At 44.8% G+C, this 115343-nt stretch carries 89 protein-coding genes, 1 tRNA gene and 1 pseudogene (1 of these 91 running past the window's edge); 53 read left to right on the plus strand and 38 right to left on the minus strand.

The features are described 5' to 3' along the window. The first annotated feature begins 539 nt into the window (after positions 1-539). Complete coding sequence (locus tag AC060N_RS00005; RefSeq protein ID WP_228492049.1) at positions 540-944, plus strand: response regulator; 405 nt, start codon at positions 540-542, stop codon at positions 942-944. 56 nt (positions 945-1000) lie between these two features. Then, entirely contained in the window at positions 1001-2026 is a 1026-nt protein-coding gene (gene ruvB / locus AC060N_RS00010) for a Holliday junction branch migration DNA helicase RuvB (RefSeq protein ID WP_479525367.1), read from the plus strand. Between the two features lie 61 nt (positions 2027-2087). Here the strand turns inward: ruvB and AC060N_RS00015 are convergent, their stop codons facing one another. Then, positions 2088-3167 (minus strand): glutaminyl-peptide cyclotransferase, encoded by a 1080-nt coding sequence (locus tag AC060N_RS00015; RefSeq protein WP_479525368.1) that lies wholly within the window; start codon positions 3165-3167, stop codon positions 2088-2090. Positions 3168-3456: 289 nt separating this feature from the next. On the opposite strand from AC060N_RS00015, the gene AC060N_RS00020 reads away from it, so the two are divergent. The 5 genes from AC060N_RS00020 to AC060N_RS00040 all read left to right on the plus strand — a co-directional run bounded on the left by AC060N_RS00020 (position 3457) and on the right by AC060N_RS00040 (position 9340). Continuing rightward, complete coding sequence (locus tag AC060N_RS00020) at positions 3457-4926, plus strand: lipopolysaccharide biosynthesis protein (RefSeq protein ID WP_479525369.1); 1470 nt, start codon at positions 3457-3459, stop codon at positions 4924-4926. Between the two features lie 83 nt (positions 4927-5009). Next, on the plus strand, positions 5010-5444 hold the full coding sequence (gene dut / locus AC060N_RS00025; RefSeq protein WP_479525370.1) for a dUTP diphosphatase: 435 nt from the start codon (positions 5010-5012) through the stop codon (positions 5442-5444). A gap of 36 nt (positions 5445-5480) precedes the next feature. Next, entirely contained in the window at positions 5481-7250 is a 1770-nt protein-coding gene (locus tag AC060N_RS00030; protein ID WP_479525371.1) for a tetratricopeptide repeat protein, read from the plus strand. 44 nt (positions 7251-7294) lie between these two features. Then, positions 7295-8134 (plus strand): lipoprotein insertase outer membrane protein LolB1, encoded by an 840-nt coding sequence (gene lolB1, locus AC060N_RS00035; RefSeq protein ID WP_463229177.1) that lies wholly within the window; start codon positions 7295-7297, stop codon positions 8132-8134. A gap of 3 nt (positions 8135-8137) precedes the next feature. Beyond that, complete coding sequence (locus AC060N_RS00040; RefSeq protein WP_463228983.1) at positions 8138-9340, plus strand: murein hydrolase activator EnvC family protein; 1203 nt, start codon at positions 8138-8140, stop codon at positions 9338-9340. A gap of 44 nt (positions 9341-9384) precedes the next feature. Here the strand turns inward: AC060N_RS00040 and AC060N_RS00045 are convergent, their stop codons facing one another. After that, positions 9385-10083, minus strand: coding sequence for a Crp/Fnr family transcriptional regulator (locus tag AC060N_RS00045; RefSeq protein ID WP_153640802.1), 699 nt, complete (start codon positions 10081-10083; stop codon positions 9385-9387). Positions 10084-10185: 102 nt separating this feature from the next. Here AC060N_RS00045 and AC060N_RS00050 point away from each other — a divergent pair, with 102 nt between their 5' ends. From AC060N_RS00050 to folK, 7 genes are all read left to right on the plus strand, one after another. Continuing rightward, the gene (locus AC060N_RS00050; protein ID WP_479525372.1) at positions 10186-10599 is read left to right on the plus strand and encodes an OsmC family protein; all 414 of its coding nucleotides are present in this window, start codon (positions 10186-10188) and stop codon (positions 10597-10599) included. A gap of 3 nt (positions 10600-10602) precedes the next feature. Continuing rightward, positions 10603-11493, plus strand: a complete 891-nt coding sequence (locus tag AC060N_RS00055) for a helix-turn-helix domain-containing protein (RefSeq protein ID WP_479525373.1) — start codon at positions 10603-10605, stop codon at positions 11491-11493. An 83-nt stretch (positions 11494-11576) separates the two neighbouring features. Then, positions 11577-12179 carry a YceI family protein gene (locus AC060N_RS00060; RefSeq protein ID WP_479525374.1) on the plus strand — a complete coding sequence of 201 codons (603 nt, stop codon included), beginning with the start codon at positions 11577-11579 and terminating at the stop codon, positions 12177-12179. Positions 12180-12206: 27 nt separating this feature from the next. Then, positions 12207-12917, plus strand: coding sequence for a pirin family protein (locus AC060N_RS00065; RefSeq protein WP_479525375.1), 711 nt, complete (start codon positions 12207-12209; stop codon positions 12915-12917). A gap of 84 nt (positions 12918-13001) precedes the next feature. Then, positions 13002-13721 carry an SDR family NAD(P)-dependent oxidoreductase gene (locus tag AC060N_RS00070; protein ID WP_479525376.1) on the plus strand — a complete coding sequence of 240 codons (720 nt, stop codon included), beginning with the start codon at positions 13002-13004 and terminating at the stop codon, positions 13719-13721. Positions 13722-13794: 73 nt separating this feature from the next. Next, the gene (locus tag AC060N_RS00075; RefSeq protein WP_106540994.1) at positions 13795-14145 is read left to right on the plus strand and encodes a dihydroneopterin aldolase; all 351 of its coding nucleotides are present in this window, start codon (positions 13795-13797) and stop codon (positions 14143-14145) included. Between the two features lie 5 nt (positions 14146-14150). Further along, positions 14151-14519, plus strand: a complete 369-nt coding sequence (gene folK / locus AC060N_RS00080; protein ID WP_479525377.1) for a 2-amino-4-hydroxy-6-hydroxymethyldihydropteridine diphosphokinase — start codon at positions 14151-14153, stop codon at positions 14517-14519. A 22-nt stretch (positions 14520-14541) separates the two neighbouring features. Here folK and AC060N_RS00085 read toward each other — a convergent pair whose 3' ends face one another. Then, on the minus strand, positions 14542-15717 hold the full coding sequence (locus AC060N_RS00085; protein ID WP_479525378.1) for a DUF6051 family protein: 1176 nt from the start codon (positions 15715-15717) through the stop codon (positions 14542-14544). 341 nt (positions 15718-16058) lie between these two features. Between AC060N_RS00085 and AC060N_RS00090 the strand changes: the two genes are divergently transcribed. The 4 genes from AC060N_RS00090 to AC060N_RS00105 all read left to right on the plus strand — a co-directional run bounded on the left by AC060N_RS00090 (position 16059) and on the right by AC060N_RS00105 (position 22027). Beyond that, positions 16059-16919, plus strand: coding sequence for a LytR/AlgR family response regulator transcription factor (locus tag AC060N_RS00090; protein ID WP_479525379.1), 861 nt, complete (start codon positions 16059-16061; stop codon positions 16917-16919). 422 nt (positions 16920-17341) lie between these two features. After that, entirely contained in the window at positions 17342-20782 is a 3441-nt protein-coding gene (gene ileS, locus AC060N_RS00095) for an isoleucine--tRNA ligase (RefSeq protein WP_479525380.1), read from the plus strand. 93 nt (positions 20783-20875) lie between these two features. After that, positions 20876-21253 carry a TraR/DksA family transcriptional regulator gene (locus AC060N_RS00100; protein ID WP_025862658.1) on the plus strand — a complete coding sequence of 126 codons (378 nt, stop codon included), beginning with the start codon at positions 20876-20878 and terminating at the stop codon, positions 21251-21253. Between the two features lie 114 nt (positions 21254-21367). Next, positions 21368-22027 carry a lipoprotein signal peptidase gene (locus AC060N_RS00105; RefSeq protein ID WP_106540999.1) on the plus strand — a complete coding sequence of 220 codons (660 nt, stop codon included), beginning with the start codon at positions 21368-21370 and terminating at the stop codon, positions 22025-22027. 85 nt (positions 22028-22112) lie between these two features. Here AC060N_RS00105 and AC060N_RS00110 read toward each other — a convergent pair whose 3' ends face one another. From AC060N_RS00110 to AC060N_RS00130, 5 genes are all read right to left on the minus strand, one after another. Then, positions 22113-22571 carry a toxin-antitoxin system YwqK family antitoxin gene (locus AC060N_RS00110; protein ID WP_479525381.1) on the minus strand — a complete coding sequence of 153 codons (459 nt, stop codon included), beginning with the start codon at positions 22569-22571 and terminating at the stop codon, positions 22113-22115. 339 nt (positions 22572-22910) lie between these two features. Beyond that, positions 22911-23267 carry a carboxypeptidase-like regulatory domain-containing protein gene (locus tag AC060N_RS00115; protein WP_479525382.1) on the minus strand — a complete coding sequence of 119 codons (357 nt, stop codon included), beginning with the start codon at positions 23265-23267 and terminating at the stop codon, positions 22911-22913. Positions 23268-23557: 290 nt separating this feature from the next. Beyond that, positions 23558-24034 carry a hypothetical protein gene (locus tag AC060N_RS00120; protein ID WP_479525383.1) on the minus strand — a complete coding sequence of 159 codons (477 nt, stop codon included), beginning with the start codon at positions 24032-24034 and terminating at the stop codon, positions 23558-23560. Positions 24035-24051: 17 nt separating this feature from the next. Next, positions 24052-26883 (minus strand): TonB-dependent receptor, encoded by a 2832-nt coding sequence (locus AC060N_RS00125; protein WP_479525384.1) that lies wholly within the window; start codon positions 26881-26883, stop codon positions 24052-24054. Between the two features lie 148 nt (positions 26884-27031). Beyond that, the gene (locus AC060N_RS00130; protein WP_479525385.1) at positions 27032-28780 is read right to left on the minus strand and encodes a hypothetical protein; all 1749 of its coding nucleotides are present in this window, start codon (positions 28778-28780) and stop codon (positions 27032-27034) included. A 586-nt stretch (positions 28781-29366) separates the two neighbouring features. Between AC060N_RS00130 and AC060N_RS00135 the strand changes: the two are divergent. Next, positions 29367-30887: pseudogene (locus AC060N_RS00135) on the plus strand (IS1182 family transposase); the annotation flags it as partial. Positions 30888-31089: 202 nt separating this feature from the next. Here the strand turns inward: AC060N_RS00135 and AC060N_RS00140 are convergent. Both AC060N_RS00140 and AC060N_RS00145 read right to left on the minus strand, forming a co-directional pair. Then, the gene (locus tag AC060N_RS00140) at positions 31090-33876 is read right to left on the minus strand and encodes a glycoside hydrolase family 2 protein (RefSeq protein ID WP_479525386.1); all 2787 of its coding nucleotides are present in this window, start codon (positions 33874-33876) and stop codon (positions 31090-31092) included. A gap of 460 nt (positions 33877-34336) precedes the next feature. After that, complete coding sequence (locus AC060N_RS00145; protein ID WP_106541006.1) at positions 34337-36589, minus strand: inorganic phosphate transporter; 2253 nt, start codon at positions 36587-36589, stop codon at positions 34337-34339. A 198-nt stretch (positions 36590-36787) separates the two neighbouring features. Between AC060N_RS00145 and AC060N_RS00150 the strand changes: the two genes are divergently transcribed. The 3 genes from AC060N_RS00150 (at position 36788) to AC060N_RS00160 (ending at position 39136) form a co-directional block, all read left to right on the plus strand. Beyond that, entirely contained in the window at positions 36788-37840 is a 1053-nt protein-coding gene (locus AC060N_RS00150) for a sensor histidine kinase (RefSeq protein WP_106541007.1), read from the plus strand. Positions 37841-37919: 79 nt separating this feature from the next. After that, positions 37920-38621: a response regulator transcription factor gene (locus tag AC060N_RS00155; RefSeq protein WP_106541008.1), complete on the plus strand. Its 702-nt coding sequence runs from the start codon at positions 37920-37922 to the stop codon at positions 38619-38621. A gap of 80 nt (positions 38622-38701) precedes the next feature. Then, a complete protein-coding gene (locus AC060N_RS00160; protein ID WP_170108862.1) occupies positions 38702-39136 on the plus strand; it encodes an SPOR domain-containing protein in 435 nt (144 codons plus the stop codon). On the opposite strand, the gene AC060N_RS00165 is transcribed toward AC060N_RS00160, so the two are convergent. From AC060N_RS00165 to asnS, 3 genes are all read right to left on the minus strand, one after another. Continuing rightward, positions 39110-39715, minus strand: coding sequence for a hypothetical protein (locus AC060N_RS00165; protein WP_106541009.1), 606 nt, complete (start codon positions 39713-39715; stop codon positions 39110-39112). The two genes, AC060N_RS00160 and AC060N_RS00165, sit on opposite strands and share 27 nt — an antisense overlap. Positions 39716-39756: 41 nt before the next feature. After that, positions 39757-41214, minus strand: a complete 1458-nt coding sequence (gene rpoN, locus AC060N_RS00170) for an RNA polymerase factor sigma-54 (RefSeq protein ID WP_479525387.1) — start codon at positions 41212-41214, stop codon at positions 39757-39759. Positions 41215-41331: 117 nt separating this feature from the next. Beyond that, a complete protein-coding gene (gene asnS / locus AC060N_RS00175; RefSeq protein WP_479525388.1) occupies positions 41332-42771 on the minus strand; it encodes an asparagine--tRNA ligase in 1440 nt (479 codons plus the stop codon). Positions 42772-42941: 170 nt separating this feature from the next. Between asnS and AC060N_RS00180 the strand changes: the two genes are divergently transcribed. Both AC060N_RS00180 and AC060N_RS00185 read left to right on the plus strand, forming a co-directional pair. After that, on the plus strand, positions 42942-43289 hold the full coding sequence (locus AC060N_RS00180; protein ID WP_106541012.1) for a hypothetical protein: 348 nt from the start codon (positions 42942-42944) through the stop codon (positions 43287-43289). A gap of 275 nt (positions 43290-43564) precedes the next feature. Next, positions 43565-43966, plus strand: coding sequence for a hypothetical protein (locus AC060N_RS00185; RefSeq protein WP_106541013.1), 402 nt, complete (start codon positions 43565-43567; stop codon positions 43964-43966). A gap of 1 nt (position 43967) precedes the next feature. Here AC060N_RS00185 and AC060N_RS00190 read toward each other — a convergent pair whose 3' ends face one another. Together AC060N_RS00190 and AC060N_RS00195 are read right to left on the minus strand one after the other, a co-directional pair. Then, positions 43968-46001, minus strand: coding sequence for a thioredoxin domain-containing protein (locus tag AC060N_RS00190; protein ID WP_479525389.1), 2034 nt, complete (start codon positions 45999-46001; stop codon positions 43968-43970). Beyond that, positions 45998-46138: a hypothetical protein gene (locus tag AC060N_RS00195; protein WP_479525390.1), complete on the minus strand. Its 141-nt coding sequence runs from the start codon at positions 46136-46138 to the stop codon at positions 45998-46000. Before AC060N_RS00195 ends, AC060N_RS00190 begins: the two co-directional genes overlap by 4 nt. A gap of 44 nt (positions 46139-46182) precedes the next feature. Here AC060N_RS00195 and AC060N_RS00200 point away from each other — a divergent pair, with 44 nt between their 5' ends. After that, a complete protein-coding gene (locus AC060N_RS00200) occupies positions 46183-46407 on the plus strand; it encodes an HTH domain-containing protein (RefSeq protein ID WP_106541015.1) in 225 nt (74 codons plus the stop codon). A gap of 458 nt (positions 46408-46865) precedes the next feature. On the opposite strand, the gene mgrA is transcribed toward AC060N_RS00200, so the two are convergent. Continuing rightward, complete coding sequence (gene mgrA / locus AC060N_RS00205) at positions 46866-47855, minus strand: L-glyceraldehyde 3-phosphate reductase (RefSeq protein WP_479525391.1); 990 nt, start codon at positions 47853-47855, stop codon at positions 46866-46868. A gap of 163 nt (positions 47856-48018) precedes the next feature. Here mgrA and AC060N_RS00210 point away from each other — a divergent pair, with 163 nt between their 5' ends. The 3 genes from AC060N_RS00210 to AC060N_RS00220 all read left to right on the plus strand — a co-directional run bounded on the left by AC060N_RS00210 (position 48019) and on the right by AC060N_RS00220 (position 51689). After that, positions 48019-48735 carry a hypothetical protein gene (locus tag AC060N_RS00210; protein WP_479525392.1) on the plus strand — a complete coding sequence of 239 codons (717 nt, stop codon included), beginning with the start codon at positions 48019-48021 and terminating at the stop codon, positions 48733-48735. A gap of 52 nt (positions 48736-48787) precedes the next feature. After that, the gene (locus AC060N_RS00215; RefSeq protein WP_479525393.1) at positions 48788-49408 is read left to right on the plus strand and encodes a flavin reductase family protein; all 621 of its coding nucleotides are present in this window, start codon (positions 48788-48790) and stop codon (positions 49406-49408) included. A 172-nt stretch (positions 49409-49580) separates the two neighbouring features. Then, positions 49581-51689: a M3 family metallopeptidase gene (locus AC060N_RS00220; RefSeq protein ID WP_479525394.1), complete on the plus strand. Its 2109-nt coding sequence runs from the start codon at positions 49581-49583 to the stop codon at positions 51687-51689. A 91-nt stretch (positions 51690-51780) separates the two neighbouring features. Here the strand turns inward: AC060N_RS00220 and AC060N_RS00225 are convergent, their stop codons facing one another. Together AC060N_RS00225 and AC060N_RS00230 are read right to left on the minus strand one after the other, a co-directional pair. Further along, on the minus strand, positions 51781-54237 hold the full coding sequence (locus AC060N_RS00225) for an FAD-dependent oxidoreductase (protein ID WP_479525395.1): 2457 nt from the start codon (positions 54235-54237) through the stop codon (positions 51781-51783). 257 nt (positions 54238-54494) lie between these two features. Beyond that, a complete protein-coding gene (locus AC060N_RS00230; RefSeq protein ID WP_479525396.1) occupies positions 54495-55508 on the minus strand; it encodes a glycoside hydrolase family 18 protein in 1014 nt (337 codons plus the stop codon). A gap of 82 nt (positions 55509-55590) precedes the next feature. Here AC060N_RS00230 and AC060N_RS00235 point away from each other — a divergent pair, with 82 nt between their 5' ends. The 5 genes from AC060N_RS00235 to pheS all read left to right on the plus strand — a co-directional run bounded on the left by AC060N_RS00235 (position 55591) and on the right by pheS (position 59152). Next, complete coding sequence (locus tag AC060N_RS00235; protein WP_479525397.1) at positions 55591-56325, plus strand: hypothetical protein; 735 nt, start codon at positions 55591-55593, stop codon at positions 56323-56325. A 170-nt stretch (positions 56326-56495) separates the two neighbouring features. Then, entirely contained in the window at positions 56496-56726 is a 231-nt protein-coding gene (locus AC060N_RS00240; RefSeq protein WP_153632596.1) for a helix-turn-helix transcriptional regulator, read from the plus strand. Further along, complete coding sequence (locus tag AC060N_RS00245) at positions 56713-57042, plus strand: HipA N-terminal domain-containing protein (protein WP_479525398.1); 330 nt, start codon at positions 56713-56715, stop codon at positions 57040-57042. The genes AC060N_RS00240 and AC060N_RS00245 overlap by 14 nt, the downstream gene beginning before the upstream one ends. Beyond that, the gene (locus tag AC060N_RS00250; protein WP_479525399.1) at positions 57039-58031 is read left to right on the plus strand and encodes a HipA domain-containing protein; all 993 of its coding nucleotides are present in this window, start codon (positions 57039-57041) and stop codon (positions 58029-58031) included. The genes AC060N_RS00245 and AC060N_RS00250 overlap by 4 nt, the downstream gene beginning before the upstream one ends. Positions 58032-58132: 101 nt before the next feature. After that, the gene (gene pheS / locus AC060N_RS00255) at positions 58133-59152 is read left to right on the plus strand and encodes a phenylalanine--tRNA ligase subunit alpha (protein ID WP_479525400.1); all 1020 of its coding nucleotides are present in this window, start codon (positions 58133-58135) and stop codon (positions 59150-59152) included. Positions 59153-59447: 295 nt separating this feature from the next. Here the strand turns inward: pheS and AC060N_RS00260 are convergent, their stop codons facing one another. From AC060N_RS00260 to AC060N_RS00305, 10 genes are all read right to left on the minus strand, one after another. Beyond that, on the minus strand, positions 59448-60299 hold the full coding sequence (locus tag AC060N_RS00260) for a DUF6599 family protein (RefSeq protein WP_479525401.1): 852 nt from the start codon (positions 60297-60299) through the stop codon (positions 59448-59450). 81 nt (positions 60300-60380) lie between these two features. After that, entirely contained in the window at positions 60381-61559 is a 1179-nt protein-coding gene (locus tag AC060N_RS00265) for an aldo/keto reductase (RefSeq protein ID WP_479525402.1), read from the minus strand. An 89-nt stretch (positions 61560-61648) separates the two neighbouring features. Beyond that, entirely contained in the window at positions 61649-62209 is a 561-nt protein-coding gene (locus AC060N_RS00270; protein WP_479525403.1) for a hypothetical protein, read from the minus strand. Positions 62210-62395: 186 nt separating this feature from the next. Beyond that, a complete protein-coding gene (locus tag AC060N_RS00275) occupies positions 62396-63793 on the minus strand; it encodes an alpha-amylase family glycosyl hydrolase (protein ID WP_479525404.1) in 1398 nt (465 codons plus the stop codon). Between the two features lie 23 nt (positions 63794-63816). After that, positions 63817-66180, minus strand: a complete 2364-nt coding sequence (locus AC060N_RS00280; protein ID WP_479525405.1) for a glycoside hydrolase family 31 protein — start codon at positions 66178-66180, stop codon at positions 63817-63819. Between the two features lie 81 nt (positions 66181-66261). Next, complete coding sequence (locus AC060N_RS00285) at positions 66262-68115, minus strand: glycoside hydrolase family 13 protein (RefSeq protein WP_479525406.1); 1854 nt, start codon at positions 68113-68115, stop codon at positions 66262-66264. Between the two features lie 4 nt (positions 68116-68119). After that, entirely contained in the window at positions 68120-70450 is a 2331-nt protein-coding gene (locus tag AC060N_RS00290) for a family 65 glycosyl hydrolase domain-containing protein (RefSeq protein ID WP_479525407.1), read from the minus strand. A 103-nt stretch (positions 70451-70553) separates the two neighbouring features. Further along, the gene (pgmB, locus tag AC060N_RS00295) at positions 70554-71204 is read right to left on the minus strand and encodes a beta-phosphoglucomutase (protein ID WP_479525408.1); all 651 of its coding nucleotides are present in this window, start codon (positions 71202-71204) and stop codon (positions 70554-70556) included. 5 nt (positions 71205-71209) lie between these two features. Further along, positions 71210-72583, minus strand: a complete 1374-nt coding sequence (locus tag AC060N_RS00300) for an MFS transporter (RefSeq protein WP_153640844.1) — start codon at positions 72581-72583, stop codon at positions 71210-71212. A 290-nt stretch (positions 72584-72873) separates the two neighbouring features. After that, positions 72874-73890, minus strand: a complete 1017-nt coding sequence (locus AC060N_RS00305) for a LacI family DNA-binding transcriptional regulator (RefSeq protein WP_463229046.1) — start codon at positions 73888-73890, stop codon at positions 72874-72876. Positions 73891-74270: 380 nt separating this feature from the next. On the opposite strand from AC060N_RS00305, the gene AC060N_RS00310 reads away from it, so the two are divergent. The 7 genes from AC060N_RS00310 (at position 74271) to metH (ending at position 91013) form a co-directional block, all read left to right on the plus strand. Next, the gene (locus AC060N_RS00310) at positions 74271-77246 is read left to right on the plus strand and encodes a SusC/RagA family TonB-linked outer membrane protein (protein ID WP_479525409.1); all 2976 of its coding nucleotides are present in this window, start codon (positions 74271-74273) and stop codon (positions 77244-77246) included. A 19-nt stretch (positions 77247-77265) separates the two neighbouring features. Further along, complete coding sequence (locus AC060N_RS00315) at positions 77266-78894, plus strand: RagB/SusD family nutrient uptake outer membrane protein (protein ID WP_479525410.1); 1629 nt, start codon at positions 77266-77268, stop codon at positions 78892-78894. 19 nt (positions 78895-78913) lie between these two features. Further along, on the plus strand, positions 78914-79966 hold the full coding sequence (locus tag AC060N_RS00320) for a SusE domain-containing protein (protein WP_479525411.1): 1053 nt from the start codon (positions 78914-78916) through the stop codon (positions 79964-79966). Between the two features lie 30 nt (positions 79967-79996). Next, on the plus strand, positions 79997-81598 hold the full coding sequence (locus tag AC060N_RS00325) for a SusF/SusE family carbohydrate-binding protein (RefSeq protein ID WP_479525412.1): 1602 nt from the start codon (positions 79997-79999) through the stop codon (positions 81596-81598). 80 nt (positions 81599-81678) lie between these two features. Beyond that, complete coding sequence (locus tag AC060N_RS00330; RefSeq protein WP_479525413.1) at positions 81679-83664, plus strand: alpha-amylase family protein; 1986 nt, start codon at positions 81679-81681, stop codon at positions 83662-83664. A gap of 39 nt (positions 83665-83703) precedes the next feature. Next, on the plus strand, positions 83704-86481 hold the full coding sequence (locus AC060N_RS00335) for an alpha-amylase family glycosyl hydrolase (protein WP_479525414.1): 2778 nt from the start codon (positions 83704-83706) through the stop codon (positions 86479-86481). A gap of 860 nt (positions 86482-87341) precedes the next feature. Beyond that, positions 87342-91013 carry a methionine synthase gene (gene metH / locus AC060N_RS00340; RefSeq protein ID WP_479525415.1) on the plus strand — a complete coding sequence of 1224 codons (3672 nt, stop codon included), beginning with the start codon at positions 87342-87344 and terminating at the stop codon, positions 91011-91013. 39 nt (positions 91014-91052) lie between these two features. On the opposite strand, the gene AC060N_RS00345 is transcribed toward metH, so the two are convergent. From AC060N_RS00345 to AC060N_RS00355, 3 genes are read right to left on the minus strand one after another with little or no spacing between them, the layout of a single operon-like run. Beyond that, positions 91053-92564, minus strand: a complete 1512-nt coding sequence (locus AC060N_RS00345; protein WP_479525416.1) for a hypothetical protein — start codon at positions 92562-92564, stop codon at positions 91053-91055. 3 nt (positions 92565-92567) lie between these two features. Beyond that, positions 92568-94067 (minus strand): hypothetical protein, encoded by a 1500-nt coding sequence (locus AC060N_RS00350; protein ID WP_106541041.1) that lies wholly within the window; start codon positions 94065-94067, stop codon positions 92568-92570. 17 nt (positions 94068-94084) lie between these two features. Beyond that, positions 94085-94486 carry a T9SS type A sorting domain-containing protein gene (locus AC060N_RS00355; protein WP_479525417.1) on the minus strand — a complete coding sequence of 134 codons (402 nt, stop codon included), beginning with the start codon at positions 94484-94486 and terminating at the stop codon, positions 94085-94087. Between the two features lie 284 nt (positions 94487-94770). Between AC060N_RS00355 and metF the strand changes: the two genes are divergently transcribed. After that, positions 94771-95724, plus strand: coding sequence for a methylenetetrahydrofolate reductase [NAD(P)H] (gene metF / locus AC060N_RS00360; RefSeq protein WP_479525418.1), 954 nt, complete (start codon positions 94771-94773; stop codon positions 95722-95724). 55 nt (positions 95725-95779) lie between these two features. On the opposite strand, the gene AC060N_RS00365 is transcribed toward metF, so the two are convergent. Further along, a complete protein-coding gene (locus AC060N_RS00365) occupies positions 95780-96289 on the minus strand; it encodes an N-acetyltransferase family protein (protein ID WP_479525419.1) in 510 nt (169 codons plus the stop codon). Between the two features lie 308 nt (positions 96290-96597). On the opposite strand from AC060N_RS00365, the gene rnr reads away from it, so the two are divergent. Then, a complete protein-coding gene (gene rnr / locus AC060N_RS00370; RefSeq protein WP_479525420.1) occupies positions 96598-98745 on the plus strand; it encodes a ribonuclease R in 2148 nt (715 codons plus the stop codon). Between the two features lie 138 nt (positions 98746-98883). Further along, the gene (locus AC060N_RS00375) at positions 98884-99486 is read left to right on the plus strand and encodes a TetR/AcrR family transcriptional regulator (protein WP_479525421.1); all 603 of its coding nucleotides are present in this window, start codon (positions 98884-98886) and stop codon (positions 99484-99486) included. A 543-nt stretch (positions 99487-100029) separates the two neighbouring features. On the opposite strand, the gene AC060N_RS00380 is transcribed toward AC060N_RS00375, so the two are convergent. From AC060N_RS00380 to AC060N_RS00400, 5 genes are all read right to left on the minus strand, one after another. Next, a complete protein-coding gene (locus AC060N_RS00380) occupies positions 100030-100812 on the minus strand; it encodes a radical SAM protein (RefSeq protein WP_479525422.1) in 783 nt (260 codons plus the stop codon). A 40-nt stretch (positions 100813-100852) separates the two neighbouring features. Further along, a complete protein-coding gene (locus AC060N_RS00385; RefSeq protein WP_479525423.1) occupies positions 100853-102052 on the minus strand; it encodes an amidohydrolase family protein in 1200 nt (399 codons plus the stop codon). Further along, the gene (locus tag AC060N_RS00390) at positions 102039-102419 is read right to left on the minus strand and encodes a DUF4296 domain-containing protein (protein ID WP_479525424.1); all 381 of its coding nucleotides are present in this window, start codon (positions 102417-102419) and stop codon (positions 102039-102041) included. Before AC060N_RS00390 ends, AC060N_RS00385 begins: the two co-directional genes overlap by 14 nt. A 440-nt stretch (positions 102420-102859) precedes the next feature. Then, a complete protein-coding gene (locus AC060N_RS00395; RefSeq protein ID WP_153640861.1) occupies positions 102860-103639 on the minus strand; it encodes an ABC transporter ATP-binding protein in 780 nt (259 codons plus the stop codon). Next, positions 103636-104376: an MlaE family ABC transporter permease gene (locus tag AC060N_RS00400; protein WP_106541051.1), complete on the minus strand. Its 741-nt coding sequence runs from the start codon at positions 104374-104376 to the stop codon at positions 103636-103638. Before AC060N_RS00400 ends, AC060N_RS00395 begins: the two co-directional genes overlap by 4 nt. Positions 104377-104733: 357 nt before the next feature. Between AC060N_RS00400 and AC060N_RS00405 the strand changes: the two genes are divergently transcribed. The 4 genes from AC060N_RS00405 (at position 104734) to AC060N_RS00420 (ending at position 108987) form a co-directional block, all read left to right on the plus strand. Beyond that, complete coding sequence (locus AC060N_RS00405) at positions 104734-105822, plus strand: mannose-1-phosphate guanylyltransferase (RefSeq protein WP_106541052.1); 1089 nt, start codon at positions 104734-104736, stop codon at positions 105820-105822. Between the two features lie 110 nt (positions 105823-105932). Further along, a complete protein-coding gene (locus AC060N_RS00410; RefSeq protein ID WP_479525425.1) occupies positions 105933-106760 on the plus strand; it encodes a peptidylprolyl isomerase in 828 nt (275 codons plus the stop codon). A gap of 76 nt (positions 106761-106836) precedes the next feature. Continuing rightward, entirely contained in the window at positions 106837-107652 is an 816-nt protein-coding gene (locus AC060N_RS00415) for a peptidylprolyl isomerase (protein WP_463229081.1), read from the plus strand. 9 nt (positions 107653-107661) lie between these two features. Continuing rightward, positions 107662-108987 (plus strand): peptidylprolyl isomerase, encoded by a 1326-nt coding sequence (locus tag AC060N_RS00420; protein ID WP_479525426.1) that lies wholly within the window; start codon positions 107662-107664, stop codon positions 108985-108987. Here the strand turns inward: AC060N_RS00420 and AC060N_RS00425 are convergent, their stop codons facing one another. Then, positions 108988-109689: a 2-C-methyl-D-erythritol 4-phosphate cytidylyltransferase gene (locus AC060N_RS00425; protein ID WP_463229084.1), complete on the minus strand. Its 702-nt coding sequence runs from the start codon at positions 109687-109689 to the stop codon at positions 108988-108990. Between the two features lie 105 nt (positions 109690-109794). Between AC060N_RS00425 and AC060N_RS00430 the strand changes: the two genes are divergently transcribed. The 6 genes from AC060N_RS00430 to AC060N_RS00455 all read left to right on the plus strand — a co-directional run. Beyond that, on the plus strand, positions 109795-110460 hold the full coding sequence (locus tag AC060N_RS00430) for a DUF2461 domain-containing protein (protein ID WP_463229086.1): 666 nt from the start codon (positions 109795-109797) through the stop codon (positions 110458-110460). A 299-nt stretch (positions 110461-110759) separates the two neighbouring features. After that, positions 110760-111440, plus strand: a complete 681-nt coding sequence (locus AC060N_RS00435) for a DUF5020 family protein (RefSeq protein ID WP_106541057.1) — start codon at positions 110760-110762, stop codon at positions 111438-111440. Positions 111441-111466: 26 nt separating this feature from the next. Then, positions 111467-112759, plus strand: coding sequence for an NCS2 family permease (locus AC060N_RS00440; RefSeq protein ID WP_479525427.1), 1293 nt, complete (start codon positions 111467-111469; stop codon positions 112757-112759). 102 nt (positions 112760-112861) lie between these two features. After that, a tRNA-Val gene (locus AC060N_RS00445) sits at positions 112862-112936 on the plus strand. Between the two features lie 312 nt (positions 112937-113248). After that, complete coding sequence (locus AC060N_RS00450; protein ID WP_463229092.1) at positions 113249-114607, plus strand: MFS transporter; 1359 nt, start codon at positions 113249-113251, stop codon at positions 114605-114607. Between the two features lie 89 nt (positions 114608-114696). Beyond that, a protein-coding gene (locus tag AC060N_RS00455; protein ID WP_106541060.1) for an ROK family protein crosses the window boundary here: on the plus strand, positions 114697-115343 show its 5' portion. The gene runs 331 nt beyond the window's last position; only the first 647 of its 978 coding nucleotides appear in the window; the start codon lies at positions 114697-114699; the stop codon falls past the right edge of the window.

Here is a 115343-nt window from a genome sequence, read left to right on the forward strand (position 1 = left end):
TGAAATAGAATGTTTCAATCATGTTAAAAAATAAAAACAAAATCTGAAAAATATTTTTGGCGAATAGATGAATATTTTCATTAACGCGACCCATTGCAAGATCCAAAAAAATAGCGATCAATTTCACCCTAAAAAATCAACGCCTTTTTCACTGAATTAACACCTTTCAACAAAACAAACAGCTATTCACAAAACGATCTTAACAGCTTGTTAAAATCACGGTAAAATACTGATTAAGAAAACACCATTATGTTCATTTCTTGTCAAAATTGTAAAAAAGAAGTTAACAAGGAGTATTACAACAAAAGAAATATGAACTTTTAAGCGTTATAAACCGTATATCATTAACATCATCTTTTTTAAATTTTAACTTTACTTGTAATAATATAAAATGAAGATGCTCTTTTCGGATTTGTTTATTTCTCTCCGAATAGATTTATTTGTAGTACCACTTTGAAAATTATTTGAATTCAAAGGGTATCCTTTTACATAAAAATCGTATTAATAAGTAAAGGGATTTGATTCTAAACTCTGCTGATTTGAAAATTGAAGATCAAAATAAAGAAGGGCTGTCTATACTGCTGGTGGAGGATAATTTTCTAAATCAGAAAATTACGACGTACAATCTGCGGAAGTATAACCACAAAGTTTCTATTGCCAACAACGGTTTAGAAGCTGTGAATCTTTTCAAAGAGAAGAAATTTGATTTGATTCTGATGGATATTATGATGCCGGTAATGGACGGATTGGAAGCAACCAGGGAGATTAGGAAAATTGAAAAAGCAAATAAACTGAGTGAATATACTCCGATTATCGCTGTTACTGCCAATACACTCGACAACGACCGTGAAAAATGTCTTTCGTGGGGAATGGATGAATTCATTGCCAAACCCTTTGATATGAATCAGCTGAATGAGATTTTACTGAGTCTCAAGATTGTCTGATTATTGTTTTCCTCCCTTCATTCACTAACTTTACCTGGTAAAGAATCCCTTATATTATGAGCGACTTTATTGATCTCAGGGGCAGTCAGGTTTCTGAAACCGAACGTGAATTTGATAATAAGTTACGTCCGCTTCGCTTCAACGACTTTAAAGGACAGGCTAAGATTGTTGAAAACCTGCAGGTATTTGTAAAAGCTGCGCTCATGCGGGGGGATGCACTTGATCATGTTTTGTTGCACGGCCCTCCCGGACTCGGAAAAACTACCCTCTCAAATATTCTGGCTAACGAACTCGGCGTTAATCTTAAATTGACGTCCGGGCCGGTGTTGGATAAACCTGGCGATTTAGCCGGATTACTAACCAACCTTGAAGCAAACGATGTACTGTTTATCGATGAAATTCACCGGCTGAGTCCTGTGGTTGAAGAATATCTTTATTCGGCAATGGAAGATTACCGAATCGATATCATGATCGATAAAGGACCGAGTGCCCGTTCCATTCAGCTCGAATTAAATCCGTTTACCTTGATCGGTGCCACTACACGCTCTGGTTTATTGACAAGTCCGCTGCGTGCTCGTTTTGGAATTAACTGTCACCTGGAATATTACGATACTGCTATTTTAACGGGCATTGTTGAACGTTCAGCTTCCATACTGAATGTTCCTATCAATCGCGAAGCGGCACTTGAAATAGCCTCACGAAGCCGTGGTACGCCGCGAATCGTGAACGCTCTCCTTCGTAGGGTACGTGACTTTGCCATGGTGAAGGGAAACGGCGAAATTGACATCGAAATTACGCGTTTTGGCCTCGAAGCACTCAATATTGATAAGCACGGCCTCGATGAGATGGATAACCGCATTCTGACAACCATTATCGACAAGTTTAAAGGCGGACCGGTTGGAATCAGTACCATTGCCACTGCCGTTGGTGAAGATGGCGGAACCATTGAGGAAGTGTATGAACCCTTCTTGATTAAGGAAGGATTTTTAAAACGAACGCCGCGTGGACGCGAAGCTACAGAGCTTGCATACAACCACCTGGGCAGAGCGAAAATTGACGGAGACAATCCATCGTTGTTCTAAAAATAAAAAGGCCGGTACTACTAAATACCGGCCTTCATTTTGTCTTTTTATCTCGTGTCAACTATTTCTTAACCGGGACAATCTCGAAAAGCTTTGGCCATAGTTTTCCGGTAACGTAAATAGCGTTGGTTTTAGCGTCCCAGGCAATTCCGTTCAGCACATCAATCGGTTTATTTTCGTCGCGGTACATTACACTCAATAGACCTGTCAAATCAAGCCTTCCGAGCACTTTTCCGTTGTTAGGATCAATTCGGACAATGGTGTTTGTCGTCCAGACGTTGGCCCAAATTTCTCCGTTAATATACTCCAACTCATTCAAGTATTTAACAGGGCCTTTGTCGTCATAAACGCTTATTGTTTTTAAAACTTGTTGATTTTCCGGATTCAGAAAGCGCAGGTTTTCGGTACCATCACTCATGATGAGATTTGTACCGTCGTTGGTCATCCCCCAGCCTTCTTTGGCTTCGTAATGCCATTGTCCGGTTTTATCGAATGTTTTCGCATCGTAAATAAAGCCTGTTTGGGCTTTGTAAGTAAGCTGATAAAGCTTATTGTCGAGAATAGTAATGCCTTCGCCAAAGTATTTTTTATCCAGCTTTTTCTCCTGCAGTATTTTTCCGGTTTTCAACACTTGTTTGGCAATTACCGACTGCCCTTTTTCACCGGTTCCTTCGTATAAGTAGCCGTTGTGTATTAGCAAACCTTCGATGAAAAACTTGGTGTTGTGCGGATAAGTGGCGTTGATTTTGTATGAGTAATCAACTGGTTTAGTATCCGAAACCACCGTAAAATCGCTGTAGTTTTCGCCGGTTACACTATCGGTTTTTATGGCGGTAACTTTTATGGAATGCTTGCCCATCGCCATTTCGTTCGTCGAAACTTTAATTTCGTTTTCAAGCGTCTTGCCACTGAAATAACTTTTCCCGTCCACTTCCACCTTGATGTTTTGGATGGTACCGTTCTTTACGTTGGTTCTTGTTTTTATGGTAATGGGAGTTCCCTGCGGGTAGTATTTGCTTTTCGGTAGAATTTCGATAGCTGTTACCGGCTTGCGGGAACGCTTCGGAGTGCTCGAACATTGAAATAAAAGAATTCCTGTCAACGACAGGGTTAATGTGAGAACAGCTAACTTTTTCATCATATCAACTGGTAAACAAACAACGAAATTTAAAAATGGTAATGGTCTGCGACAAATTTTCAAAATTTTCGGCAGTTATTAACAATTTTGACGGATTTATTAAAATTGCTTCACGTGGAACGCTCGTGTTGACTGCTTTCCACGGTAATGAAGTGTCAACAATTCATGTGAATAAATACGGTTGAGCAATACTCTAAAAATTTTTGCGCTTTCTTTCAAAGTCTCTTCGATGTACAACGTCTAACCTTATATTTGTAAAAGTAAAATAATTCACCGTTAATAAAGCACCGATTTGAGCGCACTTAAAAAACTAGCCGGAGAAACCGTCATCTATGGTGGTTCGAGTATCATTGGACGATTTCTTAACTGGTGGTTGGTTCCCTTCTATACCCGGATGTTTGCTCCGGAACAATACGGTATTGTTAGCAACGTGTATGCGTATGTAGCATTTTTGCTGATTTTGCTAACCTACGGGATGGAAACTTCTTTTTTCCGGTTTGCCGGGAAAAGCAAAAAGCCCGATGAAGTTTATACCACTACCCTTATTTCTCTGTTCGTTACTTCGGTTTCGTTTGTGCTGGCGGTTTTTGTCTTTTCAGGAAATATAGCCGCGTGGATGGAATATCCCGGTCACCCGGAATATATCCGTTGGATGGGATTAACGGTGGCGCTCGATGCTTTTACCTCCATTCCGTTTGCACGGCTTCGTTTGAACAGCAGGCCCGTGAGGTTTGCCATTGTGAAATTAACCGGAATAGCGGTGAATATTGGATTGAATATTTTCCTGATTTATTACTGCCCTAAGATTATCGATACCAATCCTGATTCCATTTTCCGGTATATCTACAATCCTCACATCGGAATTGGTTACGTGTTCATTGCCAATTTGATTTCATCAGCGATTATGTTAGTGATGCTATTTCCCGATTTCATCGGAAAGAAAATGGTTTTCGACAAAAGTTTGCTCCTCCAGATGCTTCGGTATGGTTGGCCCTTGCTTATTGTCGGGCTGGCAGGAATGGCAAACCAAAACATTGAAAAGATATTGATGCCGAAGTTGTTGCCGGAATCGGTCGATGGTTTGCAGCAACTGGGAATTTATGCCGCCAACTTTAAGCTGGCCGTGTTAATGAATTTGTTTATCCAGGCATTCCGCTATTCCTTCGAGCCATTTTTCTTCTCGCACTACAAAGGAGAAGATTCGAAGATGACTTATGCCCTGGTGATGAAATATTTTGTGATTTTCGGATTGACGATCTTTTTGGGCGTGATGCTTTATCTCGGCATTGCCAAGTATTTTATTGGTTCGCGGTATTACGACGGGTTGAAGATTGTTCCCTTCATTTTGATGGGATACTTCTTCCAGGGAATATTTTATACACTGTCGTTGTGGTACAAACTGACTGATAAAACTAGTTATGGTGCCAAGCTTGCACTTCTGGGCGCGGTCGTTACCATTGGGTTGAACGTGTTGTTTATTCCGGCGTTGGGATATATGGCGTCGGCGCTGGCATTTTTAGTGGCGTCAATTGTGATGACTGTCGCTTCTTATTTTCTTGGACAAAAGCACTTTCCGGTTAAATATGATCTGAAGCGGGTGACACTTTATTTTGTGGTCGCACTCATTCTTTATTTCATTGGAGTGAACATCAACGTATCGAATGTTGTCATTCATTATGTTCTTCGGACAATTGTTATTCTTGTTTTCCTTGGTTTTGTGGTTTTCAAAGAAAAAAGGGAACTGAAACGTTTGTTTGTTTAGGACTTGACAAGGCAAAACATTTTTTAACTAATTGGTTTCGCTTAAGTTTTATATCTTAGCGAGTTAAATACCGAAATGAACATATGGAAGTGAAAATTGTGAATCATTCAGGACACCCTCTGCCACATTACAGTACCGAACATTCAGCCGGTATGGATTTGAGGGCCAACCTGAAACAAGATATTGTTTTAAAACCTCTTGAACGTACGCTTGTTCCGACCGGACTTTTTATTGAACTCCCGGTAGGATATGAAGCGCAGGTTCGTCCACGCAGCGGTCTTGCCGTAAAAAAAGGTATTACCGTACTGAATTCTCCTGGAACCATTGATGCTGATTACCGTGGAGAAATTCAGGTTATCCTCATTAATCTTTCCTCCGAAGAATTTGTTATTTCCGATGGCGAGCGTATTGCTCAAATGGTTATCGCTCAGCACGAAAAAGTGGAATGGGTGAAAGTGACTGAATTGGTTGAAACAGTTCGCGGTGAAGGCGGATTCGGGCACACCGGAAAAAATTAAATTATACACAGGCACACGGTGCTATTAATTAACACCATGATTAGAAAAAATTCGATTACCTATTGGGTTTTGTTTCTGGCCCTCGTTGGTTTGTCATCTTGTGCAACAACGAAAAAAGTGGCGCAAAAAGCTCCTGAAAGAAAGGTGGCTCAGGATACAACCCATGTTACCAAAAATCAGGAACGGGAATTTCAATATTTGCTAATTGAAGGTTTAAAACAGAAAGCGTTGGGAAATCTTGATAAGGCTATCCCGATTTTCTCACGTTGTCTGGAAATTGATCCTTCCTCTTCGACAGCTATGTTCGAACTGGCTAATATTCATATTGCCAAAGGCGATTTTACCAGCGCCATGCTGTTGCTCGAAAAAGCAGTTGCCAACAATCCTGAAAATGAATATTACCATTTGATGTTGGCTCGCGTTTATCAGCAAAATAAGCAATTCGATAAGGCGGCTGACCAATATGGACAGTTGGCCATTCTGGTTCCCGGAAACGACGATTACAAATATTATCATGCTTCGTTATTGGCGCAAGCTGGCAAATACGAAGATGCGTTAAAAGCCTTTGATGTGCTTCAGCAGTCAACTGGTCCGCTTGAGCAAATTGCGGTAGCTAAACAACAGCTTTACCTCAAGATGGGGAAAAAGAAGGAAGCTTTCGATGAGATTAAAGGGCTGATCAAAACGAATCCGAAAGATACGCGCTACTTCGGTTTGTTGGCTGATATGTACCTGGCGGAAGGCGACAGTGCAAAAGCATTGGAGAACTACCATAAAATTTTGCAAATAGAGCCGGATAATGGTTTTGTTCAAATTTCTCTGGCCAATTACTATCGCGAAAGCGGAAAACCGGATCAAGCATACAACCATTTGTTGATGGCATTCAAAAATCCGAACCTGGATGTGGATACCAAGATTCAAATGTATGTGATGATTGTTCAGAAGGATAATCGCAAAGTATCCGACGAGCAGGAACTCGAGTTGTTGAAGGCGATGATGAACGCCAATATGGATGACGAGCGTCCCCGTGCGATGTATGTTGAATACCTTGTTCAGCACAATGAGATTGAAAAGGCACGCGATCAGATGCGCATCGTGGTTGGCATGAACAAAGACAACATCCGGTATTGGCAGCGTCTGCTTTTCCTGGACAATAATCTGCAGGACTGGAAAGCCATGTACACCGACGGTGACGACGCGCTTAAATATTTTCCCAGTCAGCCTCTGCTTTATGTAATGAAAGCGGTTGGCGCGTTACAGATGGAAAAGTACAAGGACGTTATTTCTATTTTGGACAAGGGACAGCAATATGTTGGCGACAACAATCAGTTGAGTTCGCAATTCTATATGTACCGTGCTGAAGCATTGTACAAAATGAAGGACCTGAAGAAGTCGTACGCCATGTTCAACAAGGTTGTTCAGCTCGATCCGACGAACTACACGGCCATGAATAACTACGCGTATTATCTTTCGTTACGGAGCGATAGTTTGCAGTTGGCTGAAAAGTTGAGCGGTAAAGTGGTACAAGCCAATCCCGACAATGCCACGTTCCTGGATACATACGCATGGGTGCTTTTCAAGCAGAAAGATTACAAACTGGCCAAGTTTTATATGGAGTCAGCCATTCGGAATGATAATGGTAAAAATCCGGTATTATTCGAACACTATGGCGATATTCTGTATTATCTGGATGAAAAGGACAAAGCCCTGGAGAATTGGAAGAAGTCGGAAGAAATGGGGAATGACTCACCTACGCTGAAAGAGAAAATTAAGAAGAAAACCTACATCGAAGAAAATCCAAATTGACCGTGTTAAAGATTAGCAGGAGAGTTGTATTCCGTTTTATTTGGGTGAGCATCATTGCAACACTTTTATTTTCATGTAAATCGACTGAAAAGGTTACGACGGCAAAAAAGATCAGGCACATGAGCTGCGGACGTATTTTGAAAAACGTTTCGGCGAATGAGCCTTCCTATGAAACTATGGCCGTAAAACGCGTTTCAGTTAATGTAGAGGCACAGGGTAAAAGTCATTCATTCAGAGCTTCGTACCGAATCAGGCGTGACAGTGTAATACAAATTAATGCGCTAAAAGCTACCATTCCGGTAGGCAAACTGGAAATTACTCCCGATACATTCCGGGCTGTTTATTATATTGACAGAGAATATTACGAAGGTGCTTTGAATTATTTGTCAAAGCGATTAGGGATGGACATTGGCTTCGATATGTTTGAAGCCATTTTTACCAACCAGCTTTTTTCGTTTCGAAATGATCCGAAAGATCGCGACTTCCGTGATTTTCACTGCGCTATCGATGATGGTATGTACCGGATTTCGTCGATGAAAGACCGAAAGCTCCGGAAGGTAATTCGCAAGGAAGAAAAGCTGGAGCGATATCGAAACCGTTTTGATGAAGAGCATTTAATCCGGCAAGATATTTATGTCGATCCGAATAGATTTGTCATACGGAAGCTGGTATTCAACGATATTGATTATAATCGTACGATGAGTCTGGATTTCTCGCATTTCGAAATGATCGACGGCCGTTGGTTTCCGGAAGAAATACATCTGGATTACCAGGGAAAGGAAAGTTACAAGGTGAAAGTGAAACTGAGCCGGATTTCGTTTGATGAGCCGGAATCTTTCAGATTTAGAATTCCATCGAAGTACAAACAAATATTGCTGAAGTAATATATGAACAGGTGTACGGGATTTGTAATAGCCGTGTTTTTCGTAATGGCAGGTGCTGTAACAGCTTCTGCCCAGTCTCTTTCTGACCTCAGGAAACAGAAGCAAAAAACAGCTGATGAGATCAAGTATACCAACCAATTGCTGGAAGAGACCAGCAAAAATGCCAAGAGTTCGCTCAACCGTTTGGCGCTGCTGAACAAGCAGATTAGGCTGCGTGCCCAACTGATTAGTGAAATCAATGGCGAAATTGCTTATCTCGATAGTTCTATTTCTGATAATGCTTTTGTCGTCAAAGGACTTACTTCCGATTTGAAGAATATCCGGGCCAACTATGCCCAGATGATCCGCTATGCCCGCCGAAATGCTGACGCGAACAGCAAGCTTTTATTCTTGTTGTCGGCCGAAGATTTCAACCAGGCTTACAAAAGGTTTCTGTATTTAAGACAGTATGCCGACTACCGCAAAAAACAGGTGGAAGCCATTGTAGCTGTGAAAGACATTCTTGACGCCAAGTTGGCTGATCTGGAAAAGCGACGGAAGGAAAAGGAAGAGATGCTGGAGCAGAAGCGGGATGAATCGCAGCAAATGCGAACTCAGAAGGTTCAGCAAAACCAGTATTACGCGAGTTTACAGAAAAAGCAGCGTGACCTGAAGAAAAAGCTGGAGCAACAACGGGAAGTAGAACAACGTCTTCAGAAAGAGATTGAGCGCATCATTGCCGAGGAGGCGAAAAAAAGTGCCGCTGAGAATAAGAAAGGCTTTAGCCTGACACCTGCCGAAAAAGAATTGTCTGCCGATTTTGGAAAAAATAAAGGGCGTTTCCCATGGCCGGTCGATCGGGGATTGATTACCGAAGAGTTTGGTGAACATCCGCATCCGGTACTGAAACGTGTAATGGTTCGTAACAATGGCATCGATATTACGACCAGTGCAGGCGAAAAGGCGCGGACTATATTCAGGGGAACCGTTTCGCGGGTGGTGGCCATACCAGGCGGCAACATGGCCGTAATTATCCGCCACGGAAATTACCTGACCGTTTATTCCAACCTGAGTGACGTGTTTGTTCGTGTGGGGCAAAAAGTGGAAACGAAACAGGAAATAGGGAAAGTATATACCGATCCGGGAGACAATAAAACTGTTCTGAAGTTTCAGATTTGGCACGAGAACAAAAAACAGAATCCCGAAGATTGGATTGTGAAAAAATAGTGACCACAAAAAAAGCTGTCTCTTTCAGGGACAGCTTGTCTATTTTATAGGTTGGCTACTCTTGTTAATCCCGGTAAATCGACGATTCGTATTTTCCTTCCATGAAGTTCGATCAATTGATCGTGTTTAAACTCGGAAAGAAGCCGAATAACCGATTCTGTCGCCGTGCCGACCATATTGGCCAACTCTTCCCGCGTAAGCGAAATTTGCAGCGTTTTATTGTCATCCAGGTCAAAATTGTCTTTCAGCAAAAGCAATACTTCAGCCAGACGTTCACGAACTGTTTTCTGTGCAATATCGGTGATGAAATCGTTGGCGTCCTTCAGTTCGGCACAAACAATGCGCAACATAGCTAGCGAGAACTTCGAGTTTTCATCAATCAGATACAGTAAGGTTTTATACGGAATGTGGCATAAAACGGCGTCTTCGATTACTTTGGCAGTGGTACACGCCGATTCCTGACTCAGTAATGAACGATAGGCGATAATATCTCCCTTCTTCACAAAACGGATGATCTGCTCTTTGCCGTCGATTCCGGTTTTATAAATTTTCAGAATTCCACGGGTGATACAGTAAAATCCGGTAAGCCGGTTACCTTCCCGATAGATTACGCTTCCCTTCTTGTAAAATGAACAGGTCTTTTCGTAATTCAACCTTTCCATTTCCTCAGGTGTTAACGTTTGAAAGAAACGGAATTTGGAAAGATCGGCCTCCTCCTCTATAGGTTCATTATAATTTCTCATTCTGAAAAAGCGATTGAATTGAATAGTTTTTAGATTTCGTAAATATACAATTTACGGTTCGAATAACTAAAAATGCTGGAATAACACTTAAAGCCTGATTATATGAAACATATGGTGGATTTAGCATGGCATGAAAACATGTTTTTCGACACGGTTTTAGACGGACACCGACTTATTATTGATGCTTCGGAAGAAAACGGCGGTTCGGACAAGGGACCTCGCCCGAAGAAACTCATGCTATTGGCGTTAGCAGGTTGTACTGCTATGGATGTGATATCGATGTTGCGAAAAATGAAAATTATACCCGATAAATTTAACGTAATAGTAGAAGCTAACGTGACCGATGAACATCCGAAAAAATACGATAAGATGCACGTGATTTACCAGTTTAGCGGAAAAGATCTTCCGTTGGCCAAACTGGAAAGAGCCGTTCAGTTATCTGAAGAAAAATATTGCGGAGTGAGCGCAGTATACCGCGACGCGGCTGAGATGAGTTCGGAGATACGAATTGTGTAAAAAATGGTTATACCAACAATAGAGAGAAGGGATATACAAAAAGGATGGACCAACGAACAGTGGTTCTTTAAGCTGATGACCATCTGCGATTATAAAGCGGAGAATCAGTCGGAGTCCTTTCATTTGCATGATTATTATTCAGTTTTCTGGATAAAAACCGGCGAAGTGGTCCATGCGACCGATTTTGTGGAATATACCCTGGCGGGCAACACCATTTTGTTTGTTCCGCCAGGCATCCGCCACCGGATGATTTTGGATAAATACGCCGATGGAGTCACCTTTATTTTTAATGAAGAATTTGTTCGCATGAATTACGACTCCAATATTCCAGTTCGCGAATACGAGATATTCTTTAACCAAACATTTAAGAGCCTGGTAACGCTTACCGACGAAGACATTCCGGCTTTCGGGATGATTGTGGACAAACTGATGAAGGAGTATAACCGGCACGATAAGTTTTCCCGCAGTATTGTCCTTAATCTGTTGAACCTGTTTTTCCTGGAAGCATCCCGCCTTTACGAGCAGCAAAACAGGAAGGAAGAGGTAGAACCCGGTGACGCTCCCAATTCGTCCATCATTGAGTTTAAAACGTTAATCGATAAACACTACCGTGAAGAGAAGGGTGTAGCCTTTTATGCCGAAAAACTGAACATGCAGCCTTCGTGCCTCAACAATGTAACTCGTCGCACTTCCGGAATTACGGCCGGCGAGATGATTAGGAACCGCATCATCACCGAAGTCAAGCGACTTTTGTTTAGCACCGATTTGTCCATTAAAGAAATTGGTATTGAAATGGGATTCGATGATCCGGCCTATTTCAGCCGTTTTTTTAAGAAGTATACCGGTACTTCCCTCTCCGATTTCAGAGAACGCTCGCGTAAAAAGTACAAGTAAAATATATTTTTGTCCATTTACTGAAATACCAGTCAGTTATACCTTTGTATTGTGATTCAATTAAAAACCAAAAATTGACAATTATGAAAATGAAGGTAAATAAACTGGCTGTAGTTCTGGCCTTACTTATGGGAGTCTCAGCTCCCGTGTTTGCTCAATCGTATCAAGTCGATACAAACGCAAGTACCATTAAATGGACCGGTAAGAAAGTGACCGGAAGCCACCACGGAACCATTGCTTTTAAAGAGGGCAACCTGGAAATAAAAGACAACCAGTTGGTTGGTGGTAATCTGGTAGTGGATATGACTTCCATGAAAGATTTAGATTTAACTGATCCGGAATGGAATAAGAAATTGATTGGGCATCTCCATTCAGACGATTTCTTTAGTGTAGAGAAGTATCCTGTTTCGAGATTGGTTATTAAAAAGGTAGAATCCAAAGGCGGAAAACTGTATCATGTAACCGGAGACTTGACTATCAAGGGAATTACCAAGCCTGTTGGATTTGATTCGAATATTTCGGTAAACGGAAATAAACTGGAAGCTACCGGTACGATGCCGGTAGACAGAACGAAATACGGAATCAAATATGGTTCCGGTTCATTCTTTTCCAATCTGGGAGACAAGATGATTGACGATGTATTCACCCTTGAATTCAGTTTGGAAGCCAATCAGCAGCCGGACTAACGCTCAAAAAGCAGAAAGGAAATTATCATGCAAAAAGTAATTCACAGGGCTGAAACCCGAGGGCACTTTGATCACGGGTGGCTCAATACCTGGCACTCATTCAGTTTTGCGGACTATTATAATCCCGACCGTATTCAGTTTGGTTTGCTTCGGGTGCTAAACGATGACATTGTAAAACCCGGAATGGGCTTTGGAACTCATCCACACAACAATATGGAAATCATCACTATTCCGCTGGAGGGGCAATTGGAACACCGCGACAGTATGGGAAATGGTTCCGTCATCGAAGCGGGTGAAGTACAGGTAATGACAGCCGGTTCGGGAATTACGCACTCTGAGTTCAATCCTTCGAAAGATACGGAAGTGAATTTGCTGCAAATCTGGGTTTTTCCGCGCGAGCGGAATTTAACACCGAGGTACGACCAAAAACGCTTCGATACTTCGAAAATGAAAAATGAATTCCTGACAGTGGTAACGCCCGATGGAGCCGATGAGTCATTGTTTGTTCACCAGGATGCCTGGTTTTCACTTGCCGAAACGGACGATGGCAAAGAAATGGAATACCAAATGCATTCCGGCAACAGTGGCGTATATCTTTTCGTGATTGACGGAGAACTGGAAGTGGATGGAGATACGCTGAAAAGCCGCGATGGAATAGGTATTTACGATACTTCGGAATTCTCGGTGAAGAGTTTGCAACCGGCCAGGTTTCTCATTATGGAAATTCCGATGAACTAAAATTTTGAAATTTTCCGAAAAGGCTTTGCCCTTTTTATATGAAGCTCGTTCGTTGTACCTTTAGTGGAAACAAAATCAAGAGGTATGCGAAAAGTGGCTTTGATTACCGGAAGCGCCAAGCGCATCGGACGGGCTGTTGCTTTGCATCTGGCTCAGTCAGGATGGGACTTGGCGCTTCATTTTCATCATTCGGAGACGGAGGCGGCTGAGTTAAAGAGAGAGTTAAAACACATCAACAGTCACGGTACCTATCGCCTGTTTCAGGCCGACCTGAATCATGTTCCGGATGCGGAGAATTTGATTTCGAATGTGATTAGTGCTTTTGCCCGACTCGATTTGCTGGTGAACAATGCTTCCGTTTTTCAGCCTGGCACTATCAAAGAAACCTCTACCATGATGTTGCAGCGTAATCTGCAGGTGAATTTCGTGGCTCCTTTCATACTCACGATGGAATTCGCGAACCATGCCGACAATGGTGTGATCATTAATTTGGTCGATACCCGGATAAAGAAGAACAATTCCTCTCATGCTGCTTATAGTTTATCGAAAAAAGTACTTTGGGAACTAACGAAAATGAGTGCACTGGAACTGGCACCGGCATTCCGCGTAAACGCTATTGCTCCCGGTGCTGTTCTTCCTCCGGAAGGAAAAGATGATGCTTACCTGAATAATTTGTCCGAGAGAACACCAATGAAAGAGGCTGCCGGTTTGAAGCCGGTTTTACAAAGCCTTTCCTATATACTGGAAAATGAAAATCTGACCGGCCAGGTTTTGTTCTGCGATAGTGGTGAGCAATTGCTTTAACTTTTCACTGATCATTTTGTTTTTATTTACCGAAGTGCTAATTTTTAGCCTGCTAACTTAGATTCCCCTTTTTATGGCCCTGATACGCATCAAAGATCTGCTCATACGCACCATCATCGGATTTAATCCCGACGAACGGAAGAATCGTCAGGATGTACTGATTAACATCGAGATAGAAGTCGACACCCAAAAGGCGATAGAAACCGACGAACCAGATGGTATCTACGATTATAAAGCCATCACGAAACAGGTGATAAGCCTGGTGCAGGAGAGCCAGTTCAATCTGCTGGAAAAATTGACGCACACAATTCTTTCCCTTATTATGAAAGATGAGCGGGTAAAACGCGCTCGCGTTGAAGTAGACAAACCTCATGCCCTTCGTTTTGCTGAATCGGTTTCCGTTGTAATGGAGGAAAAAAGATGAGCGAAATGAATACTTGCGTAGTTGGTGTCGGTTCGAATATTCAGCCGGAAGAGAATATCAGGGAAGCACTTCGCATTTTGGAAGAAGAGCAGACACTTCTATCGGTGTCGGCGATGGTGGAAACCGAACCCATTGGTGTCACTGCTCAGCCGGCTTTCATCAACGGTGCCGTTAAGGTTTCGACTTCGATGGCGCAAGAAGAATTTTCGGTTTATCTGAAAAATATTGAAGATCGGTTGAAACGGGACCGTACACAGCCCCGCTTCGGACCCAGAACCATTGACCTTGATGTAGTTGTATGGAACGGTAAAGTAGTCGATCGCGATTATTATACTCGTCAATTTCTAAAGAACGCTGTCGATGAAGTGCTCTGAATCAAAACCAATCTTATGTTTTTTAGCTTAGAAAAGCAGCCGCTTTACTGAATACCTGCCGAAAACTTTCGTCTACGTCTTTTGCAATTCCATTATTACTTACCGGAAAAGGATTTTCGTGACTGTATGGAAACGGAAAATCCAGGACTTCCATCGGAACCGGAATACTTCCTTTCCTTCCATGAAGAGTCCGGTCGATGGCATCCGGCGGCATAACTTTGTCTTTTGCCAATGCAATGGAATAAATCTGTTGATTGTATTTTTTAAAAAAATGTTCTCTTTTCCGTTTCTTTTTTTCAATCCGTAACATGGTCACGAATGATTTCCACATCTCGCGAAAGCGGAGAATACCGTACATTTTCAGAATAGCGCGTATTTCCCGGTTTCGCTTGTGGAAAAACATCTGGCGCAACGTGAAAAAAGCCTGGTTGTCCATGATGTATTTCGAAGCTCCATTCATCTGGTCGAAAGTTGGACCGCCGCAAAACATGAATAGACGCGCATCTTTCAGCAATCCTTTGGGATTGGACAGGAAAAGAATTTCCGATAGAAAAGCTCCAATGGAATAAGCAAAGAAGTCTACTTTAGTTCCTTCCGGAAAGAGTTCATGTTCTCCATTCGTTATTTGTTTTAGCAAACTGACCACATCCTGGTAACTTTGCGCACCAGAAAGAAAAAACTGTTCGGGCCGCTCATCCAGCCTTGAACTTAGTGCAGCGTTCGCGAATGAAAGCTCTTTTAATTCCGCCGAGCTGGTTTTCCGTTCTTTCACCACCGAATTCATTTCCCGCGGATTGGTCCACTTTTTTGGCGAGCGGTTCATATGAAATGCAATGGGAAACAGAATAACAGCTTTTCGGGTGTGTTGGGCCAGGTAAAATGCCCACGAAAAATACTTATCCCAACTGCGCTCGTTGAGTCCGTGAAGCAACAAAATGGCTTCATCTGATTTTCGGTCTTTTTCAGGAATAAAAACCGGATACCAGAATTGGTCATTTTCGGGATAACTGGTTCCCAATAACTCATGGTTGCTTAATGAAGCAGGAAGCAAATCCTTCCAACTACGCTTTTTTCGGAATTCCGAACGAAACTGAAAATTCCGGATGCTCACCGGGCAACTTTCCAACTGAATTTCCGGCTTGTCATCCACAAAATTGGCGGCAATCATTTGTTGCATCTCAGCGTAGTCTCTTTTCATTGTATTTTCATGCGTGTTGATAATCAGTATTTTCAGTTGCAAGTTAGTTTAACGCATACACTTGTTGGCGGTGTTTTGGAGGCTTTGCCATCAATGCTTCGGATTTGGTATAGAATGCTCTTTTTCGGGATGAAATCTCGTATTTCGGGATAAAATATTAATGAAATTTTAGAAGTACACCGGGTTAAGTTGGCGGATGCTTTTCCCGATTTTGTGGATTTCGGCGTGAAGTGTAGTTTTGGGTCGAAAATCCGAAAGGAAAGCGACTCGGTTTCGGATCACGTAAGTAGAATATGTTTACTTTTAACAGCAGAAGAAATTAATCTTACCTTCCCTGTTTTATGGAAAGACCCAAAAGCATACCTGAATATTTCATCAGCAAGAGAAACATTTACGTTCAGATTGCCTTTACAACGGTTTTTGCCTACGCTTTTATCAATATATACGAACCGTTTGGCGCTGCTCACTGGTACGCTATCACCAAGTGGCAGTTTTTGCTTTACTCCGGATTACTAGTGTTGTTGGGTATGGTGGTGGTGATCGTCAGCCGGGTCATCATGTACCAGATTAATAAAGTACGCTCGGTTTCTATTTTGCAGTACAGTTGGATGGTAGCCGCTGAAATCTTAATTATGGCTGCCTTTTTTGCCCTCATCGAGGATTACGCGCTCGATGATTCGCGCACCTATGCTGAACTTTGGTTTATTGCCATCCAGAATACGGCCCTGATTCTCCTCATACCGTATGTTATCAGTTTGCTTTTCTTCGCTTTCCAGGAAAAGAAGATCAAGCTCGAAAACCTCACGTTCGATTATCTCCGAAAGCCGGCTATTGATTTTATTCCCTTCCGGGATGAAAACGGCGTGATGCGGCTGAGCCTCAAAAAAAGTGATCTGCTCTATCTCGAAGCCAGCGAAAATTATGTGTTGGTTCATTACCGTGTACGGAGTGAAATTAAGCAATACTTGTTGCGAAACAGTTTAAAAAAGCTGGAAAACGAGATGAAACCCCATCATATCTTACGTTGCCACCGTTCCTATATGGTGAATATTGAGCAGGTAAAAATGATGCAAAAAGGAAAGAAAGGTCTGGAACTTCATTTGAACGGACCGGAAAATTTAGTCATTCAGGTTTCGAAAACTTACGAACCTGTCATTATTGCCGAACTCGATCTGTTGCCTTCTGCCAGTCAATCTTTGTAGTTGGGCAGATGGCGTTTTTCATTCTCCAAGCCTTTTATTGCACGCCCTTTTATTCTCTTATAGAAAAGAACAAGAGAAGTGGAAATCTTTCTACTGTTCTTTTTCCATCTTTCTAAGTAGAAGTACTGATCACTTATAAGTAGAAGTTTTCAAAAAGAACAGTAGAAGTTTACGAACTTATACGTAGAAGTTTTTGCTGCCCGGTCAGACTTTCGTTTTTGGAAACAAAATTGATTTCCCAAGTACTGTGATGAAGAATTGGATTTAGGTTTTATGATAAACTATGGTCACCTGAAGTTTTCAATAATTTCCACAGAAAAATGTACTCTTTAACCCTATTTGGAAAGCCATAAAACATCTGATGTTCAATAAAAATTTTCCTATATTTGTAGACTTTTAAAAACCGGAGGTTTTCAATCATTATGACGAGGAAATTCAGGGAATATAAGGAGTTTGATCTATCACAAATAAACAAGGATGTCCTGAGCTATTGGGAGCAGGACGATACGTTTCATAAATCCATGTCGACCCGCGAAGGACGTCCGACATTCGTGTTCTACGAAGGTCCGCCTTCTGCCAATGGTCAGCCGGGTATTCACCACGTAATGGCCCGTGCTATCAAAGATGTATTTTGCCGCTATAAGACCCAACAGGGTTACCTGGTAAAACGGAAAGCCGGTTGGGATACGCATGGACTTCCGGTTGAACTGGGTGTTGAAAAAATGCTGGGCATTACCAAGGAAGACATTGGTAAGAGCATTACCGTTGAGGAATACAACGCCGCCTGCCGAAAAGAGGTGATGAAATACACCGACATGTGGGAGGACCTGACCCGAAAAATGGGTTACTGGGTGAACATGGATGACCCGTACATCACGTACGATAACCGTTACATCGAAACGCTTTGGTGGTTGTTGCGCCAACTGTACGACAAGGATATGTTGTACAAAGGGTACACCATTCAGCCGTATTCTCCTGCTGCAGGAACCGGATTGAGCTCACACGAGCTGAACCAGCCGGGTTGCTATCGCGATGTGAAAGACACGACTTGTGTGGCTCAGTTTAAAGTGGTTCGTGACGATAAGTCGGAAAAACTTTTTGCTGACGTTGATACGGATTTGTATTTCCTGGCCTGGACCACTACGCCCTGGACCTTACCTTCGAACACAGCGCTGGCTGTAGGTGAAAAGATTCGGTACGTCCGGGTAAAAACTTTTAATCCTTATACAGGCATTCCGGTAACGGTGATCCTGGCCAAAGATTTGCTGAGAAGCTATTTCCCCGAGAAAAACGAAGAGCTTTCGCTGGAAGATTATCAACCCGGCGACAAAAAGATACCGTTTCAGATCACAGCCGAATTTACCGGCTCCGATTTGGAAGGAACAGCTTACGAGCAATTAATCCCGTGGGTAAAACCAATGGGAGACGCCTTCCGCGTTATCACCGGTGATTTTGTTACCACCGCGGACGGTACCGGAATTGTGCACATCGCTCCTACGTTTGGTGCGGATGACGACCGTGTCGCTAAGAGAGCAGGCATTGCACCGCTGATTCTGATAGACAACGAAGGTCGTCGCCAACCCATGGTAGACAGGAAAGGCCGCTTCTTCCGTACGGAAGATCTGGATACATCGTTTGTTGACGAGAATGTCAATACAGAGTTGTATGCAGAATATGCCGGACGATATGTGAAAAATGCGTACGACGAAAGTCTGGCCGACGATGATGCAACGCTGGATGTGGATATTTCGGTAATGCTCAAGAAGGAAAACAAAGCCTTCCGCGTTGAAAAACACGAGCACAACTATCCGCACTGTTGGCGTACCGATAAGCCGGTGCTCTACTACCCGCTTGATTCCTGGTTTATCCGGACCACAGCGGTTCGTGATGATTTGATCGAACTGAATAATACCATCAACTGGAAGCCGAAATCGACCGGAACCGGCCGTTTTGGTAACTGGCTCGAAAACCTGGTTGACTGGAACCTGTCGCGTTCGCGTTACTGGGGAACGCCTTTGCCTATCTGGCGTACGGAAGATGGAACTGAAGAAAAGTGTATTGGTTCGGTTGAGGAGCTTTACGGTGAAATCGAAAAGGCCGTTGCTGCCGGATTCATGGATAAAAATCCTTACGAAGGATTTGTTCCCGGTGATTACTCGAAAGAGAATTATGACAAAATCGATTTGCACCGTCCGTATGTTGACAACATTGTGTTGGTATCGGCGAAGGGCGAAAAGATGTTCCGTGAACCCGATTTGATTGACGTTTGGTTCGACTCTGGTGCTATGCCGTTTGCGCAGATGCACTACCCGTTCGAAAACAAAGAAATCTTCGAGCAGGTGTTCCCGGCTGACTTCATCGCTGAAGGTGTTGACCAGACGCGTGGATGGTTCTTTACATTGCATGCTATTGCAACCATGACAAAAAAGTCGGTTGCATTCAAGAATATTATATCCAACGGCCTCGTGCTCGATGCCAAAGGAAACAAGATGTCGAAGCGGCTCGGCAATGCGGTCGATCCGTTTGAATCGATTGAGAAATATGGTTCTGATCCGTTGCGTTGGTACATGCTGACCAACTCGCAACCGTGGGATAACCTGAAATTCGATATTGCAGGTGTGGAAGAGGTACGCCGTAAGTTCTTCGGAACGTTGTACAATACCTACAGCTTCTTCTCGCTTTACGCGAATGTGGATGGCTTTAGTTACAGCGAGCCGGAAGTAGCCGCTGCTGATCGCCCCGAAATTGACCGCTGGATTTTGTCGCTGCTGAACAGTTTGGTACTTGAAGTCGGCGATGCGTTGGAAAGCTACGAGCCGACGCGCGCCGGACGAGCTATTTCGGAATTTGTTACCGAGAATTTGTCGAACTGGTACGTGCGTTTGAGCCGCAAACGCTTCTGGGGTGGTGAGTACGGTGCCGATAAGATTTCGGCTTATCAGACACTTTATACTTGCCTGGAGACGGTCGCCAAATTAGCTGCTCCGATCGCACCGTTCTACATGGAACAGCTATTCCGTGATTTGAATGCGGTAACGGGTCGTGATGAAGATATCTCGGTTCACCTGACTGAATTCCCGAAAGCGGACAGCTCGCTTATCGATAAGTCGCTCGAAGAGCGGATGGATATTGCACAAAAGGTTTCTTCCATGATTCTCGGCCTTCGCCGGAAGGAAAAACTGAAAGTGCGCCAGCCGCTGGCCAAAATAATGGTTCCGGTGCTGGACAAACATTTTAAAGAACAGTTTGAGGCTGTCCGGGATATTATTTTGACGGAAGTCAACGTTAAGGAAGTAGAATATATTGATGATACTGCAGGTATTATCAAGAAAAAGATAAAGCCTAATTTCAAGACGTTAGGTCCGAAATATGGCAAAATCATGAAGCAGATTGCCGGTGCAGTCAGCCAGATGTCGCAGGATGATATCGCCCGCTTTGAAAAAGAGAGTGCTTATGAACTTGTCGTTGGTGACGAAAACGTTCATCTTGGACTGGAAGATGTGGAGATTCTTTCGGAAGATATTCCGGGTTGGTTGGTCGCTAGTGAAGGTGGACTGACCGTGGCGCTCGATATTGAAGTGTCGCCCGAATTGCGGCAGGAAGGAATCGCCCGTGAGTTCATTAACCGTATTCAGAATCTCCGGAAGGAAAGCGATTTTGAGGTAACCGATAAGATTAACCTTCGAATTGCTCGTCAGGATGAGATTAATGAAGCGGTCAATAATTTTAGTGATTACATCAGTAACCAGACATTGGCTTCGAATCTCGAACTGGTGGATGCCATTGAGGATGAAAAGGCCAGACTGGTTGAAATTGATAAAGGAGTCGAAACCTATATTATGGTTGAGAAGGTGGGAAAATAATTTCCCAAGTTATCAGCCATGGAAATATAAGCTGAAAAAAGTTATATTAGTCAGCTTATTTTAAGCCTGTATTCACCTTAATACTTTTACATTATGGCTGAAAAAATGCGATATTCAGATGAAGAATTGGCCGAGTTCAAGGATATCATTCTGAAGAAACTTGAGAAAGCGCGGAAGGATTACGAGTTGTACCGTAATGCTATCACCCATGGTGACGGAAACGACACGCAAGACACTTCGCCTACATTTAAAGTGCTGGAAGAAGGAGCTGCAACCCTTTCTAAAGAAGAAGCCGGTAAATTAGCTCAACGTCAGCAAAAATTCATTCAGCACCTCGAAGCTGCATTAATCCGTATTGAAAACAAAACCTACGGTATTTGCCGCGAAACAGGAAAATTGATTTCGAAAGAACGACTGCGTGCTGTTCCTCATGCTACGCTCAGTATCGATGCAAAAAACAAGCAACGGTAATTGTTCGGGCAGAGGTTACTGGATGAAGGTTGTAAAAAATAAATGACTTATTTTGTCCGGGGTGGAATTCTGCGCTCCGGATTTTTTTTAATGGTTTGTTGAAAATATAGGATAATGGGTAAGAAAACCAGTTCGTTATTGATTGTCTTTCTGATTTTGCTGGCCGATCAGACGTTGAAGTTTTGGGTGAAGACGCATATGATGCTTGGACAGGAATTTTCCGTTTTCGGGAAATGGTTTGTCATTCACTTTGTGGAGAATAACGGTATGGCTTTTGGATTCGAGTTTGCCGGTGATTATGGCAAAATATTCCTGAGCGTATTTCGCATTGCCGCCGTTGTGGGGATTGGCTGGTACCTAACGAAATTATGGAAAAGAGACGTGCCGTTTGGATTGATTATTAGTGTTTCCCTTATCATGGCGGGTGCTATTGGTAACATTATCGATAGTGCGTTCTACGGAATGATTTTCAGCGATAGCTACGGACAGGTGGCTACGCTTTTCCCTCCCGGTGGAGGGTATTCTTCTTTCCTGCACGGAAGAGTGGTTGACATGCTTTATTTCCCCATTCTGGAGGGACATTACCCCATGTGGTTCCCGTTCTGGGGCGGACAGCAGTTTATCTTTTTCCGGCCGGTTTTCAACCTCGCTGACTCGTCAATTACCATTGGAATATTTTTGATTCTGCTTTTCTACCGTCGCTTTTTCGATCGTCAGCCAGCGACCGCTGAAGAACCAGAAGTTTCGACAACTGAGAATGTAGAGATGAATTAATATAGAAAAAGCCGGCTTCAAAACCGGCTTTTTTCATACCATAAGATGTAATCTATTAACCCGAATTTTAAGATTCAGAGAATCATTAAAATGTTCTTTCGCTCAACAGTTTTCCTTCAGAGCCATATTTTTTCCACGTGCCCGATTTCTGTCCGTTCACATAGTTCATTTCATAAATGAGGTTTCCCTGGTCGTCCCATATTTTCCATTCACCATTCTTTTCGCCGTTCTTATAGTTGGCGATAGCTACCTTTACTCCCTGCTGGTTGTAGGTAACCCAGGTTCCGTCCATTTCGTTGTTTTTGTATGAGCAAATGCCTTTCAGTTTGCCATCTTCGAAATAGATTTTTGCTTTTCCATCCTTTAAACCATCTTTCAGGTTCATCTTTGTTTTCGGATTTCCATTGTCGTAGTACTGGGTGTATTCGCCGGTGTAAGGCTTTGAATCGGCAAAGTATATGCCGTCTACTTTACTGACTTCCTGGGCAAATGTATAGGGTAAGAGGAAAAACAATATCGCGATCAATCCAATTAACTTCTTCATAACAGCCTCCTTATCTCGTTACGTGTTTTTATTATGCTAAAGTTAAGTAAAAGTTAACTGAATTGATTTTGGGTTAACAGAAAATTAATGTTAAATAATTATTTCAAAATGAAATTGATAAAATATGGAATGTGTCTATAAAGAGATATTTCAAGTTAAATATTAAATTTCTATGTAACATAACATATAGAGTGAGAGTTTTAGAAGTAGCTTATTTGCCGTGAAATGGTGAGACGGAGGGAGCTAAAAACTGCGAAACGAACGCAGGATCGATCAGAAAATTCAATAAAAAAACCCGCTCCGGGGCAACAGAACGGGTCGAATGATTTTGAAATAAATTTAGTTCGAGTTCTTCAAACTTAAATCAACTTCATTTGCTGTTGGAGTAAGTTCAATATTTTCAACGGTTTTGTTTTCGTACGAAATGTAGGAAGCTGTCAGGTTGTATGTGCCCGGTTTCAAATTATCGAAATGGTATTTTCCGTCAAAATCGGTGTAAGCAACCTTATCAGTTCCATCAATTGACACTTTTACGCCAACCAGGGTTTCGTTGGTGTTGGTGTCTACAATTTCTCCTGAGAGCTCTGTAACGACAGCCTTCCCGGTAGAGGTATTTTCTGACTTACTTTCCTTATTGGCAGCCATCGCAAAAACGGTACTTCCAATCAATAAAGCTGATAAAACAAATTTTTTCATTTCGCTTGTGTTTATTCAACAGGAAAAGTATGGTTAAAAGGTTACAGAGTGGTTACAAAGATGTGAAGATCTGATTAAGATTAATATGCAATGCTCGGTTAGTCAGTTAGTATCGAGATTAATTGAAAAACGCCGGCACTCTTTGGGATGCCGGCGTTTTCAGTTCTTAAGAATGAACCAGACCCGGTTGGGATGCTGGTTCATTCGTGCTGTTTAAGCGCTGTCAATTCGATAGAATTTTACAATTCCGCATGCTGTATAAATAAATTGAAAGCATAAACAGTGGTGTTTTAGTCCTTCAGTTTGAAGTATATTTTGAAAGCCTTTTCGTTCCCGTTTGGCTTATTCCCGACCAGGTAAAAATTCACAACCGGATATTGCGGATAAACGTTTTTCCACATAATATAAGCACTGGTATCCCGACTGGTTGCCGGTTTAAATGGTAAACCGAAGCGGGTGACGCTTTCGGCACTGTAGGCTACTGTGGGCTTGTGCACAATGATCTCAATTAGCTTATTATGCTTGAACCGAAATTCTGTAGAGTCGAGAGCATCATACATCTGAATGTATCTCGGTCGACCGAAAAGTAAGCGGTAAAAGGCGGTGTCCGGCTGGGCATCCAACAGCTTTTTGACTTCCGTCGTATCCGGATGCCCCTTAAATAACGTTGCGTCGAATACGAACCCGTTATTTTGCTTTTGCGGGTTGCAGGCAAACATGAGGCCGGCAAGCAGTGCAAAAATGAAAATTTGAACAGATTTCTTCATCTGATATGTATGTTTTCCTATTTACTTAGATTATAGCTGAACGAAATGGCATAAGTACGGCCTTGTTGGTACTTGGTCGTATAGTAAACATTGTTGCCAAGTGTAATTTGCTCCTTGTACGTATTGTCCAGAATGTTTTTCGCTTTAAACATCAATGAACAACGTTTGGATAGGTTTTTTTTCAGCGTGAAATTCATCTCGGGCATCGGTTGCAGATAAATCGACGGCAGGTCAATCTGGTAAACAATCAATCGTTTCCCGCTGACATTGTAACTCAATGTCGATTCCCATCCTTTTTCCGGGTTATCGTATGATAAACTGGTATTGAATGTATACGGAGCCTGATTATACATTGGCCGGGTATCGCTTGCTCCCGGATTCCAGGCGCGGATGGCTACCAACTCTTCTGCAGTAACATTCACGTATGAGTAAACATATGTATAGTTGGCTGAGACACGGAAATTCTTCAGTGCTTCCGTAAATGAGCCCAGGTTCTTTCTGATCTCAATCTCCGCACCGTATAGGGTCGATTTGTCAACGTTTTTAAACTGGAACTGACTGGTTGATCCTCCGGCACGTGGTAGCTGAGCGTTCTCAATCGGATTAAAGAACTTTTTATAGAACAGACTTGCCGACAGATATTCTCCCGGGCTTGGGTATTTTTCCCAGCGCAGGTCGAAGTTGTTCACCAATGTACGTTTTAAATCGGGATTACCATTTTGAATGTATCCACCGAAGAAGTCATATGTAGCCAACGGCGCAAATTCCCTGAATGAAGGTCGCGCCAGGGTGCGGTTAGCTGAAGCACGAATATTGGTTTTATCGTTAATATTATAGGTCAGCGCAATCGACGGAAGCAGGTCATTGGTCTTAATCGTACCTGTCGAATCGTTAAAGGCGCGCAGTTCCATATCGGTTTTTTCCATCCGGACACCAGCCGTCAGATTCAGTTTTTCGGCAATCGGACTTTCAATCATTGCGTAACCCGCGAACAAACGTTGGTAAGCATCGAAGTTATTACCATCGATGTTAATCATCATCAGGTAGTTTTTCAGCGTTCCGTCGACATAACCTAGGTTTTGGTCCTGAAAGAAGATGCTGATATCACCGTCAAAGTTTTTATTCGACTGGATATTGTACTGGTAAATGTTCTCACGGAATTCACGATTCTTGTAGGTATACAAACCTCCGAACTTGATTTTCGAATCACGGTCGCCAAATAACTTCGCCGGAATGGTGAAATCGAGTTTTGAACTATTGTTGAGCTCTTTCAGGTCACGGTAGAAGCGGGACGGACGGTCAAGGTTTCCCATATAATAAAGGGTGTCTCCCTGTTGATTGATCGTGTATTGGTTCCTGATCATTCGCGTGTCGGGCTGCTTGATGGAAGAAAGAGTGAATGAGTTGCTCCATTTTACACTTAGGTTGTTCAGGTGTGGAAACACATGTTCACCCCGAAGCTGTCCGTTACGGAAAGCCCGTTGCGTGTAGGTGATAGCTCGGTTTTGCAAGTGGGTTGTTGAGTCGGGGTTGGCATCCAGCAAGTAACCGTCCTGATAACGAGCATCATTTGTTCCACTTTGGTTGGTCATCAGACTCAAGCCAATTTTGTTGTTATTGTTGAACTTGTATGAGGTGTTGAACATGGCACCGAGCAATACCTCATCATCTGATTTATGTTCGGTTGTAGCCATGTGAATGTCACGGTTCAATGTGGTTTGTCCTTCACTAATTCCCTCGTAGGAATTTTGAACCCCATCGGTGTAGTTGGCATATTTCCGATTGTACGACAGTCCGAAAATGTATCCGAGCGGTTTGCCGAAAAGTTTCACCTGGTCACCTACCGAGAAGCTGAAACTGTGATTCAGAAACTGTGAAGCTTTTCCCGGATTGAATTGGCGGTTTTTAAACGCACGTGAAACCGACGTGATTTCATTTTTATTGAGGTACGGATCGGGGAAATCACTGGCACTGTACTGCGAAATTTCTTTTGGTAATGCCCGGAAGCCGTTATCATATCCCAGGAAATCAGTTGAACTTCCTTTGGGTGCCAGAAAGTCGCTGTTTAAGTTGGCCTGCGGATTGTATTCGAGTCCGGCCGAAAATGTCAGGTTAAAGGAAGTCGGAAAATCCTTTGTTGTGATGTCTACTAATCCTCCGGTGAAATCGCCCGGAAGATCGGGCGTAAATGTCTTATAAACGATGATGTTGTCAATCAGGTTCGTTGGGAACAAGTCGAGCTGAACCGAGTTTTTGTTCGGGTCAAGACTTGGAACATCGGAACCATTCAGTACTGATTTACTATAGCGGTCACCCAGTCCCCTGACAAATACATATTTTCCTGATGTGATGGTGACACCGGTTACCTTTTTCAGGGCACCGGCTGCATCGCTTACACCAATCCTTGAAAACTGGTCGGCGGTAATAGCGTCGAAAAGTTTCGGTGATTTGCGTTGCAACGTGAGCAGAGCGTTTTCGCTGTTTTTTGCCGCTTTGGCGGTAATAACAACTTCATTGATTTCGAGATCGGCCGGTTTCAAGTGGACGGTCAACTCTTCCGCTTTACCAGCTTCAACTTTTACATCGGAAATGACAGTAGTTTGGTATGAAATGTATGAAACTCTGACATTGTATGTGCCAGCGTTTATATTGTTTAGTGTGGCAATTCCATCAAAGTCGGTAATGGTTCCTTTCGAGGTTCCTTCAATCATTACCGTTGCCCCAATCAAAGTCTCTCCGGTTTTGTCATCAACCACTGTCAGCCGGACGGACCCTGTTGTTTGGGCAAAGGCAGAAAAAACACTACCAATTACCAACATTAGACTTAATACAGCATGCTTGAAATTCATAATAAATCTGTTAAAATTCTTAGACTGATAAAATTTTGGCTTTGTTATGTTGGTTTATTCGGTTGATTTTTATGTAAAGATTTTGTCACATGGTATTCTAAAAAAAGGGCCAAAGTGAATTGGCCCTTTTGTATATCATCACTGGGTATTAGTTGTTAATCACTTCCCAGGTTTTTGTCCAGTTAGCAAAGAACGGAGTCGTTGCATTCGGGTCAACTGCGCCTTTGAAACCTGCGTCTTCCAGGCTTGCATTGTATGCAGAAGCAAGACCTGTAGCCACGTCATTAGTTATATCTGCTGAGGTCGGAGTGAATTTCTGAGCACCTGTTCCGAAAGCAGGGTCACCGATTTTGTTTTTCGCCATCAGGTATTTCTCTACATTATATTCCAGAGCTGCATCAGTTTCGTCGCTGAGCTGGAACATGTTGGCAAACCCGGTAGAATCGTTGGAGAATGCATTATTGGTATAAATCAGGTTGTTTTCGATTTTCAGCGTTCCATAACCACCATCGGCAACAGAAAGCCACATATCGTAACAGCTTGCTGATTTGTTATCAGTTGCATTGATTTTGTCAGTTCTTCTCTCCATATCGATAGGACCATCGAACCCGTAGAATACAGAGTTGATCCAACGTCCTGCCCAACCATCGCGCATATAGATGGTCTGCTTGTTGCTCGGAGTCAGGTTATCGTTGGTTCCTTCGTTATACAGCGTAACGTTAACATTTGCTACGGTAGCGAAAGGTCTTGCAGCTTCGTTGGCTCCAACACCACCGTCATCTTCAGAACCGCGTGGGTCGCTACTTTCGTTAACTGAAGCTTTTTTCCATACCAGGGCGTACTGAACAGTTCCGTGGAAACCTTCGTCTTCGTCCAGACCGTCGTCACCGGTGTATGAAAGAACAGCGTGTCTCAGATTCGGAGCACCACCGAAGAACTCGATACCATCGTCGAAGTTAGAGAATACTTCAATGTGATCAAGGGTTGTTCCTGAACCTACAGCACCCAGTGAAATACCGTTGATTTCATTGTCGGCGCCAATTACACTACCACCGTGACGAACAGATACATATTTTAATACACCTGAGTTGTCGGTATCATCAGTACCACCGTACAATCCGCGTGTTTCAGTTTCGGGAATACCTTCGATTGATTTTTCGCCACCTTCAGCAACGTTGCTGGTAGTTGCTTTACCAAGAATGATCAAGCCACCCCAGGTTTGGTTGGCATCGTCCGGTACAGAACCATTCAGGTCGTCAGCCAGACCAGTCATGATGATAGGCTTGTCTGCGGTACCTTCAGCCATGATTTTAGCACCACGGGCAACGATTAAAGCAGATGCGCCAGCACCCTGTCCGGGCTGTCCTTTAATGATAGTTCCGGGCTCGATGGTCAACGTTTGACCGTCGTTAACAAAGATGAAACCACGCAATACATAGATTGTGTCGGCACTCCAGGTTACGGTTCCAATACCATCAGCACTCGCGTAGACATCTTTGGTCGGCATTGCCGGCTCAGCAGTTTTGTTCATCGTTGCTGTAGCATTGTCCGATTTGGAATTGGCATCGGTAATGGTCAGGCTAACTGAACCTGCACCAACTTCGTTGTCAGCAGTAAAGGTAACAACTACATCGCCGCTGGTTGCTCCTGCAGTAAGTTCACTCTTAATAGTAGCTGAACCTCCTGTGGCATTTGCAGTGGCTGAATTGTATCCTCCGGGAACAGAAACATTGAAAGTAACATCAACGTCTGTAGCAACCTGTACATCGGTGTTGACAGAAGGAGCACTTACAGATGGAGCATCTGCTACTGAAGGGCTGTCATTTTTTGAACATGAGTTCAAAACGACTGCGCCCATAATCAGTGTTGCAAACAGGAAAAAATGCAATTTTTTCATAATCCTCTTCATTATTTAATTTAAAATTCGGGTTCGTTTTTTCTTTTTTGGATTTGATATTTATGTTCATTAATTGCTTCTTTCTCTCCACGGTTTAAAGCCGTTTTTGGTGAAGAAATTAGTTGTTACATTTTTGTCATATTTTTGAATATCAATCCCTTTCGAATTCGATGTGAAGAACGACGTAAAATATTACACTGTGATTAAGGAATATTAACTTTTGTGTTACAATAAGGTCGGTGCTGTTACAATTTGATTAATGATTAATTATCAGTAGTACAGCTTATTGTATGGTATTTTGAATGATATTACAGAGGTGAGTTGTAACAATGTAGGGAAGTATTTTTGTCACAAAATTTTGATAGCCTTTGGGGCGGTTTTCGGCTAAAAACAGGCTGTTCAGGACGATGTAAGAAATTAAAAAATAGTACCAGGGAAGAAATTGTCGACGGGAGATTTCAGCCGGATGAAAAGTGAAAATTAAAGGAGCGATGGTTGAGCAAATAAAAAAGAGGCTGTCCAAAAAGTAAAATTGGACAGCCTTTGTTTTTGTTGTCGCTTTAAGGTTTGTATCTTAAAGGTGCTAATGACAACACGATCAAACGTACGATTTAAAAGTGTTACTTCCCAACAGTCCGTACTGTTTCCGGGTAACCTAAGCGATAAAATAGCGGCTAATCACCCGGTTCGTCTGGTTAATCAGGTTGTTGACCAGTTAAACATAGACGATATTTTATCGACGTATAAAGGCGGCGGAACAAGTTCGTATCATCCTCGGGTAATGATTAAGATACTGTTTTACAGTTATCTGAACAATATCTATTCCTGCCGGAAAATAGAACGGCAACTTCAGGAAAATATCCATTACATGTGGCTTTCGGGTGAAGCAACGCCTAATTTTAGGACCATTAATAACTTCCGCAGTCAGAAATTAAAAAATAAAATCCATCAGTTGTTTGCCTCCATGGTTCGGTTAATGAACGAAATGGGGTACGTTAGCCTTGATGTACAATACATCGACGGGACCAAAATCGAAGCAACCTCGAATCGCTACACTTTTGTTTGGCGTGGCTCAGTTGAAAAATACAAGGAGAAGCTTGAAGCCAAAATCGAGAAAGTACTAAAAGAGATTGAGGAAAGCATTGAAGTGGACTCTGCTGCTCCTGATGAAGATTCTCTGCCACAGACGATTGATTCCGAACTGTTGCAACAGAAGATTCGCCAGATAAATGAGCAACTCTCAAAACTAAACAGGAAACAGCAAAAACAGTTGAAACAATTGGAATCGGATGCCTTACCGAAGCTGAAAAAATACAAACAGCAACTGGAAACCCTGGGCCAAAGAAACAGCTACTCAAAAACGGATACCGATGCCACCTTCATGCGCATGAAAGAGGATCATATGAAAAACGGGCAGTTAAAGCCTGCTTACAATACTCAGATCAGCACGGAGAACCAGTTTATTACCCATTTTTCACTTCATCAGCGCGCCGGCGATACCAGCACTCTGATACCACACCTTGACCATTTTGAATCACTTTACAACAGGCGATCGTCCACGGTGGTTGCCGACTCAGGCTATGGCAGCGAAGAGAACTACCAACATCTGGAAAATCAGGGCATAAAAGCCTTTGTCAAGTACAACTACTTTCATAAAGAACAAAAAAGAAGTCAAAGGAATAATGCTTTTTTGCCAGCAAACCTGTATTACAATCAGCAAAAGGATTTTTATGTCTGCCCCATGGGACAACGCATGAACAGGGTGAGTAACAACAAGCGCAAAACACAGTTGGGATATCAATACCAGGTGAGTATCTACCAGGCACAAAATTGCACGGGATGCCCGCTTCGGGGGCTGTGCTATAAAGCCAGGGGGAACCGAAAGCTCGAAATCAACCACAATCTAACCCGATTACGCCGGTTGGCAAGAGAAAGGTTAACCAGTGAAGAAGGCCTTTACCACCGCAGCATGCGCCCCATCGAACCGGAAGCGGTGTTTGGGCAGCTGAAATCAAACAACAAATTTAACCGGTTTACCCTCAAAGGATTATCCAAGGTGGAAGTAGAGTTTGGGTTAATGGCCATTGGACACAACTTGAGGAAGTTAGTGGCCCTAACTGTGTCCAAACATCCGAAAAATTCCGTTCCTTATACAATTATTTTCGTTTTTGAAGCAATATCCTGCACAAAAGCAGACTTACAACAATGCCTACCAAAAATCAGGAAAATGTTCGGAACAATCAGGTTAGCTGCTTAAAAAATGAGGCCGCCCTTTTTGGACAGCCTCTTTCCATTTATATATAATGGTATTACTCTTTTGTCAAAAATTCAATCTGCGGGTCGACCGGGTACCGACCGGATTCTGCTCCGTAAACAGAGAGACCTCCTTTTTCCGATGTCAAACGAATGGTGATGAATCCTTTTTTCACAGCTTCTTTTACCTCGTCGAGCGATAATCCAACTGTAATCAGGTAACCATACGAACCCGCTTCGTCGAGCATCCACTTTTTGCCAGTGTCTTCTCCCCACTTATTTCCGGGTTCCTGGTTCATCCACGACAGCATGCCCCGGTGGTCGGCTGGATCATCTTCCAGAAGAATTTGGTTCAACGGTTTTCCATCGATGGAGATAGAGAGTGAGCCGGAATGTTTCTTTTCATCAGTTTGTGGATAGGAGTTTTGCCCATAACCCGGGTCAGTTCCTTTTTCGGTAACGATGGTCATCCCGATATTTTCAGCATCACCATCTTCCAGGTATTTGCTCTGAGGAAACCTAGATGCAACCTCACAACGGAAGATTGCACCGGTCACATTCTCCAAATTCAAATCGATCGGCACCTTAAATCGGTATTCGAAATATCCGGTACCCATTCCCCACACTTTTTTCCCTTCCTGCGGCTTCCGGTATTTGATGCTCCAGTCGGCTTTGCTGAATTGATTAGGCGACATTGCAACCGTATTCACCGGTAGTTTTGTACCGGTTGCCCGGAATGGAAGAAAATTTCGTTGAATAATATCACCGTTTTCATCTTTCAGTAAGGTAACCAACATACCTGACGCCAGATTTTCGGGAAGGTTGGTTGTAACGTTTTCTTGCTGAACTGCCTCGAACGGTTTTATGACAGCCGGCATGGTCCCGCTCTCGCCTTGAATTACTTTTCCTGTAGGTGAATATCCTGTAATATACCAGGCAATGGTTGCTGGTCCGATATTCTTTTGGGTAACAGATGAAAGCGTAACAGGAATGGTTATTTTCTGCCCGGCCTGATAAACCTCGTAAAAATCTTTGCCCGGAATGACGTAGTAATTGGAATGAAAATCGCGCATGCTCATGCCCGGAACGAGGTCCGACAGTCCAAATATTTTCTTACTGCGGTCGAAGCGGTAGTAGCCGTTCCATTCATTAATCACGTCGTGGAATTCAGTGAACAGGAAACCGGCGATTTTAGGCCTTCGCCTGAATTCGTTCATCATAACATGGTATTCCCAGGTCAGGTCGATATCGCCGGTACTGCCTGCATAACCCCACACGGCACCACACTCTGAGTTGAGCATCGGCACCTTTCCTTGCTTGTGCCCGTTGATATAATTGAAGGTTGAGCCAGGAAAAGTTTTAGCGACTACATTATCCAAAAAATCGGACCATTGCCTTGCAGGTAAGTAGGCATGCCAGGTGTTGAGGTCGGTTACCACATGGTCGTAGTTACAAGGCGAGTTATCTTCCACCAAACGGGTTGGGTCCATTTCTTTTGCTTTGTGATACCAGTCGGCGACCCATTGTTGAGTAGAAGGTGTGTATTTTCGATTGTTTCCTTTTCCGGAAAAAAGTCCCCAGGTTTCGTTGAACAGAACCCATGAAAAAATGGATGGATGATTGAAATCGCGGTTGAACTCGGCTACAGCCAACTCCTCCCAGTTCTTTTTTGCTTCCGGTGTCGGCGGCCCCCAAAAGTTCGGGATATCTTCCATGATAAGAAGCCCGAGTTTATCTGCCCAGAAAAGTTTGCGCGGAATTTCGGCTTTGATGTGAATACGAAGTCCGTTTAAGCCGAGCGCTTTGGCCCGTTTTATTTCGTTTTTCATGAAGTTATCGGAAGGAAAGGTGTAAAAACCTTCCGGATGATAACTTTGGTCGAGTGTCAGGCGCAGGTAAATTGGTTTGTTATTCAAAGCCACGTACCAGAAATCTTCTCCGGGGATTTTGACCGATGAAATTTTCCGCATCCCGAAGTAGGTATGAATCTCATCGGCTTGTTTTCCTTTTCCCGCGGTAACGGTTACATTATATAAGAAGGGATTACTCAATTCCCATAAGAGCATGTTCTTCACCGGAAGGGTGAATTGAGCCGTGGCATCCGAGGCGGGAATCATTCCTTTCAGATGCAGGTTGTTGTTTTCTCCTGTTAAAGCAAAAGGCCAGTCTGTTTTGGCTTTCCGCGAAAGCGTTACCCGGACGGTTACTTGCTTTTTGTCGATGTCCGGAAAAAAATGAACCTGTTTGATAAAGATGTCCGGACGTTTCTCCAGATAGACAGTTTGCCAGATTCCCCGGGCGTTACCATAGTACTGTTTACCGGATGGGCGATTGTCCAAATCACGATCCTCTACGCGCACTACCAATCGGTTTTTCCCTTGTTGCAGGTAAGGTTGAATATCGAAATCGAAAGGGGTGTATCCGCCACGATGCTCCCCTACTTTATGACCGTTCAGCCACACGGTGGTATGAAAATCGCTGGCCATGAAAACCAGGTAGGTTTTCCCTTCGGACGCGGTGAGTTCGCCATTCAGCGTGAATTCCCGGGTGTACCATCCGTAATGTACATCGGGTTCTTTTATTCCTGACTTTGGACTTGCCCACGAAAAAGGAACCAGTATTTGCTGGTCGAAGCTTTCCGGTTGGTTTTGCCAATGCTGCCTGACCCCTACATTGTTTTTATCGGTCCGGAAATGCCATGTTCCGTTCAGGTTTTGGAATGTGTTGCGTTGGAATCCCGGACGCGGATGTTCTTTTAAGGGGATATTTTCCGGCGCATTTGGCGCCGCCGCTGCTGCATAGAAAAATGAGCAGAGAAAGAATAGTGAAATAATCAGTTTCATTGTTTGGTTTATTTTGGATTAGAACATGTTAAAGATAATCACATTCTGTATTGAAGCGAAGCCTGTTTAGCAATAAAAAGAAAAAGGGCACCCGACGCTTCAGGTACCCTTTTTGGAAAGGAAAGTTACTTGCCATCTAACAATGGCCTCTTGAAAAATTGTTCTGAACCTATATGTTTCTAATGAATTCTCACCTTGCCGTTTTTCTACTAAAGAAAGCTGGCTTGTTCAATCTGTTTTCTATTTCAACTTTTTCAGACTACATAGTTAAAGATGAAATAGTAAGTGAATGCTAATTCAGATTAAATAAGTGCTTAAAGAAATATTTCGAGGGTATTACAGATTAACAATTAATTAACAAAAATTGCTGTGGAGTGCTTAAATAAAGGGAGGTATTCTGGGACAAAAAGAAAAGCCCTTCCCGGATGTGGAAGGGCTCAGTATATTGAAGCAACCAGTTTTATTGTTGTTCCATTGTTGAATGTGTGATAAAATCACGGGTCGATTTGACCATGTTAACAGTTTGTAGCAACAGGTTTTTGGTTTCTGACATCACATTGAAAAACAGAACCGAGTTGCGGCTATTGACTTCTTTCTTCTTGATACGGCGAATCTGGTTTTTCTCCAAATCGCGGATGTTATCGATGATGACCTGTCGTTTGGCAATCAGTTCTTCAATTTGATCGAACTCGCTTTCTTTAATAATGTGAAGAGCAAAATTCAGGAAGTCGGTAATTTGCGAACTGAACTTGGTTAAATCTTCAACCTGGTCATCGTTGAATGGCTTGTGATTGTTTTCCACATGCTGGTGCAACGGGCCAACTACGTATTTGATTGAGTGAGCCATTTCACGCAGGTAGTCAACAATTTGCACGTAGAAATGTCCGGTTTCAACCGAATCTTTCTGTAATTTTTGCACCACCTTGGAAATGTTGGCTTTCAGCTTTCTCGCTTTCTGGTTGAACTCTTCCACGTCGCGATCAATCTGTGCCAGTTGTTTCCGGTTTTGGGCAAAGAAACTTTCCAGCGCAAGGAAGTAAGCTTTCGATGTGGAAATAATCGCGTTGGTTACTTTCTGATTGGACTTGTCCAGTACCTTTTCTACTTCTACAGTTGCTTCCGGGAAATCCTCTTCTTCCAGCTTTTTAGCTTCGCGTTTGCGGAAGAATACATAGGTGCGAATCACCATAACAGCAGCAACAGCAGCAAAGACAAAAATCATGTACTGTCCACCGAGTGAAATCAGGGTAGCAATGATGAGTGAAACGGTGAAAGCAACAAAAGCGGTCAGGAACCAACCTCCTACTACCGTGAAGACACCTGAAATACGGTAAACGGCTGATTCACGATCCCAGGCGCGGTCAGCCAACGAAGTACCCATGGCTACCATGAAGGTAACGTAAGTTGTTGAAAGCGGTAGTTTCAGGTTGGTACCGATGGTAATCAATACCGATGCAACAATCAGGTTACTGGCCGCCCTGATTTTATCGAAATGCGGTCGGTCCGGATTCGTATCGTCTATCGGAACAGCTTCGAAACGGCTGTCGATCCAGCTGGTAACCCGGCTTCCCAGAATGCGTTTCAATCTATCGCCGGTGCGAATAGAAGAGCGTACCAGGGCACGTGATGCGTAGGAAGAACCAAAGCGCTCGTCACCTTCAGCCTGACGGGCCAAATCGACAGTGGTAGCAACCACCGATTTTGCTTTTCGGGAGGCAATCAGGGTTCCAATCATGATGAGTCCAGCGATCAAGAGCATGTAGGTATCGGTTTTCACCGGTTGGTTGAGAATGTTCATGGTGAATCCATCCGGATTAACGGCACCGGCAGCCATCCACGCTTTGAACGATTCGAATCCGGCAAGCGGTACCCCGATAAAGTTCACCAAATCATTTCCGGCGAAAGCCATCGCTAACGCGAAGGTTCCTACCAGTACGATGAACTTGAGAACGTCGAATTTCTTGAAAATGAACTGGAGAATTTGTAGTAAAATGGTCCACCCAATGAAGCTGAAAAATAGAATCGTCCACATGTTGTTTTTGAGGAAGTCAACATTTTCAGGTGTTAACCACGATGCACCTTTGGCACCTTTGATGACAATGAAATAGGTGATAACGGCAAATGCAAAACCTCCGAACATGGAACCGATGTAACGGATTTTCTTCTCGTACTTAAAAGTGAATACCAGTCGGGTAAACCATTGGACGATAGTCCCGACCGTAAATGCGATGACTACCGATACCAGAATTCCGGAGATAATGGCGAGTGCTTTTTCAGTATTGATATACTGAGCGAGTTCTACCATTGAACCAGAGGCTTCTTTGATTTTAACAGCAGCCACTGCTACAGCCGAACCTAAAAGTTCGAACACGATGGATACGGTTGTAGACGTAGGTAAACCAAACGTATTGAACATGTCAAGCAGGATGATATCCGTTATCATCACCGCAAGGAAAACGGTCATAATTTCGGAAAAAGCAAACATGTCAGGATGGAAGATCCCTTTACGGGCAACCTCCATCATACCGCTGGAAAAAGTTGCTCCGATAAGAACACCTAAACCGGCGACACCCAAAATGAGCCATTTGGGAGCGGCTTTGGAACCTATGGCTGAATTCAGGAAGTTAACGGCGTCGTTACTTACCCCGACAATCAGGTCGGACGCAGCCAAAGCAAACAGGATAATTACAAGGATTAGATAAAAGCTTTCCATTGATTAGATTTTTGTAAAAAACTCGTGCCAAAGATATTGTTACACAGTTGTTACCTATGTTAAGAAATGTTAAAATAATGTTAACTGGTTATCATTATCTGAATTTTCTTATTTATTGTTTAGTTTAGGTTTACCGGACAAACAATTCCTATATTTGTTGATATTTAGAGTGTAATAGAATTGAAAAACGAACAATTAATGAATACTTCCTCACCAAGAAGGATGTCGGTGTTACTATCGGTATCCCTCACACTCGTTTTCACGCTTTTATTGGCAAGCTCTTTCTTTCTGCACGTAACCTACTGGTACTGGAGTTTTCTCTTTGTTCCTGTTTTTTTCGGAATCGCATATTTGTTGATTCATTACATTCTGAATCACCTGATATACGATAAAATCACCCCAATTTACAAAACCATTCGGGAAGTTCCGGTTGAAGGAAAGAAACAGTTAAAACGGCAGGAAGGCAGCTCTGATATTATTTCGCAGGTAAACATGGAAGTAAAAGCCTGGGCCAGCGAAAAACTTTCGGAAATTGAGCGCCTTCGCGATTTGGAAAAGTACCGGAAAGACTTTCTGGGTAACGTTTCGCATGAGCTGAAAACCCCGATTTTTAATATTCAGGGGTACGTTCTCACGTTACTCGATGGTGGAATGGACGATCCGAAAATCAACCGATTGTATCTGGAACGTACCGAGAGAAGTATCGACCGGATGATTAGTATTGTGGAAGATCTGGAGTCAATCACCAAATTAGAGTCCGGTGAGTTGAAGCTGAACTGGGAGACTTTCGACATTGTGAAACTGACCGAAGACGTATTTGAGCTGGAGCTGATGGAAGCCCAGGAGCGCCGCATTTCACTTCTTTTCCAGCAAACCAATACGAAGCCACTTTGGGTACTCGCCGATAAAAAGCGAATTTTCGAAGCGGTTAGCAACCTGGTGATGAATGGTTTGAAATACGGAAAGAAAGGCGGCTATGTGAAAGTTGGTTTCTTCGACATGGATGATCATGTGTTGGTGGAGGTGAGCGACAATGGTCTCGGAATTGCCAAGCAGGATCTGCCCCGTATTTTCGAACGTTTCTACCGTGTCGATAAAAGTCGTTCGCGGCAGCAGGGAGGTACCGGCCTTGGACTGGCGATTGTTAAACATATTATTGAAGCACACGACCAAACCATACAGGTGCGGAGTGTTCTCGATAAAGGAACTACTTTTACGTTTACGTTAGAAAAGGGCACTCCGGGCAAATAATTTTTCCGGAATGGGTTAAACCAAATTAACATTTTGTAATTTGGAAGGGTAAAACTGACCCGGCATAATCATAATCATTATGGCAGAAAAAGAAAATAACTACAAAATTCTCCTGGTAGACGACGAAGAAGACATTCTTGAATTTATCAGCTACAACCTCGAGCGCGAAGGTTTTAAGGTGTATTCGGCCAGGAATGGAGTGGAAGCCATTAAAATGGCTGAAAAGAAAAAACCGGATCTGATTATTCTGGATGTCATGATGCCTGAAATGGATGGTATCGTGGCTTGTGAAGAAATCCGCAAGATTCCGTCATGTAAGGATACCGTAATTGCCTTCCTGACAGCACGTGGTGAAGATTATTCACAGATTGCCGGTTTCGAGGCGGGTGCCGATGATTACATCACCAAGCCCATTCGGCCGAAGGTGCTCATCAGTCGCGTTAAAGCCCTGTTGAAGCGCTCCGGCGTTGCTGCGGCTGAAGCTGCTGCTCCCGAACAGATCATCACTATTGGTAATCTTACGATTGATAAGGAACGGTATCTCCTCAAAATCGATGATAAGGAGATGATTCTTCCCCGAAAGGAATTTGAATTGCTGTCGTTGCTGGTTTCTAAGCCTGAAAAGGTTTTTACCCGCGAAGAGATTTATAATGCCGTATGGGGTGAGAATGTGATCGTGGGCGATCGTACCATCGACGTGCATATCAGAAAATTACGTGAGAAAATAGGTAACGATCATATCAAAACGCTGAAAGGTATTGGTTATAAGTTTGTGAATTAACCTCGCCGTCCGGATAGTTTTCATAATGGAATTCAACCGGATAATTATTACATTTGTTTTAATCACGTAAATTCACGCTTATGAAGAGATTTGTGATTGCCGTAATGGTCATTGTTGTTGCTTTTTCCTATTCATGTAAGAAAAAGGAGAAGCCGGCACCGCCACCTCCGGCACCGCCAAAAATCGAGACTCCCAAGCCAAAACCCAAGCCGGTAGCCAAGCCAAAACCGGTAGTTAAAGACGAAGGGGTTAATCTCGATGATAAGTATTTTGTGGTAGTAAATAGCTATACGATTCCGGAAATTGCCCGCGAAAAGAGCAAGGAATGGAGTAAGAAGGGATTTAAGCCCCACGTAATTATGCGGAATATGGACGGCTATTATCGTTTGGCGATTAAGTCATTTGACGATTACTCCGATGCAATGGCTGCGGCATTGAAGCTTCGGAAGGAATACCCGGAGTTTAAAGATGCCTGGGTGATGAATCGCTCAAACAAAATTGAAGATGAGGAATAAAATAGAAAATCCTAAGATATACCCGGCATAAACCTGTGCCGGGTTATTTTTTCCCATTACCAGCCGTGCATATCCTGTAAATCCTCCGGCCAGCAGGATGACTACAATCAAGCCCATATCATGTTGTCCGAGACGTAGCATGATGGCCAAAACAATCCCAAACAACGCTCCTAATGCGGCCATATGTGAACTGATATTCCACCGAAGGGATATTAACGCCAAAGCCACCAACACCAGTGTTCCCGAAAGAAAAATAGCATTAAAAAAGCCAGCTACCGGTAATTTGGAAACCAAATAATATCCGGCGAAATAACTCACACCTGAAATGAGATAAGTTAATGTCTGGACCGGAACTTTCTCCCACGAATCTGAGTTGCTTTTAAATATTCGTCCGCTAAGCACAAACAGGGCAGGAATAACGCCCGTGCTGACCAGTGTGCTGATGATAACAACCTGTTTTAGCGTTCCCGATAGAAATGTGATGTACAAATCTGTTTGAAACAGAAGAAGCAATCCGAGTGTGGGTAATAACAAAGGGTGAAAAGCAATTGATATGCTTCGGGCTAAAAATTTTTCCATTACGGTATTATTCAGGTGAATATTGTTGCCTTTCTTTTTGCTTACAACTCTTTTCGCATACGGGCGACCGGAATGTCCATCTGTTCGCGGTATTTGGCAACAGTACGACGTGCAATTGGGTAAGACTTCTGCTTCAGAATTTCGGCCAGAGCCTGATCGGTTAGCGGCTTGCGCTTGTCCTCTCCTTCAATGCATTCTTTGAGTATTTGCTTAATCTCCCTGGTGGAAACTTCTTCTCCGGTGTCTTTTTGCATCGATTCGGAGAAGAAATATTTGAGTGGGAAAATCCCAAAATGCGTTTGAATGTACTTGCTGTTGGAAACGCGCGAAACCGTTGAAATATCCAGTCCGGTCCTATCGGCAATGTCTTTCAGAATCATTGGACGCATCTTGGTTTCATCTCCTTCCATGAAGTATTCCTTCTGGTAATCGATGATTTCGTTCATGACCAACAGTAGTGTTTGCTGCCGTTGGCGAATGGCGTCGATGAACCACTTTGCCGAATCGAGCTTCTGCTTCATGAACATGACGGTGTCCTTGTCCTGACGGCTTAAGTTCTTCCGGTTTTCCTGGTAAGCCTTGAGCATGTTGGCATAATGCCCGTTGATATGAAGATCGGGTACATTCCGCTGGTTCAGCGAAAGCTGTAACTCGCCATCCATCAATTCCAGAATGAAATCGGGGATAATGGATTGGTTTGTGCGATTAATCGTATTGCTAAACGAACTGCCCGGCTTCGGATTCAGCTTTAATATTTCGTCGATGGCGCCTTTCAACTCATCTTCAGAAACGCCGAATTTCCGGGTAATCTTATCGTAATGCTTTCGCGTGAATTCATCGAATGTGTCGCGAAGAATCCTTGAAGCGAGTTGTATTTCCGGTTTCGAGAGGTCTTTTCTCTCCATCTGCAGACGCAGACATTCCCGCAGATTCCGCGCCCCTACGCCCGGTGGTTCAAATTCCTGGATTACCCTAAGAATGCGCAATAACTCGAACTCGTCGGTGGTGACATTCTGCATGAATGCCAAATCATCCATAATCGATTCCAAATCGCGGCGCAAATAGCCGTCTTCGTCGATATTACCAATGATCTGCTCAGCCAGTACCAACTCGTGCTCCGAAAGATAAACCTCGCTCAATTGTTGCTCAACGTACTCATGAAAGGATGAACCGGATGAGAAGGGTATTTCGGTGAATTTGTCGTCCTTTGAATAATTCTGAGTCGTGTATTTGTATGAAGGATAATCTTCGTCGTTCAGATAATCGTCTACCGAGAATTCATCATTGTCCTTATCTTCATTCGACTTCAGATCGTTGTCGTATTCCTCTTCCTGGTACTCGGAATTATCATTGTCCATATCCAGTACCGGGTTTTCTTCCAGCTCTTTCTTGATGCGTTGCTCCAACTGCATCGTAGGAATCTCCAACAGCTTGATAACTTGTATCTGCTGTGGAGAAAGCTTTTGCAGCAATTTTTGTTGAAGACTTAATTTTTGCATCTCTGGCTGATTTTAATCTGTCCGAAATTTATAAAATAAAGAACAAACTTCAGTGAAAATAAAACCCCGCTAATGCAATAATTAACGGGGTTCACGTATTTTATGTTTTTAACTTAATTAAAATTCACAGTTTTTCGGCGTGCGTGGGAATGGAATGACGTCGCGAATGTTACCCATTCCGGTTACGAATTGAACGAGACGTTCAAAGCCCAATCCGAATCCTGCGTGCTGGCATCCGCCGAAGCGACGGGTATCCAGGTACCACTGCATTTCGTCGGCCGGAATGTTCATTTCTGCCATGCGGCTTTCCAGTACTTCCAGGCGTTCTTCACGTTGCGAACCACCAATGATTTCACCAATCTGCGGGAAGAGAACATCCATGGCAGCAACTGTTTGATTATCGTCATTCATCCGCATGTAGAATGCTTTGATTTCTTTCGGATAATCGGTCAGGATGACGGGCTTTTGGAATTTCTTTTCCACCAGGTAGCGCTCGTGTTCACTCTGCAGGTCGGTTCCGAATCCTTCGATCGGATACTGGAATTTACCTTTCTTGTTCTGTTTCGAATTCTTCAGAATGTCGATGGCTTCGGTATACGTCAAACGAACAAATTCGTTGTCGGCCACAAACCGGAGTTTCTCGATTAATTCCATCGAACGCTGGTCGGCCGGCTTATTCTTCTCTTCTTCCTGAAGCCGTTTGCTGAGGAACTGCAGGTCGTCCATGCAATTATCCAGCGCATAGCGGATGAGGTATTGCAGGAACTCTTCGGCCAAATCCATGTTATCGTTCAGGTCGAAGAAAGCAACTTCCGGCTCAATCATCCAGAACTCAGCGAGGTGACGAGAAGTGTTGGAATTTTCGGCACGGAATGTAGGACCGAACGTGTAAATACGTGACATCGCCATAGCGAATAATTCGCCTTCCAACTGACCCGAAACTGTTAGATTGGTTGATTTTCCGAAGAAATCTTCGCTGTAATCAATTCCGCCATCTTCTGTTTTGGGAAGATCGTTCATGGGTAAAGTGGTTACCCGGAACATTTCGCCGGCTCCTTCAGCGTCAGAACTGGTGATAATTGGTGTATGAATATTGTAAAATCCACGTTCGTTGAAGAAGTTGTGGATAGCAAAAATCAATTTATGCCGGATACGAAAAATGGCGCTGTAAGTTGCTGTACGTGGACGTAAGTGTGCTACATCGCGCAAAAATTCGAGCGTATGACGCTTGGGCTGAATCGGATATTTATCCGGATCGGCTTTGCCAATGATTTCAATCTTTTCCGCCTGCAGTTCAACCGACTGACCGCTTCCTGCCGACTCTACCAATTTTCCCGTTGCAGCAATGGCCGCACCTGTATTAATGTGCTTCAGAATCTCTTCTGCAAAGTTTTCTGCATCAGCTACCACCTGCAAATTATTGATGGTTGAGCCGTCATTTAAAGCGATGAAACTTACATTTTTACTGCCGCGACGGGTTCTAACCCAACCTTTCACTGTAATTTCGGCGCCAACCTGGCCCGATTTCAGAATGTCAATAATTTGATTCTTCTTCATTTTAAAAAATTTTTATAGCTGATTGAACAGAACTACAAAAGTAAGATTTTTGTCTTTTACAGGGTGACCTCAACTTTAAATCTTTTTAATTGTCAGGGGACAGGGTGACGGTAAATCTGCATAGCCGACTTTAATGTCTTTTTTTACCTTTGCAAAAAACAAGTAACAAAATGAGTGCACCGCAGAATTGGAATGAGTTGTGTGACCGACTGAGTGATATGTTCGGGATGGATGTTGACCTGAACGGCGTATTGTACCTGGTGGGAGTTAGGGAGCGGGGATTGACTCTTCGGAAGTTTACCAAATTTGAAAAGTGGAGCCTGATCAATCTGGGCAGTTGTGTTTTATATAAGGAAATTGGCATGGTAGAAGAGTTGGGAACCGACCGGGACGGATGGCCAATGTTCCGCGAAAAATCTCTTTTGACCAACTGGACGGAGGAAAGAAAGCAGAAAACACTTCAGGATTGTGCTATTCGCTATTTCTCGAAAGTTTTTGAAGACAATCCTGCCGAATAATGCATTGGTTCTTTTTTTTAAGTTAGAATTTTTGACTAGCGAAGAATGTTTGTTTCTCCCTCCGTTTGGAATAATCAATTTTTAAGGATAATTTCGGGATAGAAAGACGGATAATACCTGGATAAATACAATCAATTAGAGCAGAGCATTTATTTGCCTGTTGAAGTGTTTTGGTGTTGTTGCAGCAGCCCGGAAAGTCTATTGTTTGGGGGATACTGTAATATCACCTTAAAGGAAGTTATTTGTATTTATTGGCCAATTAACAGATTTTCAAAATGGTTAGAAAAGATGCATCTTCATTGAAGCAGGAACATTTATTGCTTTTGTTGGCATATTTATTCACTCTATCTCTGGCAGTGGTTTTTGTCAATTGGGAAGCTACACCTTATAATCCCGGATATGCCTGTATTCAAACCGTTGAAGTATTTTGCATTCTACTGTTCACATTCGTTTTAAGTGATTATCCCGCACGAAACTTTATCAAACATGGTCTTTTCCAACTTTTGTTTCGCTTGTTGGTTCTTTTCGGCGCGTCGGTGCTAATCATTCGGTTGAATATTGAGTTTACACCCTACAACGTCGAGTTTGTTTTGCTTAGGGCTTTAAAAGTCTTCGCAACGCTTTCGCTGGCGATGATTATCCGCTTGGTTTTTATCCGGTATCAAATGAAGCGGTAAACTATTTTATCATTTCTAGTGCATCTGCAACTTCTTCTACCGGAAGTTGACATGCCTGATTGACACAGACATATATCCTCGTTTTATCTTCTTCCAATCGGTTTTTCAGAAGCGGCAATTCGCTACGTTCGTTTCCCGGACAAATGACTGCATTGGGCAGATAGTGCAGATTAATTTCGTTTGAAAGAGCTAACGCATTAGGTCCGGAAATCGCTATTTCGTAATAGGGATTGGCCAGGTTGAGAAGTAGTCTTCCCCAGTTGGCAAACGCTCCCGGAATTTTCGTAAACAGCTTTTGATGTTGGAGCGCCATACGGGAAGCTGTGTCGATCCACTCTCTGTTTTCGAGCAAATGCCCCAAACGGAACAGCACATGCGCCATCACTGAATTTGCTGCCGGAATTACATTATCATATGTTTCATACGAATTGGTGACAAAAGCTTGTTCGCCGCCTGGTGAATAGTAGAAAAGGTTGTCGTTTTCGTTATAGAATTTGGCAAAACCGGTTCGCGTGAGTTGCTCAGCTCGTTTCAGCCAAATCGAATCGCCGGTCACTTCGAACAGCGAAATACTTGCTTCCGCCAGCATGGCGTAGTCATCCAGAAAACCATCAATGTTGCTGGTGCCGTTCTTGTAATTTCTTAGCAAATTTCCTTCTGGCGAAAGCTGATTTGTGAACAGAAATCCGCCGTTTTGCAGAGCGAGTTTTAGAAATTCCTTTTCTTCGAATGCCCGGTAAGCTTTGACCAGTCCGGATATCATCAGCGCATTCCAGGAAGTTAGTGTTTTATCGTCCAATCCCGGCCGTTCGCGTTGGCTTCTGGCTTCCAGAAGCTTCGATTTCCAATTATCAATTTTATCTTGTAAAACAGATAATTCAATATTCTTTTCCTTCACAAATAGCTCATCACTTTCCGTCCGGAAAAGAATATAATTTCCATTTTCCCAATGTCCCGTCTCATTGACATTGTAATAGTCGGAAAAGAGCGGGAAATCGTCTTCGATAATCTGCTTTAGTTCCTCTTTTGACCAGACATAAAAGCGGCCCTCCTCGCCTTCGCTGTCGGCGTCGAGGGCAGAATAAAATGCCCCTTCCGGTGAAGTCATTTCGCGGCTGATAAATTCAACGGACTGATAAACCACCTGCCGGTATAACTCGTTCCCCGTTTTCTGAAATGCTTCGGCATAAACACCTATCAGTTGAGCATTATCGTACAGCATTTTCTCAAAATGAGGCACTTTCCAGATTTTGTCCACCGAATATCGCGCAAAACCGCCTCCTACCTGGTCGTAAATCCCACCCCAAGCCATTTTTTGCAGCGTATTTTCGAATTGGTGAAGTATATCCTCGTTTTGTAGCAAATGAGCAGCTTGCAGCTGAAAGCTAAGGTTAACCGGCATCGGGAACTTAGGTGCTCCTTTGCTTCCTCCGGATTCGTGGTCAATATCGTCAATAACGTTCTTCAGAACGGCATTCCATTCTTTTACAGTGAACGTTTCTTTGTCTGCCGGTTCTGAAGCCAGCGACGTCTGAATAATGCCCTGATTGAGTTGTTCGGCATATTCAACTGTTTTCTGCCGGTTATCGCGATAAAATCCTGCGATGGTATTCAGGTAATGTGTCCATTGTTCCTTTGGGAAATAAGTGCCGCCCCAAATGGGACGTCCGTCGGGAAGGGCAATGCAGTTTAAAGGCCATCCTCCTTGTCGCGTTAGCAGCTGAACGGCTGTCATGTATATCTTGTCAATGTCAGGACGTTCTTCCCGGTCTACTTTAATGCACACATAGTTGCGGTTCATCAATTCCGCGACTTCGGTGTCTTCGAAACTTTCGTGCTCCATCACGTGGCACCAGTGGCAAGCAGAATAGCCTATGCTAATCAGGAGTAACTTGTTTTCCGATTTGGCTTTTTCCAATGCCTTGTCACCCCATGGATACCAGTCAACCGGGTTGTGGGCATGTTGCAGCAGATATGGACTGGTTTCATTAATGAGTTCATTGATGAATTTGGGTTGGCTTGAACCGGTTTTCATTTTCCTCCTCCACTAATTTTTTTTACATCGACATTTTTATCAAACGAAATGGCAGTTAATAAGTTTATTTTTTCCGAAGGTAAAAAGGCATAATCCCAAAATTGGTATGGCATCATACTTGCATTATCCTTTACCATTTTGTAAAATTGTTAGTCTGTAACCTGAGTAACTGGATGAGCTAATGAAAATGGTTGATGTGCTTGAGCGGATGGAAGAATCCATTCACCAGGCTAGTACAGGAGCGCCCGACGAATTTGCAAGACGTTTGGGGATTTCCACCCGCACGCTTTATAATTATCTGCATTTTCTTCGTGACAGAGGAGCACCAATAGAATATAGCCGTGTCCGGGAAACTTATTATTATAAATATCCCGGAAAAATGATGATCAAGTTTGAGCCCGAATAACGGGCTTTTTTCGTTTGTTAAAAATCGTTAAAATTCATGAAAATGTGCTTACTGCAACTGACTTGCAGTGTCCTGCCTTATATTTGCGGCGGCCGGATACCCGGTTTGTGTGATTGTAAGTATTAAATTTTTTCTTTTGAGTTTAGGTGGTTAACTGCCCTGTTTTGCCGGGGCAGTTTACTTTATTCTTTTTCCGGAAGCATATATTGGTATTTATCTAAAAGGCATTAGATCACAGTTGAGCTGATGTCAGGAGTACCAGCGGAAACAGAACCGAGAGAAAAGTGTGTGAGCTATCTAAGATATTATCATCATAGATGATTGTATGCATTAGGTAGTCGTAAAGCCAAAGCGGGGAAGAGTGGTTGCTTCCCCGCTTACTATTTTATTTCCTCAAAGGCTAACGGCGTCCCTGGACGAATAGTCGGAGTTATGCCGTCAGCTATCGAATTTCTTATCTATTTCAGAATCTTTTCAATCTGCTTCAACTCTGAATCACTAAATTCCAGATTCTTCAATGCCGACAGGTTGTTCTGCAACTGTTTTACCGAACTGGAACCAATCAGTACGGAAGTTGTTCTTGGGTCGCGCAGTAACCACACGATAGCCATCTGTGCCAACGACTGGCCGCGTTGTTCTGCCAGTTGGTTTAGTTTTCTCACTTTTTCCAATGCCGGTTCTACCGCATCTTTTTGCAAGAATCCCCAGGATTTGGCTGCACGAGAATCTTCCGGAATACCGTGAAGATAGCGATCGGTTAAGAGTCCCTGGGCCAACGGAGAGAATGCGATCAAACCAATTCCTTCTTCTTCCAGCGTATCGGTGAGGCCATCTTCTACCCAACGTTCAAACATCGAATATTTTGCCTGGTGAATCAGGCAGGGAGTTCCCAGTTCCTTTAGAATCCGGGACGCTTCTTTGGTGGCTTCTTTTGGGTAGTTGGAGATGCCGGCATACAATGCTTTTCCTGAACGAACGGCATAATCAAGTGCGCCCATCGTTTCTTCCAGCGGTGTTTCCGGATCGAAACGGTGCGAATAGAAAATATCAACGTAGTCCAAATCCATCCGTTTCAGACTTTGATCCAAACTGGAAAGAACATATTTGCGCGATCCCCATTCCCCGTAAGGGCCGTCCCACATCAGGTAGCCGGCTTTGGTGGAAATAATCAGTTCATCCCGGTGGGGCAAAAAATCTTTTTTCATAATTACCCCAAAGTTCTCTTCGGCTGAGCCGGGAGGGGGGCCGTAATTGTTGGCTAAATCGAAGTGCGTCACACCGTGGTCGAAAGCGTAGCGCAACATGGCGCGGCCGTTTTCCATGACGTCCACTCCACCGAAGTTGTGCCAAAGCCCCAGTGATATCGCAGGAAGCTTCAGTCCACTACGTCCGCAACGGTTGTAAGGGATTTTGTTGTCGTATCGATCGGATGCCGGTAAATAGTTCATTTGATTTTTGTTTTACGATTAGATGGTTAAAGGTAGCAAGAACTAGAGAAAATATGCAATCTGTATTTTGCACAACATGATGCTGCTTTTTCCTCAGGTATGACTTTCAGCAGCATTGATAAAAATCCTGTTTGGTGTTTTTCGGGTTGCTTTTCTTCGCCGTATGAAAAAGTGGCTTATTGTCTTGTCTTTAATCTTGTTTCTCTTTCCAGGAAATGGATTCGGCGCGGAAAATGCAACGGCAGAGGATGATTTTTCCATTGCCGGAACATTGCTGCTGCGTTCTTCTCATATCTGGAGGGGAATTCCGGTGAGCATGGATTATTGCTTCGAGCCCGAATTGACCATCAGTAAAGGAAACTGGGCATTTACTTCGTGGGCTGCCCGGTCTTTCGATGGAAACTATAACGAGTTCGATCTCATCCTTTCATGGAAAATGCCTTTCGTGGAGTTCACGCTTTACGACTATTATAATCCGGTTAGGGGAGAAACCAACCGGTTCTTGCAGTGGAATGGCGACCAGCAACGGCACTCAATGGAAGCGTCCGCTGAAATATCAGCCATTGAGCATTTCAGCCTTTTCGGTGCGACTTTCCTGACTGGCGACAACGATGAAACGGGGCGACCTTTTTACAGTACTTACATCGAAGGACGCTGGAAACAGACAATTCAGAAAATCAACTTTCAGTTTTTCGCCGGGATGACGCCATTTAAGGGGTACTACGCATCCGAGGCTTCGTGGTTGAACCTCGGAACAAAAGGTGAATATGCTATTCCGGTAGGTAAAAAGCTGAACATGCCTGTCGAAGCGGCCTGGCATTATAATCCGGCTATTCGTCAGCATTTTCTGGTTTGGAGTCTTGGGCTTACCGGTTGGTAACAACAGGCTATATCGCCCTCTTTTTCGTACTTTAGCCTAAATTTTCGAAGATATGGGAAAACAAAACTGGAAACCCGGAAACATGGTGTATCCGTTGCCGGCTGCCCTGGTGAGCTGCGGACATACCCGGGAAGAATATAACCTGATTACGATTGCCTGGACCGGAACTATCTGCTCCGATCCGCCCATGTGTTACATCTCGGTTCGTCCGGGAAGACATTCCTACGACATCATCAAACGGACTGGTGAATTTGTCATTAACCTGACTACCGAAGAAATGGCCAACGTGACCGACTGGTGTGGTGTTCGTTCGGGCCGCGATTACGACAAGTTTAAAGAGACCGGATTAACACCAGCCGAGGCATCGGTGGTGAAATGTCCCATTGTGGAGGAAGCGCCGGTGAGCATCGAGTGCCGCGTGACGGAAATCAAGCCACTGGGTAGCCACGACATGTTTATGGCTGAAGTGGTTAACGTGATTGCTGACGATCGCTATATCGACCCGGAAACAGATGCTTTCAGTTTGATTCGCTCCAAACCGATTGCTTACTCGCATGGCCATTATTACTCACTTGGGAAAGAAGTCGGGCGGTTTGGCTACAGCGTGATGAAGCCGAAAACGAAAAAACGCCTGGCCCAGCAGAAGCGAAAACCAGGTAGCGGGAAGAAGTAATTTTCAGAAAAATCTTTCATTTAAACTATTCCGTAGTCCTCCTGTTACTATGAAATTGCGTCCGGTTAATGATTTTTAATCAGGATGTTTGGCTGTTCATGTAATAAAAAAGACGTTATGAAGACTTAAAAGGAAAAATAATAATAACCAGAGTAACTAACCATTTTTAATCATGAAGAAAACAATTGTATTGTCGATGATGATCCTATTTAGCATAGCTTCTTCGCAGGGAGCTTCCGAAGGAACGGAAAGCAATCCGCTGTTAATGAAGTGGAATACACCGCACGAAACGGCACCTTTCAATTTAATCAAAACCGAAGATTTTGTCCCGTCTATCGATGTCGCACTCGCTGAAGCGCGCAAAGACGTTGATGCGATTATCAATAATCCGGAGCCGGCAACTTTTCAGAATACCATTGAAGCACTCGAGGTTTCCGGCGAGCAACTCGACCGGGTAACTGGTGTGCTCTTCAATCTGAATTCGGCTGAAACCAACAAAGAGTTGCAGGCGGTTGCTCGCGAAGTTTCACCAAAACTGTCGGAGTTTGGCAACTATGTTTCGCTGAACGAAGATTTGTTCAAGCGCGTAAAGGCGGTTTACGATAAACGCGAATCGCTTGATTTGACGCCTGAGCAAGCCAAGTTGCTGGAGAATTCCTACAAAGGTTTTGTTCGCCGCGGAGCCAACCTTCAGGGGGAAGCCAAAAAGCGGTATGCGGAAATCACTACGGAGCTGGCTCAGCTTTCGCTGAAATTTGGTGAAAACGTGCTGGAGGAAACCAACGCATTTGAGCTGCTGATTACTGACGAAAAGGACCTTTCCGGTCTTCCGGAAGCGGTTCGTGAGGCGGCGCAACAGCTGGCGAAGTCGAAAGGCAAGGAAGGCTGGATGTTCAACCTTCAATATCCAAGTTACCTGCCGTTTATGAAGTATGCCGACAACCGCGAACTGCGGGAGAAAATGTACCGGGCCTATACTTCGCGTGCCTTTAAAGACAACGAGTACAACAATGAAGAGATCATTCACAAGATTGTGAATCTCCGTCTGGAGAAAGCTAATTTGCTCGGCTTTAAAAGCCATGCCGACTATGTGCTTTCAGAGCGAATGGCCGAGACTCCCGAGAAGGTGAATAGTTTCCTGGAAGAGTTGCACGAAGCATCGAAACCTTATGCCGAGAAGGAATTTAAGGAAGTGGCCGATTTCGCGAAAGCGAATGGACTGAAAGGCGACTTGCAACGTTGGGACTGGGCTTATTATTCCGAGAAATTGAAGGCCGAAAAATATGGTTTCGACGAAGAGGAAGTGAAGCCATATTTCCAGTTGGAAAAAGTGCGTGAAGGAGTTTTCGAACTGGCGCACCGTCTGTACGGGTTGAACTTTAAAGAGAATAAAGATATCCAGGTTTACCATCCGGATGTGACAGCTTACGATGTGTTTAACGAGGATGGTTCATTCCTGTCGGTGTTGTACCTCGATTTCTTCCCGCGGGAAGGGAAGCGCGGCGGTGCCTGGATGAACGACTTCCGTGCGCAAAGCAATATCAACGGTAAAATGGAACGGCCGATTATTACGGTCGTGACCAACTTTACCAAACCTACCGAGACAAAACCTTCGTTGCTGACATTTGACGAAGTGGAGACCTTCCTGCACGAATTTGGTCACTCGCTGCACGGCATGTTGGCTAATACGGTTTACCCGAGCATGTCGGGAACCGGCGTGTACCGCGATTTCGTTGAGCTGCCTTCGCAGATCATGGAGAACTGGGCGACTGAAAAAGAGTGGCTCGATCTGTTTGCTGTACATTACCAAACGGGGGAAAAGATTCCGGCTGAGTTGGTCGATAAACTGATCAAAGCCCGTAACTTCCAGTCCGGTTACCTGAGCGAACGCCAGTTGAGTTTCGGAATGGACGACATGGCATGGCACTCGATTACCAAGCCGGTCACCGAAGAAGTGATTTCATTCGAGCGTCGCGTGATGGACAAAACAGAACTGTTCCCGCATGTTGACGGCAGCTGTTTTAACACTGCTTTCTCGCACATTTTTGCCGGTGGTTATGCAGCCGGTTACTACGGTTACAAGTGGGCCGAAGTACTCGATGCCGATGCTTTCTCGATGTTCAAGAAGAACGGTATTTTCGACAAAGCTACTGCCGAATCGTTCCGCAAGAACATCCTGGAAAAAGGTGGAACACAACACCCAATGGAACTGTACAAAGCTTTTCGCGGACAGGAACCGACTGTTGATGCATTGCTGGAAAGAAGTGGATTGAAAGAGTAATCACACTACACTATAAATGAAAAGGGCATCCCAAACCGGGACGCCCTTTTTCTTTAACTGATGATAGACTTATGTGCAGGTTTAAAAAAAGTCAGACAAACAGATTGACATTCGACTGCTCGGCTTCTTCGAGGTAGTTAGCCACTCCACCAATGTTTACGTTGTTGAGCAGTTCCTCTTGGGTAACGCCCATGATATCCATGCTCATCTGGCAGGCAATCATGTTCACGCCCATTTCGGCGGCTTTGTCAATCATCCGCTCCAGCGCATCCACGTTCTTGGCCTTCATGCGCTGCCGCATCATTTTCGAGCCGATGCCGCCCATATTCATGTTCGACAGCTTCAGTTTTTTCGCATTGCCGGGCATTAGCTTATTGAGCATACTTGCTGTCAATTCTTTTTTTACCTTCGGCTTTTCTTGCTTCTTAATCACATTCAATCCCCAGAAGGTAAAGAACATGGTTACTTTTTTGCCCATCGAGGCGGCACCGTTGGCAATAACGAAAGAAGCCAGCGCCTTGTCGAGGTCGTCGCTGAAAACAATGAGCGTTTTGTTTCCGCCCTGATTCATCACCTTCACTCCCTCTGCCGGTTCGGCTTTTTCAATGATAGCCCTGATTTCGCCATTTTCACGCGAACGCGCTACCAGGCGGTTTCCGGTGACATTACACCACGATTCTACATCTTTGTAGAAGCCGGCATCGGTAGCCAGCACACGCATACGCTCGCCCGGCTGTATTTTTTCGATGTCTTCTTTTAACTTCAGAATCGGGCCCGGGCACTGCAGTCCGCAGGCGTCCACCTCCATGGTTTTCACATTGAAATGCGTTTTGGCACTTTCGGTGTATTCACTTTCGTGGATGTAAACGTCTTCGTGGTAATTAATGGGATTGGATTGCCCGGCAATGGCATCTTTGCACACCTTCAGTCCCCCCGAAAGGTTGTATACCTCTTTGAAGCCCTTTTGACGCAGAATACGGGCCGCTACATAACCGCGCAGTCCAACGCCGCAATAGATGTATATTTTTTTGTCTTTCGGAATACGCCCGAGGTTATCCCGGATGCTGTCGACTTCGATGTTCACAGCGTCTTCAAGGCGTCCCAGTTCGTATTCTTCCGGCGTGCGCACGTCGAGAACAAACGTATTTTCCTTTTCACGGTGGTGGAATTTATACGGCGACAGCGGCTTGAACAGTCCTTTAATGATGTTCTCGGCATTGAAGCCAGCCTGGTTGACCGGGTCTTTCGCCGAGCTGAAAGGTGGTGCATAGGCGTGCTCGAGCTCCTGCAAATCGTAAATGTCGCCACCATTTTTGATAACGGCTGCCAGCATGTCGAGTCGTTTGTCGACGCCTTTGTAGCCGACAATTTGCCCGCCGTACAACTTCCCGGTTTCGGGATGGAACGAGATTTTCAACACCATCTGCATGGCGCCGGGATAGTAACCCGCGTGCGAGCCGGCATTCACGATAGTGGACTGGTAAGGCAAACCGGCTGCTTCCAGCGCCTTGTCGCTCAAACCGGTAATACCGGCTGTTTTGTCGAATACCTTGGCAATGGCTGTTCCGATGGAGCCACGGTACTTGCGCACGTTGCCGTACACCATGTTGTCGGCCAGGATGCGTCCCTGTTTGTTGGCTGGTCCGGCCAGGAATGCCAGCGAAGGATTTCCGGTAACAGGATGCGGGAACTCAATGCCGTCACCAACTGCGTAAATGTCTTTGACGGAGGTTTCGAGGTATTCGTTAACGATAATTCCGCCGCGTTCGCCTGTTTCAATGCCGGCCTTTTGCGCCAGACGCGTATCGGGTTTTACGCCGATAGAGAGAATAATGAAATCCGCTTTCAGCTTTTTCCCACTACTCAGGCTCACCTTTAGTTGGTGACCATTGGGAGTAAATTCCTGCACCGCATCTTTCAGGTAAAGCGCTACTTCCATCTCTTTGAAATGCTGATGTAACTGGGCCGCCATTTCGGGGTCCATCATGTTCATCACCTGCTCAGCGGCTTCCACTACCGTCACTTTTACACCACGGCGATGCAGGTTTTCGGCCATTTCCAACCCGATGAATCCGGCGCCGATAACGATAGCTGAATGAGGCTCGTTATCGTCAACGAAAGCTTTGATGCGGTCGGTGTCCTGCACATTTCGCAAGGTGAAAATATTGGGTGAATCGATGCCCGGAATGGGGGGCCTTACCGGAGACGCTCCGGGCGACAGTACGAGTTTATCGTATGTCTCGTAGTACGTTTCGCCGGTTCGGGAGTTGTATATTTTTACTTTTTTGTCGGCTGCATCGATGTCTTTCACTTCAGTGTGAATACGCACATCGATGTTGAAGCGGTTGCCGAAGCTTTCCGGCGTTTGCACCAACAGTTTGTCGCGTTCTTTAATCACGCCTCCGATGTAATAAGGTAGTCCGCAGTTTGCATACGAAATATGCGGCCCCTTCTCACACATGATGATTTCAGCTTCTTCGTCCACTCTCCTGAGCCGGGCTGCAGTGGTCGCACCGCCGGCTACTCCTCCTACAATGATGTATTTCATGCTCATTTCTCAATCAACTCCTCTCACTGTCTGCAGAACAGACCGTATTATACCTATTCAAATTGAAATATTGCTTTTTCTTACAGGTTGGACGGCTGGCTCTATTGGTTCGGTTTAGGGCCGCAAATATATAAAAATGGAGCTGTCTGGATATGTCGATAGCGGGATTATAAGGAATCCTTAACCTTCTGCATGTCCTCTTAAAACAGGGATAACATAGTATTTGAGATTGTTCGGGCTAAACAAAATGATAAAGTCTACCGGGCGGTAGTGGCTTCGGTATGAATAGCCTGAAGAAGGGATGTGGCGGCTCCCGGAGCAACATCCTGCGTTAGTTCCCACGCCATAATTCCTGCATAGCTTTTGTCGATAAGATAGCGGGTCTTCAGCGCCAGCAAATCAGGGCCATTGTATGAGTAGTCGCCGGCCTTGTTCATGTTCACGCCGGGCTGATACCGGGCAACAATCTGGCGGTAGGTGAGTGCCGATGGCTCATCGGTGGAAGCTCCGGGCACCCGTCGTCCGTAAAACGGCACACCGCCTATGAGTTTCGATTTGGGAACACCTGCTTCGCTGAATGTTGTGAGTGCATCGACAAATTGATTGGCAGTGGCCTGGTTGCCGCTGTTGTCAAACGAGTCGTAAATCATCAGGTTGAGGAAATCGGCGTAATTGGCTATCGCGACGGAGCGCTGTACATTGTAAGTAGTTGCCGCCACCGAGAACATCAGCTTCTGATTGTGCAGGGATGCTGACAGATCCGAGCAGAGTGCTTCGTAGTCCTGCTGTGGAATCGATTGAGGGTAGTCTTCCCAGTCGAGGTCCACTCCGGCGAGCTTTTCGCTTACGCAGAAGTTGGTGATATCGGCTACATATTGCGCCCGTTTTTCGGCGGAAGCCGCCATCGGGAAAATGGTTTCTGATTCGTACCAACCGCCCAATACCAGGAAGAGCTCGATATTCTGACTGCCAATAGCCGATTTCACCTCACGGATGTGTGCCGTCATTTCCGGAGAAATGGTGAAATTGCCTGATTGGTCGGGTGCTACCGAGAAGAAATAGACGCGTGACAGTAAATTCAGTGCGTCGAAATCGAAGCTGCTGAAGCTGTAATCGGGCAAATAGCCGGCGATGATGACGGGACTTTCGACGGTTGTGGGTTGAGGCGGTGTTACCGGGCTGTCGTCCTTTTGGCACGAAGCAAGGATAAACATCAGCGGAAGCATCGAAACCAGCCACTTCAGTTGAAATCGGAACAGGTTATTTTTCATTTATTGGTCAGGTATATGCCTGGAAAAGCATGGTACGGTGCCGAAGATAGTCATCTGCGACATGACTGGCAAAACTTTTCAAATGTGGAAAGAGTCAGAAAGAAGACAGGATTTAACGACGGAGCCGGATGGTTGTACCGGACAGATCAGATTGGCTGAAACGACCGGTTTTACTGGTTGGAACAACTCCGTCCGTCGTTGGAAGATGTCAGCGGTTGGTTGGAACTACTCTGCTATCGTTTGGAACTACTCCGTCGACCGTTGGACGAAGTTTCCAGGTCGTTGGAACAACTCATGCAGCTGTTGGAACCACTTCCCGGTAGGCTGGACGAACCCGGAGAGGTGTTGGAATTACTTACCCGGGCGTTGGAACTACTCCGTTTCCGGTTGGAAGATGTCGGCGGTTGGTTGGAACCACTTTGCGATCAGTGGGAACTACACCGGCATGCATTGGACGAACAGGATGGCGATCGGAAACCACATGCCGGGTAACGGAAACATGTACCGACGAAGCGGAACGTACTCCGGGCCTAACGGAAAATACTTGCTAACTGCCGGAAAGTCAGTTTCTGCTGCCGGAATAGCAGTCGCGGACAGCGGAAACATCTCCGGTGGTAACAGAAACTATCCGGGGCACAGCGGAATGAACTCCGGAAGGACCGGAAACATGATTGTCTGCACCGGAATGAACAAGACGGTGGGCGGAAACGACTCGGCGATTGGAGGAATGAATTGGAAGGTCAACGGAACGGACTACTGGTACGACGGAATATCGTTAAACGGGAGCATAATCATGGATTGTGGTCAAAATTTCTAACCCGGGGGACTCCCTGTTGTGTCAATTTCATCCCGAACGGGTATGATTTGCGTTGTTTTGTGTTATTATATACCCGTACGGGTATATTTCCGTGTCGAAACCATTATTTTATACCCGAACAGGTATAATTGACCAGAATAATGTTATTTTTATACCCGAACAGGTATATTATGGATAGTAAGAAGGTACATCAGTTTGTTAAAGAGAAACGAAAGGCTTTGGGTTTAACCCAGGAAGAACTTTCGTTTAAAGCCGGCGTCGGACTGCGGTTTATCCGTGAGATCGAGCAGGGCAAACCAACTTTGCAAATGAACAAAGTAAATCAGGTACTTAAACTTTTCGGGTACGAACTGGGCCCGGTTCCTGTCGACAGAAATGATTTGACCCATGAAGGAAGCTAACGTTTATATGCATGATAATTTGGCCGGCTTGCTCATCGAAGATGAAAATGGGTATCGCTTTCAATATAGCCAGGCCTACCTTGAACTGGACGACCCTGAACCGGTTAGTCTGACTTTGCCGTTAACCGAAGATGCATACCGTAGTCCGGTGTTGTTTCCGTTTTTCGACGGATTGATTCCGGAAGGCTGGCTGCTGGATATCGCTGAACGAAACTGGAAGCTCAATGCCCGCGACCGAATGGGGATTTTGCTGGCTACCTGCCGTGATTGTATTGGTGCCGTTTCCATTCACCCCGTTGAAACCGATCGTGTATGAGCAGGTGTTTGTATTGCTATAAAGAACTCACCGAAGACGAGCTGAAACAACCAGCCGGAAAAGCCGGTTATCACAAAGCTTGCAGCCGGAAGCTTTTCGGAAAGGTAGTTCCTCCGGAATTACCCTATACTGAAAATGACATCCTCAGGCTGGCTGAACAGGTTGTGCGGAGTCAAAAAATTGTGACCGGCGTGCAACCCAAATTGTCGCTGGGGATTGAAAAGATGAAGGAGAAGGATGCACCGGATCGGTTTACAATTATTGGACTGTGGGGAGAATACATTCTGAAACCCCAGACAGAGCTTTTTTCGCATTTACCCGAAATTGAAGACCTCACCATGCATTTAGCCGAGGCAGCACGAATCAGTACAGTTAACCATGGATTGATTTACTTACGTTCCGGCCAGCTCGCTTACATAACGAAACGGGAAGATCGGAATCGGGGCAAAAAGCTGCATATGGAGGACATGTGCCAGTTAACTGAGCGATTGACCGAGCACAAGTACAAAGGTTCTTATGAGCAAATAGCCAAAGCAATACTCAAATATGCGGCTCATCCCGGATTGGATGTGGTCAACTTTTATGAGCAGGTCGTTTTTAGTTTTCTGACAGGAAACAACGATATGCATCTGAAGAATTTTTCATTGCTAAAGGATGACCAGCGAAACTACAACCTTTGCCCTGCTTACGATATGGTGGCATCGGAGTTGGTGGTAGAGGGTGATACAGAAGAGTTAGCTCTCAACCTGAACGGAAAGAAGCGGAAATTGAAGCGAAGTGATTTTGAAACGGCCATGCTGAGAGCCGATATAGATGCAAAGGTCATTGCCAATATTTTTAAGCGTTTCACACGAATATTGCCCAAATGGCACGAATGGGTCAATACGAGTTTCCTTCCCGAAGATTTAAAGAATGCCTATCACGAAATGCTCAACCGGAAAGCGAAACAGCTGGAACTTGTGTCGGGCAAGGAGTCGACTGAAGCCTAATGAGCTGTATCCGATCGTGTTTTTCCCCTCTTCCTCGTGAAAGTCCGGCGATTATGCTGATTATTTTATAAATTTGCCCTTCAGAAAAAAATCCGGAAGGAATGCTAGATAAGATCGAACAACTGAAGAAAGAGATTGAGGCCGTGGCGGCTCAATCGGCTGAGGAAGTAGAACAGCTGCGTATTAAGTACCTGAGTAAAAAGGGTGAGGTGTCAAAGCTTTTCGCCGAGTTCCGTAATGTTCCGGCCGAAGAGAAACGTGAAGTGGGACAAGCGATCAACACTCTCAGGGATTTTGCCCAGGAGCGTTTGGAAGTTTTGCGCAGTGGTTTGCAGGAGCAGAAAGACAGTGCAGCAGGTGTCGATTTAACCCTTCCGGGAGAATCGATGAAACTGGGTACCCGTCACCCGCTTTCCATTGTACGGAATGAGATTCTCGATATCTTCAAACGATTGGGTTTCGTGGTAACCGAAGGACCGGAAATCGAAGATGACTGGCATGTTTTCTCGGCGTTGAACTTTCCGGAAGAACACCCGGCCCGCGATATGCAGGATACGTTCTTTATTCAGCGTAATCCGGATATTTTGCTGCGTACGCATACTTCTTCGGTGCAGGTGCACGACATGGAAGAGATGGAGCCGCCGATTCGTACTGTTACCCCGGGACGTGTTTTCCGGAACGAAGCCATTTCGGCACGTGCACATTGCATGTTCCACCAGATTGAGGGATTGTATATCGACGAAAATGTTTCGTTTGCCGACCTGAAACAGACCCTGCTTTATTTTGCACAAGAGCTGTTCGGCGAAGGAACCAAAATCCGTATGCGCCCGTCGTATTTCCCGTTCACCGAACCGTCGGCTGAGATGGATGTATCATGTTCCATTTGTGGCGGTGAAGGATGTAACGTTTGTAAGTACACCGGCTGGCTCGAAATTCTTGGTTGCGGTATGGTCGATCCCAATGTATTGGAATCATCGGGCATCGATAGCAACAAGTACACCGGTTTTGCCTTCGGAATGGGAATCGAGCGCATCGCCATGTTGAAATACGGTATCAACGATTTGCGCCTCTATTTCGAGAATGACGTACGCTTCCTGAATCAATTCAAATCTGCTCACTAAGAATTTAATTCACATCCTATAAGAAAGGCTGCCCATGACAGGCAGCCTTTTTGTTTGAAGTATATGAAAGCAGGTTCTCAAAATGCCGCAAATAATCCAACGTTAACGATGCCGCGGTAGCCAAAGCAGCTTCCGATGATTGCAGAGTTCAGCATCCCCAATCAAGGGCTTCAAGATTATTGGTTTTCAATAGATAACGTTGCAAAAAGCTCTTTTCGTGTGTTTTTAAATAAAAAAAGAAAGACCACCGTTGGGTGATCTTTCTGTCGACTAATTTTTTAAAGGTATTGAGTGCTCATTCTTGTTTCAGATTAGCCATGGTTTCTTTGGCTAACGCGAAGGCTTTTTCCGGCGTTACCTTGCCCGAAGCGCCCACCAGGTAATTCCCTTTCCACAGTAGGTAAATGGTGCCGTTAAACGGATCGTCGATGGTGTATTCTCCCTCTTTGGTTCCGATGGTTTTAGCCTGACTGAACTCCTGGTATTTTTTCATGGTTTCGGCTGCAGCATCCCGGTCTTTTTTATGCATAATGAAAAGCGTGAAATCGCCTTCACTACCGGTATATTTAGCCCTGAAAGCAGAGCCCATCATGCTTAGTCCCATGAAATTGGTAGAGACATACTGCTGTGAATGCGGAATCATATCTTCTTGCGGGAAAGCAGCATATTGTGCGGGCAACTTTGGATCGGCGCACAAAGTGGGAGCCAGTTGCTGAGCGACTTTTGTCAGAAGAGTTTCCCCGGCATTTTCTACATGGTACGTATTCATCTTCACGTAGTATTTTCCGGTCGTGAAATTCAGTGTGGCATCGTCGTAATAACCTTCGAGACCGATTGGTTTTGTATCGGCCGATGGCGGACGTTCCATGCTGTAAATTCCGTACGCATGAACCGGGTCGTGCTGGTCGTAAATTTCGATGGTTAGCTGGGCATCTCCCTTTTTGTATTCGGCAACGTACAATCTTTCGAATGCGTAGCTGAAGTAAAACTCCGAAGCTCCGTCGATGCGTTCAAACAGGTTGTCGCGGTTGTAGGTTTTTACATCACCGTCCTGTTGCCATCCCTCAATCTTTGGGAATTCGACATCTTCAGCGAAAGCTAATACAGGCAGCAGCAGAATAAGCAGAATCAATGATTTTTTGAACATAAATTGGAAAGTTTTGTGTTAAAAATTCCGGGAATGATTCAGTGATCATCCCCGGATAGTGAAGGTTAATTAATTGATTGATTAGACCAGGAACTCACCCGGAATATTCCGGATTCTGGCGATATCGGCTACCCGTTCGCCAACATTCAAACCATTGGGACAGCTAACCGTGCATTCGTCACAATTGGCGCATGGATTTTGGGGTAATGAAAGTGCAGCCACTGTTTCGTATGCTTTTGCCGGATAACTGTAGCCGTAATTGTACATGTACGATCGCATCAGGTCGGGTATGGGCAGATTTTCCATACACTGTCCATTACAGCTTTGACAACCGTGGCAGTACAATCCTACTTCGTTGGAAGCCAGTTGCAGGTCGCTCATTTCTTTTGAATCCAGGTTGATATCAGAAGCAACCGACCAGTTTTCCATCAGCATTTCGTAGGTGGTGAAGCCGGGGATACAAGTATGCACATCCGGATTGGTGAGCGCCCATTTTAACGCCGCTTTGCAGTTCACCGGCTTCTGTTTTTCCTTGTCGAGAAAACCTCCAGCCATGTTTTTCATTCCAATAATACCTAAGCCTGCTTCATTGGCTCTTTTTAGCGCTTTATGAAGCTCTTCGTCTTTTGCCAGTCGGAAGTTATAAGAAGTCAAAACAACTTCGTAAATCTTGCTGTCTACGGCTGCATTGATGACCTCAGCCATGTTGGAATGTGTGGTCACTCCCAGGTGTTTTGCCTTACCTTCTGCTTTGGCTTGTTTCAGCGCGGCCAGATAGCGAGGATCGAGTGTATAGTCTTTGTCTCTGGCGGCATGCAGATAGAGAATATCGACATGATCCATTTGCAGTCTTTTCAGGCTAATGTCCAGCATTTCCATGAATTTTTCGGTGGAAATGCCTTCGCGGTCCGGATGGATTTTCGTGGAGACGATGAATGAATCGCGTGGTTTGTCTTTGAAAAACTCACCAACCATCTCTTCATTACGACCACCCTGATAGCCGTGTGCCGTATCGAAATGTTTGATGCCAATCTGGTAGGCAGCTTTCAGGATGTTGGGATTGTCAGCGCGCATTACGCCCATACTGACAATGGGAAGTTCTATTCCGGTATTACCCAGTTTCCGGGTAAGGATTTTCTTGTCGGCTTTCGATGAAGCCCTCGCATTTTCGGGAGTGAAAGCAACGGCAGCTGTTAATCCAGCCGTAGCAGCAGCCCCCAGCCGTAAAAAATGACGGCGGTCAAGTTTCGGTTGAGTCATGACGTTTTCAGGTTACGTTGGGTTAATTCGTGCTTAAGTTATAAAAAATATCTGTTGTTCAGACAGTTCCTCATTATCGGAAGGCAGACTTAATTGACATAAACTGTGATGCTTCCGTTAATGGTATAGCTGAGGGTTAGTGTGATGGGGGCTGAATTTGCAGTGCCGCTCAAGGTCATGGTAGCGGTATGCGGACTATTCTTTAGGGATAGCTGCAGTTTGTTGAGGCCGGCAGTTTCCGGATCGATGGTTTGTTCCTGGTTTTGAATGTCGGCCAGAATCATGTTCGTGGCGGTTGCCAAAACTTCTTCACCGTTACCCGACCCGTCGGCAACGCTAAGCGTCGCGGTGAGCAATTCCTGATCGGCAGGACCGTTAAAATTTTTAATGGTGTACTTGATTTGTTTTACTTCAATGCTTTTGATTTTTCCGTCGAATTCATCGAATGCTTTGTTGTAATCGGTCGCCTTCAGCACAACTGATTCCGAGAATTCTTCCGTTTCATTGTTGACAACGATGGCCTGGGTGAAGCTGAAATCCTGTGTTTCTTCAGAAGTGAGTTCTTCTTCGTCACTGGATTTACTGCATGACGTGAATGCGAAAATGCATATGCACATCAGCATAAGCGGGATGTACCATTTGATTTTCATTTGAAAGGTTGTATTTGGTTTCCGGTTAGGTAATACAAGTTACGCTGATAGCGTCAGAAAGGAAAGAGGGAGGACGTACCATTAAGCAGATTTTTGTTGCATTTTATTTAATTCCTGGAAACAAAAAAAGCACCTTCCCCGAAAGGAAGATGCTTCAACGATAAAAACTAACTAAACCAAACTAAACTATTTTACGAATATCTGGTAGCCCCACGGTTTCAGTTTGAAGATGCCGTTAAGCTCACGCTCCTGGCCAGTGAAAGCTTCCTTGAAAGTTCCTTCCGGAATGGAGCCGGTAATTTCGAATGACACCGCTTCCGGTGAAAGGTTGAATACAGAAACCACCTGGTTGCCATTGTTTTTGCGAGAGAACGTCAGCACTTTCGGCATGGCTGAATTCTGCAGGTTCTCAAAGTCGCCGCCCGAGTTTCCGTTCCACAATGCATTGTTATCCTTTTTCAACTGAATTAATTTGTGGAAGAAGCTGCTCATTGACAGGTCGCTCCAATCGATTTGATCTTTCTCGAAGAAGGAGAGGCGCTTGTTTAAACCAGCTTCCTGACCACTGTAAATCAATGGCATTCCGGGAACAACAAAAGTGAGTGCTGAGAATGTTTTCACTGCATCACCCAGACGTTCGTATGCAGTACCGTTCCAAGAGTTCTCATCGTGGTTGGTGGTGAACATCATCGGGTACGAACCTTGCGGATAAGCAGCATAGGTCTTCTCGAAGTAATTGACGATATCAGCCGAGGTTTTTTTCCCTTTGTAAATCTCATTCATGATGTGAAGGAAGGGCCAGCCATAATTAGCGTTGAATGCCTTCTTCAACAGATCCATGTTGTCCGCGTCTTCGGCCAGCATGTACACTGGTTTGATGGCATCCAGTTCGGCACGTGCCTGGTTCCAGAAGTCGACCGGAACGCTACCGGCAACATCGCAACGGTAACCGTCGATGTTGGCTTCTTTTACCCAGTATTTCATAGCGTCGATCATGGCCGCGCGCATGTTGGGATTGTTGTAGTTCAAATCAGCAACATCGGTCCAGTCCGGAACCGGAGAAATGATGTGACCCAGCGAGTCCTGCGTATACCAGTTCGGGTGTTCGGTAATCCATTTGTTGTCCCAGCCGGTATGGTTAGCCACCCAGTCGAGTAACACGTGGAAGCCCATTTCATGCGCTTTGTCTACCAGTTGTTTGAAATCGGCCAGGTTACCGAATTCCGGATTAACGCCTTTATAATCTTTCACAGCATAATACGAACCCAGCGTACCTTTGCGGTTCTTTTCGCTAATAGGGTAAATCGGCATAATCCAGAGAATGTCTACGCCCAGTTTTTTCAGGCGGGGAAGACTTTTTTCAAATGCAGCGAAGGTTCCCTCTTTGGTGTACTGACGAATATTCACTTCGTAAATGGTCGCGTCGCGGGACCAATCTGGAAAGATGGCTTCTGCCTTGCCGGGACCGGCAACCTCTTTTTCATTAGCTTTTTTCTCGGCCTTCTTTTTCGACGTGCCGTTGCAAGCCGTAAAAAACATGCCAGCCATCAGGGCCAATACCAATAAGTTTCTTAATCTAAGCATCACTTTCTGTTTTAGAATAACGATTAATTCAGTTGTATGGTCACCTCATCACTCATCTTCCACGGGAAGCGAATAACGAGATTCTTTTCTTTCATTTGGGCAGAATAGGCTGTTCCCTCAGCGTTTTCGTTCAGCGGGATTTGAACATTGTCAACCTGAACGGTTTGTATGCCTTCTGCATGGTGAACAACCAGTTTCATCTCCCGGTTTTCCGGTGCACCGGAATAATGTCCTCCATCACGCGTGAAGCGAAATGTCATGCCATTTTTGTTTGACTGTTGTGTAAAGTGCAGCAATTCATACTCGCCTTTTTTGTAGGCATTTCGCGTATGACCGTCGTCGTCGTACATGGTGTACTCAGCCTGTTTTACTTCCGGCGAATGGTAATAATCAACCGTTAGTTTCTGGCTTGAATACTGGGCGGTGGAATAGAATACCGGTACTGACGGAATGAAACTTCCGGCTTTGACAAATACCGGGATGGTCGAGTCATTCAGGTTATAGTGAACCCAACCATTGCCGTCGTATTCCTTTCCGCTGAAGTAATCGAACCATGTTCCGCGCGGCAACAAAATGTCTTTCGATTTTACTCCTGCATTTAACACCGGTGAAACAAGAAAGGCATCACCCCAATAGTACAGGTCGTTGTTGGACCAGTATTTTTTCGGATAAGCCGATTTATAGAAAACGGGGGAGGCCAGTGGTTCTCCTGTTACGCTCTGTTGCCACGCCAGGGTATAATTGTAGGGCATCAACCGGTAGCGCAGTTTGATGAGGTTGCGCACGATGTGTTGTGTCGAATCGGAATAATAAATCGGTTCGGGCGGCGCCGTTCCCGAGTGCGGTCGGAAAATGGGGTTGAATACGCCAAACTGCAGCCAGCGGCGATACAATGCTTCGTCCTTTTTCCCGATGCTGAAACCACCCAAATCGGAGCTGGCATAAGGAATCTGGCACATGCTCATGCCCAGCATGATGGGAACCTGCGCTTTCAGTCCTGCCCATGAGTGACCTACGTCTCCCGACCACGGGAAACTGGAATAACGCTGTGAGCCGGCAAATCCGGCACGGTTGAGGTGGAATAACCGAACATCCGGGTAGTTGGCTGCGTATTTGTCGTGCAACATTTTGCTCCACACCAGCCCGAATGCATTCTTTACATCGTTGGCTTTTCCGTTAATGAAAACCAGATTAGACGGCAATGTTTCGGGTTCACCCAAATCGCCCCACCAGCCCGAAACGCCAATCTTGATTTGCTTGTTGTATTTCTTCCAGAACCAATCCTGCGCTACCGGATCGAACATATCAATCAGGCCAGCTTTTCCGAAGTAGAAGTTCTTGATGATGCCGGTTTTGCCGCTTTCGTCATCGGCCAGGATGCCTAAACTATCGGCTTCCGGAAAGTTTTTCGATGACTGCAGAATGTACGGCTCGGTAATTAAAATGGTGTGAACGCCTTTCTTCTTGAAATCGGCGATCATTTTCTTCGGTGTCGGCCAGTTCTGTTTGAACCAGTCAAGGTCGCCCATGCGCCAGTCTTTTTCGCCCTGCCCAAACCAATAGAGGTCGAGGATGATTCCGTCGAGCGGATAACCAGCTTGTTGCATGCTGTCAACAACATCGCGCGCCTGTTTCTCCGTTTGGTAGCCAAAGCGTGACTGCAGGTTACCCAGCGCCCAACGCGGCGGCATTGGCTGTGTTCCGGTTAAATGAGCCAATGAATGGTGCAGGTTTTCGAAGGTTTTTCCCGCGAGGAAATAATAAACCAACTGACCACCTGTTGCTCCGAGTTCCATAGTGCCGGTGTTCGTCTTACCTAAGTCAGCATAGCCGATGGATGGATTGTCGAACAGGATGCCGTACTCATTGGACGACACAAAATAAGGAACCGAGAAATTCAGATTCTCTTCACCCCAGCCATAACCGTAGTGCGCTTCGTTGTTGAGGTGAAGGCGATACCCTCGTCGATTCATGGAAATGGCCCGCTCTCCTCCACCGAAAATCATTTCTCTCGGCTGCAGCCGAAAGCGGAAACCAGCCGTATCCTGTTTCGAAAAAGTTGCTTTTTGTACCGCGATGGTGTCGGTTGTTCCTTTGCGGATGAACGCAATCTGCAGCGGAGTTTTCAGGACCGAAACCTGAAGCGAAGAGAGGTTCATGGTAACAGAATGCTTGTCTTCCCTGACCGTTACACCTGTCGTGTCAGGATGAGCAACAACTGCATACGACGGCGGCAACTCCCCGTTTTCGGTCAATGCAACCCGAACCATTTCAGACCCGAAAGGCGTTAATGTAAGGAGGCCTTCGTCCGTTTTTATTTGTAGTTGTCCGTTAGCGTAAACCGACGAATGATACTGAGGATTTAAAAAAGAATTCTCCCCTGCCATGAGGGGAGAAATCAAAGCTAACTGTAAAAATAAAACCGCAAGTTGTTTTACATACTTCACTGCGATATGTTTTAGTCTTGTTTACTTCTTTAGTTCAATTATCATAGGCGACATGGCCGGAACCGTAATGGTCGACAAGTCGGTAATGTTATCACCACTAATCACGTCGTGTCCACTGGTAAATCCCTTCATAATTTCGGCAAAACGAGCCGTCGACAATGATTTGCCTTCGGTATTCTTGTTCAGAATGACCATGATGGTGCCTTTGTCGTTGTAACGGAAATAGACATAAATGTTGTCATGCGGAATGAAATGCATTAGTTTGCCATGTTCCACAATATCATTCGATTTCCGCCAGTTGAGTAATTTTTTGACAAACTCCTGTGCGGTCTTTTGTTGCGCTGTCAATCCTTCGCCAGTAAAGGCATTTACTTTATCGCCGGCCCATCCGCCCGGGAAATCTTTCCGTTTGAAGCCGTCACCTTCACCGTTGGCACCACCGGTACTCAGGATTTCTGTTCCGTAGTAAATCTGCGGAATGCCGCGGGTGGTTAAAATGTAAGCCATTCCCAATTTAAACTTGCCGGGCTTTTCACCGATGCTCGAGAAGAAACGTTCGGTGTCGTGGTTGTCGGCAAAAACCACGAGGTTATCCGGGTCCGGGTACAAAAAGTCCATGGCCAGTGTCCCGTAAAGCGGCATCCAGCTGTTGCCGGTAAGCGACTTGGTGAGTGCATCCTGGATGGGGAAATCCATCAGGCTGGGAAGGCATGATTTGTAACCGTTCGGATTTTTCTTGCCCCGCTGCCAATAGGAAACGATGGCGGGTGAAGTGTCCCATTCTTCTCCGACGATATTGAAATTTGGATATTCTTTCATGATGCGGCAAGTCCATCGTGCCATCATGTGCATATCGGGAAAAGAATAGGTATCCATGCGGATGCCGCTGAGTCCGGCATATTCAATCCACCAGATGGAATTTTCAATCAGGTAATTGGCCACATAAGGGTTTTTCTGATTCAAATCGGGCATCGAAGGTACGAACCAGCCGTCGTACATCTGGTTGTAATCTTCCTTCGATACGTGCGGGTCCTGAGCCACGGTTTTCTGGAAGTTGCACAGTTCAAAATCCGGATAACCGTTGAGCCAGTCTTTCATCGGCATATCTTTCATCCACCAGTGGGCCGAACCAATGTGGTTGAACACCATATCCATGATAAGACCAATCCCTTTAGCTTTTGCTTCCGCCGAAAGCTCTGCATATTCCTTATTGGTTCCCATGCGCGGGTCGACCTTGTAAAAATCGGTGGTTGAGTAACCATGGTAGGAATATTTGGGCTGATTATTTTCCAGTACGGGGTTTAACCAGATTTGCGTGTATCCCTGTTTGGAAATGTAATTAAGGTGATCGATTACCCCCTGGATGTCGCCTCCGTGACGGCCATTCGGATCGCTCCGGTCTGCCTTTTCCAGCATTCCATCCATCGAGTCATTCGACGGATTACCATTGGCAAAACGGTCGGGCATAATCAGGTAGATTACGTCGCTGTCAGAAAAACCTTTTCGCTGTGCGGAACCCTTTTTTCGGGCTTCCAGTTGATAGGTGTACTTCTGAATCGTCTTTCCTTTCTGCGTGAAGAGGATGTCAAACGAGCCTGCTTTCACGGTATCGGCCAGCACCAGGTCGATGAAAAGGTAGTTGGGATTTTCCACGGAAGTGACCCCTTCTACCCGGACACCCGGATAATCGATTTTTACTTTCGTATCCGAGATGTTTTGTCCGTGCACCATTAATTGCAGGTGCGGATCTTTCATTCCGACCCACCAGTTCGGTGGTTCAACCCGGTCGAGTTTAGGTTTGACTGTCGCCTGCGTTGCTAACGACGTCAGCAACATCAGGGCGATTAACGCTAATAAATTTCTATACCTTGACATTGTTTCAAGAATTTATGGTTAGGCTTTGGTGTTCAACTTCGAGGTTTTGGTTGCCCTCAAGAGTGTAATCTTTTCCGTAGATGGTCAGCGGACAAGCAGTAGCCGAGTGATTCTCGATGTATACTTTGCCCTGGCTCGCTTTGATTTGCAGCCATGCACCCCGGAAGTTAATGCGGAATGCATACGATTTCCAGGATTTCGTGATGAACGGATTGAGCACTACGCGGCCATTGCGTACACGCATTCCGCCAAAGCCCATCACAAAGGCCATCCAGGTTCCGCCCATCGAGGTGATGTGACAACCTTCATCGGTATCGCTGTTGTAATCGTCGATATCGAGACGGGCAGTCCGCAAATACATTTCGTAGGCCTTTTCTTCCTTACCTAACGTAGAAGCCAAAATGGTATGGATACAAGGAGAAAGCGACGATTCGTGAACCGTAATAGGCTCGTAGAAATCGAAGTGACGCTTGATGGTCTCTTTATCGAACTCATTTTCATAAAGGAAAATGCTTTGCAGCGTATCGGCCTGCTTGATGTAGCATGAACGCAAAATCCGATCCCACGACCAGTTTTTGTTCAGCGGACGTTCCTCTGCCGGAAGCTGTGCAGCCGGCGTCAAATCTTTATCGAGGAACCCATCCTGCTGGAGGAATACTCCGCGTTCTTCGTCAAATGCGAAGTACATCTTCTCAATGATGTCGGCCCACTTGCTTAGTTCTGTCTTTTCGTCAAGATTCCATTTCTTGACTAAATCGGCATATGTATCTGCGTGATTTTTCTTCAGAAATTCAATTACTTCCAGCGTATAACGTAGCGTCCATTGAGCCATTCGGTTGGTGTGGAAGTTGTTGTTGACGTTGTTTTCGTATTCGTTCGGACCAGTAACGCCCAGCATCACGTATTGCTTTTTGGCTTCAGACCAATTTACGCGCTGCGCCCAGAAACGAGAAATACCCAGCAGTACTTCAAATCCGTAAGGTGCGAGGTAATCCTCGTCGCCGGTATACCGGATGTAATCGTAAATAGCGAAAGCAATGGCACCGTTCCGGTGAATTTCTTCGAAGGTGATTTCCCACTCATTGTGGCACTCCTCACCATTCATAGTAACCATCGGGTAAAGGGCTGCACCATTTTTGAAACCGAGTTTTTCGGCATTCTCAATGGCTTTCTGCAGATGTTTGTGGCGGTATAGCAACAGGTTGCGCGATACATCCTGTGGTGCGGTGGCCAGGTAAAATGGCACACAATACGCTTCGGTATCCCAGTAAGTAGAACCACCGTATTTTTCGCCGGTGAATCCTTTCGGCCCGATGTTCAGACGCTCATCTTCACCTGTATAAGTCTGATTCAGCTGGAAAATATTGAAACGGATTCCCTGTTGTGCGGACACGTCACCTTCGATGATGATATCGCTGGTTTCCCATTTAACAGCCCAGGCATCGGCCTGCTCTTTCATCATCTGGTCGAAACCTTTTGCATAAACTCCGTTCAGCAGTTCTTTGGCTTTCGCCTGAAGACCTTGCTTCGGGTGATATTCCGATGAGAGATTGACACCGAATTTTTCGATGGTAATCTCGTCTCCTTCTGATACGTTTACCGTAAATGTGTTGGCGATGTATTTGTTCCGCTCTTCGGTGGCTGCTTCAACTTTGATCTCTTCACCATTCTTCAGTACCCTGAATTTCATTCCTGAAGTAACGTGGAAGAAAGTCTTGCGAACTTCGGCAGTCACATATCCTTCTCCGCCCTTTACTTCTTTGCCTACCTCATCCCAGAATTTCTCGTCGTAGTTGGCGTCTTCGTTCATCACATCGAAGTCGACGTAAGGCCGAAGCGTAATTTCGCCTGCGAAGTTATTTGCCTTCAGCGTGTAGCGGATGGCTCCGGTGGCTGAATCGACAATACTGAGCAGTCGCTGAGAATGAATGGAAACCTCTTCGCCGGAAGGAAGCCTGGCTGTCGCTGTCCGGGTCAGGTGGCCTTCCTTCATGTCCAGTTCGCGCTGGAATGACTGTACCTCCGCCCGGGCCAGGTCGAGTACGCTGTTGTTGACACGAACATCGATACCCAGCCAGTTGGCTGCGTTCAGAACCTTGGCGAAATACTCGGGATACCCGTTTTTCCACCATCCAACGCGGGTTTTGTCGGGATAATAGATTCCCGCAACGTAATTACCCTGGAGGGTTTCACCAGAATATTGCTCTTCGAAATTGGCCCGGTGGCCCATCCGGCCGTTACCGAGGCTCATTACACTTTCTGATATTTTATTGTATTCCGGGTGAAATTTGTCCTCTACAATCTTCCACTCGTCATTGATCAGGTAATTCTTCATCTTCCGTCTGGTTTTATCAGGCTTCGTCTTCTCTATTCTCAGACGAACTCCCAATTCACTTTTATATATGGATGGCTACTTTGTTCGGTTGCAGCCAGTATATTTAATTGAAATTCAATTTATCAATATTCATGTCTTCAAATCCGGGCATAACGAAATCGGCATTTTTCAGATTGTCGGGATGTCCGATGCCTATAACATGCATCCCGGCATTGCGCGCAGCTTCGATTCCTGCCTGTGCATCCTCAAAAACGACACAGTCGGTTGGCTCTACGTTAAGCGCTTCGGCACCCTTTAGAAATACTTCCGGGTCCGGTTTCGCTTTCGACACGCTGTTACCGTCAATGATGGCATCGAACAGATGTGTCAAACCAATCTGTTTAAGGATTAGCGGCGCGTTTTTACTGGCCGATCCGAGTGCAATCAAAATTCCGTTTTTCTTTAACTCACCCAGAAAATCTTCTACACCAGGAAGTATCTCATCCGGTTTCATTTTCCGGATGTAGCTGACATAGTTTTCATTTTTTTGAGCTGCGAGTTGTTCTTTTCGCTCATCATCTAATTCAATACCGCCAATTTCCAGCAGAATTTCCAGCGAACGTACCCGGCTCACTCCTTTCAGCCGCTCATTATCGGCTTCGGTAAAATCGAATCCCAGTTCGTTTGCCAGTTCTTTCCAGGCAATGAAATGGTATTTAGCTGTATCAACAACTACCCCGTCAAGGTCGAACAAACAAGCTTTTATCTGTGTCATGAAAATTATTCGATGGTTATAACTTCGTGTTTTTTCACTTTTACAAAGAATACGGTGGCTGCACCCAACAACATGGATACACCGCAGATGATCATCATATAAATGGCTTGGTTGCCAAAAATGTCGCGCACGATAGTACCTCCCACAATTCCTGAAATGATTTGGGGGCCGGCAATCGTGAAGTTGAAGATTCCCATGTAAACGCCCATCTTATCTGCCGGAAGTGCATCGGACAGAAGCGAGTAGGGCATGGCCAGAATCGCTGCCCAGGCAATACCAATACCAACCATCGATATTAGCAATGAATTGGGAGTGTTGAGGAAATACATGGAAATGTAGCCTATTCCACCCAATGCCAACGCCAGTGAATAGGTCGATTTTCTTCCGATGACACTGGCAATCTTGGTCATTACAATGGAGAATAGTGCGGCAAAGAGGCTGTATGCTCCAAATAAAATTCCAACCCAGTTTCCGGCTTCCTGGTAAGCAGCAGAGGAAGCATCCCCGATGGGCGTTCCGTATATGTGCTGCGCGACTGCCGGCGTGGTATATACCCACATCAGGTAGAGCGCAAACCAGGAGAAGAATTGTACGATAGCCAGTTGCGCCATCGTTTTGGGCATCTTGGTAAACAGTTCAAAGAATGCTTTCAGTCTGGTCGCCAACGATTTCTTCTCGGTTTTATCGTTGCTCCACGTCTCATAATCGAGATCGTTCTGTTCGCAGTAAACTTCCGGCGGGTACTCTTTCGTTCTGAAAACGGTCCAGAGGACTGATAACAGAAGAATACTTCCTCCGATGTAAAACGACCAGATAACTGAAGGCGGAACTTCACCGCTGGGAGCTGTATTCCGGACATGTAAAATATTCGTCAGGAAATACGGTAATACGGAACCGACAACTGCTCCGGCATTGATGAGAAAACTCTGGATGGAATAACCCAGGGTTCGTTGTCCCTCGGGAACCATATCGGCAACCAGTGCGCGGAAAGGTTGCATGGTAATATTAAAGGAACCATCCATCAATGCGAACATCATGGCTCCGAAGATAATGGGAGGTATGATGGCCACCAGGGCCGATGCATTTGGCATAAGCCACATGGCAATGGTGGCTACCAGCGCACCTCCAAAGATGTATGGACCGCGCCGTCCCAGCCGGTTCCATGTGCGATCGCTTGCAGCGCCAACAATCGGTTGGACAATTAATCCCATTAAGGGAGCGGCCAGCCAGAAAAATGAAAGCGAATGCAAGTCGGCACCCAGATTTGAAAGAATACGGCTGACATTGGCATTTTGCAGAGAAAATCCGATTTGGACTCCCAGAAAGCCGAAACTTACGTTCCAGATCTGCCAAAAGTTTAGGCGTGGTTTTTTTGCCATACGTTAATAATTATCGTCTGAATTAATAATTGAAACAGGAAAACATACCAATGCACTAAAGCATAGAATGCCTGTTGTTTCGTTCCTGGAAAGTAGATAGATCAATTATGCGCCGGAAGCAATTCCGTGCTAAGTGGAAAGAATAGAATGGAATGATTTTCGGTTCAAAAATAGTTAAGCCACTTGTTTTTTGCAAGTGGTAACCGCTTTTATATCAAAAAAATATAGTCTTCTTGTTCAGGATACCTTATTGCAATCGTTTGCGATGCATGACATGTTTTATAGCGATTTTATATACTCCGCGTCGATTCCCGAATCACCAGGTTGGTGTCGACTACCTTGGTATCGCCATAGCTATAATTCGGATTAGCAATGCGTTTCAATAAAATACGCGTGGCTTCGGCGCCCATTTCATAACCATGCTGGTCTACCGAACTTAATTTGGGTGTTGTAAAATCGGAGAAGCGTCCTGCGGAAAATCCCATGATACTTACATCTTCCGGAATCCTGTATTCTCTGCGTTGGAGAGCCTTCATGGCTCCAATGGCCGTTAAATCGTTGTTGGCAAATATTCCGTCAGGAGGCTCCGGCAGATGCATCAGGTACTCGATGGCATTTTCAGCCAGTTCAACGGAATCGGCCGGGTAAACATATTCTTCTTTATAGGGAAGGCCTCCATCACGTAAAGCATCCTTGTATCCTTCCAAGCGTTTTTCACCGATAGCCAGATTTTGCGGAGCTGCCAGGTGAGCAATCCGTTTGCAGCCTGTTTTTACCAGATGTTGCGTTGCTGTGTAGGCAGCCTTGTGGTCGTCGATAATAACCTTATCGGAAGTAAAACCGGTTGCTATCCGATCGAAAAAAACCAGTGGTATGCCACTGTCTTCCAGCATGTGAAGGTGTTCGAAATTGTGAGTCTCTTTCGATACGGAAACCATAACGCCCTCAGTGCGGTTGGACAGGAGTGCCTGCGCATTGGTTACTTCCCGCTCGTACTTTTCGTTCGACTGGAATATCATGACGTTGTAGCCGGCATCGTAGGCTACATCTTCCACTCCGCTGATTACCGAAGAGAAGAAATAATGAACTATTTCGGGAATGATAACACCAATGGTATTGGTGCGGCTACTCTTCAACGACAGGGCAACAGCGTTTGGCTTATACCTTAATTTTTTAGCCAAATCGTTCACCATTCGCTTGGTTTCCACACTGATATCGGGATGGTCCTTCAGTGCCCTGGAAACTGTCGATGCAGAGATGCCTAATTCTTTTGCTATGTCTTTAATGGTTACCTGACTACCCTTCATTTTTTTATTCCGCTGGTCAAAATATTATGAAAAGCACTATATGTTTCAAAGTAAAGAAAATTTAAAGTAATCCAAAACATCTGAGCTGTAATATATCCTTTCGGTTTTTTAACGAAGAGGGGCATTTTTCAGTGAATATGTTGTAAAACATGTTGAGTGCAAACGTCATCGCAATCGTTTGCGTTAAGAAATCGTGACCTGATAAACATAATCATACATTTATTTAAGGTTAAAAAATGTTTATTTGAATCGGAAATTAGTGTGATCAGCTCTGTTTCCGGAAAGAATAATGGATGATTTTCAACTGTTTAATTCCTTTCTAAAAAGGAACTATTTCAATCGTATTAATTCTGTTTTTATGAACCTATAATTTGATCCTTATGAAGTTTGTCTTTGGAAAATTGCATGTTTTGTTGCTGTTCTCAGCACTACTCATGGCAAACGTGTCATTTGCGCAAGAAATGACAATTACCGGTAAGGTCACAGATGCGTCCACCAAGGAGCCTTTGGTGGGGGTAACGGTTGTGATCCAGGGAACAACAAGCGGTACTACAACCGACTTTGATGGTAACTACCGGTTAAATGTCGCCAAAGGACAGAATCTGGTATTCTCGTTCATTGGTTACAAATCACAAACCATTACTGTAGGTGACCAAAAAACACTTGATGTCGCCCTTTCAGTTGAAACCAAGGGCCTGGATGAAGTCGTTGTAATTGGTTATGGTCAAGTGAAAAAGAGCGATGCTACCGGCTCGGTAGTCGCCGTTGATTCGAAAGATTTCAATAAGGGGGCCATTACCTCTCCGCAGGACCTGTTGGTAGGTAAAAGTGCTGGTGTTGTTATTACTCCCGGCGGTGGTGCTCCCGGAAGTGGCGCAACCATTCGTATTCGTGGTGGTTCTTCTTTGAACGCTTCGAACGATCCGTTGATTATTGTCGATGGTGTTCCGCTGGATAACAATAAAATTGATGGTAGTGGTAACTTCCTGTCGTTCATCAACCCGAATGACATCGAGACGTTTACTGTGTTGAAGGATGCCTCGGCTACCGCCATTTACGGTTCCCGTGCATCGAACGGTGTTATCCTGATTACCACGAAAAAAGGGAAAGCCGGTGCTCCGATGAAAATCAGCTACGATGGTAATGTATCGGTAGCGACTCCCGAGAAATATGTCGACGTTTATTCAGGTGATGAGATGAGACAAATCGCTGCTAACCATATAGATTTGTTTGGTGCGGAGACCCTGAGTAAACTGGGACAGGAAAATACCAACTGGCAGAAAGAGATTTTTCGGACTACGATTTCTCACGAACACAACCTGAGTTTATCCGGTGCGGTAAAATCCATGCCTTACCGTGTATCGGTAGGCTATACCGACCAAAACGGTATTCTGAAAAATACCGGTTTGAAGCGAATGACAGCCGCCGTCAACCTTAATCCTACGCTGCTGAATGGCGATTTGAAATTCAACGTGAGTGCGAAGGGGATGAATACTGATAATAACTTCGGTGATACCGGAGCGATTGGTTCGGCCATTAATATGGATCCGACTCAGTCGGTTTACGACCCAACAAAAACAGGTTCGGCAGGTTATTTCCAATGGGTCAACTACGGTGCTAATCTGGGTACTCCTAACCCGGTGGAACAAGCTTTGGCCGTCGATAACAAGTCGAATGTAAAACGTTTTGTCGGTAATATTCAGGCAGACTACAAGCTGCCGTTCCTTCCTGACATGCATGCCAATTTGAATGTGGCAACAGATTACACAAAAAGCGAGGGACATAATAATCGCCCGACGACCGCACCTTCGGTACTTACAAATCCAACGTGGGGACGGTTGACTGATTATAATGGTAAGAATTACAATAATCTGCTCGATTTTTACCTGAACTACACGAAGGACATTGAATCTATCAATAGTAAAGTAGATGTAACCGGTGGTTATTCCTGGCAGCATTTCAAACGCGAAAGTTTTAATTATGCCCGCGGTATTGTGGATGCCGATCATCCTTACCAAAAGGTTGACAGTACAGCTTTTGCTACTGAAAACTACCTGGTGTCATTCTTCGGTCGTTTGAATTATACACTGGCTGACAAATACTTGCTTACCGTAACTGTTCGTGATGATGGTTCGTCCAGGTTTGCCAAAGGAAATCAGTGGGGTATCTTCCCTTCAGCTGCTTTTGCCTGGAAAATGAAAGAAGAGTCATTCCTGAAAAATGTAAATGCGATTTCTCAAATGAAACTGCGTTTAGGTTGGGGTATCACCGGTCAACAGGATATCGGAAGCGATTACCCGGCTCAGGCAAAATATGTGTTGGCAAGTGCGGGGTATTATTATCCGATTGGTGGTGAGTTCTTACCAACTTTGCGACCGGATGCATATGACCCGAACATTAAATGGGAGCAGACCACTACTCAAAACATTGGTCTTGATTTCGGTTTCCTTGATAACCGTATTTATGGTTCGATTGATGTTTACAAACGTGTTACCGACAACTTGTTGAACCAGGTGACCATTCCCAGTGGTAGTAACTTCTCCAACACGTTGTTGACGAACGTAGGTAGCCTTGAAAATAAAGGAGCAGAATTCTCACTGAATCTGGTTCCGATTTCGAAAAAGGACATGTCTTTGAATGTAGGCTTCAACCTTACCTACAATAAAAACAAGATCACCAAGTTGCTGTTGACTGATGATCCTACCTATCTTGGTATTTTGTATGGTAGTGGAATGACTGGTCAAAACCAGGTGACTCGTGTTGGACATCCTGCTTATTCCTTCTTCGTGAATCAACAGGTTTACGATAGCAACGGTAACCCGATTGAAGGATTGTACGTTGATCGTTCAGGTGCCGGAGGTACGGTAAGTGGTGATAATAACGACAAGTACATTTATCATAACCCGGTTCCGGATTATACCATGGGACTGTCGCTGCGTTTTAACTATAAGAAGTTTGATCTCTCAGCGTCATCTAGGGCAAACATTGGGAACTATGTATATAACATGGTAGATGCTGGTTCGTCGCTGGATCAGATGCAGCAGATTGGTTACTGGAAGAACTTCCCAAGATCCTTGAATAATACCAATTTTGTGAAGCGTCAGTTCTCAAGTGACTACTACGTCCAGAATGCGTCATTCTTTAAATTGGATAACGTGAGCGCAGGCTACCAGTTGGATAATCTGATTAACAAATTGAATGCAAGGGTAAGTTTCACCGTTCAGAATGTGTTTACCATTACCAAATATGACGGTATCGATCCCGAAGTACCTTACTCCGATGGCCGACCTGGAATTGACAACAATTTCTATCCCAGGGCACGTACCTTTATTCTTGGTGTAAACCTGACTTATTAATCGACGAACAGTAAGTAACATGAAGAAAATACATATCATATTAGGAATATTTCTTTCCGCACTGCTGATGCAGTCTTGCGTGAAAGATCTGAATGTGAAGCCAATCGATCCCAATACGATCATGGCGGGAAACTTAGGTGACGATCCTGTCTATATGAAGCAAGTATTGGGAAAAATCTACGCCAGTTTTATCGTTTCTGGTCAGAGCAATGACAACGCTGATATCAGCGCGTCGGATGCTAACTTCTTCACGACTTCCCGAGCTCTCTGGAACTTGCAGGAAATTACGACGGACGAGGCTATTTGTGCCTGGGGTGACATCGGTATTGCCGACCTGAACACCCAGACCTGGAGTCCGAGTAACCCGTTCCTGACAGCATTGTACCAACGGTTGAGTTTGAGTATTACCTATGCCAATGATTTTATCAGCAAAACCAAAGATAATACCGACCCAACGGTACAGCGGTATACCGCTGAAGCTCGTTTTCTGAGAGCCTTGGCTTACTACTACCAGATGGACCTATTTGGTAATCCGCCTTTTACAACCGAAAAAGATGGAGTGGGTAAATTCTTCCCCAAACAAATTAAACGGGCAGATTTGTTCAACTACATTGTCTCAGAGCTTCACGCTATCGAGCCTACACTGGGCGACCCCGGATTTTCGTATCCTGAGGCCGATAAAGCTGCAGACTGGATGTTGCTGGCACGTATTTACCTGAATGCCAAGGTTTATATCAACCAAACGAAATGGGATAGCTGTAAGATCTATACTGATAAAGTAATCAACAGTGGTCAATATTCACTGGCTACTGACTATCGCCAGAATTTTAGCGCCGACAACGATGGTAACCACAACCCGGAAATGATTTTTGCTTTCGAGCAAGATGGAATCCATACACAGGGTTATGTGGGAACTACCTTCATTATTGAATCAAGTAGTGATGCAACCTATATTCCGGCAGAGCAATATCACGGATTAACATCCAACACCAACTGGAATGGTAACCGTACCCGGAAAGACTTCATGAACGTTCTGGTGGATACCCTGGCAACTTATGGAGATCGACCGGTTCCGGCTTCTGATACCATTTTTGCTCAGTGTCCTGATCATCGCGTGTTCCTGAGACAAAAGAGGAGTATTAATATTCCAAGTCCTTCTTCCAGTGGTGACTTTGGTGTAGGAGTATATAAGTTCACAGCCCTGAATCATGACGGTTCAAAACCGGCAGATTACAACCCGGCTTTTGCTTGTACTGACTTCCCGATTTTCCGTCTGGCAGACGCTTACCTGATGAGAGCTGAAGCTAATTATCGTTTGGGTAACAAGGCCGAAGCCGTAACCGATATCAATAAGATTCGCGAACGTGCTTACGGTGACGCCAGTGGTGATATCAGTACTGCTGACATAGATTCGGATGCCAAATTCGACAAATTTATGTTGGATGAGCGCGGACGTGAATTCTACTACGAAGGACAGCGTCGTACCGATTTGATTCGCTTCGGTCAGTTTACCGACGGTACGTATAACTGGACCTGGAAAGGTGGCGCTTATGCAGGTGTCAGCACAGATAGCCATTTGAATCTCTTCCCGATTCCGGGTGACGAGGTGGCTGCTAACCCGAATATTCAGCAGAATCCAGGTTACTAATCCTTAAAAAATCGAAACAATGAATAAGCATTTTAAAATATTACTGGTTTTCATTGGATTGATCGGACTTTTCACCTCGTGTGAGAACGACGGCATGAAAGTGGTAATGCTGGACAATCCAATCGCACCAACGTTACAAACGCTACCTGACCTGACGCTTCAACGGTCGGCAGGTAAAGATACACTAACGTTTAGTGGAACCGCTGTTGACCCTGGTTTCCAGGCATCAGCAAACTACTTCCTTGAAGCTTGTGCCACCGGAACAAACTTTGCCGACCCAATTACTTTGATTTCCGGCACTAGCCCTGACGCAATGAAGATTGCAGTTAAGGATCTAAATACCACTCTCCTGAAAAAATTTCCCGGAGATGTTCCTACAACTGTTGATGTGCGACTGCGTGCTAACCTGGTGGTAGATGCTGGTACCGGTGCTTTGGGTACAGCTTCAAAACCATTGAGCTATAGTTCTGACATACAAACAGTGGATGTGACACCTTATGGTTTGCCTCGTTTGGATTTGATTGGTTTGAGCACGGCTCAGAAGATTCAATCCGTGTTAGGTGATGGTGTTTATACCGGCTATGTAAATTTGACTGCTAGTGATATGTTTACACTGAATGACCCGGATGCAAGTACCAACTATGGTGATGATGGTAGCAACAATGGTAAACTGGCCGTTGATGGTGTTGCTATAGCTTCTCCGGGTGACGGATGGTATCAACTGGATGCAGACATCAATAATCTCTCTTACGACCTTCAGCCCTATAATGTGGGTGTAGTTGGTTTATTTACCAATTGGGGTGGAGATCCTGACCACATGATGGCTTATAATACTGATAAGGGATATTGGTACATCGATATTGATCTGCCTACCGGCCCGATGAAATTCAGGTTGAATAGTGCCTGGGGAACAAACTGGGGACCAGGTTCAGATACTGACTTACCTGCCGATGGCGGAACCTTAGGCTTGCCTGACAGTAATGGCAACATTAACATCACGGCCGCCGGAAATTACACCATCCATCTTACGTTGAATGGAAGCTCTGGTTCAGTTACTTTTATCAAGAATTAATTAATCTGGATGAGATTAAACGATATTTCTATGAAAAGAAAATCAATCTATATGATGATAGCATCCTTTGTTACAGCGGCAATAGTCTTTGCCGCCTGTACAAAGGATATGTCGGAGGTGCGCCTGGAGTCCAAGCTCACCACGACGGAGAAAATGGATGTTACTTCTGATTCGGCAACCGTTGTTGGATTTATCGTGTCAGAAGGACAGGGATTCACGGAAAAGGGGATTGTCTATAGTAAGGACTCCCTTCCCACGGTTGACGACAACAAGGTGGTTTACTCGGGTAACGAGAAAACAGCAGCCTTTACCGTCAAAATTGGTGGCCTGGACTATGCGACTAAATACTACGCAAGGGCCTATGGTATCACCGCAGGTGGAACCATTTATGGAGATCAGCTCACGTTTACAACACTTCCTGTTCCCCCAACTGTAACGACGGCTGATATTACCAACATTACCGGCAGGACCGCTACCGGAGGTGGCGAAGTAACCGTTTCTGGTGGCGCCGACGTGACTGCACGTGGTGTTTGTTTCAGTACGGAACATAACCCGACTCTTTCGAATAGTTTTACGACTGATGGTGATAGCCTGGGTACTTTTACCAGTAGCCTGGAGAACCTGAAGGGAAATACTACCTACTATGTTCGCGCTTACGCTACCAACAGTGCCGGAACAAGTTACGGTTCAGAAGTATCATTTACCACTGAAGTAGCATTGCCAATAGTGACAACGACACCCATTTCAAACCTGGTTGCTGATGGTGCAACCTCGGGAGGTAATGTTACGGATAATGGTGGTGCGGACATTACCGCGCGTGGCGTTTGCTGGAGTACCAGTGCAGATCCGACTATTTCAGATAATAAAACAAGTGACGGAACCGGAACAGGTTCGTTTGCCAGTTCGATAACCGGTTTAGCAATTTCTACAACCTACCATGTTCGTGCTTATGCTGTTAACTCGGCCGGCGTTGCATATGGTGATGACATTCAGTTCTCAACATATCCTACTGCCTTATATATGATTGGTGATGGTGTTGCCAGTTGGGATTGGGCAACAACTGATCTTCCGATGATTCCGGTGAATAGCCATCCCAACATGTTCTGGAAAATTGTCTGGTTGAATGGAACCGGAGGATTTAAAATGAACTCGGCAAGAGCCTGGGATGGAAATGATTTTGGAAAAACCGGGGATGCGACCGGAAGTATTAATGATGCGACCGGACTCGTTTATGGCAAAGGGACAGAAAATATTCCTGTACCGGGTACACCGGGTTACTATATGGTTGTAGTTGATTTTGCCACAGGTAAAATATCCATCTCCAAACCAGCTGTATACCTGATTGGCGATGTGATTGGTTCATGGGATACTGCTAATCCTGACGGATTGTTTACGGTCGATAATAATAACAGTGTAGTTACCATTACCAAAACATTGTCGAATGCTGAAATCAGAATGTATGCATGGCATCCATGGTTCGACCAATGGTGGCAATCTGAATTCATTATCCTGAACGGTCAGATTGAATTCCGTGGTACCGGTGGCGATCAAACGCGCGTTACCGTACCTGCCGGAAGCAATACTGTTACACTTAATTTCAAAACAGGAGCAGGTTCGATTACCCAACCCTAGTTCCTTTAACTTATAGAAAAGGGACGCTTAAGCGTCCCTTTTTTTGCTTATCAATTTTGTTTTAGAAGCTTTCCTAACTCATGAAGAAAATCCTTATTCTGGTAATTCTTTTTGGGACTTGCCTCCTTAAAACAAAGGCTCAGTCCGATGTTATGATGCAGGCATTCTACTGGGATCCGCCAGTCGATGCTGCACATCTGAATGGCATTTGGTGGGACAAACTGGCCGGTGAAATACCGGAGTTGGAAGCTGCCGGAATAAAAGCGCTGTGGATTCCTTCTCCCTGTAAAGGGAACTGGGGAATTTACGATATGGGCTATGGGATTTATGATCATTACGACCTTGGTAATTTTAGCCAATGTGGTACGGTAGAAACCCGTTTCGGTTCAAAGGCCGAATTGATGAACCTTTTGCATGTGGCGCATGATACCTCGAAAGGTCAGCGAATGGACATTTATGCTGACATTGTCATGAACCACATGTATTCCACACAGAAAAAAGATCTGGAGCGAAACCCTGTGGTGAAGAAATACACGCAGGAAAAGGCTGTAATAAATGGAAAAGCACATGCTCCGTACCCAACCAATGAGATTGTCTGGCAATTTGTTCCTTCCCGGCCCGGCAACTATATTTTCCACATTCGTGGATTTCATCTGAACTTTGATGCGCCTGCATCAGAACGTTTTTTTCAATTTGAATGCAATCTTCCGGCTAAGTCTGGAAATGGAGTTGAGGAAACACCTCAAAAAAAATATTACAGGACAATTCAATCACCTGAAAGTGAACAGGAATTTCAGGTTGATGTGCCTGCAGATAAGATAAACCAACCGGTTGAAATTCGTTTGACTGCCCAAAAGAGTTCCGATGGCAAGAACTTTCAGTGGACCGATCAAACGAATGCCTATTATGTTGCTGATGTAACATTGGCAGGAAAATCGGTTAACGACTCACTCTTTGCACTGACGCATACCGGTATCCACTATGTCAATCACGGAAACCTTCCAAACCTGAAATGGCACTACTTCGATTTTCACCCGTCCGATGCAAACGATTCTCTCGGTTTTCCAGGAAACCGGGACACCCTGATGACGAATGTGAAATGGTTCGGGAACGATTTGAATACCCTGAATCCTGAAGTTCAGCAACGGTTGATGGATTGGGGCAAATGGTTGGCTGATTCCATTGGTTTCGATGGTTACCGACTTGATTTTGTTCAAGGATACCAACTGGAAATGGTGGCTAAATGGGTGACCAACCTGCCTCAGGACAGAACAGGAAAACAGCCGTTCATTGTCAGCGAATATTTCACCAATTATCCCGGTAGGATATTTGACTGGGTGAACCGTGTTAACCATTACCATTTTCAAGGGAAACACCCGAATGTAACGGCTTTTGATTTTCCGTTGAAGAAGGCGTTGACCGAGATGTGTAACGGTGATGGAAAGTCTTTTTCGATGAAACGACTGGCAAGGGCTTCGATGAGTGATAATGGGAAATATGAACTCCCGGCATCATCGGTTGTCAGCTTTGCGGAGAATCACGATACCGGAAAAGAACACGATAAATGGATCGTGAAAGACTGGCGAATGGCCTATGCCTACATTTTGTTTGCGCCTGAAAGGCCTTGCATCTTCTATCCGCATTATTACGGTGTGAAACAACACGATTTCAACCATAAGGAGTTTTCGGTACAGGCACCCGATACACTGCAAACCTTTATCGATAGAATGATAAAAATCCGGGCAGACTACCTGGGCGGCTCGATGAAGACATTGCAATTTAGTCAGTGTGCTTCCGCAAGTAATCTGTTTGTAGCGAGACGTGAAGGAGGAGAAAAGAACACGGGTGCTATTTTAGTGCTGAATAATAATCATTTAAAGGAGCTGAATTGTCTGTCGGACACGGAGGTCACAGGATACAAAAATTGGGCAGGAAAAAAGCTGATTAATTTACTTCAATCCGGCGATGAAGTGAATGTCTCTGAGACCGGATTTGTGGAACTAAAAGCGCCTCCAAGAGGTATATCCCTATATGTACCGGTCGATAGACCTCATATGCAGAAATAAATCATTACCAATCATAATACTGAGAACCAGATGACACTGATGAAAAAGACACTATTCCTGATAGCAACGCTGTTTGTTGGTTTGACTGCGGGAGCACAAACGGTGACAGACTATTCTGTTTCTACTGATCCAACGTTTTTCACGGCCAATCAGCAGGTAAAAGTAACCTTCGATCTGAAGGGATTCGATACCCCAAACCAATGGGGCGATGTTTATTTGTGGATTTGGCTTTCTGATCCGAATGTGGGAAATCCCTCCGATCAGGGAACCTGGTCAAATACGGCCGATGCCTACAAAATGACCGATGACGGAAACAATAAGTATTCTTTCACCTTCACTCCTTCGGCACTTTGGCCCAATAATGATCCAACGACGATCAAGAAAATTGGAGTAATTGCTAAAGCGAAAGATGGCTCTGATACCGGATCCGGGGAAAGGAAAACAACGCCGGATTACATGCTGAATGTGACTGCAGAAGGAGTACTGGATATTCAAAATTCAGTGACCTCACCTTACATTGGAACGGCAGGCGAATCCCTACCGGTCTCTATCGTTACCAGTGAATCGGCCGATATTACTCTTTCTTTGGATAACACAGTGTTGAAAACTGTAACAGGAACAACTCTGGATGACAATGTTACGTTGCCACAGTCGGGCGATCACTGGCTGATTACCAAGGCTCAGGCAGGAACAAAAATCAGTTACGATTCGGTGTTTGTCACCATAAAGCAGGATTTGACCGGAACGATGCCGGCTGGTTATCGTAAAGGAATTAATTACGTTGACGATACTACGGTAGGACTGGTCCTTTGGGCTCCTTACAAAAATAATGTGTATGTGTTGGGAGAGTTTGATAACTGGCAACCTAAGGCTGCTTATCAAATGCACAAGGACGGAGACTATTACTGGATTACCCTGAATGTGGAAAAAGGGAAAGAGTACCTGTACCAATATCTGGTTGATGATTCCATCAAAATTGCTGACCCTTATACCGAAAAGGTAAGCGATCCATGGAACGATCAGTATATATCGAGTACAACTTATCCTAATCTGATTGCTTATCCTACCGGGAAGACAACCGGAATAACTTCCAGTTTTCAAACGGCGCAAACACCTTATAATTGGCAGGTTACTAATTTCACACCTCCGTCGCCGGATTCACTAGTCGTATATGAACTATTGGTAAGAGATTTTGATGCGCTGCATTCTTTTCAGGGGGTAATCGATCACCTTGATTATTTGCAGGATTTGAATATAAATGTGTTGGAATTGATGCCGGTGAACGAATTTGAAGGTAATAGCAGTTGGGGGTATAATCCGGATTTCTATTTCGCACCTGATAAATACTATGGCCCGAAAAACGAATTGAAGAAACTAGTTGATGAGTGCCATAAGAGAGGAATCGCTGTTGTTATTGATTTGGTTTTGAATCATTCGTACGGACAAAGTCCATTTGTGCAGTTGTATTTTAAAGATGGTGCACCTACTGCCCAAAATCCCTGGTATAATCAGCAAAGTAACTTCGAAAATCCGGATGCTCAGTGGGGATACGATTTCAACCACGAAAGCCCGGCGACACAACAGCTGGTCGACAGTATCAATTCCTTCTGGATGAGTCAGTATAAAGTAGACGGCTTCCGCTTTGACTTTACGAAAGGTTTTTCGAACAATTTCAAGCCGTTGGCAACCGATCCGTGGGGAAGTAAATACGATGCCGATCGGATTCGCATATTGGAAAGAATGGCCGATCAGATATGGAAACGGAAGTCGGATGCGCTGGTTATTTTCGAGCATTTGGCTGACAATAGTGAAGAGACCGTTTTAGCAGACTACAACAAAGGGATTCTTCTTTGGGGTAATATGTCGGGTGCGGCTCAAAATGCAGCGAAAGGTAATGTAGCAAATAACCAGGCAGATTTTTCGAGGGGCTCTTATACACAACGCGGTTGGAATAAATCGAGACTGGTTGGTTATATGGAAAGCCATGATGAGCAGCGGGTGGCCTATGTTGCCGAAACCTCCGGTTTGGCAAATGACAATTACAATATAAAAGATGTTCCGACTGCGTTAAAAAGAATCGAATTGAATGCAGCACTATTCTTCACCATTCCCGGCCCGAAAATGTTCTACATGTTTGATGAGTTGGGCAATGACGAAGATATCAATACGCCAAGCCGTACCGCTGAAAAGGCACCACTCTGGAGTTATGTCGACGATCCCAATCGTACCGATGTTTTCCAGACATATGCCAAATTATTTTACCTAAAGCGCAATTACGACATCTTCTCGACTACCGATTTTACTTATTCATTGAATGGAGTTACGAAGTGGATAAAGCTGAATAAAAACAATCAGCATGTGGTGGTCGAGGGAAACTTTGGTTTGACCGATGCCGATCTGTCTGTTGATTTTCCGGTTACCGGAAAGTGGTACGAATATTTTACCGGCGATTCCATCGATCTGACCAGCAATTCGTACATGGCTCATCTGGCGCCCGGAGAGTACCGGTTGTATTCAACAGAGAAATTTACGAAGGACCATATTGTAACCGATGTACCGACTGTTTCGGCTAATGATAACCCATTGCAGGTGTGGCCCAATCCGGTTCAGAACAGCTTGAATTTGTCTGCAGATGAAGATATGAATCGAGTAACCGTATATTCCATTACCGGACGGGTATTGCTCGATAAAAGCTTTCCGGGGTACGGCAAAACATCCATAGCGATTCAATCCGATGGTTGGCCACAGGGAACTTATATTGTAAAAGTAATTACCACTTCCGGCAATGTGGAAACCCGGAAAGTGATGAAATATTGATCAGAGTTGAATAAAAATTGTATGATTTTTTGCCCGGAATTTGCAATTGATTTTTCCGTTTAATGAACAGATCGTGCCGTTCACCACATAAAATCGGCCGTTCGTCAAAAAAATTTTTCTGTTTGTTCAGGAATGTCTTAATTGTCGACAGGTAAAAAAGCAAGGATACGCAGTAGTACCTTCATCGTTGGTTTTTGAAGGCTACTTACTTCAGAAGTAAGACTGCAAAAAATGAAAATGCCGCGTTCGGGAGGATGTGGCATTTTTTATGAAACTTTGCAAAACGGTTTTCGGGTTTAAGTAGACGATTTCTTCGTCGCAGTGTGATTGTTGTAAACTACTGCGCAATGTGCTATATTTGCGCGAAATTATTTTTTATTCAGTATAAAAACTGATAATATGAAATAAATCTTTTTCTGTCTTCCAGATGATTGAAAGAATAAGCATCGAAAACCAGGAACTGGTCACCCGGAGATCTCATGGGAATGGACTTTTCATGGTTAGTCACATACATTTCTCCAATCGGTGCATGCGCTGATTAGCGCTGTTTACTACTCCATTTACTCATCTCCCGTATCTTTCGGACGACTGTTCGTGTACAGCACGGAAATAGCCAATTGAAAGCTACAGCTATGTACTTTTTGATTTTCGAATATTATTGACATTTAAAGCAATGAACTGAGTGATCCGATTTTACCTGTTACACAGGAAAATGAACCGGACACGGGATTCACTGTTAAGGAAGTGATTGAAGTGACTGCAGGAGGTTTTAATCTCATAATCGTGAGATGTTTTTTTGAAACTCATAGTTTTGTGAAAGCAAAGAAAAGACTTGATTTAGTTGAATAGATACAATCGATATGACAAGCAAATACAATATACAGGAAGAAATCAAAAAGCGTGTCCTGGTGCTCGATGGAGCCATGGGAACGATGATTCAAAAATACAAGCTGGAAGAGGAAGACTTCCGGGGGACCCGTTTTGCCGACTGGAAACAGTCGTTGAGAGGAAATAACGACCTCCTTTCCATTGTTCGCCCCGATATCATTCGTGATATTCATGAAGAATTTCTGGAAGCGGGTGCCGACATTCTGGAGACCAATACGTTCAATGCCAACCGCATTTCCCAGTCCGATTACGGCATGGAAGAGTTGGTTTACGAACTGAATGTCGCTTCGGTGAAAGTAGCCCGCGAAGCGGCCGAAAAGTATTCAACGCCGGATAAACCTCGTTTTGTGGCAGGTTCGCTGGGACCGACAAACAAAACGGCATCCATGTCACCCGATGTGAATGATCCGGGTTTTCGTGCCGTTAGTTACAACGATTTGAAAGAAACCTACCGGGAACAGGTGGAAGGCCTCCTCGATGGCGGTGTTGACCTGCTGCTGGTAGAAACGATTTTTGATACCCTGAACGCCAAAGCTGCGCTGATGGCGATTGATGAAGCGTTGGAAGCACGTGGCATTCGTAAGCCGGTGATGGTTTCCGGAACAATTACAGACGCCAGCGGACGAACTCTTTCCGGGCAAACGGTTGAGGCATTCCTGAACTCCGTTTCACACATGGATTTGCTGACCATCGGGCTGAACTGCTCGCTGGGAGCGAAAGACATGCGTCCATACCTGGAAGAGCTGGGGCGGAAAGCACCATTTTATATCAGTGCTTACCCGAATGCCGGCTTGCCCAACCAGTTTGGTGAGTACGACGAAACGCCGGAAATGATGGCCGAGCAGGTGAAAGGTTTTCTCGACAAGAGCACGGTAAATATCGTGGGCGGTTGCTGTGGTACCACGCCAGACCACATTCGGGAACTGGCGAAACTGGCTGAAAAAGCCCGGCCGCATGAAAAGGTGCATCCCGAAGTAGCGATGCGCCTGAGTGGTTTGGAACCCCTTACGGTGAATCAAATGGCGAACTTCATCAACGTGGGAGAACGTTGTAATGTGGCCGGTTCGCGAAAATTTGCCCGTTTGATTCGCGAAGAGAAGTATGAGGAAGCGCTTTCCATTGCCCGTGAAATGGTGGAAGGTGGTGCCCAGGTCATCGATGTGAACCTGGACGATGCCATGCTGGACGCCAAAAAAGAGATGGTTCGCTTTCTGAACCTGTTGATGGCTGAACCGGATATTGCACGCCTGCCAATCATGATCGACTCTTCCAAGTGGGAGGTGATTGAAGCTGGGCTGCAGTGTTTGCAAGGGAAAGCGATTGTCAACTCCATTAGCTTGAAAGAAGGCGAGGAAGAATTTAAAGCACATGCCCATAAAATAAAGCAGTACGGAGCCGCAGTGGTTGTCATGGCTTTCGATGAAGAAGGTCAGGCTGACTCCTACGAACGCCGAATTCAAATATGTGAGCGGGCTTATCGTATCCTAACGGAAGACGTGCAATTCCCGGCAACGGACATTATTTTCGATCCGAATATTCTGACGGTCGGAACCGGTATCGAAGAGCACAACAACTATGCGATCGATTTTATCCGGGCAACGAAATGGATTAAGGAAAATCTGCCGGAAGCACGGGTAAGTGGCGGTGTGTCCAACGTGTCGTTCGCTTTCCGCGGAAACAATGTAGTCCGGGAAGCGATGCACTCGGCATTTCTGTATCATGCGATCAAAGCTGGTATGGACATGGGGATTGTCAATCCAGGAATGCTGCAGATATACGACGAAGTTCCGAAAGACTTACTGGAACACGTGGAAGATGTATTGCTGAACCGTCGTCCCGATGCTACGGAGCGGTTACTGGAATTTGCCGAAAAAGTGAAAGGCACCGACCAGAAAGAAGTGAAAAAAGATGAATGGCGCGAACTTCCGGTAGAAAAACGGCTGGAGCATGCTTTGGTCAAAGGAATCCCGGATCATGTGGAAGAAGATCTCGAAGAAATCCTTCCGAAGTTTGATGCGGCACTGAATATCATCGAAGGTCCGCTGATGGACGGGATGAACATCGTGGGCGACCTGTTTGGTGATGGGAAAATGTTCCTGCCGCAGGTCATTAAATCGGCACGCGTGATGAAAAAAGCGGTTGCCTGGCTACAACCACACATCGAACGGGAAAAAGCCCTAAATGGCGGCGAAGTGAAGAACCGTACCAAGGTTTTGCTGGCTACGGTTAAAGGTGATGTACACGACATCGGTAAAAATATTGTCGGGGTGGTACTGGCCTGTAACAACATCGAGGTGATTGACCTGGGCGTGATGGTCCCAACGGAAACCATTCTGGCGAAAGCCGAAGAGGAAAAGGTAGATCTGATTGGCCTGAGTGGTTTGATTACGCCTTCGCTGGAAGAGATGGTTTTGGTGGCCCGCGAAATGGAAAACCGGAACATGAATATGCCGCTGATTATCGGTGGGGCGACAACGTCAAAAATTCATACAGCAGTAAAAATTGAGCCGGAATACAGTGAACCTGTCGTTCACGTGAAGGACGCTTCACGTGCGGTTGGTGTGGTGCAGAGTCTGGTTAATCGTGAACAGAAATACATCGACGATATCAAAACCGAGTACGAAGGAATCCGCGAATTCCATGGAAATAAAAAGCCAAAATCGTACCTGACGTTTGAGCAGGCGAAGAAAAATGCCTTCAGCCCCGACTGGAAAACACAGCCGGTTTACACGCCCAATTTTACAGGTGTGAAAGTTTTTGACGATTATCCGCTGGAAGAATTGCGCGATTATATCGACTGGACCTTCTTTTTCCTGGCCTGGGAGCTACGGGCACATTTCCCTGATGTGTTGGACGATCCGAAAATGGGTAAAGAAGCGCGCAAGTTGTTTGCCGATGCCAACGCCATGCTCGATGAAATTATAGAGAAGAAAATGTTGAAGGCGAGCGGCGTGTTTGGTTTGTGGCCTGCCAACTCGGTAGGCGAAGATATCGAGTTGTACACCGATGAATCACGGACCGAAAAAGTAGGAACTTTCCATCATCTGCGTCAGCAAACCATCAAAAAGGAAAAGGGCAAGCCCAACTTTTGTCTCAGCGATTTTGTAGCGCCCAAGGATAGCGGCGTGAAAGATTACTGCGGAGGATTTGCGGTAACTGCCGGAATCGGTTTGGAGAAATGGGTGAAAGAATACAAGGAGGATCACAATGACTACAAGGCCATTATGATTGAGGCACTCGCCGACCGTTTGGCCGAGGCTTTCGCCGAAAGGCTGCACGAAAGGGTCCGGAAAGAGTTTTGGGCGTACGCTCCCGATGAAAACCTGACCAATGAAGAGCTGATTCGGGTGAAATACCAGGGAATCCGACCTGCACTGGGTTATCCGGCTTGTCCAGAACATTCCGAAAAGGCCAATTTGTTTAACCTGATGGATGTAGAGAAAAACACCGGCATTAAACTCACGGAGCATTTTGCCATGTACCCGGCAGCTTCGGTGAGTGGACAGTATTTCTCACACCCCGACTCGATCTATTTTGGTGTGGATAAAGTTGGAAAAGAACAGGTGGAAGATTATGCCCGAAGGAAGAACGAATCGGTTGAATTCATCGAGAAATTCCTTCCGGTGAATTTGAATTACAAATAAGATTGAGATGAAGAGAGGGAATCAAAGAAAGGTTCCCTCTTATTTCAACAATACTTTCCCGACAGCAATTTCAACACCGATTTTCTGATTGTCGTTGGTGTACACTACTCTTCCCGAAGTTGTCACCTGATTGCTGTTATAATTTGCTGTTCCGGTTATGACTACCAAAGCATAATCGGGGCTTCCGACATAGTCTGGCTTAGCATTTCCTATTCTTGCAGCGGTGGAACTAACAACACCGGCCAGAAAATCCCCGGCCTGGTATGTCCTGATTTTACCTGTTGATGGATCGATTCCGGCAATATCGCCTACTGACAGAGTTCCTTCAGCGGGCATGTATTCAGCGTAAGAATCCGGCCCGGCACTGATGAATGCATGTTGGTTAACCGTGATATTCCCGTTGATATTGAAAATTTCAGTGGTGTCAGATTCTGCATCGAAAGTGAACTTTCCGGAGGTTGTCAGATGCAGAAAGTCGCCTGAATTAATATTGGTGATGCGGAACAGATTGTTGTTATTATCCACATCCCATTCATTATCACCCTTCTTCAACATTAAAATGGAACGTTTATCGGTGGCAACAGACTGTATGAGGATATTGGCAGGACCATTGTCAGATTGAATGGTGACCGGATAGTTTCCGGTGTGTAATTGTGCCGTGCCCATGTTCAATTCCGAGGCTTTACCGTGAATCCAGGTATCGGCATAGATGTCATTTTCCGATGGTGTAGAGGGAGATCCGGTAGAGAATTTGCCGTTGATCTGCAGGTCAGCACTGTGCGTTTCGATGCGGGCAGTATCGTTCCCCCACGGAAACTCAAAACGGGTTTGAATGAAGCCTGAAGAATCTTCACTTTCAATGGAAAAATGTTGATGCAAACGGGTTGGGTAATGCAGATAATAGTGTGCGACCATGGCTATTTTGCCATCATCATGTTTGTTGTACCACACCACCGCTGTTTTTGCTGTATCGGCCGGCCATTTCATTTTAATAAGCGCCGATTCCGGCAAATGCGCTTGGTCGGTCTGTAAACGCATTCTTCCATTATCTCTCATCTCCAATGCAAAGGTCGAATCTGCCGAGCCAATCGATACTTTTCTTTGTGTATAAAGATTGTTTCCTGAAACCTGCCAGTTGGAACTATCAATAACGGTTTTCGCATGTAAAGCAATTGGAACCGGATGGAGATCGGCATAACCCAGGTCAAAAGTATTTCGGTCGCTCACCGAATGGGCTGTTATATGAAACACGTAGTTTTGGGACTGACTCCAGTCGATATTTTCGAAACTCCCGGTAACCGGTGTGCCTGCTCCGATGGATGCGTAGAAATATCCTGCCTGATTAGTTGTTACGGTTTGTTGTTCTTCGTACACAACTTGCGAATGGTCGACAGCAGAAACAAGTTGGAAATCCATTTCCAGCGATTCGTTAGCAGGAACCGTACCATCATCATTTTGTATTATTCCTTCAAACGGGAGATAGTAAGGCGACTGTGCCATTGCTAAGAATGGTAACAGAAACATGGCGATAATAACGATTGTCTTCTGCATAGCTTAGCGGATGAATAGGTTTCCGTTACTGAGAATATAACCAATGAGTTTCCCGTCTGGGGTGAGAGCCTTGTGTCCGTCGATTTGAATAGCGCCCGAGTTGACTGTAAATTGACCATGCGTGCCTACCAGAATATCTCCGGTGGAGTTTTGATGGTTGGCAATAAAAGCAGCGTTTTCGGTAGCCACACCGATGAACTCATCTCCTGCCTGGTAATCTCTCAGTTCTCCGGTTGCTGGATTTAGTCCAACCAAATCTCCGGCCGGACAACTGCCAGATAATGTCATATAGGATGCGGTGCCTCTGGTTCCTGAAATAAAACTGTTTCCAACAGAAACTTTTACATTTCCTGCTACATCTACTTTTTCAGTCGGAGCGACGATGCCAATTCCCAGGTTACCATTTTGTGCCATGGTTATTACATCCTGGTCATTATAGAAAATATGCAGGTTGTCGTTATTCTCAATTTTCCAGGTATTGTCTCCTTTTTTAAGCAAAATAGCAGCTGGTGCACTTCCGGTTGCCTGGTTGAGGAGCAGTTGCGCATTTTTTGATTCCTGATATATTTCCATTTCGGCATATTCCTCTACTCCCGTATTTTCCCAGTCCTTGTCACCAATTCCCAGCTTTTTCCCTGCACCAATGTATACGTCACCGTAAAATGCGGTTTGGCCGGGACTACCACTCGTTCCGACGATGAATTTTTTACTGCCGCTCACCTTGAATTCACTGTTGGTGGTAGAGAGTTCCACTTTATTGTATCCCCATGGAATGTTAAAACGGGGAATCAGGTTTCCTTTCGAATCGGAGGTTGCGATGCAAAATACGCTGTCGGGTTCTCCGTTGATGCCCAAACGGTAAGTATAAAGCGCTGCCCGGGGATTATCGTTCTTATCCACCCACATAATGGCGGGTTTGGCGGAGTCGGATTTCCATTTGAGTTTTATCATGGCGCTCTCATTCAGGCGGGTCAAGGTTGTTTTAAAACGAACCGCTTTGTTTACACCGAAATCGAGAGCCTCTTCCGGTTTGTCTGTACCGATTCCTACATTCCCGGCAGTATAGGAAAGTTGGTTACTTTGCAACTTCCATCCGGGATTGGAGTTGCCGGCAGCAAGTGCAAAAGGAACCGCATGGATGGGTTCTTTCTTAAAAACACGGTATCCGTTACCATCTTTCATATCGATGGAGATTTGTATGAATACTGTTCCCTGTGTCCAGTCAATGTCGTTAAGACTGCCACTGGCATCTGTGCCATTTCCGACAACGAGTTCAAGCATCCCGGTTGGTGACGTCGTTAGATTTTGTGATTCTGAATAAATCGGAGTGGACGAATTTTCGCCTTGCGTTAATTCAATTTGGCAATCAATATTTTGATTGATCACCGGTTGGTTGTTCTCATCGGTTAATTGTGTCTGATAAAGAAATCCGGGCCTTTCCTGTGCCTGCGATATTGATATCACTAACAAGAAAAGCAATAATGTGAGCTTTGATTTCAACATGAGGAAAGGGATAGGGATTAATGTTTCTTTATGAGTTTTCGCGTATCGACAACCTGATGTGTCTGTCTGTCGACGCATCGAAGAAGATATATTCCATCGGCTAACCCCGAGAGATTTAATTCCCTGCTATCGGTTACGTTGGAAATAGTTGAAATGGCCATGCCGGTTATGTCGTAAATGGTAATGTCCACGGGGGCAAGGTTGTTGACCAGCTTGATGTTCAGCGTTTCGCTAAACGGATTTGGATAAAACCGGTTCTTTGATTTTGCTTGTTCGTCAACGAAATTTGCTTGTGTTTTCATTGCCGGGATCGGATATCCCAACAGCTGAAAACCGGTTGCATTGCTTCCTGAAAAGCCACCGATTCTCCAATGCATAACAGTGCCTCCCTGATGCTTTTCTCCGCCTGATACGGACATCGTCAAGGATTGTGAGTAAGAATATGAGGTAAAAAGCAAGGTAAAGGCAAGGGAAAAAAGGTACCTCATATACAATATGTCAGTTACATCATAGAACGGCTAAATATAGAAAATTCCAGTCAAACAAAATGTTATTATAATACTAACTTATGCATTTGTTATCCTATTGAGTCGCTTCACTTCATTGCAATTTGTAATTTTGTAAGGAGATACTAATGAAGAACTGAAAGAAGGAGATCATCAGATTAAGATGGTTTTTGTGTGGACGAAAAAATAATTTTTGAATGAAAGTAAGCGACATTATCACCCAGTCTGATAAAACGGTTTTTTCTTTTGAACTTTTGCCGCCGCTGAAAGGACAGAATGCCGATAAACTTTATCGAACTATCGAAGATTTGCTGGAGTTTGACCCCAAATATATCAACATTACTACCCATCGCGATGAGATGGAATACCGCACATTGCCCAACGGATTGCACGAAAGGCGGACCATCCGGAAAAGACCGGGAACGGTAGCTATTGCTGCTTCCATCCAGTATAAGTATGGCGTGCCGGTTGTTCCGCATGTGGTTTGTGGTGGATTCACGAAGGAAGAAACCGAGAATATGCTTATCGACCTCAATTTTATGGGCGTTAAAAATGTGTTGGCTCTTCGGGGTGATAAGCTGAAGTCGGAGAATATATTTAAGCCGGAGCCGGAAGGGCATGCTTATGCCAGCGATTTGGTAAAGCAGATTGTTGATTTGCGGCATGGAAAATATCTTGACCCGGAATTGAAAAATAACACTCCCATGGATTTCTGTATTGGTGTGGCGGGTTACCCCGAAAAACATGCTGAAGCAACCAACCCGGATGTGGACTTGCTGAACCTGAAAAGGAAGGTAGAAGCTGGTGCCGATTACATTGTCACCCAGATGTTTTTCGATAACCAGAAATATTATGATTTTGTCGATAAGTGCCGGGCAGCCGGTATTACGGTTCCGATTATTCCGGGCATAAAACCTCTTTCAAGGAAGAACCAGGTGTCGGTGTTGCCGGGAATCTTCAGCATCGATATTCCGGAAGAGTTCGCCAAAGAAGTGAGGAAGTGTAAAAACAATGATGAAGCCCGTGAAGTGGGAACCGAATGGGCCATTCACCAGGCAAAGGATTTGATTGCCCACAACGCGCCGTGTTTGCATGTTTACACATACGGAATCTCTGATAATACACGGCAAATTGCCAAAGCGGTATTCTGACAACTAAAAAATATTCGAACAGGTAGCCTGTCTCTTGTTTGGAGGCAGGCTATTTTTAATCTATTCCGATCACTTTGCTGCGTCGTTCCATGATCACCGTGTCGCGCCAAATGCCATTCATCTTGCCCACTTTTTCGCGATAGCCCATGGTGCGAAAATCATACTTTTCGTGAAGTTTGATACTGGCTTCGTTTTCCCAAAAAATGCTGGATTGCAGCGTCCAGAATCCTGCTTTCTCGCTTGCTTCGATGAGACTTTTCATGAGGAGGTCGCCGATTTTCCGGCCACGGAAATTTTTTCCGATATAAACACTTACTTCGGCTACACCAGCATAAACCGGCCTCGACGAAACAGACGATAATGCAGCCCATCCGGCGATCGTTTTTCCAACAGAGGCAATAAGCCGACAGGATCGAATGTGTCCGCTATTCCATTCTTCCCAGGTTGGAACGGTTTGTTGAAAGGTGGCATTCCCGGTTTCGAGGCCTTCAGCATAAATGTGGGCGACTTCCGGCCAATCTTCCTGTGTCATGGCACGAAGATCTATAGATGTTGTTGTATTCATTGTTGCGGATAATTTCCGTGATGAAGGTAGGATCTGTTGCCTGAAAAATGATCGCCTGTTGAACGATTTATGGTTTTGTTAATATCCGATTGAAAACTCAACGAAGAACTTTAGCGTTTGAGAAGTATCCGGCAGGTCATGAAAACTGCGTTTTTTCACTACCGTGATTCTGTTTCCGGGAAAAACCGTAAAACTCAAAAAAAACTTTTGAAAATGAAGGAATGAAGGTTCGCCTTTCCTTTTTCATTTTATGATAACAGAATTAGGAAATTTCCGTTAACTTCATTCGTTAAAATCATAACCCATATATGGTCAAGAAGAAAAAAAAGAAGAAGAAACTAAGATTCAATAAAGCCGGTCTGAAAAAGGCGGTGCTTGATATTTTTTACGCCAACCCGAAAAAGACTTTCAACTACAAACAGCTATCAGCTGAACTTTTCATCCGCGATATGCCGACCAAAAAGCTGATTCATGTCGTGCTGGAGGAGTTGAGAGATAATGAAAACCTCGAGGAAATTAGTCGGGGTAAATATAAGCTGCGCTGGAAAGGCGGTTACATTAACGGAGTGGTCGAACTGACCCAGCAAGGCTTTGGCTTTATTATATCGGACGAAATCGACCAGGACGTGTTTGTTTCGGCAGCCAACCTGAAACGGGCGATGCATGGCGACAAGGTGAAGGTTTACCTTTATGCCCGACGGAAGAAACATAATCCCGAAGGCGAAGTGGTCGAGATTTTGGAACGGGCCAAAACCACTTTCGTGGGAACGGTCGAAGTTTCGAAATTTCATGCTTTCCTGATTCCGACACAAAAGACGCCGTTCGATCTTTTTATTCCGAAAGAAAAACTAAACGGTGCCAGAAACGGACAAAAGGCTATTGCGAAAATTCTGGAGTGGCCCGAACGTGCTAAAAATCCGTATGCCGAAATTGTTGAGGTGCTTGGAGATGTGGGCGAAAATGAAACGGAAATGCACGCTATCCTTGCGGAGTTTGACTTGCCGTATAAATTTCCCGGTAAGGTGGAGAAAGCAGCTGAGCAAATTCCCTTGGAAATTCCCAAAGAGGAATATGCCAACCGGCGCGATTTCCGCAAGGTTCCAACTTTTACCATCGACCCGGCTGACGCCAAGGATTTCGACGATGCGCTCTCGGTTCAAAAGCTTGACAACGGTTTCTGGGAGGTCGGGGTGCACATTGCCGATGTGACGCATTACGTGCAACCGAATTCGATTCTCGAGGAAGAAGCGTACAACCGGGCGACTTCGGTTTACCTGGTCGATCGCGTGGTGCCCATGTTGCCTGAAAGACTCTCGAACGGCGTTTGTTCGCTGCGGCCCAACGAGGATAAGCTTTGCTTTTCGGCCGTTTTCCAGTTGGATGACAAGGCGAACGTACATCACCGGTGGTTTGGTCGCACGGTCATTCACTCCGATCGGCGCTTTGCCTACGAAGAGGCGCAGGAAGTGATCGAAACGGGCGATGGCGACATGAAGGAGGAAATCCTGACGCTCGACCGGTTAGCTAAAGAGTTGCGAAATCAACGGTTTCAGAATGGTTCCATTTCGTTCGATCGCATCGAGGTGAAATTCGATATCGACGAGGATGGAAAACCGCTGGGCATTATTTTCAAAGTATCAAAAGATGCCAACAAACTTATCGAAGAGTTTATGTTACTGGCGAACAAATATGTGGCGGAATTTATCGGGAAACCGACACCGCACAAGAAAGCGAAGACGTTTGTCTATCGTATTCATGACAAACCCGATCCGGACAAGCTTGATTCGTTCAACCATTTCATTAAGCGTTTTGGCTATGGCATTCAAACCAATAATCCGAAAGCCGTTTCCGATTCGATGAATAAACTTCTGACGAATGTCGAAGGGAAGAAAGAGCAAAATGTGATCGAAACATTGGCCATTCGTACCATGGCCCGGGCCGAATATTCAACCCGGAACATCGGTCACTACGGTTTGTCTTTCGAGTACTACACGCATTTTACTTCGCCTATTCGCCGTTATCCCGATATGATGGTACACAGACTGCTGGCACGTTATCTCGACGGAGGCCGCTCAGTCGTGGCGCAAAAATGGGAAGAGATGTGCAAGCATTCGTCTGATATGGAGGTGCGGGCGAGCAATGCCGAGCGGTCGTCGGTGAAGTACAAACAGGTTGAGTTCATGAGCGATCACGTCGGAGAGGAATTCAAAGGCGTTATTTCCGGTGTTACCGACTGGGGATTGTATGTCGAGCTGGAAGAGAATAAGTGTGAAGGAATGGTCCCTTTACGGGATTTAACGGATGATTTTTATGAGTTCGACGAGAAGAATTACTGCATCATGGGCCACCACACGCACAAACGCTACCAATTGGGCGATGAAGTAAATGTGGAAATTGTTCGTACCAACCTGCAGAAGAAACAGATGGATTTTCGGTTGGTAGAAGATGGTGAATAACATATTTTTTTCGTTATTCCATAAAATTCCCAGTGGTTTAGGTTGGTTTACAGGTGTTTTCGCTATCTTGTGCTGAACAGTCGGGGCGAAAGTTCGAAAAAATCATCTATATTTGGCCAAATAGTAAGTAAAATAGAAATGAGTACTGAAAACGGAAGTTCAAAGCGCGATGCCGTTCGGGAAAACATTCTGACCATTGCACAGGAGATTTTTAGTAAATACGGTTACAAAAAAACCACACTCGACGACATAGCCAATGCCGTCAGGAAAGGGAAAAGCTCCTTGTATTATTATTTTAGCAGTAAAGAGGATTTATTCCAGGAAGTGGTGCAGAAGGAAGCCGACATACTCCGGGCGGAATTATCTAAGGTACTCATGAAAAATATTAGTCCGGAAGAGAAGCTGAAGGACTATATCATGACCAAGATTACCACCTACCGGCAGCTGGCCAATTTCTACAATGCCATTGAAAACGATTTGGCTGCGGTGGAGTTTGTGGATAAAATCAAGTCGCAATATGATCAGGAAGAAATCCGGATGATGAAGCGGATTTTGCTGGAAGGTGCCCGTCGGGGGAAATTTGCCGTACGCGATTTTACGCTGGTGGCCATCGGGATTACAACCGCGATTCGCGGACTGGAAATGCCGCTTTCGGCCGGCCCTTACAAATCAACTGACCTGGAGAAAAGTGTGGATGCCATCGTGCGCATCATCAACTATGGTATCATGAAACGGGATTGATTTTCCGAAAAGATAAACGAACCTAACCTGTCGATTCCCGGCAGGTTTTTTTGTGTGGTTAACATTCTGTTTAACGTAATCCATTAGGTCTTTTAGCCAAAATTTTAGGTTCGGAACATAATGGATTAGGTCTTTTACTCTTTCGATTGGGTTCGGGACCTAAACGATTCGTTCTTTTAGGCAATTTTTTAGGTCAGTCAGGCAAATGATTGGCTGATGAACCTATTCATTGGGGTCTTTTTGCCTAAAAATTGGGTAAGCTAACCAATCGAAGAGCTAAATAGCCTAATCGGAGGAGTAAAATTGAACATCGATGTATTAATTTATCACGTCGATGTTTAAATTTTGAGCTTCGAAACGGTAATTTATCGCATCGACCTTCCAGGTTAACGAAGTAATGCTCCATTTTTCTGGTAATAATGGGTACGCCAACGATATACTTCCGTGATTTTGGGAATGGAAACGAGAAATTACCATATCGGGACGAGAAAATACTGTTTCGAGATTTAAAGGGAACAGCTCGAATGGATGTCGGAGGCTTTTTTACCCGCTCACCTGCACATCAATACCCAATTTATCCTTCACGCGCATAGCAATTTTTTCCAGATCCTCAGTCGTCACTTTCGAAAGATTCTGTGTGGGCGTATCGCGGGCGATGGTGTATATCATCACGCGTTCGGGGTTAATCTCTGCCAACAGCTTCAGCCAGGCCGAAAGCTCTTCTTCGGTGGTATTGTCAATTCGATGTCCGGAAAATTCTCCCCGGATAAACATGGTCTGAATGGTGAGCTTTCCTTCGAATTTCTTCATGTTATTCACGACTTCCACCAAGTGAAAACGACCCAGCGGACAATCGAGCAGTTGAATGGTGTCAGGGATAGCCGAATCGAGCTTCAGGATGTTGTCGTCCACTTTCTTTAGTGCTTCCACCACCTTCGGTTTATGTAGCATGGTCGAATTGGATAGAACCGCTATTCGGGCATTCGGAAAGTATTCGTTCCGGGTGGCGATGGTGTCATCGATAATACCCGCAAAATCGGGATGAAGTGTCGGCTCTCCGTTTCCTGCAAAGGTCAACACATCGGGAGCTTCCCCCGCGTTTTTCATCTCCGCCAGTTTTTCGCGAAGCAGTCGGGCAACGGTTTCCCGTGAAGGTAGTTCGGCTTTCTTTTCCCGTTTGTGTGGAGTCCAGCCACACTCGCAATAGATGCAGTCGAACGAACAGACTTTGGTGTCGTTGGGGAGCAGGTTGATGCCTAGCGAAACCCCCAGTCGGCGACTTTTGACGGGGCCGAAAATAGTTTGGTCGAAAAGAAATGTGGACATGGCAATAATTTGCTACAAAGATGGGAAATTCTTCGTCAATTTAGATTAGCCGTTTTACGCGTGAGCCGGGCAATAATTTCAATTCTTGTAGATCCATGCCGGTGATGAGATTCAGCCCCGGTTTTTTTCCGGGTGCAATCGTACCGAGTTGCTCATCCATCCGAAGGGCTTTCGCGCCGTTTCCCGTAGCCCATTGCACCAGTTCACCGAATGGTATGTCCGGGAAATGCTGGTGAAGAGTAATCATTTCGTCGAGTACCGACAGCGAATGATTGGACGACAGACTGTCGGTGCCCAGGCAAATGCTAAGTCCGTTGGAGCGGAGCAGTTCCACATCCGGAAGCCGATCTTCGATAAATAAATTGGAATTGGGGCACAACACCAGCGATGTTTTCCCCTCGTCGCGGTTAGCATGTAGCCAATCGAGTTCTTCCTTTCCGGTAAACGTATTGTGTACGAGGAGTAGCTGACTCGAGGCCGGCAAAAACGGCAATACGCTTTCCAGTGAATTCTTCCCGGTAGGGTGAAACGATTTCAGATCGATGCCGAGATTTTTCCTGATGTGCTTCGCAATCTTGCCCTTTCCCGTTTGGTAGAGTTCGTTTTCCTCTTTACTTTCCTGGTTGTGCATCGTCAGAATAGCATCCTGCTCGAGGGCCAATTGACCAATTTTCCGGAAGAGCTGCTCGGAAATGGAATAAGGTGCGTGAGGAACAATCGAAGCATTTAAACCCAGCTCGAGCGCTTTTTTCTGCAAAAGCGCAATGTATTCAAAAGCTGCATCGGCTCTTGCGGGAGAAAATCCTAATGCCTCGATGAAGGTGTGATATTGAATCGATGATGATTTCTTCGTTTCGAATGCCAGGGGATTGTTGGCAATATCTCCCACTGCTACAATTCCGTTTCGCTGCATTTCAGCGTCGGCAATCCGGGCTGCTTCTTTGATGAGGTCTTCCTGTATTTCGCGTTGTTTGACAATGCGTGAGAGAAATCCGGCCATTCCGGTTTTCTCGGGGAATGTATTTCTTAGATGAGATAACTCGAGGTGGCAGTGCGCATTCACGAATCCCGGAACGATAACTCCGCTGTAAAATTTTACGTTGGCTTTTTCCGGCAGTTGACCACCGGTGTCGATGACTTCTTTGATGGTGCCATCCTTTTCGGTGACAACGATCCCGTTTTTGTATACTTTTCCGTTACCGGTGAATATATAATGAGCTGCGAACTTATTTTTTGCCATCGTCGGGCTTGAGTTTGGGTTCTTCTTTCTTTGCCTGTTCTTCCATCTCGTTAAGCCTGTTCAGTACCTGGTCGTAAATGGCGTCGTATTTTTCGGGATGTTTACCATAGTAGAGCACCGATTTGGCAAATACATCTGGATCAACATCATGTTTTTTACAGATGGAAAAATAAAGGTCGTTGGAGAAATTTTTGGTGGTTTGATCGAGGCGGAACCGTTGACCGTTGATGGCCTCCGAGAGGTGCATATCGACCAGCAGATCCACCATCTGTTTTTGAGGGAGAATTCCTTTCGGAGTTTTATTACTGTCGGAGCACGAAGCCAGCAGCCATAGCGCCGATATGAGTATGAAAATTTTTGTCCGCATGATTCTGTTTTAATGTGACCAAAGATACTTACCCATTGTATGAAAGACAAATGTTAAAGTTGCTGAAAATCGGGGGACCGCAGTATTAAAAAGTCTGTTTCGGGTTATGACGGGGCGATTTTTATCCTCGCAATTGCTGTTTTATGTCATATTATCGCAAAAGGGTAACAAACGTCAGTCTTTAGGGGAAACGAAAAATATATTTTTGACATTGGTTTCGAAGAAGTTCAATCAAAATATGGGGTAAGAGTTGGCCGGGCAAATTAAGAGTAGGATTAGTCGACGACAGTAATTGTCGATGAAATGCCGGCCGGCGGAATACGAGAGAGTGTGAGCGACCGACAGCGGATGGTTCAAATTTCCGGTTGTCCGTTGAAGGTCTGTAAATACGTGTGGAATAGCTGGAAAACGGTAGTCTGGCGGCTACCGTTTTTTTTATTCTATGATTGTTCGTCTTTTAATTCCTGCTTTTTCAAGGTCCGCATCTCGCGGTAAAGCGGCGAAGCAAAAACAAAGTCGTTCAACTTCTCATTCGACGTGTACAGAATTTCGTTTTTATTCCCTTCCCACCATTTTTCTCCATGCGAAATGAACAGAATGTTGTCACCAATTTCCATTACCGAGTTCATATCGTGCGTGTTGATAATGGTCGTGATGTCCAGGTCGCGCGTAATCTGATTGATCAGGTTGTCAATCAGAATGGAGGTCATCGGGTCGAGACCCGAGTTGGGCTCGTCACAAAATAGGTATTTCGGATTGAGCACGATGGCCCGGGCAATCGCTACACGTTTACGCATCCCTCCCGAAATTTCAGCTGGATATAATTCGTTGGCACCTTTGATATCGACCCGTTCGAGGCAGAAGTTAACCCGTTCAAGCTTTTCCTTTTCTGTTTGCTTGCTGAACATGTCGAGCGGAAAGCGCACATTTTCTTCTACCGTAAGGGAATCGAACAACGCACCGCCCTGGAAAACCATGCCGATATCCTGCCGCAAACTTTTCCGTTCTTTATTTGAGAAGTGGGCCACATCTTCTCCGTTGTACAGAATTTCTCCCTCATCAATCTCGAGTAAGCCAACAATGGATTTCAGCAAAACGGTCTTACCCGAACCGCTTTGTCCGATAATCAGATTGGTTTTTCCTTTCTCGAATTTGGTGGATATATCTTTCAGAACCGGGCGTTCTTCGAAGGATTTGCACAGGTTTTTTATCTCGATCATTTGAAGAAGATTTGCGTCAGAATTAAATCAAAAAACAGAATTAAAATACTGGTTGTCACCACCGACTGTGTACTTACTTTTCCTACCTCGAGCGCACCTCCATCGACATAATAACCTTTGTATGCCGGCACCGATGCAATGAGGAAACCGAATACCAGCGTTTTTAATCCCGAAAAGGTAACATAGTAGGGTACGAATGCGTAAGTCACACCATTCAGATATTGGGCGGTTGTGACAACTCCGGCCATTGGACCAGTGATTAAGCCACCAACCAGTCCCGTGGCAATACTCAGGATGAACAGCATCGGACTCACAAAAACCACCGCGATAATTTTGGGAAGAATGAGGAACGAAGCCGAGTTAACACCCATAATTTCCATCGAATCAATCTGCTCGGTAATTCGCATACTTCCTATTTCGGTGGCAATGTTGGCACCAACTTTTCCGGCCAGCATCAGGCTAAGAACCGTCGAAGAGAACTCGAGTATGAGTGTATCGCGGTTGCCGAGTCCAATCAAATAGCTGGGCATAAACGGATTGGTTAGGTTATAGGTTAACTGAAGGGTGATAATTCCTCCCATGAAAACCGATATGATCACCACGATGCCAATGGAATCAATTCCTAGTTTTTCGATCTCAACCAGTAACTGACGCCAGTAAATCCGGCCTTTTTCCGGCTTACTGAATACTTTCTTCATCAGTAACATATACTGACCCAGGTGGAAGAAGAATTTCATATATCTGGTTTTTCTAATTCTTTGTAATGCCTTTTGTCGTGCATTATTTGCTCAGGTTCTGTCGAATTTCCGGTCTGCTTTTCAGTTCGGTTCTTTAACCTATTATTGTACAAATATGCGCGTGTCTTTGTTTTACGGATAAAATAACAAGTTGATTATCAGTAGCTATTTTCTCTGAACCATTTCTTTCCTAAACACCCGAACCGGATGGATAGCCTGTTTGATACATTGATCTAAAAGTACAAAATAATTAAGGAATGCTCTTATTTCTGCCTTTTCTTAGCTATTTGATCATCCTGAAGGATTTTGACTTTACCTTTGCAAAAATTTGGATAAATTTGGTACAAAACCGTTCATATGGACAATTGCAATAATTACTGCGTCATTATGGCTGGTGGTATCGGAAGTCGATTCTGGCCGCTCAGTACGCAAGACAGACCGAAACAATTTATTGATATTCTGGGAGTAGGAAAGTCTTTACTTCAACTCACTTTTGAACGCTTCAACAAGATATTCCCTGCTGAAAATATACTGATAGTTACCAGTGAACGTTACCGCGAAATGGTGTTGGAGCAGCTGCCTCAGCTGGATTCGGACCAGGTGCTGTGTGAGCCGCTCAGAAGAAATACAGCGCCTTGTATGGCTTATGCGACTCATAAAATTCTTAGTCGCTGTAAAGATGCCAACATCGTTGTGGCTCCGTCCGATCATCTGATTTTGAAAGAAGATGCGTTTCTGGAGGAGATTCGTAAAGGAATGGATTTCACTGAAAAGAACAACGTACTTTTAACACTCGGAATAAAACCAAGCAGACCTGAAACAGGATATGGATATATTCAGGTAGCGGACAGTTGTGAGTACGATGATTATGATAATCTGTATCATGTAAAAACATTTACCGAAAAGCCCGATCGGAAAATGGCTCAGCTGTTTATGGAGACAGGTGAATTCTTTTGGAATTCGGGCATTTTTATCTGGTCCGTAAAGGCCATTCACGAAGCATTGTCGAAGTACCTTCCGGATGTGAACACCGTTTTTGAGAAGGGCTACAAATATTACCATACAGAAGACGAAGTCCATTTTATCAATAAAGCGTATTCTGAATGTCCGAATATTTCTATCGATTACGGAATTATGGAGAAGGCGGATAACGTCTACGTTCTTTGTTCCGATTTTGGTTGGTCCGATCTGGGAACCTGGGGCTCTCTTCACGAAAATCATCATGTCGATGAAAATCAAAATGCCGTGTGGGGAAACAAGGTTTTTCTTTATGAAACCAGAGATAGCATCATCAATATGCAAGGAGAAAAAACTGCTGTGGTGCAGGGGTTGGAAGGGTACATTGTTGTGGAAACAGACAATACTCTTTTGATTTGCAAAAAGGATGATGAGCAACAAATCAGGCAGTTTGTTGCAGATGTGAATCTGGCAGAAGAGAAAAAGTAATCACAAAATATTTATTACAATAAGAGGCTTCCTCAAAAGGAGGCCTTTGTTGTTTTGCCTGTCATCTGATCTGGCTGATTTTTATACCTTAGGCATCAAATCTGAAAATTATGCAACGAAAAATCCATCTTTTCCTGACGCTGGCCATCCTGTTCCTCGCGTCCTGTTCTCATTCCGGTAAAACCGGAAAACAAAAAGGACCGGTCGTACTGATAAAAACAGAATATGGCAACATGAAAGTGTTGTTGTACAACGAAACACCACAACACCGCGATAATTTCCTGAAACTGGTAAAGCAGGGATTCTACAACGGACTGCTTTTTCACCGCGTAATTCCTGAGTTTATGATTCAGGGCGGCGATCCGAAGTCGCGGGATGCGGAACCCAGTCAGATGTTGGGAAACGGTGGCCCGGGTTATACCCTTCCGGCAGAATTCCGGCCCGATTTGATTCATAAGAAAGGTGCTCTGGCAGCAGCGCGTCTGGGCGATCAGGAAAATCCGGAAAAGCGTTCATCCGGCTCACAGTTTTACATTGTCGAAGGGAAAGTCTTTACTCCTGAAGCACTCGATTCGCTGGAAACATTGCGCACGCAGCATGAAGCTCAGACAATTTATCATCAGCTGTTTATGAAGAAGGCCGACTCGGTACGCATATTGCAGGAGCAAGGGAAGCAGATTGAGTATGCTGATATGCTCGATCGATTGGAAAAGCAGGCTCAGGATAGTGCCGCTTTGCATCCGTTCCATTTTACGAAACAGCAACGGGAGACCTATACCACCATTGGCGGTGTTCCGCATCTCGATGGCAACTACACCGTATTTGGTGAGGTGATTGAAGGCCTGAATGTAATCGATTCCATTGCTCACGTAAAAACGGATGATCACGACAGGCCCGTGAAAGATGTGAAGATGAGCATGAAAATATTGAAGGATTAGCGAAGAAGTCAGGCTATTTGCCTGTTTCTTCAATTTTCATTTTATTCACGGAAAACATTCAAAAACAGACCGGATTGTGAAGAAGATCGTTTTCTTGTTGGTATTATTTTTTGCAGTAATTGCTGCTAAAGCTCAGCAGCCCGAACATGTTGTGGTTATCTCAACGAACTTCGGTGATATGAAGTGCAAACTGTACAATGACACACCGAAGCATCGTGACAAATTTTTACAGGAAGTCAGGAAGGGTTACTACAACGGAACCTTGTTCTACAGGGTGATACATAATTTTCTGATTCAGGGTGGAGCTGCTGATTCGCGCAATGCGCCTCCGGGGAAGCGCATTGGCTATGGAGATCCGGCGTTCACGGTCGACGATGAGATTCGTCCAAACCATTTCCACAAGAAAGGTGCTTTGTGTGCTCCCCGCCAACCCGACAAAGTGAATCCGTTCAAGCAATCTGATATCTCGCAGTTTTATATTGTCGAAGGACGTGTTTTCCGTCCGGGAGAACTGGATACAATGGAACTGGCAAACAACGTTCCCATCAAAAAGCAAATTGTCAGTCAGATTCTGACACCCGAAATTAAAGCCAAGCTGAAGAAGCTGAAAGAGGAAAAGAAAGTGAAGGAATTCAGGGCGATTGCCAATCCAATTAAAGGACAGATCGAAACGGAATATGCATTGAATCCTCATGTGTTGAAGTTCTCCAAAGCACAGCGAAAAGCGTATACAACGGTTGGCGGTTATCCGGAACTGGACGGAAAGTACACGGTTTTTGGGGAAGTGATTGATGGCTTCGATGTCATCGACAAGATTGCTGCAATGAAGACAGACAAAAATGATCGTCCCCTCACCGATGTGAAAATTTTAAATATTAAAGTGATCAAATAAATGGCACGAATGAGACAACTGTTAATTCTGACGCTTGCGGTGGTATTGGTTTCCTGTGGTGGTTCAGGGAAAAAAGGCAATACGTCCGGAAAGAAGGGCGCAAAAACCGAGAAGAACGCGCCGGAGAAAGTCTCATTCGGAAAATTTTTGCCCTCCATTTTTTCAGTTACTACCTACGACGGGAAACGTCGCCTGGAACAGGGAATGGGTTTCTTCCTGAACGATAGCGTTGCTGTTAGTCTCTATTCGCTTTTTGGAAATTCGAATCGCGCCATCGTGCAGCCGCTGGATGGAAACAAGACCTATGAGGTAGCCGGCTTTCTGGCGGTCGATCGAATCAATGATTTGGTGTTACTGAAGATAAAAAATTTGCACCGGCCCGGATTGAAATTATATACAGGCCATGTTCCACAGGCGGCTCTGACCTATTTGGTTAGTCCCATAAGGGGAAATACAGTTCCTGTTGGCACGGGAAAAATGCTTGAAGAATCGACCATTCAGGGGAATCATGTTTTCCGGATATCCAACGTGATTTTTGGATCGACCTGTGGACGGCCGGTTTTTCTTAAGAACCGTGAAGTGTTGGGGGTTGGCAACCTCTATTCCGCCGGCATCGATCAGGATTATCTGGCCATTCCGGCTGAACTTGTTGAGAAGCTATTAAAGAAGCAGACTGAGCCGTTAAAACCACTTTCGCGTCTGGGTGGGAAAGTTCCCCCGGCCGTGAGTGCTGCCAATGCTAAAATCAAGGGGGTGTTGGTGGAAACCGATTATGGTAACATCACCATCAAGCTTTTCAATAATATGCCGCTTTACCGCGACAATTTTCTTAAACTGGTCCGGGAGCATTACTACGACTCGCTGCTGTGGCACCGGGTCATTGCCAAATTCGTGATTCAAACGGGCGCGGCGGATACGCGGCATGCCAAGCCCGACGATATGGTGGGTTGGAAAGGTCCGGGTTACACACTGCCCGCCAACATCAACCCTAAGTATTTCCATCGCCGTGGAATGGTGGGCGTTCCGCGTCTTCCCGATAGTCAAAACAATTATAAGCGTTCGGACGGAAGCCAGTTTTATATTGTGGTAGGAAGAAAGTACTCCGATAGCGAGCTGGATGACATTGAAAAAGAGAACCACATCAAGTTTTCGCCGGAACAACGAAAGGTTTACAAAACCATTGGCGGAGCGCCAACGCTGGATGGTGAGTATACCATCTTTGGTGAAGTAACTTCGGGAATGAATGTGGCGGACCGGATTGATACCGTGAGCGTGGACAAATATTACCGGCCATTGCGAGATATTCGCGTGAAGCGCATTCGTATCCTGAAGTGATTATTTTCTTCCCGGTAGGGAAAGGAAAAACTCGGCAATTCTCAAATCTACCGGATGCGTAATTTTGATGTTTTCGCGATTTCCTTCCACAAGATGAACCCGAAAGCCAGCACTTTCTGCTACCGAAGCATCGTCGGTGAATAACGGATCGTAAGCTTGTTCGTAAGCTTTTAGCAACGTCGACGAATGGAATACTTGTGGCGTTTGCACCGAAAAATAACGGCTGCGGTCAACCGGAACCGATTTTTCCATAGTCCCTTCACGTAACGATTCAACAACGGACAGAACCGGAATAGCAGCTCCTTTTTTTTCCGCTACCGCGAAGCAATCGTTGATGGTGGTTTGGCTGACCAACGGCCGAACACCGTCGTGTATAGCAACTAAATCGGAGTCGGACAAAGCCGACAAACCGTTTTTTACCGACTGAAAACGCGTGTCTCCTCCGGAAACAACCTGATGCCGAAGGACAAAATGATGATTCAGACACATTTGTTCCCAGAAAGGAATCTGTTCGGCAGGAAGAACTACAATCAATTCCATGGATGAGTCGAACCGGTGGAAAGCTTCGAGTGTGTACATCAGAACAGGTTTGCCTAATAATTCGAGAAACTGTTTCGGTCGGTCGCTTTTCATTCGCGAGCCACTGCCGCCGGCAACAATAATGGCGGAACGTGTCGTCGAATGTGAGTCGGTTCTGTTCATGGCGATTCAGGTCTGATTTCGGTTTTCCCTGCAAATTTAGTCTTCCCTTTACAAACCTTACGGTGATTTCGAATAAATTTGGTGAAACTGCATAAGCATTTTATCATGAAAGAGATTCTTGACTTTTTGAATGACTTGGAAAAGAATAATAACCGCGAATGGTTTGAAGAAAATCGGGCTCGTTACGAAGCGACCCGGAACCAGTTTTTGGTTTTTACTGAATTGCTGAATAATGAAATCAGGACGTTTGATCCGGAGGTGCCAATACTCGCTCCAAAAGATTGTATGTTCCGGATTTTCCGCGATGTTCGGTTTTCGAACGATAAACGTCCCTACAAAAACAATTACGGAAGTTTTATTGCCCGCGGCGGACGAAAATCAGGCTATGCCGGTTATTATCTGCATTTGCAACCGGGAAGTTCTTTCCTGGGAGGAGGCGTGTATATGCCGCCATCCGACCGGTTGAAAGCCATCCGGCAGGAAATCTATCTCGATCCGAATGGCTTTATGGAAATAAAAGATGACCCCGAATTTCAGCGATATCTCCCCGATGAATACGATGACAAACTGAAAACCGCACCCCGCGATTTTCCGAAAGACTGGGAATACATTCATTTGCTGAGGAATAAATCATATGCTTATGGCCGAAACCTGAGTGACGAGGAAATTCTATCGCCTTCGTTGATGGAAAATGTGTTGGAAACCTTCAGAGTACTTTCCCGGATGAATCATTTCCTGAACCAGGCCATCGATGATCATCTGAAGTCCTGAAGTCAGTCCAAATTCTTCACGGTTTGTCAGTGAAAGCGGGAGAAGCAAAAGAACTTTGAAATGTAGATTTATTACAAACTATCGTTCTGACCTACTAATCTGTAAGTCAATTTGTAAATATTGTTAATTTCGCGGCGGATTTGTTAATATTTTTTAAAATCGTCGCAGGGATATTTCATTAGTTTTGCAACGATTATCGTAATAAACCCTCATTTCATGAAACAAGCCATTAGCATTGTAACCTAATGGTCGGCAATGTGTTGGTTCGTTGCATGTGACGTAAAATGAACTAATATCACATGAAAAAGATCCTTTTTGCTCTTTCCTTTCTGATGGCCTTTACGGCTTTGGAAGCTCAGGACATTCAGCTGCATTATGACCTGGGCAAAGACCGCAAGTATTTGACTTCGACGGTTGAAATGTTCAAACCCGACCAGTATGGTAGTACCTTCTTCTTCATCGATATGGACTATGGAGCCAACGATGTGCAAGGGGTGGCTTTGGCTTACTGGGAAATTGCCCGCGGACTCAAATTCTGGGATAATCCGTTTGAAATCCATGTAGAGTACAACGGTGGTTTCGGACAGTATGCCCCGGGTGGTGCTTACCAGATTAACGATGCCTGGCTTTTCGGTGGAAACTACACCTGGAACACGGCTGATTATTCCAAGATTTTTACTTTACAGCTGATGTACAAAACCATCCGCGGAAAGAACAAAAACTCTTTCCAGGTTACTGGCGTGTGGACACTCCAGTTTTTCAACAACAAGTTGACATTGGATGGATTTGCGGATTTCTGGCGCGAGGACAATATGTTTGCTGATAAATCTACCAAGTTCGTTTTCCTGAGTGAACCGCAGTTTTGGTACAATGTGACCAAGAATTTCTCGGTAGGTAGTGAAATTGAGTTGAGTACTAACTTTGGAGGACATGAAGGATTTATGGTGAATCCGACCATTGCCGGTAAATGGACATTCTGATACCGGACATTGTTAAATAACCTGTTATGTTAGAAAAGCTTTTTAAACTTACACAGAACAAAACATCGGTGAAAACCGAAGTGGTGGCCGGAATCACCACGTTTATGACAATGGCATATATCCTTGCGGTGAACCCGACCATTCTTTCGGAAACCGGAATGGATAAGAATGCGCTTTTCACGGCAACGGCTGTTGCCTCAATCGTTGCTACGTTGGTAATGGCTCTCCTGGCGAACCTGCCTTTTGCCTTGGCTCCGGGAATGGGCTTGAATGCTTTCTTTGCTTTTACCGTTTGTCTGGGCATGGGCTTCAGTTGGCAATTTGCACTGACTGCTGTATTCATCGAAGGAATCATTTTCCTGATTCTAACTGCATTTAATATTCGCGAGCTAATTGTGAATGCCATCCCAATTAACCTGAAGCATGCTGTTTCAGCTGGTATCGGTTTGTTTATCGCATTTATCGGAATGCAGGGCTCTGGTTTGATTGTAAATAATGACGCCACTTTGGTTGGTCTCGGCGATATGAGCTCACCGACCGTGCTGGTTACCCTTTTTGGCTTGCTGCTCACCGGGGTATTGCTGGCTTTGCGGGTGAAAGGTGCCCTGTTGATTGGTATCTTTGCTTCGACTATTTTGGGTATTCCGCTGGGCGTGACTCATCTTCCCGAAGGACATGTATTAAGTCTGCCGCCGTCCATTGCTCCCATCGCTTTCAAATTCGATTTCAGCAAGGTTTTCTCTCTCGATATGGTGATCATTCTCTTCACCTTCTTGTTTGTCGATATGTTCGATACGGTTGGAACCCTGGTGGGTGTATCGTCGAAAGCCAACATGCTGGATTCGGAAGGACGCGTTCCCCGTGTAAAGCAAGCACTGTTTGCTGACGCAGTAGGAACTACTTTTGGTGCCATGCTGGGTACTTCTACAGTTACCACTTACGTGGAAAGCGCTTCGGGCGTGGCTGAAGGCGGAAAAACCGGATTAACATCGCTGACGGTTGCCGGAATGTTCTTCCTGGCATTGTTCCTGGCTCCGCTTTTCCTGATGGTTCCGGGTGCAGCTACGGCTCCGGCCCTGATTTTGGTCGGTTCGTTTATGATGTCACCAATTCTGAAAATCAACTTTGATGATTACACCGAGTCGATTCCGGCATTCCTGACCATCGTCATGATGCCGCTGACCTACAGTATTGCCGAAGGTATTGTTTTCGGAATGCTTTCATATGTACTGCTCAAAGTTTTGTCGGGTAAGATGAAAGATGTTAGTGTCATTATGTATGTTCTGGCAGTTTTATTCGTTCTGAAGTTTTTGGTTTAGACAGAATCTATTCCAGTTATATACTACTAAAAAAGGCCTTTTCAAGTTTTGGAAAGGCTTTTTTTATTCGGTCAAATATTCTATTTTTGGCTTCACCACAAAGGGACGTTAGCTCAGTTGGTTTAGAGCGCTACCTTGACAGGGTAGAAGTCACTGGTTCGAATCCAGTACGTCCCACACTTTTCTTAGCTTACCACAACAATTTGACTACCCGGAATCCTGAAATCGACCACGAAAGAGTTAAGTAACATTGAGAGATATTTAGGTGAAACAGCGGTTATTCGGCCCAATTCATTAGACAGACTTATTGGTTGAATAACAGTATCCCTGAATAAAAAGGTAAAATAATGGTTGGGAATTTTAAAAATCGCAAGTGACGCACATGTAAAGATTGAGATCTTTCATGACGAAAGACAGATTAATTTTTATATTTGTTCAAACTTGAAATGATTTATTCTAAACCAAATCATTAACTGAAAACAAAGCATAATGGAACAAAAGCACGCTAATTACGGACTTGGAATGTCCGTTTTCGGAGCCATATTTTTCATTTTTGGTTTCGCAACTACTTTCATCATCACGTTAAGTGCCAAGGTGAAGATGATTTTTACCTTGTCGGAATTTGAAGCCCAGCTTTTAACTGCTGCATTCTTCCTTACCTATCCGGTTTTATCGATTCCCACAGGCTATCTTATTAATCGTATTGGGTACAAAACAGCTGTTGTAGCCGGACTTATTGTAATGGCAATAGGTAGCTTCCTGTTTTTCCCGGCAGCAGCCATTCCGTCTTTCGGATTGTTCCTGACTGCAACTTTTGTGTTGGCTGCGGGAGTGGTTATTCTCCAAACAGCTGCCAATCCTTATGTAACGGCTCTTGGTCCGGAATCGAGTGCTTCAGGACGACTAAACCTGACGCAGGCGTTGAATTCCATCGCTACCATGATTGCTCCCTGGATTATTTCCGTAGCTATTTTCAAAGGCGCAGGCGATATGCTTGATGCTGCGGCTTCCGCAAAGACCGTTCAGCTGCCATTTATTATCATGGGAGTTATTATTACACTGGTTGCGATTGCCATTATGGCGATTAAGCTTCCTGTTTTGCTTGACAGCGAAGAGATGGCTAATCCGGAGCGTGTTAAGAAGAGTGTTTGGAAGTATCCCCACGTATTATTGGGAGCTTTAGGTATTTTCTTTTACGTAGGTGCTGAAGTAGGAAACGCCGGATTGCTGGTTAACTATCTGCAATCTCTTCAGGGGTTGAATATTACTCCTGAAATTGCCTCGCGTTTTGCTGCTATTTACTGGGGAGGTGCTATGATTGGCCGTTTCTTCGGTTCGATTCTGCTCTCAGAAATGAAAGGAAATAAGTTGCCTTATATTTTCGGAGTGCTGATTCTTGCACTCGTTTCAGGTGCTTTTGTTACCGACTGGAACTTTAACTATGGTGCTTACTTCCTGTTGATTGCTGTAATCAACTTTGCCATTATGCAATTGGGTAAAGGAAACGCCAACCGTACCCTGGCTGTTTTTGCGGGTGTTGCTGCTATTTTGGCCATTACAACCGCGGTTACTACAGGAAGTGTTTCTCTTTGGACCATTGTTTCCATCGGTTTCTTTAACTCCATCATGTTCCCGAATATCTTCGCTCTGGCTGTCAGAGACCTCGATAATGCAGAGAAAAGTACGGCTTCCGGAATTATCAACAGTTTGATTTTCGGAGGTGCTGTTCTTCCTCTTATTATGGGAACCATTGCCGATAGCTACGGTTATACCTGGGCATTCTTTGTACCGGCATTCAGTTACCTGTACATCTTCTTTTATGCTGTTAAGGGAAGTAAGATTCGTTAATCACTAATAAGAATATCAATAGGATTCAGGTCCCAAACGTAAAGCTTTTACTTTGGGACTTGTTCCCTCTTTTAAAAACATAAAAACACATGAAAAGAGTTGCGATAGGTATAGATATCGGCGGAACCAATACCGTTCTGGGTGTGGTTGACGAAAATGGCGATGTCCTGGTAAAAGATTCCATCTCAACACCAAACCATGGTGATGTCGGCAAATATGTTGCTTCGTTAAGCGAAAGTATCAACGAGTTAATCGATTCTGTTCACAAGCTGAATGCTGATGCAGAAGTGATGGGTATCGGTATTGGTGCTCCTAACGGAAACTACTATAAAGGAACCATCGAGCAGGCAGCTAACCTGGCTTTTAAAGGAGTGGTGCCACTGGTTGATTTGCTGAAAGAGAATTTTCCGCATCTGAAAGCGCTGGCGTTAACTAACGATGCCAATGCAGCTGCTATGGGCGAAATGATTTACGGAGGCGCCAAAGGCATGAAGAATTTCGTGATGATTACCCTCGGTACAGGTTTGGGAAGTGGTATTGTGGTAAATGGTGATTTGGTTTATGGCCATGACGGTTTTGCCGGCGAAGTAGGCCACACAACTGTTATTCCGCATGGACGTGTTTGCGGTTGCGGCGGTGCAGGTCACCTCGAAGCTTACTGTTCAGCACCTGGTATCAAACGTACCGTATTTGAACTGTTGACCAAATATAATGGTGGCAGTGAATTGACGAAATA

It is taken from the genome of Prolixibacter sp. DSM 2831, from assembly GCF_056493735.1.

Bases quoted from the DNA above. Each gene is read 5' to 3' on its own strand.
- ruvB (WP_479525367.1), top strand. From the start codon at position 1,001: ATGAGCGACTTTATTGATCTCAGGGGCAGTCAGGTTTCTGAAACCGAA.
- AC060N_RS00015 (WP_479525368.1), bottom strand. From the start codon at position 3,167: ATGATGAAAAAGTTAGCTGTTCTCACATTAACCCTGTCGTTGACAGGA.
- dut (WP_479525370.1), top strand. From the start codon at position 5,010: ATGGAAGTGAAAATTGTGAATCATTCAGGACACCCTCTGCCACATTAC.
- AC060N_RS00030 (WP_479525371.1), top strand. From the start codon at position 5,481: ATGATTAGAAAAAATTCGATTACCTATTGGGTTTTGTTTCTGGCCCTC.
- AC060N_RS00040 (WP_463228983.1), top strand. From the start codon at position 8,138: ATGAACAGGTGTACGGGATTTGTAATAGCCGTGTTTTTCGTAATGGCA.
- AC060N_RS00045 (WP_153640802.1), bottom strand. From the start codon at position 10,083: ATGAGAAATTATAATGAACCTATAGAGGAGGAGGCCGATCTTTCCAAA.
- AC060N_RS00050 (WP_479525372.1), top strand. From the start codon at position 10,186: ATGAAACATATGGTGGATTTAGCATGGCATGAAAACATGTTTTTCGAC.
- AC060N_RS00055 (WP_479525373.1), top strand. From the start codon at position 10,603: ATGGTTATACCAACAATAGAGAGAAGGGATATACAAAAAGGATGGACC.
- AC060N_RS00060 (WP_479525374.1), top strand. From the start codon at position 11,577: ATGAAAATGAAGGTAAATAAACTGGCTGTAGTTCTGGCCTTACTTATG.
- AC060N_RS00065 (WP_479525375.1), top strand. From the start codon at position 12,207: ATGCAAAAAGTAATTCACAGGGCTGAAACCCGAGGGCACTTTGATCAC.
- AC060N_RS00070 (WP_479525376.1), top strand. From the start codon at position 13,002: ATGCGAAAAGTGGCTTTGATTACCGGAAGCGCCAAGCGCATCGGACGG.
- AC060N_RS00075 (WP_106540994.1), top strand. From the start codon at position 13,795: ATGGCCCTGATACGCATCAAAGATCTGCTCATACGCACCATCATCGGA.
- folK (WP_479525377.1), top strand. From the start codon at position 14,151: ATGAATACTTGCGTAGTTGGTGTCGGTTCGAATATTCAGCCGGAAGAG.
- AC060N_RS00085 (WP_479525378.1), bottom strand. From the start codon at position 15,717: ATGAAAAGAGACTACGCTGAGATGCAACAAATGATTGCCGCCAATTTT.
- AC060N_RS00090 (WP_479525379.1), top strand. From the start codon at position 16,059: ATGGAAAGACCCAAAAGCATACCTGAATATTTCATCAGCAAGAGAAAC.
- ileS (WP_479525380.1), top strand. From the start codon at position 17,342: ATGACGAGGAAATTCAGGGAATATAAGGAGTTTGATCTATCACAAATA.
- AC060N_RS00100 (WP_025862658.1), top strand. From the start codon at position 20,876: ATGGCTGAAAAAATGCGATATTCAGATGAAGAATTGGCCGAGTTCAAG.
- AC060N_RS00105 (WP_106540999.1), top strand. From the start codon at position 21,368: ATGGGTAAGAAAACCAGTTCGTTATTGATTGTCTTTCTGATTTTGCTG.
- AC060N_RS00110 (WP_479525381.1), bottom strand. From the start codon at position 22,571: ATGAAGAAGTTAATTGGATTGATCGCGATATTGTTTTTCCTCTTACCC.
- AC060N_RS00115 (WP_479525382.1), bottom strand. From the start codon at position 23,267: ATGAAAAAATTTGTTTTATCAGCTTTATTGATTGGAAGTACCGTTTTT.
- AC060N_RS00120 (WP_479525383.1), bottom strand. From the start codon at position 24,034: ATGAAGAAATCTGTTCAAATTTTCATTTTTGCACTGCTTGCCGGCCTC.
- AC060N_RS00125 (WP_479525384.1), bottom strand. From the start codon at position 26,883: ATGAATTTCAAGCATGCTGTATTAAGTCTAATGTTGGTAATTGGTAGT.
- AC060N_RS00130 (WP_479525385.1), bottom strand. From the start codon at position 28,780: ATGAAAAAATTGCATTTTTTCCTGTTTGCAACACTGATTATGGGCGCA.
- AC060N_RS00140 (WP_479525386.1), bottom strand. From the start codon at position 33,876: ATGAAACTGATTATTTCACTATTCTTTCTCTGCTCATTTTTCTATGCA.
- AC060N_RS00145 (WP_106541006.1), bottom strand. From the start codon at position 36,589: ATGGAAAGCTTTTATCTAATCCTTGTAATTATCCTGTTTGCTTTGGCT.
- AC060N_RS00150 (WP_106541007.1), top strand. From the start codon at position 36,788: ATGAATACTTCCTCACCAAGAAGGATGTCGGTGTTACTATCGGTATCC.
- AC060N_RS00155 (WP_106541008.1), top strand. From the start codon at position 37,920: ATGGCAGAAAAAGAAAATAACTACAAAATTCTCCTGGTAGACGACGAA.
- AC060N_RS00160 (WP_170108862.1), top strand. From the start codon at position 38,702: ATGAAGAGATTTGTGATTGCCGTAATGGTCATTGTTGTTGCTTTTTCC.
- AC060N_RS00165 (WP_106541009.1), bottom strand. From the start codon at position 39,715: ATGGAAAAATTTTTAGCCCGAAGCATATCAATTGCTTTTCACCCTTTG.
- rpoN (WP_479525387.1), bottom strand. From the start codon at position 41,214: ATGCAAAAATTAAGTCTTCAACAAAAATTGCTGCAAAAGCTTTCTCCA.
- asnS (WP_479525388.1), bottom strand. From the start codon at position 42,771: ATGAAGAAGAATCAAATTATTGACATTCTGAAATCGGGCCAGGTTGGC.
- AC060N_RS00180 (WP_106541012.1), top strand. From the start codon at position 42,942: ATGAGTGCACCGCAGAATTGGAATGAGTTGTGTGACCGACTGAGTGAT.
- AC060N_RS00185 (WP_106541013.1), top strand. From the start codon at position 43,565: ATGGTTAGAAAAGATGCATCTTCATTGAAGCAGGAACATTTATTGCTT.
- AC060N_RS00190 (WP_479525389.1), bottom strand. From the start codon at position 46,001: ATGAAAACCGGTTCAAGCCAACCCAAATTCATCAATGAACTCATTAAT.
- AC060N_RS00195 (WP_479525390.1), bottom strand. From the start codon at position 46,138: ATGGTAAAGGATAATGCAAGTATGATGCCATACCAATTTTGGGATTAT.
- AC060N_RS00200 (WP_106541015.1), top strand. From the start codon at position 46,183: ATGAAAATGGTTGATGTGCTTGAGCGGATGGAAGAATCCATTCACCAG.
- mgrA (WP_479525391.1), bottom strand. From the start codon at position 47,855: ATGAACTATTTACCGGCATCCGATCGATACGACAACAAAATCCCTTAC.
- AC060N_RS00210 (WP_479525392.1), top strand. From the start codon at position 48,019: ATGAAAAAGTGGCTTATTGTCTTGTCTTTAATCTTGTTTCTCTTTCCA.
- AC060N_RS00215 (WP_479525393.1), top strand. From the start codon at position 48,788: ATGGGAAAACAAAACTGGAAACCCGGAAACATGGTGTATCCGTTGCCG.
- AC060N_RS00220 (WP_479525394.1), top strand. From the start codon at position 49,581: ATGAAGAAAACAATTGTATTGTCGATGATGATCCTATTTAGCATAGCT.
- AC060N_RS00225 (WP_479525395.1), bottom strand. From the start codon at position 54,237: ATGAAATACATCATTGTAGGAGGAGTAGCCGGCGGTGCGACCACTGCA.
- AC060N_RS00230 (WP_479525396.1), bottom strand. From the start codon at position 55,508: ATGAAAAATAACCTGTTCCGATTTCAACTGAAGTGGCTGGTTTCGATG.
- AC060N_RS00235 (WP_479525397.1), top strand. From the start codon at position 55,591: ATGTGGAAAGAGTCAGAAAGAAGACAGGATTTAACGACGGAGCCGGAT.
- AC060N_RS00240 (WP_153632596.1), top strand. From the start codon at position 56,496: ATGGATAGTAAGAAGGTACATCAGTTTGTTAAAGAGAAACGAAAGGCT.
- AC060N_RS00245 (WP_479525398.1), top strand. From the start codon at position 56,713: ATGAAGGAAGCTAACGTTTATATGCATGATAATTTGGCCGGCTTGCTC.
- AC060N_RS00250 (WP_479525399.1), top strand. From the start codon at position 57,039: ATGAGCAGGTGTTTGTATTGCTATAAAGAACTCACCGAAGACGAGCTG.
- pheS (WP_479525400.1), top strand. From the start codon at position 58,133: ATGCTAGATAAGATCGAACAACTGAAGAAAGAGATTGAGGCCGTGGCG.
- AC060N_RS00260 (WP_479525401.1), bottom strand. From the start codon at position 60,299: ATGTTCAAAAAATCATTGATTCTGCTTATTCTGCTGCTGCCTGTATTA.
- AC060N_RS00265 (WP_479525402.1), bottom strand. From the start codon at position 61,559: ATGACTCAACCGAAACTTGACCGCCGTCATTTTTTACGGCTGGGGGCT.
- AC060N_RS00270 (WP_479525403.1), bottom strand. From the start codon at position 62,209: ATGAAAATCAAATGGTACATCCCGCTTATGCTGATGTGCATATGCATT.
- AC060N_RS00275 (WP_479525404.1), bottom strand. From the start codon at position 63,793: ATGCTTAGATTAAGAAACTTATTGGTATTGGCCCTGATGGCTGGCATG.
- AC060N_RS00280 (WP_479525405.1), bottom strand. From the start codon at position 66,180: ATGGCAGGGGAGAATTCTTTTTTAAATCCTCAGTATCATTCGTCGGTT.
- AC060N_RS00285 (WP_479525406.1), bottom strand. From the start codon at position 68,115: ATGTCAAGGTATAGAAATTTATTAGCGTTAATCGCCCTGATGTTGCTG.
- AC060N_RS00290 (WP_479525407.1), bottom strand. From the start codon at position 70,450: ATGAAGAATTACCTGATCAATGACGAGTGGAAGATTGTAGAGGACAAA.
- pgmB (WP_479525408.1), bottom strand. From the start codon at position 71,204: ATGACACAGATAAAAGCTTGTTTGTTCGACCTTGACGGGGTAGTTGTT.
- AC060N_RS00300 (WP_153640844.1), bottom strand. From the start codon at position 72,583: ATGGCAAAAAAACCACGCCTAAACTTTTGGCAGATCTGGAACGTAAGT.
- AC060N_RS00305 (WP_463229046.1), bottom strand. From the start codon at position 73,890: ATGAAGGGTAGTCAGGTAACCATTAAAGACATAGCAAAAGAATTAGGC.
- AC060N_RS00310 (WP_479525409.1), top strand. From the start codon at position 74,271: ATGAAGTTTGTCTTTGGAAAATTGCATGTTTTGTTGCTGTTCTCAGCA.
- AC060N_RS00315 (WP_479525410.1), top strand. From the start codon at position 77,266: ATGAAGAAAATACATATCATATTAGGAATATTTCTTTCCGCACTGCTG.
- AC060N_RS00320 (WP_479525411.1), top strand. From the start codon at position 78,914: ATGAATAAGCATTTTAAAATATTACTGGTTTTCATTGGATTGATCGGA.
- AC060N_RS00325 (WP_479525412.1), top strand. From the start codon at position 79,997: ATGAAAAGAAAATCAATCTATATGATGATAGCATCCTTTGTTACAGCG.
- AC060N_RS00330 (WP_479525413.1), top strand. From the start codon at position 81,679: ATGAAGAAAATCCTTATTCTGGTAATTCTTTTTGGGACTTGCCTCCTT.
- AC060N_RS00335 (WP_479525414.1), top strand. From the start codon at position 83,704: ATGAAAAAGACACTATTCCTGATAGCAACGCTGTTTGTTGGTTTGACT.
- metH (WP_479525415.1), top strand. From the start codon at position 87,342: ATGACAAGCAAATACAATATACAGGAAGAAATCAAAAAGCGTGTCCTG.
- AC060N_RS00345 (WP_479525416.1), bottom strand. From the start codon at position 92,564: ATGCAGAAGACAATCGTTATTATCGCCATGTTTCTGTTACCATTCTTA.
- AC060N_RS00350 (WP_106541041.1), bottom strand. From the start codon at position 94,067: ATGTTGAAATCAAAGCTCACATTATTGCTTTTCTTGTTAGTGATATCA.
- AC060N_RS00355 (WP_479525417.1), bottom strand. From the start codon at position 94,486: ATGTCCGTATCAGGCGGAGAAAAGCATCAGGGAGGCACTGTTATGCAT.
- metF (WP_479525418.1), top strand. From the start codon at position 94,771: ATGAAAGTAAGCGACATTATCACCCAGTCTGATAAAACGGTTTTTTCT.
- AC060N_RS00365 (WP_479525419.1), bottom strand. From the start codon at position 96,289: ATGAATACAACAACATCTATAGATCTTCGTGCCATGACACAGGAAGAT.
- rnr (WP_479525420.1), top strand. From the start codon at position 96,598: ATGGTCAAGAAGAAAAAAAAGAAGAAGAAACTAAGATTCAATAAAGCC.
- AC060N_RS00375 (WP_479525421.1), top strand. From the start codon at position 98,884: ATGAGTACTGAAAACGGAAGTTCAAAGCGCGATGCCGTTCGGGAAAAC.
- AC060N_RS00380 (WP_479525422.1), bottom strand. From the start codon at position 100,812: ATGTCCACATTTCTTTTCGACCAAACTATTTTCGGCCCCGTCAAAAGT.
- AC060N_RS00385 (WP_479525423.1), bottom strand. From the start codon at position 102,052: ATGGCAAAAAATAAGTTCGCAGCTCATTATATATTCACCGGTAACGGA.
- AC060N_RS00390 (WP_479525424.1), bottom strand. From the start codon at position 102,419: ATGCGGACAAAAATTTTCATACTCATATCGGCGCTATGGCTGCTGGCT.
- AC060N_RS00395 (WP_153640861.1), bottom strand. From the start codon at position 103,639: ATGATCGAGATAAAAAACCTGTGCAAATCCTTCGAAGAACGCCCGGTT.
- AC060N_RS00400 (WP_106541051.1), bottom strand. From the start codon at position 104,376: ATGAAATTCTTCTTCCACCTGGGTCAGTATATGTTACTGATGAAGAAA.
- AC060N_RS00405 (WP_106541052.1), top strand. From the start codon at position 104,734: ATGGACAATTGCAATAATTACTGCGTCATTATGGCTGGTGGTATCGGA.
- AC060N_RS00410 (WP_479525425.1), top strand. From the start codon at position 105,933: ATGCAACGAAAAATCCATCTTTTCCTGACGCTGGCCATCCTGTTCCTC.
- AC060N_RS00420 (WP_479525426.1), top strand. From the start codon at position 107,662: ATGAGACAACTGTTAATTCTGACGCTTGCGGTGGTATTGGTTTCCTGT.
- AC060N_RS00425 (WP_463229084.1), bottom strand. From the start codon at position 109,689: ATGAACAGAACCGACTCACATTCGACGACACGTTCCGCCATTATTGTT.
- AC060N_RS00430 (WP_463229086.1), top strand. From the start codon at position 109,795: ATGAAAGAGATTCTTGACTTTTTGAATGACTTGGAAAAGAATAATAAC.
- AC060N_RS00435 (WP_106541057.1), top strand. From the start codon at position 110,760: ATGAAAAAGATCCTTTTTGCTCTTTCCTTTCTGATGGCCTTTACGGCT.
- AC060N_RS00440 (WP_479525427.1), top strand. From the start codon at position 111,467: ATGTTAGAAAAGCTTTTTAAACTTACACAGAACAAAACATCGGTGAAA.
- AC060N_RS00450 (WP_463229092.1), top strand. From the start codon at position 113,249: ATGGAACAAAAGCACGCTAATTACGGACTTGGAATGTCCGTTTTCGGA.